At 40.6% G+C, this 115,343-nt stretch carries 106 protein-coding genes, 2 tRNA genes, 2 pseudogenes and 3 riboswitches (2 of these 113 running past the window's edge); of the genes and pseudogenes, 84 read left to right on the plus strand and 26 right to left on the minus strand.

Going from position 1 to position 115,343, the window contains the following annotated elements; all coding sequences use genetic code 11:
• The 12 genes from C509_RS0106210 to solA all read left to right on the plus strand — a co-directional run.
• Positions 1-178 carry the 3' end of a GNAT family protein gene (locus C509_RS0106210; protein ID WP_018706056.1) on the plus strand. The gene continues 686 nt to the left of window position 1, outside the view, so the window shows 178 of its 864 coding nt (coding positions 687-864); its start codon lies beyond the left edge, outside the window; its stop codon occupies positions 176-178.
• A 59-nt stretch (positions 179-237) separates the two neighbouring features.
• Entirely contained in the window at positions 238-1,542 is a 1,305-nt protein-coding gene (locus C509_RS0106215) for a type III PLP-dependent enzyme domain-containing protein (protein WP_018706057.1), read from the plus strand.
• Positions 1,543-1,563: 21 nt separating this feature from the next.
• Entirely contained in the window at positions 1,564-2,520 is a 957-nt protein-coding gene (locus C509_RS0106220; protein WP_018706058.1) for an ATP-grasp domain-containing protein, read from the plus strand.
• Positions 2,521-2,626: 106 nt separating this feature from the next.
• Positions 2,627-2,959, plus strand: a complete 333-nt coding sequence (locus tag C509_RS0106225) for a helix-turn-helix domain-containing protein (protein WP_018706059.1) — start codon at positions 2,627-2,629, stop codon at positions 2,957-2,959.
• 882 nt (positions 2,960-3,841) lie between these two features.
• Complete coding sequence (locus C509_RS0106230) at positions 3,842-4,564, plus strand: GntR family transcriptional regulator (RefSeq protein WP_018706060.1); 723 nt, start codon at positions 3,842-3,844, stop codon at positions 4,562-4,564.
• A 50-nt stretch (positions 4,565-4,614) separates the two neighbouring features.
• The gene (locus C509_RS0106235; RefSeq protein ID WP_018706061.1) at positions 4,615-5,724 is read left to right on the plus strand and encodes an NAD(P)/FAD-dependent oxidoreductase; all 1,110 of its coding nucleotides are present in this window, start codon (positions 4,615-4,617) and stop codon (positions 5,722-5,724) included.
• A gap of 104 nt (positions 5,725-5,828) precedes the next feature.
• Entirely contained in the window at positions 5,829-6,134 is a 306-nt protein-coding gene (locus tag C509_RS0106240) for a (2Fe-2S)-binding protein (RefSeq protein ID WP_018706062.1), read from the plus strand.
• Positions 6,124-7,197, plus strand: a complete 1,074-nt coding sequence (locus C509_RS0106245) for an NAD(P)/FAD-dependent oxidoreductase (RefSeq protein ID WP_018706063.1) — start codon at positions 6,124-6,126, stop codon at positions 7,195-7,197. The genes C509_RS0106240 and C509_RS0106245 overlap by 11 nt, the downstream gene beginning before the upstream one ends.
• A gap of 15 nt (positions 7,198-7,212) precedes the next feature.
• Positions 7,213-7,551, plus strand: coding sequence for a (2Fe-2S)-binding protein (locus C509_RS23485; RefSeq protein WP_018706064.1), 339 nt, complete (start codon positions 7,213-7,215; stop codon positions 7,549-7,551).
• Positions 7,535-8,626, plus strand: a complete 1,092-nt coding sequence (locus C509_RS0106255) for an NAD(P)/FAD-dependent oxidoreductase (protein ID WP_018706065.1) — start codon at positions 7,535-7,537, stop codon at positions 8,624-8,626. The genes C509_RS23485 and C509_RS0106255 overlap by 17 nt, the downstream gene beginning before the upstream one ends.
• A 61-nt stretch (positions 8,627-8,687) precedes the next feature.
• Entirely contained in the window at positions 8,688-10,118 is a 1,431-nt protein-coding gene (locus C509_RS23490; RefSeq protein ID WP_018706066.1) for a sodium:solute symporter family protein, read from the plus strand.
• Between the two features lie 32 nt (positions 10,119-10,150).
• A complete protein-coding gene (gene solA, locus C509_RS0106265; protein ID WP_018706067.1) occupies positions 10,151-11,281 on the plus strand; it encodes an N-methyl-L-tryptophan oxidase in 1,131 nt (376 codons plus the stop codon).
• A gap of 536 nt (positions 11,282-11,817) precedes the next feature.
• On the opposite strand, the pseudogene C509_RS0106270 reads toward solA, so the two are convergent.
• A pseudogene (locus C509_RS0106270) lies at positions 11,818-12,279 on the minus strand (MBL fold metallo-hydrolase); the annotation flags it as partial.
• 232 nt (positions 12,280-12,511) lie between these two features.
• Here C509_RS0106270 and C509_RS0106275 point away from each other — a divergent pair.
• A complete protein-coding gene (locus C509_RS0106275; RefSeq protein ID WP_018706068.1) occupies positions 12,512-14,395 on the plus strand; it encodes a glycosyltransferase in 1,884 nt (627 codons plus the stop codon).
• Positions 14,396-14,939: 544 nt separating this feature from the next.
• Here the strand turns inward: C509_RS0106275 and C509_RS0106285 are convergent.
• Complete coding sequence (locus C509_RS0106285) at positions 14,940-15,644, minus strand: YjjG family noncanonical pyrimidine nucleotidase (RefSeq protein WP_018706070.1); 705 nt, start codon at positions 15,642-15,644, stop codon at positions 14,940-14,942.
• A 221-nt stretch (positions 15,645-15,865) separates the two neighbouring features.
• On the opposite strand from C509_RS0106285, the gene C509_RS0106290 reads away from it, so the two are divergent.
• The 4 genes from C509_RS0106290 to C509_RS0106305 all read left to right on the plus strand — a co-directional run bounded on the left by C509_RS0106290 (position 15,866) and on the right by C509_RS0106305 (position 20,285).
• A complete protein-coding gene (locus C509_RS0106290) occupies positions 15,866-16,933 on the plus strand; it encodes a YeeE/YedE family protein (RefSeq protein ID WP_018706071.1) in 1,068 nt (355 codons plus the stop codon).
• 12 nt (positions 16,934-16,945) lie between these two features.
• Positions 16,946-17,170: a sulfurtransferase TusA family protein gene (locus C509_RS0106295; RefSeq protein ID WP_018706072.1), complete on the plus strand. Its 225-nt coding sequence runs from the start codon at positions 16,946-16,948 to the stop codon at positions 17,168-17,170.
• A 669-nt stretch (positions 17,171-17,839) separates the two neighbouring features.
• Positions 17,840-19,774 carry a lipoteichoic acid synthase gene (gene ltaS, locus C509_RS0106300; protein ID WP_018706073.1) on the plus strand — a complete coding sequence of 645 codons (1,935 nt, stop codon included), beginning with the start codon at positions 17,840-17,842 and terminating at the stop codon, positions 19,772-19,774.
• A gap of 97 nt (positions 19,775-19,871) precedes the next feature.
• Positions 19,872-20,285, plus strand: a complete 414-nt coding sequence (locus C509_RS0106305; RefSeq protein WP_018706074.1) for a VOC family protein — start codon at positions 19,872-19,874, stop codon at positions 20,283-20,285.
• Between the two features lie 173 nt (positions 20,286-20,458).
• On the opposite strand, the gene C509_RS0106310 is transcribed toward C509_RS0106305, so the two are convergent.
• Positions 20,459-22,540 carry a molybdopterin oxidoreductase family protein gene (locus C509_RS0106310; RefSeq protein ID WP_018706075.1) on the minus strand — a complete coding sequence of 694 codons (2,082 nt, stop codon included), beginning with the start codon at positions 22,538-22,540 and terminating at the stop codon, positions 20,459-20,461.
• Positions 22,541-23,148: 608 nt separating this feature from the next.
• A riboswitch (SAM riboswitch) is annotated at positions 23,149-23,266 on the plus strand.
• 101 nt (positions 23,267-23,367) lie between these two features.
• Between C509_RS0106310 and C509_RS25450 the strand changes: the two genes are divergently transcribed.
• The 12 genes from C509_RS25450 (at position 23,368) to C509_RS0106375 (ending at position 31,286) form a co-directional block, all read left to right on the plus strand.
• Complete coding sequence (locus C509_RS25450; RefSeq protein WP_018706077.1) at positions 23,368-23,517, plus strand: YezD family protein; 150 nt, start codon at positions 23,368-23,370, stop codon at positions 23,515-23,517.
• 179 nt (positions 23,518-23,696) lie between these two features.
• Positions 23,697-24,236: a peptide-methionine (S)-S-oxide reductase MsrA gene (gene msrA / locus C509_RS0106325; protein WP_026319716.1), complete on the plus strand. Its 540-nt coding sequence runs from the start codon at positions 23,697-23,699 to the stop codon at positions 24,234-24,236.
• Positions 24,237-24,253: 17 nt separating this feature from the next.
• Positions 24,254-25,087: a MetQ/NlpA family ABC transporter substrate-binding protein gene (locus tag C509_RS0106330; RefSeq protein ID WP_018706079.1), complete on the plus strand. Its 834-nt coding sequence runs from the start codon at positions 24,254-24,256 to the stop codon at positions 25,085-25,087.
• Positions 25,084-26,085, plus strand: a complete 1,002-nt coding sequence (locus C509_RS0106335; RefSeq protein ID WP_018706080.1) for a methionine ABC transporter ATP-binding protein — start codon at positions 25,084-25,086, stop codon at positions 26,083-26,085. Before C509_RS0106330 ends, C509_RS0106335 begins: the two co-directional genes overlap by 4 nt.
• The gene (locus C509_RS0106340; protein WP_026319717.1) at positions 26,072-26,728 is read left to right on the plus strand and encodes a methionine ABC transporter permease; all 657 of its coding nucleotides are present in this window, start codon (positions 26,072-26,074) and stop codon (positions 26,726-26,728) included. The genes C509_RS0106335 and C509_RS0106340 overlap by 14 nt, the downstream gene beginning before the upstream one ends.
• Positions 26,729-26,755: 27 nt before the next feature.
• Positions 26,756-27,781, plus strand: coding sequence for a CoA transferase subunit A (locus C509_RS0106345; protein WP_018706082.1), 1,026 nt, complete (start codon positions 26,756-26,758; stop codon positions 27,779-27,781).
• A gap of 3 nt (positions 27,782-27,784) precedes the next feature.
• A complete protein-coding gene (locus C509_RS0106350) occupies positions 27,785-28,543 on the plus strand; it encodes a CoA-transferase subunit beta (protein WP_018706083.1) in 759 nt (252 codons plus the stop codon).
• Between the two features lie 17 nt (positions 28,544-28,560).
• Complete coding sequence (locus C509_RS0106355; protein ID WP_018706084.1) at positions 28,561-29,346, plus strand: CoA transferase subunit A; 786 nt, start codon at positions 28,561-28,563, stop codon at positions 29,344-29,346.
• Positions 29,339-30,070, plus strand: a complete 732-nt coding sequence (locus C509_RS0106360) for a CoA-transferase subunit beta (RefSeq protein WP_018706085.1) — start codon at positions 29,339-29,341, stop codon at positions 30,068-30,070. Before C509_RS0106355 ends, C509_RS0106360 begins: the two co-directional genes overlap by 8 nt.
• 21 nt (positions 30,071-30,091) lie before the next feature.
• Positions 30,092-30,547 carry an OsmC family protein gene (locus C509_RS0106365; RefSeq protein WP_018706086.1) on the plus strand — a complete coding sequence of 152 codons (456 nt, stop codon included), beginning with the start codon at positions 30,092-30,094 and terminating at the stop codon, positions 30,545-30,547.
• 175 nt (positions 30,548-30,722) lie between these two features.
• Complete coding sequence (locus tag C509_RS0106370) at positions 30,723-30,983, plus strand: hypothetical protein (RefSeq protein WP_018706087.1); 261 nt, start codon at positions 30,723-30,725, stop codon at positions 30,981-30,983.
• Between the two features lie 90 nt (positions 30,984-31,073).
• Positions 31,074-31,286 (plus strand): YjzC family protein, encoded by a 213-nt coding sequence (locus C509_RS0106375; RefSeq protein WP_018706088.1) that lies wholly within the window; start codon positions 31,074-31,076, stop codon positions 31,284-31,286.
• A 980-nt stretch (positions 31,287-32,266) separates the two neighbouring features.
• Here the strand turns inward: C509_RS0106375 and C509_RS0106380 are convergent.
• On the minus strand, positions 32,267-33,658 hold the full coding sequence (locus tag C509_RS0106380) for an NAD-dependent succinate-semialdehyde dehydrogenase (RefSeq protein WP_018706089.1): 1,392 nt from the start codon (positions 33,656-33,658) through the stop codon (positions 32,267-32,269).
• 289 nt (positions 33,659-33,947) lie between these two features.
• Here C509_RS0106380 and C509_RS25065 point away from each other — a divergent pair, with 289 nt between their 5' ends.
• On the plus strand, positions 33,948-34,859 hold the full coding sequence (locus tag C509_RS25065; RefSeq protein ID WP_018706090.1) for a M23 family metallopeptidase: 912 nt from the start codon (positions 33,948-33,950) through the stop codon (positions 34,857-34,859).
• A 181-nt stretch (positions 34,860-35,040) separates the two neighbouring features.
• On the opposite strand, the gene C509_RS23505 is transcribed toward C509_RS25065, so the two are convergent.
• Entirely contained in the window at positions 35,041-35,988 is a 948-nt protein-coding gene (locus tag C509_RS23505) for a LysR family transcriptional regulator (RefSeq protein ID WP_018706091.1), read from the minus strand.
• 174 nt (positions 35,989-36,162) lie between these two features.
• Here C509_RS23505 and C509_RS0106395 point away from each other — a divergent pair, with 174 nt between their 5' ends.
• The 8 genes from C509_RS0106395 to C509_RS0106445 all read left to right on the plus strand — a co-directional run bounded on the left by C509_RS0106395 (position 36,163) and on the right by C509_RS0106445 (position 44,691).
• Complete coding sequence (locus C509_RS0106395; protein WP_018706092.1) at positions 36,163-37,479, plus strand: flavin monoamine oxidase family protein; 1,317 nt, start codon at positions 36,163-36,165, stop codon at positions 37,477-37,479.
• Between the two features lie 67 nt (positions 37,480-37,546).
• Entirely contained in the window at positions 37,547-38,188 is a 642-nt protein-coding gene (locus tag C509_RS23510) for a GNAT family N-acetyltransferase (protein WP_018706093.1), read from the plus strand.
• A gap of 75 nt (positions 38,189-38,263) precedes the next feature.
• Complete coding sequence (locus C509_RS0106405; protein ID WP_026319719.1) at positions 38,264-38,464, plus strand: hypothetical protein; 201 nt, start codon at positions 38,264-38,266, stop codon at positions 38,462-38,464.
• A 337-nt stretch (positions 38,465-38,801) separates the two neighbouring features.
• Positions 38,802-39,260, plus strand: a complete 459-nt coding sequence (locus tag C509_RS0106410) for a DUF2935 domain-containing protein (protein WP_018706094.1) — start codon at positions 38,802-38,804, stop codon at positions 39,258-39,260.
• A gap of 185 nt (positions 39,261-39,445) precedes the next feature.
• Positions 39,446-40,363 carry a DMT family transporter gene (locus tag C509_RS0106415; RefSeq protein ID WP_018706095.1) on the plus strand — a complete coding sequence of 306 codons (918 nt, stop codon included), beginning with the start codon at positions 39,446-39,448 and terminating at the stop codon, positions 40,361-40,363.
• 428 nt (positions 40,364-40,791) lie between these two features.
• Positions 40,792-42,318, plus strand: coding sequence for a solute carrier family 23 protein (locus C509_RS0106420; protein ID WP_211214257.1), 1,527 nt, complete (start codon positions 40,792-40,794; stop codon positions 42,316-42,318).
• A 344-nt stretch (positions 42,319-42,662) separates the two neighbouring features.
• Complete coding sequence (locus C509_RS0106430) at positions 42,663-43,202, plus strand: 2,4'-dihydroxyacetophenone dioxygenase family protein (protein ID WP_018706098.1); 540 nt, start codon at positions 42,663-42,665, stop codon at positions 43,200-43,202.
• Between the two features lie 526 nt (positions 43,203-43,728).
• Positions 43,729-44,691: a 2-hydroxyacid dehydrogenase gene (locus tag C509_RS0106445; RefSeq protein WP_018706101.1), complete on the plus strand. Its 963-nt coding sequence runs from the start codon at positions 43,729-43,731 to the stop codon at positions 44,689-44,691.
• Positions 44,692-44,750: 59 nt separating this feature from the next.
• Here the strand turns inward: C509_RS0106445 and C509_RS27455 are convergent, their stop codons facing one another.
• Positions 44,751-45,260 carry a TM2 domain-containing protein gene (locus C509_RS27455; RefSeq protein ID WP_018706102.1) on the minus strand — a complete coding sequence of 170 codons (510 nt, stop codon included), beginning with the start codon at positions 45,258-45,260 and terminating at the stop codon, positions 44,751-44,753.
• 346 nt (positions 45,261-45,606) lie between these two features.
• Between C509_RS27455 and C509_RS0106455 the strand changes: the two genes are divergently transcribed.
• The gene (locus tag C509_RS0106455; protein ID WP_018706103.1) at positions 45,607-46,434 is read left to right on the plus strand and encodes an STAS domain-containing protein; all 828 of its coding nucleotides are present in this window, start codon (positions 45,607-45,609) and stop codon (positions 46,432-46,434) included.
• Positions 46,435-46,466: 32 nt separating this feature from the next.
• Here C509_RS0106455 and C509_RS0106460 read toward each other — a convergent pair whose 3' ends face one another.
• Entirely contained in the window at positions 46,467-46,955 is a 489-nt protein-coding gene (locus C509_RS0106460; protein WP_018706104.1) for a QueT transporter family protein, read from the minus strand.
• Between the two features lie 7 nt (positions 46,956-46,962).
• A riboswitch (PreQ1 riboswitch) is annotated at positions 46,963-47,007 on the minus strand.
• Between the two features lie 456 nt (positions 47,008-47,463).
• Between C509_RS0106460 and C509_RS0106465 the strand changes: the two genes are divergently transcribed.
• Positions 47,464-47,970 (plus strand): hypothetical protein, encoded by a 507-nt coding sequence (locus tag C509_RS0106465; protein ID WP_018706105.1) that lies wholly within the window; start codon positions 47,464-47,466, stop codon positions 47,968-47,970.
• Positions 47,971-47,992: 22 nt separating this feature from the next.
• Positions 47,993-48,499 carry a hypothetical protein gene (locus C509_RS0106470; protein ID WP_018706106.1) on the plus strand — a complete coding sequence of 169 codons (507 nt, stop codon included), beginning with the start codon at positions 47,993-47,995 and terminating at the stop codon, positions 48,497-48,499.
• A 271-nt stretch (positions 48,500-48,770) separates the two neighbouring features.
• Here C509_RS0106470 and C509_RS0106475 read toward each other — a convergent pair whose 3' ends face one another.
• Positions 48,771-50,171 (minus strand): S9 family peptidase, encoded by a 1,401-nt coding sequence (locus C509_RS0106475; RefSeq protein WP_220095966.1) that lies wholly within the window; start codon positions 50,169-50,171, stop codon positions 48,771-48,773.
• A gap of 382 nt (positions 50,172-50,553) precedes the next feature.
• Between C509_RS0106475 and C509_RS26810 the strand changes: the two genes are divergently transcribed.
• The 3 genes from C509_RS26810 (at position 50,554) to C509_RS26945 (ending at position 52,580) form a co-directional block, all read left to right on the plus strand.
• Positions 50,554-50,718 carry a hypothetical protein gene (locus C509_RS26810; RefSeq protein ID WP_220095967.1) on the plus strand — a complete coding sequence of 55 codons (165 nt, stop codon included), beginning with the start codon at positions 50,554-50,556 and terminating at the stop codon, positions 50,716-50,718.
• Between the two features lie 213 nt (positions 50,719-50,931).
• Complete coding sequence (locus tag C509_RS27195; protein ID WP_018706108.1) at positions 50,932-51,063, plus strand: hypothetical protein; 132 nt, start codon at positions 50,932-50,934, stop codon at positions 51,061-51,063.
• A gap of 425 nt (positions 51,064-51,488) precedes the next feature.
• Positions 51,489-52,580, plus strand: coding sequence for a DUF1259 domain-containing protein (locus C509_RS26945; protein WP_018706109.1), 1,092 nt, complete (start codon positions 51,489-51,491; stop codon positions 52,578-52,580).
• A gap of 426 nt (positions 52,581-53,006) precedes the next feature.
• Here C509_RS26945 and C509_RS26040 read toward each other — a convergent pair whose 3' ends face one another.
• Positions 53,007-53,168 carry a hypothetical protein gene (locus C509_RS26040; RefSeq protein ID WP_018706110.1) on the minus strand — a complete coding sequence of 54 codons (162 nt, stop codon included), beginning with the start codon at positions 53,166-53,168 and terminating at the stop codon, positions 53,007-53,009.
• A gap of 704 nt (positions 53,169-53,872) precedes the next feature.
• Entirely contained in the window at positions 53,873-54,154 is a 282-nt protein-coding gene (locus C509_RS0106495) for a hypothetical protein (RefSeq protein ID WP_018706111.1), read from the minus strand.
• Between the two features lie 288 nt (positions 54,155-54,442).
• Here C509_RS0106495 and C509_RS0106500 point away from each other — a divergent pair, with 288 nt between their 5' ends.
• The 8 genes from C509_RS0106500 to C509_RS0106540 all read left to right on the plus strand — a co-directional run bounded on the left by C509_RS0106500 (position 54,443) and on the right by C509_RS0106540 (position 58,479).
• On the plus strand, positions 54,443-54,685 hold the full coding sequence (locus C509_RS0106500; protein ID WP_018706112.1) for a spore germination protein: 243 nt from the start codon (positions 54,443-54,445) through the stop codon (positions 54,683-54,685).
• A 36-nt stretch (positions 54,686-54,721) separates the two neighbouring features.
• Entirely contained in the window at positions 54,722-54,964 is a 243-nt protein-coding gene (locus C509_RS0106505; RefSeq protein ID WP_018706113.1) for a spore germination protein, read from the plus strand.
• A gap of 22 nt (positions 54,965-54,986) precedes the next feature.
• Positions 54,987-55,493, plus strand: coding sequence for a hypothetical protein (locus C509_RS25080; protein ID WP_018706114.1), 507 nt, complete (start codon positions 54,987-54,989; stop codon positions 55,491-55,493).
• A gap of 30 nt (positions 55,494-55,523) precedes the next feature.
• Positions 55,524-55,982 carry an Hsp20/alpha crystallin family protein gene (locus tag C509_RS0106515; protein WP_018706115.1) on the plus strand — a complete coding sequence of 153 codons (459 nt, stop codon included), beginning with the start codon at positions 55,524-55,526 and terminating at the stop codon, positions 55,980-55,982.
• A gap of 33 nt (positions 55,983-56,015) precedes the next feature.
• A complete protein-coding gene (locus C509_RS0106520; protein ID WP_018706116.1) occupies positions 56,016-56,675 on the plus strand; it encodes a hypothetical protein in 660 nt (219 codons plus the stop codon).
• A gap of 432 nt (positions 56,676-57,107) precedes the next feature.
• A complete protein-coding gene (locus C509_RS25085) occupies positions 57,108-57,341 on the plus strand; it encodes a helix-turn-helix domain-containing protein (protein ID WP_018706117.1) in 234 nt (77 codons plus the stop codon).
• Between the two features lie 112 nt (positions 57,342-57,453).
• Positions 57,454-57,669: a hypothetical protein gene (locus C509_RS0106535; RefSeq protein ID WP_018706119.1), complete on the plus strand. Its 216-nt coding sequence runs from the start codon at positions 57,454-57,456 to the stop codon at positions 57,667-57,669.
• A 435-nt stretch (positions 57,670-58,104) separates the two neighbouring features.
• Complete coding sequence (locus C509_RS0106540; protein WP_018706120.1) at positions 58,105-58,479, plus strand: nuclear transport factor 2 family protein; 375 nt, start codon at positions 58,105-58,107, stop codon at positions 58,477-58,479.
• 528 nt (positions 58,480-59,007) lie between these two features.
• Here C509_RS0106540 and C509_RS0106545 read toward each other — a convergent pair.
• A complete protein-coding gene (locus C509_RS0106545; RefSeq protein ID WP_018706121.1) occupies positions 59,008-59,322 on the minus strand; it encodes a DMT family transporter in 315 nt (104 codons plus the stop codon).
• Positions 59,322-59,663: a DMT family transporter gene (locus C509_RS0106550; RefSeq protein WP_018706122.1), complete on the minus strand. Its 342-nt coding sequence runs from the start codon at positions 59,661-59,663 to the stop codon at positions 59,322-59,324. The genes C509_RS0106545 and C509_RS0106550 overlap by 1 nt, the downstream gene beginning before the upstream one ends.
• A 60-nt stretch (positions 59,664-59,723) precedes the next feature.
• Positions 59,724-59,821: riboswitch (guanidine-I (ykkC/yxkD leader) on the minus strand.
• Between the two features lie 150 nt (positions 59,822-59,971).
• On the opposite strand from C509_RS0106550, the gene C509_RS0106555 reads away from it, so the two are divergent.
• Positions 59,972-60,181 carry a Fur-regulated basic protein FbpA gene (locus C509_RS0106555; protein WP_018706123.1) on the plus strand — a complete coding sequence of 70 codons (210 nt, stop codon included), beginning with the start codon at positions 59,972-59,974 and terminating at the stop codon, positions 60,179-60,181.
• Between the two features lie 50 nt (positions 60,182-60,231).
• On the opposite strand, the gene C509_RS0106560 is transcribed toward C509_RS0106555, so the two are convergent.
• The gene (locus tag C509_RS0106560; protein ID WP_018706124.1) at positions 60,232-60,456 is read right to left on the minus strand and encodes a hypothetical protein; all 225 of its coding nucleotides are present in this window, start codon (positions 60,454-60,456) and stop codon (positions 60,232-60,234) included.
• A gap of 368 nt (positions 60,457-60,824) precedes the next feature.
• Here C509_RS0106560 and C509_RS0106565 point away from each other — a divergent pair, with 368 nt between their 5' ends.
• From C509_RS0106565 to C509_RS0106605, 8 genes are all read left to right on the plus strand, one after another.
• The gene (locus C509_RS0106565) at positions 60,825-62,483 is read left to right on the plus strand and encodes an AMP-binding protein (protein ID WP_018706125.1); all 1,659 of its coding nucleotides are present in this window, start codon (positions 60,825-60,827) and stop codon (positions 62,481-62,483) included.
• An 801-nt stretch (positions 62,484-63,284) separates the two neighbouring features.
• Positions 63,285-64,658 carry an NAD(P)-dependent oxidoreductase gene (locus tag C509_RS0106570; RefSeq protein WP_018706126.1) on the plus strand — a complete coding sequence of 458 codons (1,374 nt, stop codon included), beginning with the start codon at positions 63,285-63,287 and terminating at the stop codon, positions 64,656-64,658.
• A gap of 29 nt (positions 64,659-64,687) precedes the next feature.
• Positions 64,688-65,968 carry an NAD-dependent dihydropyrimidine dehydrogenase subunit PreA gene (preA, locus tag C509_RS0106575; protein ID WP_018706127.1) on the plus strand — a complete coding sequence of 427 codons (1,281 nt, stop codon included), beginning with the start codon at positions 64,688-64,690 and terminating at the stop codon, positions 65,966-65,968.
• 115 nt (positions 65,969-66,083) lie between these two features.
• Positions 66,084-67,511 (plus strand): dihydropyrimidinase, encoded by a 1,428-nt coding sequence (gene hydA / locus C509_RS23540; protein ID WP_018706128.1) that lies wholly within the window; start codon positions 66,084-66,086, stop codon positions 67,509-67,511.
• A 71-nt stretch (positions 67,512-67,582) separates the two neighbouring features.
• The gene (locus C509_RS0106585; RefSeq protein ID WP_018706129.1) at positions 67,583-69,064 is read left to right on the plus strand and encodes an NCS1 family transporter; all 1,482 of its coding nucleotides are present in this window, start codon (positions 67,583-67,585) and stop codon (positions 69,062-69,064) included.
• Between the two features lie 75 nt (positions 69,065-69,139).
• Entirely contained in the window at positions 69,140-69,358 is a 219-nt protein-coding gene (locus tag C509_RS0106590; protein WP_018706130.1) for a hypothetical protein, read from the plus strand.
• Positions 69,359-69,643: 285 nt separating this feature from the next.
• Positions 69,644-70,885, plus strand: coding sequence for a M20 family metallo-hydrolase (locus C509_RS0106595; protein WP_018706131.1), 1,242 nt, complete (start codon positions 69,644-69,646; stop codon positions 70,883-70,885).
• Positions 70,886-71,256: 371 nt separating this feature from the next.
• The gene (locus C509_RS0106605; RefSeq protein WP_018706132.1) at positions 71,257-72,399 is read left to right on the plus strand and encodes an HAD family hydrolase; all 1,143 of its coding nucleotides are present in this window, start codon (positions 71,257-71,259) and stop codon (positions 72,397-72,399) included.
• Positions 72,400-72,539: 140 nt separating this feature from the next.
• On the opposite strand, the gene serA is transcribed toward C509_RS0106605, so the two are convergent.
• Complete coding sequence (serA, locus tag C509_RS0106610; RefSeq protein WP_018706133.1) at positions 72,540-74,153, minus strand: phosphoglycerate dehydrogenase; 1,614 nt, start codon at positions 74,151-74,153, stop codon at positions 72,540-72,542.
• Complete coding sequence (locus tag C509_RS0106615; protein ID WP_018706134.1) at positions 74,146-75,303, minus strand: pyridoxal-phosphate-dependent aminotransferase family protein; 1,158 nt, start codon at positions 75,301-75,303, stop codon at positions 74,146-74,148. The genes serA and C509_RS0106615 overlap by 8 nt, the downstream gene beginning before the upstream one ends.
• A gap of 572 nt (positions 75,304-75,875) precedes the next feature.
• Between C509_RS0106615 and C509_RS0106620 the strand changes: the two genes are divergently transcribed.
• The 6 genes from C509_RS0106620 (at position 75,876) to C509_RS0106645 (ending at position 83,310) form a co-directional block, all read left to right on the plus strand.
• Positions 75,876-78,605, plus strand: coding sequence for a hypothetical protein (locus tag C509_RS0106620; protein ID WP_018706135.1), 2,730 nt, complete (start codon positions 75,876-75,878; stop codon positions 78,603-78,605).
• Between the two features lie 42 nt (positions 78,606-78,647).
• Entirely contained in the window at positions 78,648-79,055 is a 408-nt protein-coding gene (gene mgsA / locus C509_RS0106625) for a methylglyoxal synthase (protein ID WP_018706136.1), read from the plus strand.
• A 159-nt stretch (positions 79,056-79,214) separates the two neighbouring features.
• Complete coding sequence (locus C509_RS0106630) at positions 79,215-79,793, plus strand: TetR/AcrR family transcriptional regulator (protein WP_026319724.1); 579 nt, start codon at positions 79,215-79,217, stop codon at positions 79,791-79,793.
• Positions 79,794-79,820: 27 nt separating this feature from the next.
• On the plus strand, positions 79,821-80,207 hold the full coding sequence (locus C509_RS0106635; protein WP_051088667.1) for a DMT family transporter: 387 nt from the start codon (positions 79,821-79,823) through the stop codon (positions 80,205-80,207).
• The gene (locus tag C509_RS0106640) at positions 80,207-80,521 is read left to right on the plus strand and encodes a DMT family transporter (protein WP_026319725.1); all 315 of its coding nucleotides are present in this window, start codon (positions 80,207-80,209) and stop codon (positions 80,519-80,521) included. The genes C509_RS0106635 and C509_RS0106640 overlap by 1 nt, the downstream gene beginning before the upstream one ends.
• A gap of 1,049 nt (positions 80,522-81,570) precedes the next feature.
• A complete protein-coding gene (locus tag C509_RS0106645; RefSeq protein WP_018706140.1) occupies positions 81,571-83,310 on the plus strand; it encodes an AAA family ATPase in 1,740 nt (579 codons plus the stop codon).
• A 178-nt stretch (positions 83,311-83,488) separates the two neighbouring features.
• Here C509_RS0106645 and C509_RS0106650 read toward each other — a convergent pair whose 3' ends face one another.
• Entirely contained in the window at positions 83,489-86,605 is a 3,117-nt protein-coding gene (locus C509_RS0106650) for a hybrid sensor histidine kinase/response regulator (protein ID WP_018706141.1), read from the minus strand.
• Positions 86,606-86,818: 213 nt separating this feature from the next.
• Entirely contained in the window at positions 86,819-87,007 is a 189-nt protein-coding gene (locus tag C509_RS0106655; RefSeq protein ID WP_018706142.1) for a hypothetical protein, read from the minus strand.
• Between the two features lie 667 nt (positions 87,008-87,674).
• Between C509_RS0106655 and C509_RS26425 the strand changes: the two genes are divergently transcribed.
• The gene (locus C509_RS26425) at positions 87,675-87,857 is read left to right on the plus strand and encodes a hypothetical protein (RefSeq protein WP_018706143.1); all 183 of its coding nucleotides are present in this window, start codon (positions 87,675-87,677) and stop codon (positions 87,855-87,857) included.
• Between the two features lie 118 nt (positions 87,858-87,975).
• Here the strand turns inward: C509_RS26425 and C509_RS24690 are convergent.
• Positions 87,976-90,733, minus strand: a pseudogene (locus tag C509_RS24690) (ATP-binding response regulator); the annotation flags it as partial.
• Between the two features lie 545 nt (positions 90,734-91,278).
• Here C509_RS24690 and C509_RS25095 point away from each other — a divergent pair.
• The 3 genes from C509_RS25095 (at position 91,279) to C509_RS23555 (ending at position 99,318) form a co-directional block, all read left to right on the plus strand.
• On the plus strand, positions 91,279-97,392 hold the full coding sequence (locus C509_RS25095; RefSeq protein ID WP_169509186.1) for a Cna B-type domain-containing protein: 6,114 nt from the start codon (positions 91,279-91,281) through the stop codon (positions 97,390-97,392).
• A 168-nt stretch (positions 97,393-97,560) separates the two neighbouring features.
• Entirely contained in the window at positions 97,561-98,118 is a 558-nt protein-coding gene (locus tag C509_RS0106675; protein WP_018706145.1) for a class D sortase, read from the plus strand.
• 45 nt (positions 98,119-98,163) lie between these two features.
• Positions 98,164-99,318 carry a response regulator gene (locus tag C509_RS23555; protein WP_018706146.1) on the plus strand — a complete coding sequence of 385 codons (1,155 nt, stop codon included), beginning with the start codon at positions 98,164-98,166 and terminating at the stop codon, positions 99,316-99,318.
• Positions 99,319-99,350: 32 nt separating this feature from the next.
• Here the strand turns inward: C509_RS23555 and C509_RS26950 are convergent, their stop codons facing one another.
• From C509_RS26950 to C509_RS26960, 3 genes are all read right to left on the minus strand, one after another.
• Positions 99,351-99,641 carry a sensor histidine kinase gene (locus tag C509_RS26950; RefSeq protein WP_245542441.1) on the minus strand — a complete coding sequence of 97 codons (291 nt, stop codon included), beginning with the start codon at positions 99,639-99,641 and terminating at the stop codon, positions 99,351-99,353.
• Positions 99,642-99,833: 192 nt separating this feature from the next.
• Positions 99,834-100,181, minus strand: coding sequence for a response regulator (locus C509_RS26955; RefSeq protein WP_245542442.1), 348 nt, complete (start codon positions 100,179-100,181; stop codon positions 99,834-99,836).
• Positions 100,182-100,195: 14 nt separating this feature from the next.
• Complete coding sequence (locus tag C509_RS26960; protein WP_026319730.1) at positions 100,196-100,453, minus strand: hypothetical protein; 258 nt, start codon at positions 100,451-100,453, stop codon at positions 100,196-100,198.
• A 190-nt stretch (positions 100,454-100,643) separates the two neighbouring features.
• On the opposite strand from C509_RS26960, the gene C509_RS0106700 reads away from it, so the two are divergent.
• The 5 genes from C509_RS0106700 to C509_RS0106720 all read left to right on the plus strand — a co-directional run bounded on the left by C509_RS0106700 (position 100,644) and on the right by C509_RS0106720 (position 105,562).
• Entirely contained in the window at positions 100,644-101,615 is a 972-nt protein-coding gene (locus C509_RS0106700; protein ID WP_018706147.1) for a hypothetical protein, read from the plus strand.
• Positions 101,615-102,298 (plus strand): response regulator transcription factor, encoded by a 684-nt coding sequence (locus tag C509_RS0106705; protein WP_018706148.1) that lies wholly within the window; start codon positions 101,615-101,617, stop codon positions 102,296-102,298. The genes C509_RS0106700 and C509_RS0106705 overlap by 1 nt, the downstream gene beginning before the upstream one ends.
• Positions 102,295-103,698 carry a sensor histidine kinase gene (locus C509_RS0106710; RefSeq protein ID WP_018706149.1) on the plus strand — a complete coding sequence of 468 codons (1,404 nt, stop codon included), beginning with the start codon at positions 102,295-102,297 and terminating at the stop codon, positions 103,696-103,698. The genes C509_RS0106705 and C509_RS0106710 overlap by 4 nt, the downstream gene beginning before the upstream one ends.
• Before the next feature lie 84 nt (positions 103,699-103,782).
• Positions 103,783-104,541 carry a FixH family protein gene (locus C509_RS0106715; RefSeq protein ID WP_018706150.1) on the plus strand — a complete coding sequence of 253 codons (759 nt, stop codon included), beginning with the start codon at positions 103,783-103,785 and terminating at the stop codon, positions 104,539-104,541.
• A gap of 460 nt (positions 104,542-105,001) precedes the next feature.
• Complete coding sequence (locus C509_RS0106720; protein WP_018706151.1) at positions 105,002-105,562, plus strand: cupin domain-containing protein; 561 nt, start codon at positions 105,002-105,004, stop codon at positions 105,560-105,562.
• A 328-nt stretch (positions 105,563-105,890) separates the two neighbouring features.
• On the opposite strand, the gene C509_RS0106725 is transcribed toward C509_RS0106720, so the two are convergent.
• From C509_RS0106725 to C509_RS0106745, 5 genes are all read right to left on the minus strand, one after another.
• Positions 105,891-105,980 (minus strand) — tRNA-Ser (locus C509_RS0106725).
• 43 nt (positions 105,981-106,023) lie between these two features.
• Positions 106,024-106,096: transfer RNA gene (locus C509_RS0106730), tRNA-Thr, on the minus strand.
• A gap of 134 nt (positions 106,097-106,230) precedes the next feature.
• Positions 106,231-107,142 (minus strand): homoserine kinase, encoded by a 912-nt coding sequence (thrB, locus tag C509_RS0106735; protein ID WP_018706152.1) that lies wholly within the window; start codon positions 107,140-107,142, stop codon positions 106,231-106,233.
• Positions 107,139-108,200 carry a threonine synthase gene (thrC, locus tag C509_RS0106740; RefSeq protein WP_018706153.1) on the minus strand — a complete coding sequence of 354 codons (1,062 nt, stop codon included), beginning with the start codon at positions 108,198-108,200 and terminating at the stop codon, positions 107,139-107,141. The genes thrB and thrC overlap by 4 nt, the downstream gene beginning before the upstream one ends.
• Positions 108,197-109,501 carry a homoserine dehydrogenase gene (locus C509_RS0106745; protein ID WP_018706154.1) on the minus strand — a complete coding sequence of 435 codons (1,305 nt, stop codon included), beginning with the start codon at positions 109,499-109,501 and terminating at the stop codon, positions 108,197-108,199. Before C509_RS0106745 ends, thrC begins: the two co-directional genes overlap by 4 nt.
• Before the next feature lie 195 nt (positions 109,502-109,696).
• Between C509_RS0106745 and C509_RS0106750 the strand changes: the two genes are divergently transcribed.
• The 8 genes from C509_RS0106750 to C509_RS0106785 form a co-directional block, all read left to right on the plus strand.
• Complete coding sequence (locus C509_RS0106750) at positions 109,697-110,662, plus strand: alpha/beta hydrolase (protein ID WP_245542443.1); 966 nt, start codon at positions 109,697-109,699, stop codon at positions 110,660-110,662.
• Between the two features lie 60 nt (positions 110,663-110,722).
• On the plus strand, positions 110,723-110,950 hold the full coding sequence (locus C509_RS23565) for a hypothetical protein (RefSeq protein WP_154654362.1): 228 nt from the start codon (positions 110,723-110,725) through the stop codon (positions 110,948-110,950).
• Between the two features lie 21 nt (positions 110,951-110,971).
• On the plus strand, positions 110,972-111,568 hold the full coding sequence (locus C509_RS0106760; RefSeq protein ID WP_018706157.1) for a DNA-3-methyladenine glycosylase: 597 nt from the start codon (positions 110,972-110,974) through the stop codon (positions 111,566-111,568).
• 904 nt (positions 111,569-112,472) lie between these two features.
• The gene (locus C509_RS0106765; protein WP_018706158.1) at positions 112,473-113,258 is read left to right on the plus strand and encodes a hypothetical protein; all 786 of its coding nucleotides are present in this window, start codon (positions 112,473-112,475) and stop codon (positions 113,256-113,258) included.
• A gap of 2 nt (positions 113,259-113,260) precedes the next feature.
• Positions 113,261-113,635, plus strand: a complete 375-nt coding sequence (locus tag C509_RS0106770) for a GntR family transcriptional regulator (protein ID WP_018706159.1) — start codon at positions 113,261-113,263, stop codon at positions 113,633-113,635.
• Positions 113,632-114,342 (plus strand): ABC transporter ATP-binding protein, encoded by a 711-nt coding sequence (locus C509_RS0106775; RefSeq protein ID WP_018706160.1) that lies wholly within the window; start codon positions 113,632-113,634, stop codon positions 114,340-114,342. The genes C509_RS0106770 and C509_RS0106775 overlap by 4 nt, the downstream gene beginning before the upstream one ends.
• 4 nt (positions 114,343-114,346) lie before the next feature.
• Positions 114,347-115,270, plus strand: a complete 924-nt coding sequence (locus C509_RS0106780; protein ID WP_018706161.1) for an ABC transporter ATP-binding protein — start codon at positions 114,347-114,349, stop codon at positions 115,268-115,270.
• Positions 115,263-115,343, plus strand: the 5' portion of a protein-coding gene (locus C509_RS0106785; protein ID WP_018706162.1) for an ABC transporter permease. 876 nt of this gene lie beyond the right edge of the window; the window shows 81 of its 957 coding nt (coding positions 1-81); it begins with the start codon at positions 115,263-115,265; the stop codon falls past the right edge of the window. The genes C509_RS0106780 and C509_RS0106785 overlap by 8 nt, the downstream gene beginning before the upstream one ends.

The following is a 115,343-nucleotide window of genomic DNA, read 5'->3' on the forward strand; positions in this document are numbered from 1 at the left end:
TAAAAAATCATTCGGATCCATTAACGGCTACGATGTAAGAATATACAAAGCGAATGGAATTCGCGGAAAGATTTTTCTACTCATGTTACATTTCTACTATAAATGGAGACGAAGACATGAATACGCCTTTACTTTTGAAACTGTGTCCAATTCCCAAAGAAAGAGGAGGACTTCCTGAAATGAAACTGGCCTGGCTACTATGATCTGGTTACGGCAAAAATATATGGAGGGAAATCAGTGGAACGTTCAATTGCAGGTACAGTGACAAACAGCCCGGAATTCGAACATGAACTATTGGACCATGATAGTATTCAACAACTGGAGGATGAGCACGGTTCTTCTTTTTACGTATTAAATGTGAAAAAGTTAAGAGAAAATTACCAAAAAATAGATAAAGCTTTCAGAAGCAGATATGCGAATTTTATCATTGGTTATTCCTACAAGACGAATTATTTACCGTATCTGTGCAAGGAATTATCAAAATTAGGAGCATATGCTGAGGTCGTTTCCCGCCTGGAGTATGATTTAGCGTTGAAAATAGGAGAAGATCCGAAAAGAATTATCTTCAATGGACCTTTAAAAACTATCGATGATATCAATTATGCCTTGACCAATAAGAGCATCCTCAATATTGACTCTTTGTATGAAATCGATTTTGTGAAGAGGTTTGCAGCAAGGAATCCTGAAGTCGAAGTGCCAATAGGATTAAGGGTGAACTTTGATATTTCACAAAATGGGTTCAGTGCTCTTCAGGAAGGCTATAAATACAGCAGGTTTGGAATATGCGTCAACAATGGGAATCTGGAATATGCTTTAACAGAATTAAATAAAATGGAAAATATTCGGATTGTAGGATTGCATGGACACTTTTCAACAAAAGACAGAAGTTTGGAGTCTTTTAAAATCATCACCCAAAATCTTTGTACGTTGGCCAAAGAAAACATAATGAATAGTCTGGAGTACATTGACGTCGGTGGTGGTATTTACGGGGAATTGCCGAAACCTTACGATATGTTTGTTCCTACATTTGACGATTATGCGGAAACGATTTGCGGAATTATGAATAAAGAATTCAGTGATTATCACAAAAAGCCGCTTTTGATATTGGAACCTGGAGTAGCGATGGTTGCCAATGTTTTTTTATTTATTGCAAAAGTAATTGAAAGTAAGAAAATCAGGGATGACTATTTTGTATTGGTTGATGGAAGTGTCCATAACGTAAAACCGACCATGCATAAAAATAATCTCCCGATGAAGATTGTGAGAAGAAATCATGATGGCAGCAAGGGAAAGAAGGTTTTTAATATAGTGGGATACACATGTATGGAGAAGGATTACCTGGCTTCTGAAATAAAAGACAGGCTGCCCATGAAAGACGATTATATTATTTTTGAAAATGTCGGAGCCTATACAATTGTTTTTAATCCTCCTTTTATCAAAGAACGCCCTGGCATAGTAGCCATGGATAATATGGAATTTACTGCTGCACGGAAAAAAGAGACGTTAAGGCAATTCTTTAATGATGAGATATATGTTTTTTAAGAAAAAATTGAGGAGATGTCTATGAATATACTAATTTGCAGCGTTGGACGCAGGGTTAAGCTGATCCAATATTTTAAAGAGGAACTTCATAAAGTCGGAGGAAAGGTAGTCGCGGTGGACTGTGACCAGACTGCAGCAGCATTGCATCACGCCGATATGTTTGAGATCGTACCTCGTATAGACCATCCCGATTACATTCCATATTTAAAAAAGCTGTGTGAAAAATATAATATCAAAGGCGTTCTGTCTTTGATAGATCCTGAATTATCTTTATTGGCTCACGTTAAAGAAGAGTTTGAAAATGATGGCATAAAAATTGTAGTACCTGATAAAAGAGTGGTGGATATTTGCTATGACAAGTATCGGACATATGAATTTTTACTGGCAAATGATATCCCTCCGGTTCCAACCTATATTGATATAAACGATCTCAAGAACGATCTGAACCATAAGAAGATCCAATTTCCTCTTATCATCAAGCCTAGAAATGGCAGTGCCAGTATCGGAATATATAAAGTGAATTGTATAGAAGAGCTGGAGCCTTTCAAGGCAGAGCATCAGGATTATATTTTTCAGCCTTATATGGGCAGAGAGGAATTTGGTGCAGATTGTTATATAGATTTACTTTCAAAGGAGGCCACTAATGTTTTTCTAAAAAGAAAACTCAACATGAGAGCCGGTGAAACGGATAAATCCATTGCTATCAAAGATCCCATGCTTAAGCAAGTTGTTGAAAGGCTTATAGTTGCTCTAAGGCCTGTGGGACCAATAGATATCGACTTCTTTAGAACGGAAAATGGTTATTCGGTATCAGAAATTAATCCAAGGTTTGGCGGAGGGTACCTACATGCCCATGAAATGGGGCAGAATTTCGTTGAAAATATCATCAATAATATTCGAGGTGAAACGAATAGTATCGCAGGCGAATATGAAGAAGGAAGCACCATGGTGAAGTATGACCATGTTATGGTCATTTAAGTCATTCTACAAATACTTTGTCGGAAAAGGCCGTCGATAAGTAAAGTTTTATTTTTCGGCTTGATTAACTTCCGAAAAAATTTATAGAACATTGAGGTATGAATCTATGATAGGAAAAAAAATTGTAGAATTGCGGAAAAAAAGAGGAATGACATTATCTGAATTGGCGGAGAAGGCGAACATTTCGAAATCCTATATAAGCGGGCTTGAGAGAAATATAAATGACAATCCTTCTATTCAAGTAATCAATAAAATAGCATCTATATTGGAGGTCGATGTAACAACGCTTATCGGTGCTGAAGTGAAACACCAGGAATGTCTGGAAACAGAGTGGCAGGAATTTGTAAGAGAGCTGAAAGCAACAGGGATTGATAAAGATAAGATTGTAGAATATAAAACATTAATAGAGTTTATTAAGTGGCAGAAAGAAAGGGACTGACAGACTCATACTACGATAAAGAAATGATGGCCTGCGTGTGTGTAAACGGGTTTGTAAAGTAATAAAAAACTTTAACCTATCATGAAGGGGAACTGGTTTCATATTAACCCAGGTTTTGTATATGTACGCCACCCCATTTTGCTTTCAGCCTTTTACAAGTAAGTTCCATACTTTGAATAGGGCATTCTCATTAGGGGGTGCTCCTTTTTGGTCACTTTTTCAGAAGCTTCAATGGATGTTTTCAAAGCGTTAATGGTTACATCATTCTATGAATGGAACAGCCATAGTAAAAACAATAGGTAAACTTTATTAACGTTCATTGTTGTTTGATCCACTTGTCCATTTTTCTTCATCATTATTGCTTGGGACGAAGTAAATCGGTTCGGGTTACACGGACGGGGCAACCAGTGCGCAACGAGAACTGGAAAAATTGTATGCTTCCTCCCATCATGTAGAGAAGACATTCCTCCGCCTTTATCTTTATTTCACCGTAGTTGTCCACTTCATCTAATATCCTCAAGCATGTTCCAAAAGCATTAACTTCGACAGTTTTTTTCTAGGAGGTTATTACTATTTGATTCGTTTAACTTTGGCGGGAAGCTCTCTCTATTTAGTGCTTATGATTAACCGATTAAACCATCCAATCCATGGCGACTGAACAAAGGGCGAAGGAAAGGGCTTTTGTTGTTACAGTTGTGATGTATATGGAGTTAATCATTATTTGTCAAATAAAACGAATTACCAACGGAATCCCGAATATATAGAATATTCTGTTGACATATACCTCAATCAATTATATACTACCAAGAAACTAACATATATAAAGTTATAATATTATAAGTTTAAGTATGATTATTAGTATATGAAAGATAGGAGAGCAACATGAAGATCAATAAAGAACTAGCAATACCTTTATATCAACAAGTAAAAGATTATTTACACAAAAAAATCATTTCGGGAGAATGGGCTGCAGGGTACCAATTACCTGCAGAGAAGGATTTGGCTACACAGTTTGGAGTTAGCACTATCACTATAAAAAGAGCAGTCCTTGAATTGGTGGATGAAGGTCTTTTGTACCGCCAAAGTGGAAAAGGAACATTTGTTATGCATATAGAAGAAAAAGATATTTCAAAATTTGTAACCCTTAAAAATGAAGAATGGGAAGCCCAGCATCACCCCCATAAAACTTTGTACTTTAACATAGTTCAAGCTGATGATGAGCTGGCTGCACTTCTTCGTATTGAAGAAGGTGACTTAATGTATCAAATCCAACGCTTGAAAATACAACAAGATCAACCAGTTGCACTTGAATATTCTTATATCCCACAAGAATTATTTCCTGATTTACATCAAGAGGATATAGATGATAATTTGCTCTATAACATTTTTCAAAGGGGCTATGGGGTTCAGCTTGATAAAGCTAAAATATATTTTTCTACGGTTTTAGCAGATGAGTATCAAGCAGAATCCCTTAATGTTGAAAGAGGGGTGCAGTTGTTTGTATTTGAGCGATTCACCTTTAATAATGACAATCACATCATTGAATACTCCAAATTTATTATTAAACAAGATCAATCAAAGTACTTTCTTGAAATTAAGCTGTAGACCTAATCGAACTTTGTCTTACAACATGAAAAAATGGAGGGCCTGATTATATGAGAGTAATAGTTATAGGCAGTGGAATTGTAGGAGCAAGCGCTGCATATCAATTGGTTAAAAGGAACCACGATGTTGTATTGATTGATAATGCAAGGAAGGGCGCAGCCACTGATGCCGGGGCAGGAATTGTATCTCCCTGGGTAACCCAGAGAGGAGAGGACTGGTATCACATTGCTCGAAGGGGAGCATTGTTTTATCCTGATCTACTAGCAAACTTAGAGGAAGATGGAGAGAATTCAGAGGGATATAAAAAGGTAGGGGCACTTTGTGTGAGTTCCAATCCGGAAGAATTGGACGAGCTTGAGAGATTAGTTAGAGCAAAATCAGAGAAGGCATCAGAAATAGGTAATATCCAACGACTGAGCTCTAAGGATGCTCGCAAACTTTTTCCCCCGCTGCATGAGGATCTGCAGGCTGTTTTTCTTTCGGGCGCGGCAAGGGTAGATGGAAGGATGCTTAGAGATGCCATGATACGAGCAGCCAAAAGGCATAAACTACGATTGGTGGGCGGAGAAGCTTCCTTAATTAAGGAAGCAAATTCGATAGTTGGTGTAAAGGTTAAAGAGAAAGTTATTTATGCGGACAGGGTCATTATTGCCGCAGGCGCATGGGTGCCAAACTTGCTGAAGCCAATTGGCGTGGATATCAAAGTAGAACCACAGCGCGGACAAATTGTACACATCACATTGCCTAATACTGATACATCGAATTGGCCGATTATTTTGCCACAGAGCAATCACTATATGCTGGCGTTTGATGATTCACGTATCGTTGCCGGTGCTACAAGAGAAACAGGTTCAGGATTCAGTTATCAAATAACAGCAGGTGGAGTTCATGAGGTATTGTCTGAAGCATTAAGAGTTGCTCCCGGACTGGCCGACGGACAATTAAAAGAAGTAAGAATAGGTTTTCGGCCAATGGGACCAGACATATTGCCTTTGCTTGGTACACTGGATAATTTTAGTGAAGTTATTGTTGCTACAGGTTTAGGGGCGTCGGGATTAACCATGGGACCTTTTATTGGAAGTCTAGCAGCTGACCTTGCTCAAGGATTAGATTTAGACATTGACCAAAGTATATTTAAACCAGAAAGAAACATAATTTAATCGGACTAAGTCTTATAGTAGCGCGGGTTAGATTATTGTTACTTACCTGTATCTAACTAAAGGAAATAATATTATAACATTATAACTTTAAGGGAGGTTCTCGTATGGAAACTTCAAAAAATTGCGAAAGTAGAGTAACTTTTTATTTTGATGGCAATCTGATGAAGGCGAGAAGGGGGCAAACTATTGCAGGTGCATTGATGGCAAACGGAATACGGAAATTAGGATTAAGCCGTAAGCTTCAGCAAGCAAGAGGAGTATTTTGTGCCAGTGGCAGATGTTACAGCTGTTTCGTTTCAGTAAATGGGTTAGATCATGTACTTAGCTGTATGACCCTTGTAGAGGAAGGAGCAAATGTTTATTCCAACAATGGAGATCCGGATCTAAGGAGGCTAGTAAATGGAAACTGATGTTTTGGTCATTGGAGGTGGACCAGCTGGATTGCATGCTGCAGGAGTATCTGCTTCCTACGGATTAGATGTTACTTTAGTGGAGCAATCATTTTCCTTAGGTGGACAATTACGCCAGCAAACTCAGCAGCTTAGAAATCCTCATCAGAAACTTTCCTCCCAAACAGGTACCGGTCTTGCTGATCAATTAATTGAAAAGCTTCATAGGCATGATGTTATCACTCTCCTCAACCATACCGTGATTGGAACCTATAATGATGGAAGAATAGGGGTAGCAAACGAGCAAACAACTATACCGATTACAAGCAAGAAAATCATCGTTACAACAGGTGCTGCAGAAGAAGCATTTGCCTTTCCAGGCTGGACATTACCGGGCGTGATGACCATTGGAGCCGCACAAATTCTATTGAACCGGGAACGAGTCCTTCCTGGGAAAAATGCGCTTGTAGTGGGAATCAATAACTTCACGTTAGAAGTTGTAAAACAACTTCAGGAAAGTGGAGTACACATTAAAGGGATTATTGAAGAGGAATCTTTATTACTAGCAAATGATCCGGCAACACTTAACCTTCTGAAAGACATTAATACTCCTATTTTTGTAAACGGATTTATTGAACGGGCTTTTGGGTCTGGAGAAGTGGAAAAGGTGATGGTTCGGCACGAAAATCAGATGAAAGAACTGAGTGTCGATTTAGTATGTATTGGAAAAGGTTTATCACCGATTATAGAACCATTTGAAATTTTGGATTGTGATTTTACCTATGAATCACGTTTAGGAGGATGGTTGCCTAAGTATACACTTTCCATGGAAACGAGCTGTCCTTCTATTTATGTTGCTGGGAATGCTGCAGGAACAACCGATATAGGATCGATTCTGCTAACAGCAGAAATTGCCGGGCTCAGTGTGGCAGCCTCATTAAATAAATTAGATGAAAAAGAAGTAGAACAGCAAAGAAGAACGCTATGGAAGGCCATTCGATCAATAGAAAAACCTGAAGTATTTCAAGCAAGGGCGCAAATGATAAAAATGTTTCAAGGAGATACCTTAACACAGTTGCTTTAAGATGGAGGGATTTACATGGATGAATTTACAATCATTTGTTCTTGCGAGGAAATCACTCTTGGTGAAATTGAAACTGCAATTCAATCTGGTGCACACACATTTGATGATATCAAGCGATTAACTCGTTGTGGCATGGGACCATGTCAAGCAAAGATCTGTTCAAGTATGGTAAGGCAAGTGATTAGTCAATCACTAGACAAACCTTTGGGTAAGGTTAAGCTCCCCCGAATGCGTATGCCACTAAAATTAACAAGAATTGGAGTTTTAGCTGGCAAAGAAACCTCCTCAAGTGTCATTTCCGTTTTCGGTGAATCGGCTTCGAAAGAGGGTGTGAATCATGAAAAATCAATATGATGTCGTCATTATTGGAAGCGGTGTCATAGGGAGTAGCATCGCTTTCCATCTCTCTGAAAGTAAACAAAAAGAAATTCTGGTTATTGACCAAAGTTATCCTCTATCAGGAACTTCTGGATCAACACAGGCTTGGGTGTGGGTGCATAGTAAGACCCCCTCTTGGTATGGAGAGCTAAGTATGCTTAGTGCTGAATTATATCCTTTTTTGGAAAGGAAAATTGGGGATGTAGAATACAAACGGACAGGAGGTATAGCACCTTTTTTTGATGAGTCAGATCGAGAGAGAGCCCTGTTGCTAGCTGAACAACAGGCAGAAGTTGGTATAGAAATCGAGGTATTAAACCGTGAACAAGTACTGGAGAAGGAACCGGCATTGTCTCCCAAAATTGCTGGTGCTACTTTCAGCAAACTAGATGGAAATGTAAATCCATTTCGGATGGTTGATCTTTATCTAAAGGCTGCTAAGAAAAATCATGTCCAATTTTCTTTTTACAATCCCGTTATAGAAATAAATAGGAATAAAGGTATGTATGAGATAGTTACCGCAAAAGAAAGCTTTGTTGGAAAACAAATAATATTGGCGGCTGGACCTTGGACAAAAGAAGTTGGAAAGCTACTGGGGGTCTATATTCCTGTTAAACAAGTCCGCGGCCAAATTCTCATCACAGAACCATTGGCACCACTTATTAAACATACAATTGGGGGGATGCGACAAGCCGATAATGGAGAAATTTTGATTGGGTATTCCAAGGAGGAGGTTGGTTATGATCGAAGAACGACCCTGGATATCATTCAGGATACAGCAAAAATGGCTGTCGATTTTTTGCCCGACTTAGCAAGAGCAAATATTGTCCGATGTTTTTCCGGCATTAGAGTGATGACATATGATGGATTTCCGATTGTAGGGAAAATCCCATCCATGGAAAACGCATATATTACAGTTATGCACAGTGGGATTACATTGTCACCACTAATTGGAACGCTTATGACAGAACTTCTTGAGTATGGAGAGACATCCATTAGTTTAAAAAACTTAAGACTAGATCGATTCCAGGAGTTCAGGCAATTAGCATAAATTAAATAACAATACGCCATCTTTATACACCAAGACAAAATAAATATAAAGGAGAAAAAACATGAATGCTACTCTTGTTATATTGTTAAGTGCAATTGTCGTTTTGTCTGGTGGAGCAATGATTTCGATTTGGATTGGCCGAAAAAACAAAAACAGTGAAGGCTGGTCTGTTGGTGGAAGGTCTTTGCCAACATATGTTGTGGCAGGAACACAATTTGCCACTGGCGTGGGAGGGGGAGTGCTGGTTGCCCATATCGGTATAGGTTATAGTGCTGGCTGGTCAGCTGTCACTTACAATCTACTGTATTCAATCGGCATTGTGATATTAGTGTTATTGGCAAGCTGGTTAAAGGAACATAAATTTACAACAATGCCTGATATTTTCAAAGAATTATATGGCGATCATAAAATAATGATTAGCGTTGTAACGTTCTTGGCAATTGTAGTTCCATTCGGCTGGCTATGTACACAATTGGTTGCCTTTGGAAACTTATTTTCGAATATAACAGGGATTAGTTTTACTGTATTAATAGTCTTTTTTGCTGCCGTAAGCTTATTGTTTGTACTACCTGGAGGCATGGCATCAGTTGCTTGGACAGACTTTATCTTTGGCTGTATCATGGTTGTAATGACAGTGGTTAGTGGGTTTTATATTCTTAATCTCGCTGGCGGATGGTCTGAAATCATTTCAAACGTACCTGAAAATATTGTCAGTTTCCCTGAAGGTTTAGGGGCGGTGGGGACAACAACAATTATTCTTTGGATATTGGCAATCTTCCCGGGGGCGTTGACAAACCAAATGTCATATCAGAGAATTTATGCGGCTAGCAGCCCTAAAGTGGCCAAGAAGGGCTTTATCATTGCTGCAATTGTCGGAATGCTGAGTGGTGTTTGGGCGTCATTTATGGGAATTGCGATTCGTTCAATGAACCCGGGTTTAGCAAATCCAGAATTAGCCTCGGGTTGGTTTTTAACGCAAATCCCGCTTTGGTTTATGGCACTGTATGGCGCGTTCATCATTGCTACCATTATGTCAACCGTCAGCAGCGCGGTTCAATCTGTCGTAGTCAATATAACGACCGATGTTTACCGCTCTTATATTAATCCTGAAGCCAATGACCGAAAAATCTTAAAGCTGTCTCGATATATGTCCGTATTGGTTATTACCCTGGCAGTTCTCTTGGCATTGTACTATCCAAAGGCTTTAGGATGGCTTGTTGCAACCTATGCCTACTCGGCATCCGGTTTATTGGTTCCGATATTCGGTGGCTTTCTCTTGAGAAAATCAAAACGATTAAATGCCAAAGGTGCAATTGCCAGCATGTCTTTTGGCGTTATCGGCGCAGCAATTGCACAAATCATAGGAACACAAATCCCGTACGCCGCATTTGGCATTTTAGGTTCATTAGTAGGATTTATTATTTTTAATTACATGTTTACGGATAAAAACCAAATGGATAAAAATCTTGATCAAAAAGAAATACAAGCGTAATAGTCTGAATTTACAAAAAAGGAGTGGATATAATGGATGCTGATGTAGCGGTAATTGGTGTAGGAACAATGGGGAGTATGGCTCTTTGGCAGTTGGCAAAGAGAGGGGTATCTGTATTAGGATTTGAACAATTTGGTATTGGAAACGACCGTTCAGCAGTTGGGGGAGAGTCAAGGCTATTTCGAACAGCTTACATGGAAGGAAAACAGTATGTACCTTTATTGAAGGAAGCCCGCAAACTTTGGGTGCAATTGGAGAATGAAACTGGAAATACATTGTTGACACTACATGGTGGACTTATGATTGGCGACCCTCAAACAGAAGTTATGCAAAACGTGATGGAGTCTATTGAAGAATTTCAATTAGAACATGAGATAATTCAAGGAGAAACAGCGTTTAAAAAATATCCGCAATTTAAATTATTTCCTGAAGAGGTTATGATTCTTGATAAAAATGCTGGCTTTCTCCGGCCTGAACTAGCTGTAATTTCAGCAGCATACCGTGCTGAAGAACTAGGTGCTGAAATTCACCGGTTTACTAAAGTAGAAAAAATCCTTCCCGATCCAACAGGCGTGACAATTGTGGCAAACGGAAAATCGTATCGGGTTGGCAAATTGTTAGTGACAACGGGAGCATGGACAAAAAAATTACTGCCCAAATTAGTAACTAATATAGATGCTAGACGCTTAGTTTTAACATGGTTTTCTGCAAAAAAACTTGTAGAATTCAAACCGGAGGTTTTTCCGATATTTGCTAGAATGAGAAGGGGTTTTAGGTTAACTGGAGCACCTACTTTGGACGGTACGATGGTTAAGGCTTCTAATACCAAAAATCCAGATAGGGTATCAGATCCAAGCTTTTTAAATCGCGATGTCTCTCTGGAGGAACTGATGGAAGTTAGCGATGCAGTAAGAGAATTGATACCCGGGCTGATTCCGGATCCTGTACGAGCCAGCGTTTATATGGATGGCTATACGGAAGATGATCATTCCGTTATAGGGGAAATCCCCGGCATGGATCATACAATTTTGATAAGTGGGTTTTCTGGACATGGATTTAAAATGGCTCCAGTTATTGGAACTATTGCAGCTGAACTTATTTTGGATGGAAAAACGAATCGTGATATTTCACATTTAGATATTAAACGAAACTTGGTTTATTAAGAAGAGTTTAATTGAAGAAAGTTTCTAGACCTGTTTAATAATTAATAAGTGAACACAAGGGCTAAACAATTTAGTGACGCCTTATCAATTAGCTTCTAAAGGCGATGGAAAACTCCTTAAAGACGCATTTACAAAAATATCCCTGGCTTAAGTGCATTGAGCAGGGGTATTTTTACATTTTAAACCCAATATTTAAACAAACTCTTGTATAAAATAATTTTAATGAAGAAAATATACCTTTTATAACTCCTCTTCTTGTAAATCTGCTACAGCTTCAATAATTCTATCTTCGTTATGGAAATCCTCGGGTTGCTACAAGAGTTCTACCGGTATGTGTTAATTCTTTTTTGTTCCCGCAAGTCTGCTTTCTATCAGTTTACGTGGTTTTCATACCACTCCCTGGAAAAACGGTGTGCAAGGGAAGAACCAAGCATTTTTCCATTGAATTCAAATAGATAGAAAGAACAAATTCTTTTTCCGTTTTTGTCCGGTTCAACTAGAGCATTGCTTGAAATATAGGTTGATCAACAAATCTCCTAAAAAAAGCTGTTATTTGTCCCGATCATACAGTGCAATTTGGTCCGGAGCGTGCCCAGGAATTTCACGATCTCCAAATCCTCGAAAGTGCCGCCTGTTATCTTAATTAGTTCGCCTTCAATTTTTCGGGACTGGTTCGCTTTTGCCGTCCTATTTAAGTACTCCACCTGCTTCACGCCGGCTTCCCCGCAGCCCATTTCCCTATACAGCTTTTCAAAAAAATTAATTCTCATCTGTATAAATTCCGGGTCTCTCTTCAAGCGTGGAAAAGAAGGGGTATGGGTGAATACTGGAACGGGATTCACTGAAGCAATTCTGTTTATAAGTCCGACATGGTCGATATGATGATGAGTCAGGAAAATATGAGTAATATTGTGTATTTTAAACCCATCTTTACTTAATGTATTGTCCAAAGCATTCCAGCACTCGGTGTTATCCAATCCTGCATCAAACAATGCGAGTGGCTGATCCGTTTGAGTAAATAGAAATTGATGCTTTTCAAGGAATTTTTGACTGGAACAATGATTGAAATATTTCTGACAAACTGGTTACTCCTATATATCAGAAAGCTTAATGATAGCATAGGTCCAAAATACATGGCTCGTTCTACCACGGTTATTTTTACCTCAAAACAGTTTAATTCGATATTTATTTGTCCATCCCTATAAAAAGAAAATAAAAGGGTGAACTGCTTTGAATGAATACGCCGTGTACTTCATGCTGCATTCCATTGAGGCCGTCAGGGGAGGGATGACCCGTGCAGCCATTCAACGTGCAAATATATTGACTCAACTTTATTCAGAAATTGGTTTGATCACCTTCGATTTTAATCCCGATTATGATCAGGTCATAAAGCAATACCGAGAGAATGGACTTTGGAATGACAAGATCAAACATTATAATGTGTATGAATTTTTTATGAATCAGCCGGAACTCAAAAACCCGGATGAAATGGCAAAGACTCTTTTTCATAATCCATCTTTAAAAAACGATGAAGAATCCATCGATCAGTATATGCTCTTTGACAAACAAGGACGTCCAAGAAAAATAACGCTTCATGATAAAAAGAGTGGGAAAGAAATGAAGGAATTGTTACTGACAAAAGAAGGCTGGTGTTTTTTGGAAAGAAATTTTCTTAACGGCAACTATATCCTGTTCGGGCGTGATGGCAATACAATTAATTCATTTAAAAAAGTAAAAGAATATCGCCATCATTTTATTCAATCGCTCTTAGAAAGAAAGGAAGCGGTTTTGTTGTCGGATAGTCGCTTCACGGACAAAATACTCATGGGAGTCAATGGTGAAAAGGCAGCTAAAGTGGCTGTTTTACACAGCAATCATCTTCAGTCTCCGTATCAATACGGGAGTACACTGGTAAAAAGGAACGGCTTATTATTTAATCAAATGAATCATCTTGACGCGATCATTACATTAACAGAAAGCCAAGCGGAAGATATCAGCAACAGGTTTGGACGCAGGTCCACCATTCATACGGTTGGCCATCCAGCTTTTACACCGGCAGAAATTTCGAAAGAACATGACCCTTTCACTGCTGTCATGCTTGTGCGGTATGAAGGAGTCAAGCAAATTCCTCACGCAATCAAAGCATTTAAAAGGGTGGTCAAAAAGGTGCCGGAATCCAAGCTGGAGATTTGGGGATTTGGAAGAGAAGAAGCCCGGTACCGAAGTCTTATTAAAAGGTTAAGGATGGAAAATCACGTTTTTATCAGAGGGTTTACCTACGACGTAGAAAAAACATTTCGGAGAGCTGCCTTTTCATTGATTACGTCCAAGTCCGAAGCGTTCGGCATGTCCATCATCGAAAGTATGAGTGTAGGAACACCTGTGATTTGCTATGCCTGCAAATATGGCCCAACGGATATTATCAGGCATGAAAAAAATGGTCTCCTTGTTGCGCCAGGTGATATAAAAGGCTTGGCTGATGCAATGATCTCCCTTTTTTTAGATAAAAAGAAGCGGTCTGATTTAAGCAAGGAAGCAATCAAGGTTGCACAAATGTTTGGAGAGGAAAAGCTGGCCCAAAAATGGAAGGATATATTTAATGAGGCAAAAAAACAAAAGGAGCAAAGGGTTCATATCAAAGAAATCGGAGCGGAATGGATGAATGTAACTGTTAATGAAGAAATTGGTATAAAAGTGGAAGGGAAGGTATATTTTAAGGGACTTCTGCCGAAATTCCGCCATAAGGTCATTCTTTTTCTCCAAATGCGTAAACGAAAAGACATGGAAGATTTATATATCCCATTGTCAGTGAGATGGGATAAATCTGGCATTTTAACATTTAATGGAGAGTTTACAGATCTCTCTAAGTTGCACAAAGGCTGCTGGGATGTGAATTTGAGCGTCACCTGTTTGAATTTTCATCAATTTGTACGGCCGACGTTCATAACACCATGGTTTGGAAGTCGTAATGCTAACCTGAAATTATGCAAGAAAGGCCAGCATTTTTTCGTAAAGGTGTATCGACCAAAGAAAAAGCAGCGCATTAATACTTATTTATTTAAAGAAACTTATAAAGCTAAAATCAGGGACATGATCCGAAGAAGCGGATCTTAGTCTTTAGCCTAATTCATAACATGATATTCCCTCTTAACATTTTTTAAGGTTTTGAGGAGGGACTGATTAAATTATCTGACGTTATTTCTGAGTGGCATTTCCTTTGGCTGTATATACCCTTCACGATATTATCTACTGTTCATGTCCATGTAAAAATGTTTAGCTGAATGTCGCTTGATTTTATATTGGCACTGATATTCACTGCATGCCCTTCAGGACTGTTACTCGATTGGTGTACGCTGCAACCTCGCCGGAGTGTCTTTGCAGCTTTTTTCTTTATTAAGGGTTGGTATTTGGTCAGTTTTTTAGAGATAGGAAACGAGTGCAGGACGATTGCTGCACTCGTTTTGTGAAATCATGTCTTTTTTTTGTTTTTAGGAACAGTTGGAGGCTTTTGTGTCTTCTTGCGTTCTGCGTCCCGCTCAAATGCTTCTCGTGCTTTAACGAAAATGATGCTCATTTTGCTGCCTCCTTCAATCTTATTAGTATTCCTTTTTCCGTATTCAGTTCAATAAAACCTAAAATTCGTGAGTGTTTCGTTTTATTAAAACTTTAAGCTAAATTCCTTGGATATTATTTTTAACAGGTCTGTCAATTCCGTTATTTCATAGGTCGGTAAAATGTCTGTATGATTTTTTCGTTGTTTCGGATTGAACCAGCATGCGTCAATCCCATAATTTATTCCTCCCTGAATATCAGAGGTCAGAGAGTCGCCCACGATCAATACCTGGGCTTTGTCCTTAATTTGGAGTTTGGAAAATGTATAATCAAAAATCCTTGTGTCAGGTTTCTGATAGCCGGCTTTTTCAGAGGTAATCACTTCCACAAAAGTACTGCAAAGGGGTGATTTTTGAATCCGGGAATCTTGAACATCCTGAAATCCATTTGATACTACAGCGAGTCGATAATCATTGAGACTGCTGCATAATTTGACTGCCCCCTGAATAAGATGGGGTTCCTTGCCTAAATATTCAAGGTATTTGCTTCCGAATTCCTCGGGATTGATCTCAAGATTATGCTTTAAAAAAAGCCTTCTAAATCTCTCTACCCCCAACTTAGATAACATTAATTCTCCCTTTTCCAACTCCGACCATAAAACAGCGCTAATCTCCTTATAGCTTGTCTGATAATCCGAAAAACCCTTCGACAAACCAAATTCGAAAAAAACATTCTTCAGTGCCATTTTTTCAGAAAGTCTGAAGTCAAAAAGTGTATCGTCCATATCGAACAGGATTGTTTCGTATTTCATATGTACTTCCACCCTTTCCGAATTTGTAAAGGCTGATAGAATTCCCCTAGTTAACAGGGGAGATTGCAGTTAGCCCGATATTGAAAAACATCCAGATACCATTTCCATTTTACCATTTACTTTTACTCAAATATTCTCTCTTGACGATATCAATTGAAACACTTAAAATAATATATAAATCCTATGTGTTTACTTATATTTAAAAAGGAGTGGATAAAGGGATGATTCAAATGGTTGTCACGGGTCTTATATGCGGGGCTCTGCTCGGTTTTGTAATGCAGAGAGGACGCTTTTGTTTAACCGGCGGATTCCGTGATATGTATATTGCAAAAGATTACCGCATGTTTTATGCGTTGCTGATAGCCATTGCTGTTCAGAGCATCGGGGTTTATACACTAATCCAATTCGGAGCGATAGAATTTTCCGCCGGAGGTTTTTCCTGGATGGCCACCATAATCGGTTCTTTTATTTTTGGAATCGGAATTGTTCTTGCTGGCGGTTGTGCGACAGGAACGTGGTACCGCGCGGGGGAAGGTCTGCTCGGCAGTTGGATTGCCTTGTTCGGATATATGTTCATGAGTGCTGTGATGAAATCGGGTGTATTAGTTCCGGTCGATCAAACGATGAAATCTGTTCAAACAGCAAATAACTCAATTGCAGATTCAACTGGAATTTCCGTCTGGGTTTATATTGCTGTATTTACTGCAATCGTCCTTTTTCTCACCATAAAAGAATATAGGAAACCTAAAATAGCCATTCCAACGATGAAACCTAAGCGGACAGGATTAAGCCATCTGCTCTTTGAAAAACGTTGGCATCCATTTTTTACAGCGGTACTCGTCGGAGTGATTGCCATCATGGCATGGCCGCTCAGTGAAGCAACAGGCAGAATGTCCGGCTTGGGAATAACAACGCCATCTGCGAATATTCTTCAATTTCTTGTAAGTGGTGAAAGGCAATATATAAACTGGGGTGTGTTTCTTGTTCTAGGGATCTTTTTGGGCTCTTTTATTGCAGCTAAAGGAAGCAGAGAATTCCGTTTTAGAATGCCTGATGTGAAAACGGGGATCTCCAGCTTCATCGGAGGTAATTTAATGGGCTTCGGTGCAAGCCTTGCAGGCGGATGCTCCATCGGAAACGGCTTGGTTATGACTGCCATGATGACATGGCAGGGCTGGGTTTCTTTATTATTTATCATCTTGGGAACATGGACTGCATCATATTTTGTCTTTGTCCGTCCAAAAACCAAAAAGAACACGGTTGTATCTGATACAACTGTAACAGCTTAGGAGGTATTTTAAATGACAACAACATTGGATGTAATGGGGCAGGTTTGTCCTTTTCCATTAGTGGAAGCAAAAGAGGCAATCGAGAAAATTTCTGCTGGTGATGAATTGGTGATCAACTTTGATTGTACGCAAGCGACAGAAAGTATTCCCCGCTGGGCGGCGGAATCAGGGTATGAAGTCACCAATTTCGAACAGCTGGGGGAAGCTGCATGGACAATTTCTATTAAAAAAAATTAGATACTGCTTGAACATAAGGCATGGTCAACTAGCTTTGATCATGTCTTTTTTTATTAAATGCAAAGTTAAGTTGGATATCTATGAACCAAAATGGGGATCTTTCTGGACAGCTAAGGCATAAAATAAGATGATGGCAAGTCTGCCGTTGGGGTGCCATAGTTGCCGATTTATGTTATATAATGAAGAGCAGGTCAAGTATCAAACTGTTGGGTTTGTTCAGTGTTATCATGGAGCTGAGTAAAAATTCGAGCTGCCAAGATCAGCAAAACCCTGTTATGGAGCCCGCCATAATGATATTACCTTTTCCAACGGCACTATGAAGCTTTACTCAATTAACATCGAAAAAAAGTTCGACATCTTTTTATACGACTCAAGGAATGACAATTGTTCGTTTGATTGATTTTCTTTCCCTGGTTTTCGCTTTTTTTCTTCAAATTTCCACCATTTTATTTCGTATGATAACGATTCCATCATATCTTTTGGGTTTACTGATTGCCAAACTTATGGTTTAATTATGAAGTATCATTTTTATTCAGCTTATTTTTCAATTACGAGTTTCATATTTAAGTGGGATGAACTAGTAAAGAACTCCAAGGCAGGATGCTTGATTTCTCTGTTTTGGGTTATTTTTTGTAAATTGACAGCCCTAGAATATTTGAGGTGAGAACGATGAAGAAATTCTTGAGCACTAAAACGGGCTTTTTTACAGTAATGGTGTTTTTCTTCTGGATAAAAACGTATATTATCTATCAAACTGAATTCAATCTTGGAATCAAAAATGGAATGCAACAGTTCTTGCTATTCTTTAATCCGTTGAACTCTGCGCTGATTTTTCTTGGATTGGCTTTGTTTGCAAAGGGTAAAAGGATGGGCGTATGGTTGATTTCCATATATACTGCGCTAAGCTTCCTATTATATGCCAATGTTGTGTTCTATCGCTTTAACAGTGATTTTATTACAATTCCGACTTTGACCCAGACAAGCAATTTTGGGAGTCTTGGAGGTAGCATTGCCAACCTGGTGGCATGGCACGATCTTTTTTATGCGCTGGATATCATCATCATGATTGTTTTCTTTATAAAAGCAAAGGGAAATTGGTCACAAGATCGCATCAAGCTTCGCAAGCCGATGATGGTTTTGACATCAGGGGTTATTTTGTTTGTTGTAAACCTTGGACTAGCTGAAATTGACCGTCCGCAATTATTGCAGAGGACTTTTGACCGAAATTATATTGTCAAATATCTTGGAGCCTACAACTTTACCATTTATGATGCTGTTCAGAGTATTAAGTCTTCCAAACAGCGGGTAATGGCATCAAGTGATGATATGACAGAAGTTGAAAATTACACGAAGAGCAAGTATGCCCAGCCAAATCCTGAATACTTCGGTAAAGCCAAAGGGAAAAATATAATAAAAATACATTTGGAATCTTTCCAAACCTTCTTGATAGATTACAAGCTGCATGGGGAAGAGGTCACTCCTTTTCTGAATTCATTGGTGCGGGACTCTGACTTTACGTATTTTGATAACTTTTTCCATCAAACTGAGCAGGGGAAAACAGCCGATGCAGAGTTGATTATGGACAATTCATTATATGGACTGCCGCAAGGATCAGCGTTTGTCATGAAAGGTAATAATACGTATCAGGCATTGCCTGCGATTTTGCATCAGCAGGGATATACAAGTGCGGTGCTGCATGGCGATTATAAATCATTCTGGAATCGTGATGAGATTTATAAAGAGTTTGGTGTAGACCAATTCTTTGACGCCAGCTACTATAATATGGCTGAGGAAAATGTGATTGGTTATGGTTTGAAAGATAAGCCATTCTTTGAAGAGTCCATTCCAATGCTAAAATCCTTGAAACAACCGTTTTATGCCCATCTCATTTCGGTGACCCATCACCATCCATATTTGATTGATGATGAGGATGCAACCATTGAACCGGCTGAAACGGGTGATGCATCAGTGGACAGATATTTCCAAACGGCCCGTTACTTGGACGAAGCTTTGGAACAGTTCGTTAACGATTTGAAGGCAGAAGGCTTATACGATGATTCCGTCATCCTGCTTTATGGAGACCATTACGGTATTTCCGATAACCATAACCGGGCAATGGAGGAACTGATCGGAGAGGAAATCACTCCGCTGAAACATGCTGAATTGCAACGTGTGCCGCTGATGATCAAAGTGCCTGGTGTAAAAGGCCAAGGAGTGAACCATGAGTACGCAGGACAAGTCGATGTCATGCCAACATTGCTGCACTTGCAAGGCATCAAAGCCCAAGATTATATCCAGATGGGAACAGACCTCTTTTCAAAAGATCATAAAGCATATGTGCCATTCAGAAACGGCGACTTTATGACTGAAAAGTTCAGCAAAGTCGATGGTGTATATTACGATACCAAGACGAAAGAAAAAATCGAAGAACCAACAAAAGAAATGCTGGAAATCAATGAATCTGTCATTCGTGACCTTCAGTTGTCCGATAAGGTGATGTACGGAGATTTATTGAGATTCTATACTCCTAATAAGGAATGGACTCCTGTAGACCCGAAACAGTATACTTACGGAAAACAGGAAAGTGACTCAGAAAGTAAATAAGCGGATATAAAAACACAGGCAGATTTGTCTGTGTTTTTTTTGTATGACGGAAGTTAAGTGGTATAATCTTTTTATTATAATAAAAGGAGTGGTTCACATGGCTGTTGATGTTTATCTTATGTTTAATGGAAATTGCAGGGAAGCGGTTGAATTTTATGCAGAAGCATTTAAAACGGAAAAACCCCATATCATGACTTTTGGGGAGGCTCCTCGCAACTCTGAGTACCCCGTCCCTGAAGAAGCCAAAGACAGAGTCATTCATGCCAAGCTAAACATTGAAGGCAGCGATGTGATGTTCTCCGACACTTTTCCGGGGAATGAAGTGGTAAATGGCAACAGCATCACGCTTGCGGTTGTTAGTAAAAATTTAGATGGGTTAAAGTCCGCTTTCTACAAATTAAGTGAAGGCGGAAAAGTCGAGATGGAGCTTCAGGAAACATTCTTTAGTAAATGTTACGGTAAAGTGACTGACAAGTTTGGCATTGGCTGGCAGTTAAGCTATGAAGAATGATGCAAAGAAAAGCACAGATGAATTTTGATCGCAGTAAATTGACTTGATCCTTACGTTGAATTTCCTGTACATAAGTATCGGATATAGCATATTAAGTCTCATTTTTTTGCTTTTCTTACTTTGGACGAAAAAAAGCGGAGATTCATGGTTTCCCAAAATCTCCGCTTTTTTATTTATTTCATTTCAACCGTTTCTTCATTTTTTGCCCCTACTGTTTTCTCCGCTAGTTGAACATTTACCTTTCCGGAGAAAAATACGGCTCCTCCCCCCATATCGGCTACCCTGTCGGGTGTCAGGGAGTTAACAAGATGTTTATCCCCAAATTGATCGGACCAGAGTCCCTGACTGACTACGACACCGGGTAAGACCTGCTCACCGACAGAGGCGGCAATTTCACATACGCCGCGTTCGTTCCATATCCGTACGAGCGAGCCGTCTTCAATGCCGAGCTTTTCGGCATCCAACCGATTCATGAACAATTGCGGGGACTTCTCAAGCTTTGCATGCTTTTCGTTATTGGAAAATGTCGAGTTTAAGAAGTTATGGTTCGGCCCTGGGACAAACAGGAAAGGACAATCGTTATCTTCCACAAGTGGTATATGGGTAGGGAGCGCTGGGTATCCGTCCAATTCCATTTGTTTTGAATATAATTCGATTTTTCCGCTTGGTGTGCTCAAATTTTTCCAGTATTCATCTGTGTTTTTTGCCTTTACATATCGCTCTTTCTTCAGTCGTTCAAGGTCTATATCAGGAAAGTGAGGGTTGGCTACATCTGTTATGGCCTGCTCGATCAGTTCTTCATCGCTATCTTTTAATTCCTGTTCATCGAAACCCATCGCTTCTGCAAGCAATCTGAAAACATCAGAGTTTGATCTGCTCTCTCCGTATGGGGCGATGACCGGCTCCTGCATGTGAATATATTGATGCCAGTAGGAAGTATAAAAGTCCATATTTTCATACGATGATGTTGCTGGTAAAACAATATCCGCATATTTTGCGGTTTCCGTCAGGAACAGGTCATGGACAACTGTGAAGAGATCTTCCCGCTCCAAGCCCTCACGGACTTTTCCGGCATTTGGTGCCACGACAGCCGGATTGCTGCAATACACGAAAAGTGAGCGAATAGGCTGCTCAGCTTCAAGTAAAGCTTCACCCAATTGAATCATATTGATCGTCCGAGTCTTTTTTTTGCGAAGCTCCGGTCGCTGTAATGCCTTGGTGTTATAAGCCAAGTACCCACTGTTTGATTTAACGGCCCCGCCTCCTTTTAATGGCCATTGGCCCGTTAATGCAGGAAGACATGAGATAGTCCGAACGATCATTCCACCGTTATCATGATGCTGCAGACCATTTCCAATACGGATCATGGAAGGGGAAATTTCGCCATACATGCGTGCGAGTTTATAAATATCTTCTACAGGAACTCCTGTAATCTCTGATACCGTTTTTGGATCATAATATTTTACATGCTGTTCAAGTTCTTCATAACCGACCGTATAGTCTTTTAGAAATTCATAATCCACCATTTTTTCATCAAATAAAATATGCATGATTCCCAAGGCAAGAGCGCTGTCCGTTCCTGGTAAAATCGGAATGAACCAATCCGCCATCCGGCCAGTCTGATTTTTATGGACATCGATGACAATGAGTTTGGCACCGTTTTTCCGTGCTTTTTGGGCAATCATCACTTGATGCATATTTGTGCTTGCAGCATTGATGCCCCAAAAAATAAAGAGTTTGGTCTCTGCCATTTCCTCAGGGTCCGTTCCAAAGCTGCCGCCCATCGTATAAGCGTATCCAACGGCCCCGGCAGAGGAGCAAATGGACTGTTCCAATTGGCTCGCGCCGAGGCGGTTAAAGAAGCGCCGATCCATCCCTTCTGAATGGATTTTTCCCATGTTTCCATAAAAGCTGTATGGAAGAATGGATTCAGCCCCTTCCTCGGAAATCAATCGCTTCCACCTACCTGCAATCGTTTTTATTGCTTCATTCCAACTGATGGGCTCAAACTTACCTTCCCCTTTGGGGCCAACCCGCTTCAAAGGGGTTTTTAGCCTCTTTGGATCATACAGGCGTTCACCCATGTTTCTGACTTTATTGCATATACTTCCTTTTGTTACAGGATGATTTGGATCTCCATCGATTTTTACAATTTTTCCGTCTTTTTTATGAACAAGCAGTCCACACTGATCGGGACAGTCCAAAGAACATACGGAAGGGACCACACCGTTTTTAATATTGATCAATGACTCCATTTCCAGCATCCCCTTGCGAAAAAAATAATTTCATAGATTATAACATAACATGGGGCGATTTTTTTATATTGTAAGAAATAAATCTTTTATAACAGATATTTTATACTAGGATGAATGTTAAATTTTTTCCTTGAAAAGGAAAAAACACAGAGAATAAGTTTGTTTTTCTATTAGTAATCAAACGATGGATTTGTTACACTCAATGCTATGAAAACGCACCGAAGAATCACTTTCTTTTATTAAAAAAGAAGAGCTCTTTTGTAAAATTCCATCCCATGTATTCAATTGTACTTTACATATAGCTTTGGATTCTTAGTTTGGGAGTTGTCTACGTTCTATTTGTCGGTCGTCTCCTTAAGGGGAATTATGTCATTGATCAGTTTCATCTTGTGGATTGTCCTTATGGTCAAGGCTTATCAACTTGAACGGATTAAATTGCCAATAGTGGGTGACATCGCAAAAAATCTAATGGAAAAATTTGATGGCAATCCATGTCCTTAATAAGGGCATGACATATGTCCTGATTTAGGGAAAATTAAAAACATGGTTGACAATGAATTCCATTCCGAATAGAATAGGTTTTACATTCACAAATTCATATTTTTAAACTCTTATGCAGAGAGGTGGAGGGACTGGCCCTGTGAAGCCTCGGCAACCATTGAATATTTTTCCGTATTCAAACGGTGCCAATTCCAGCAGATTTTTTACAAATCTGATATATAAGAGGCAAAGCTTGATTTATATTTACAAAAAGCCGAGACCTCTTATTCTTAAGGGGTCTTTTTCTTGTATATCGGAGGAATTACAATCATAAGGAGATGAGGGGAATGGTGGACAAAACAAAGGTTGATAATGAGAAACTGAGATTGATTGTAGAAGCGCTCAGCAAATTGCGCTTTGGTGAGTTGCAGATTACTGTACATGAAGGGAAAATCGTCCAAATCAATCGGATTGAAAAGCAGCGGTTTCCTGTATGAGATGTAATGGACACAAAATCGCTGGAATAGACAGTTATCCAGCCTCAAAAAACGATATTCTAAAGCTGACCGGACAACCGGAGGCCTCTTGAATTTCAACAAAATTTTGCTTGTTTATGCAGGCTAATTTTGTTGAACAAGAGGTCTTTTTTTATCCGAAAAATGAAAGGAGACCAAAGATGGCAAAAATTGAACTTGCCACGTTTGCTGGTGGCTGCTTTTGGTGCATGGTCCAGCCATTCGATTTGCAGCCTGGAATTGAAAAAGTCATATCAGGCTATACCGGCGGGAAGGTTGAGAACCCAACTTATGAGCAGGTTTGCACCGGAACAACTGGGCACGTGGAAGCAGTACAAATTTCGTTTGATTCCCAAGTATTTTCATATGAAAAGTTAGTAAGCCTGTTTTGGCAGCAAATTGATCCGACGGATGCCGGCGGACAATTCAGGAGCAGGGGCAAATCCTATCAAACTGCTATTTTTTATCATACGGAGGAGCAAAGGATCATTGCTGAAGAATCAAAAAAGAGGTTGGAAGCAAGCGGGAAATTTAAAGATCCAATCGTAACCAAAATCTTGTCAGCTGTCCCGTTTTACCCGGCAGAAGATTACCACCAGGATTATTACAGGAAAAACCCGGATCATTATGCCGCATTTAAGGAAGAATCAGGCAGGGCACCTTTCATCCGAAAGTATTGGGAAGAAAAAATTCAGCGTTAATAAGAGGAGAATAGATTATGAAAAAAATATTGCTTTATGTTGGATTAATTTTAAGCTTATTCAGTTTAGGGGCATGTGGCAACAACTCGTCGGCAAGTGGAGATAAGAAAGAAATCACAATCGGAGCCACTGCAGGACCATACAGTGATCAATTAAAAGAGGGAATCATTCCGATTCTTGAAAAAGAAGGCTATAAAGTTAAGGTTGTAGAGTTCAATGATTATATCCAGCCAAACATCGCTTTGAATGAAGGGGAAATTGATGCCAATCTGTACCAGAACCGGATCTATCTTAAGCAATTTAATAAGGACCATAATATGGATTTAGTAGCGCCGTACGCTGTGCCAACCGCTCCAATCGCTCTTTACTCCGAAAAACATAAGTCCTTAGATGATATAAAAGAAGGTACGACAATCGCCACTCCCAATGATCCGACTAATCTGGCCAGATCTCTGAACATGCTTGTGGAATTCGGTTTGATCAAAGTGGATGAAGAAGCGGACCCTACTATTGTTTCTGAGAAGGACATTGTGGAAAATAATCTCAACTTAAAAATCAAACCAATCGACCCGGCACAAACACCGCGTTCTCTAGGAGATACCGACTTTGCCTTCATTAACGGCAATTATGCACTGGCTTCGGGATTGAAATTGGACGAAGCTGTTGAGGTTGAGAAAACACCTGAAGGTTACTTGATTTATGTAACTTTACGAAAAGAAGATGTGGATAAACCTTTCGCAAAAGCTTTGGAGAAAGCTTATAAATCCGATGAATTTTTAGAGTACACAAACAAAAATGCCAAAGGATATGTGAAGCCGTCGTATCAAGTGGAAAAGGAGGCCAATAAATGATCGACATTCGGCAGGTCACAAAGTGCTATAACCATGTGACGGCAGTAGATGCTGTCACATTGACCATCCGGCAGGGAGAGATTTTTGGCATCATTGGTTACAGTGGTGCCGGTAAGAGTACATTGTTAAGGTGCTTAAATTTGTTAGAGAGACCGACGGAAGGAAATATCCTGATGGATGGAAAGGATCTTACGGCTCTTTCAGATAAGGAAGTCAGGAAAGAAAGACAAAAAGTCGGAATGATTTTTCAACATTTCCACTTAATCAGTTCTAAAACGGTTTTCGAGAATGTAGCCTTCTCGATGAAAGCAGCGGGTAAAACCAAAGAAGAGATCAAAATACGTGTTCAGGAACTGTTGAAAATGGTCGGACTGTCGGACCGGAGCGGACATTACCCAGCTCAGCTGTCCGGCGGACAGAAACAGCGGGTTGGCATAGCCAGGGCTCTGGCCAACGATCCGAAAGTCCTTCTTTGTGATGAAGCAACATCAGCTTTGGATCCGACGACCACGAAGTCAATTTTAAATCTGTTGAAAGAAATCAATAGAAAACTTGGAATCACCATTGTGTTGATTACGCATGAAATGGAAGTTGTCCAAAATATTTGCCACCGGGTGGCGGTGATGGAAAAGGGCAAGGTTGTAGAGTTGGCTGATGTTTATGATATATTTGCCAACCCGAAGACTGCTTTATCTAAACAATTTGTTCAAACTGTCCACTCTTTGGAGCTTCCTGAGAGACTCTTGACGGGTAGAAAAGGGCCGATAGTTCAAATCACTTTCCAGGGAGGTTCCGCTGAAGAGGCAGTGATATCCGAGACATTGAGACAATTCAATGTAAATGCCAATATCCTTCATGGTCAAATCTCCTATATACAGGACCAGCCGCTTGGAACACTCATTATAGAATTGATCGGTTCCCATACCGAAGTCCAGCAGGCCATGGACTATATTACAGAACGTACGAACCGATTGGAGGTGCTTGCTGGTGTTGCCTGAGATGATCAATGAGTTTGGAAAGGCATTTGTGGAAACATCATGGATGATGGGAATTGCTGTGGCTTTTGCTGTCATTATCGGCGTCCCTTTGGGAATTGCCCTCTTTGTCACAAGCGAGGGAATGTTCTGGCATAACCGCTTTATGCAAAATGTGGCGGGAACGATCATTAATATTATACGTTCAATTCCATTTATCATATTGCTTGTTGTACTCATCCCGTTCACCAAATTGCTTCTTGGAACAACGATGGGGCCAGCCGCAGCCAGTGTTTCGCTGACTGTGGCTGCTATACCATTTTACGCAAGGCTTGTTGAAACATCTTTAAGAGAAATCGATAAAGGCGTGGTTGAAGCGGCTGAATCATGCGGCGCTTCTCCGTGGTTAATTATTAAAGATGTTCTATTGCCGGAAGCCAGGCCGGGAATGATAGCAGGTCTTACTGTTACGGTGATCAGCTTATTGAGCTACTCTGCGATGGCCGGAATTGTCGGCGGCGGAGGAATTGGAGACTTGGCGATCCGCTTCGGATACTACCGTTTTCAGAATGATGTCATGATCGCTACGGTCATTATTTTGGTTGTACTTGTCCAGTTGATCCAATTGGTCGGTGACCGTGCGGCAAGAGCAGTCGATAAAAGATAGACCGAACTTATTTGAGGAGGAAATGAAATGACCCAAACTATAACGAAAGAAGAGGTATCTTCTAAGCTTTACGGATGGGAGCATCCCGATAAAATCAGAGAATATCGAAAAAACAACAAATCTTTTGCGAAAAAGGATAAAAGGACGACGTTGGAAGAAGCCGTTTCCCGTGGAGTAAAAGAAGATGATTATATCGTTTTCGGCGGAATGGGGTCTGTTCGGAATCCCATTGCAGCGGTCCATGAAATCATTAGGCAAAAAACTGGGAATCTCACAATTGGAACAAAAGGTTCACAGCATGATTGGCAGTTGCTTGCAGCAGCCGGAAACATTACAAAAGCGGAAGTGTCCTATGGATTTGCTGACGAAGTCAGGGGATTGTCGATACCCACAAGAAAGGCTGTGGAATCCGGACGTCTGAAAGTGTTATCGGAAACAACCAATGCAGGGTTCCAATGGCGTTTTACTGCAGCGATGAAGGGTCTTTCTTTTTACCCGACAAGATCTTCCCTTGGAACAGATACGCTTCATTATAGTGGATCCAAGACGATCATCGACCCATTTACAAATGAACCAGTTGAATTGCTACCCGCCTGCTACCCGGATGTTGCCATTATTCATGTTCATCGTGCTGATAAATATGGAAACTGCCAAATTGACGGGAATATCGCGGAAGATATAGAACTGGCGCATGCAGCCAAGTTTGTATTGATCACTGCAGAAGAAATTGTGCACGACGATGTGTTTTCCAGCCGTCCGGACCTTACAAAAATTCCTTATTTTGTTGTCGATGCGGTTGTGGAAGTACCGTATGGTTCCCATCCAAACCAAGTGCCGAGCCTGTATTCCTTTGATGAGGAACATTGGCAAATCTGGCTCGATGCATCTATCTGTGAGGAAGGCGTAGAGGAGTACCTGAAGGAATACGTGTATGGAAGCGAGGATCATTACGAATACTTGGAAAAAATTGGCGGTGTCCGTGTACTGAAACAACTGGAAAAAATTGAAAATAAATTGGCGCCATATCCAAAAGTGGCCAGAAGGAGAGGGTAAAACATGGGAAATGATACAGAAAAAATGATTATTGCAGCATCGCGTCTGCTTCCAAAAGATACAGCAGTTTATGTAGGAACTGGAATGCCGTTGCTTGCCTCCGTCCTGGCGTTAAATACACATGCTCCCGATCTGCTGCTCGTCTATGAGGGCGGTGGTGTTGGAGGCAAGCCGACAGGGCGGCTTCCCATTCAGGTAAGTGAATCTTTGACTTATGAAAACGGAGTAACGGTCGGCTCTATGGATTATGTCATGAGCCTGGCACAAGCGGGGTGGATTCAATATGGTTTCCTGGGTGGAGCGCAAATTGATCAATACGGCAATTTGAACACAACTGTCATTGGAGATTGGGATAAACCTAAGGTCAGACTCCCTGGTTCAGGCGGAGGAGCGGATATCGCTTCTTTATGTGAACGGACTATTATCATTATGGGTCAGGACAAGAGAAAATTCGTTGAAAAGCTCGACTTTTTAACAAGCCCCGGCTATCTAGATGGCCCTGACGGAAGGGCGGAAGCTGGGCTTCCTGCTAATACAGGGCCCTACCGTGTCATTACTCAAATCGGGGTGTACGGTTTTGATGCAGAAACACGGAAAATGACATTGCTGCATCTGTTTAAAGGACACACATTAGAAGATGTCCAGGCGAATAGCAGTTTCCCGATTGCCATTTCCGACGATTGGTCCTACATTGAAGAGCCGACAAAAGATGAGCTTGAGACTTTACGTTTGCTTGATCCGGATGGCGTAGTAATAGCATAAAAGAGGAGGAATCGGAGATGTCAAAGCAAGTCACCTTACAAGAAGCAGTGTCTGTCATCTCAGACGGAGCATTGCTTGCATTTGGCGGAAATGCGCTGCACCGCTCGCCTATCGCCTTTGTTAAAGAGCTGATCCGCCAAGGAAGGAAAAATTTATCTGTCATTAAAACAGCTGGTGCGTTGGACGTCGATCTATTGGCGGCAGCCAAATCCCTTGAATCTGTATACGGCGGCTATATCGGCTTTGAAATGCTCGGATTGGCCCAAAATTACCGGAAAGGTGTACAAAACCAGGAGATTATTGCTCATGAACATGCATGTGCCAGTGTCATTGCTGGCTTACGGGCAAGCATTTATGGGGTTTCGTTCCAGCCTATCAACGGATTTCAGGGCAGTGAGCTGCCCGAACTGACTGGACAGGTTAAATACGTGGACTGTCCTTTTACTGGGAAAAAGACAGCGGTGATCCCTGCCATTCGTCCGGATTATACAGTCATTCATGTTCATATCGCAGACGAACAAGGAAATGCCTACATTGATGGGGCGGTATTTGAGGATTTGATCATGGTTAGGGCAGCGGAAAAAGTGATTGTAACGGCCGAGAAGATAATTTCTTCAGATAGCTGGGCGGTCAGGCCGCAAGTGCCAGGATTTCTCGTGGAAAGTGTTGTTTTAGCTGAACATGGGGCTGCGCCAGGAAGCTGTGAGCCGTTCTATTCTGTAGACAAGGAAGCGGTGGTCAACTACTTGAAAGATCCTGAAAGTTATGTAGCTGAAGTAAAGGAGGATGAGGCCTATGTCTAATATACAAGCGGCTGATTATATTACAGTAGCGATGGCCCGCCTTATTCAGGACGGCGAACTTGTTTTTCATGGTGTTGCCTCCCCGATGCCTGCTATTGCTATACAATTGGCGAAAAAGCTTCACGCAAAAAAAGCAGTCTACTTAAACATACCAGGGGGTGTGGATGCGGAACCTAGTTCTTTTTCCTTCTATTCCAGCGCTGATCCAGTATTAAGAGAAGGGGGTGTTTCCGATTTTCCTCTTTCCGACATATTCGATTTATCCGCTCGCGGAGCTCTTGATGTCGCCTTTTTAAGCGGAGCGCAAATTGACGGATACGGGCGGTTGAACTTAAGTGCAATCGGTTCTTATGATAAGCCAAAGGTTCGTTTGCCGGGTGGTGCCGGAAGTGCCGCATTACTACCTACGGTTAAAAGAGGGATTCTCTGGAAAACGAATCATGACAAGCGAAGCCTTGTAGAAAAGCTGGATATTATCACAGCTGCGGGAAATACCGAATATGTGATCACTCCACTTGGAATTTTCAAAAGGTCGGTGAAAGACGGCCGCCTGCGCCTGTTTGCCGTTTTTCCATACAGCTCTGTAGAAGAGATTGAGGAGAATACGGGATTTAAAGTAGAGAAACATGAAGAGTTTACTGAATTCCCGCCCCTTACAGAGGAGGAGTTGCAATTAATACAGTCGATTGATCAGGATGGATCCAGGTACAGTGAATTCAAATAAGAAGAATGGAGTGATGTCAAAATGGCAACAACAGCCCAATTACTAAAGGTAGCTACAGAAGGGAAATGGGAAAAGGGTTTACAGACTTCAATCAATATCAGAAATTTTGAAACGATCATCGTGGACGAACCAAAATCCCTTGGCGGAACAGACGAAGGACCCAACCCGGTTGAATTGGTATTAGCGGGTTTATCAAGTTGTGCATCTGTTATGATCGCATTGATTGCCAAAGAACAGAATTTTTCATACACCGATGTGAAGTTTAAAAATGAAGGTACGCTTGATTTACGGGGGTTGCAGGGAATCGATGGCGTGTCGCCGCACTTCCAATCAGTTACCTTCGATGTATATTTCATTACGGAAGAAAGCCAGGAAAGAATCAATGCACTCAAAGAAGAAGTGGAAAAAAGATGCCCTGTCCTTAACCTATTGGCAGATGCAGGAATAAAAGTCGAGGGGAATTGGGTAAAAGCTTAGATTTTGGAAAAACCGCTTATTGGCGGTTTTTTTCTGATCCCCGTTTTGTAAGCGCTGATGGTATGCTCGTAGAAGTGGCGAAAAGGGGAATTGGGTGATAGCTTAGATTTTGGAAAAACCGCTTATTGGGTGTTTTTTTCTGATCCCCGCTTTGTAAGCGCTGATGGTGTGCCCGTTGAAATGGCGAAAAGGGGAATTGGGTGAAAGCTTAGATTTTGGAAAAACCGCTTATTGGGTGTTTTTTTCTGATCCCCGCTTTGTAAGCGCTGATGGTGTGCCCGTAGAAATGGCTGAAAAAAGAAATGTTCTTCGAAGGCTTGTGGGGCGGGACTTTTTTTATAATGAAGGTACGATTGAAATTGGAATCGAGATGTACAGGAAGTCCATTGTTCTTACCGAAAGCCAAGTTTATCCATCACTCTGTGAAAAACATTAGTTTTTTTTGTAACAATGTCCCAAACAGTGTGTTTTTTTGTTATAATGATTTTTGATGTATTTGTAATTTACTTAAGGAGAGGTATTTCATATGAGCAATTTTGTTAAATCAGGTGAAGCAGCTCCAGTTGCAGGCACTTATGTTGAAGCAGGACACGGCGGCGGGAAAGTAAAAAACGGCCAACGAGTTCAAGTTGAACAAGGTGAAGCATTGCCAGAGCTTAAACCTTATACTGTTAAAATCACTCATAAAGGTGAAGAAAAAACAAGAGATCGCCAGCACGTATGGTTGTTGGAAAAGTGATGATGTAAAAGGCTTTTGGAATTCAAAGGATTCTAGGGGCCTTTTATTTTTGTATATAGGGGCGAAAGCTTCGGTTTTTTTCTAAGGCAAAGGGAAGACACGGCTTGGGGAATACTCATAACTTTATTTGTTTGCTCTGTAAATGTGGGAGAATACACTTGGATTTTTTGGGATACTCTTCACATTTGCGAAATACTTTTCGGATTAGGGGGGATACTCTTCACATTTGCGAAATACTTTTCGGATTAGGGGAATACTCTTCACATTTGCGAAATACTCTCCAGATTAGGGGAATACTCTTCACATTTGCGAAATACTCTTCGGATTAGGGGGATACTCTTCACATTTGCGAAATACTCTTCAGATTAGGGGAATACTCTTCACTTTTACGAGATACTCTTCGGATTAGGGGAATACTCTTCACTTTTACGAGATACTCTCCAGATTAGGGGAAAACTCTTCACTTTTACGAAATACTCTCCAGATTAGGGGAAAACTCTTCACTTTTACGAGATACTCTCCAGATGAGGGGAAAACTCTTCACATTTGCGAAATACTCTTCGGATTAGGGGAATACTCTTCACATTTGCGAAATACTCTTCGGATTAGGGGAATACTCTTCACTTTTACGAGATACTCTTCGGATTAGGGGGATACTCTTCACATTTGCGAAATACTCTTCAGATTAAGGGAAAACTCTTCACTTTTACGAGATACTCTTCGGATTAGGGGGATACTCTTCACATTTGCGAAATACTCTTCGGATTAGGGGGATACTCTTCACATTTACGAGATACTCTTCGGATTAGGGACATACTCTTCACATTTGCGAAATACTCTTCAAATCGAGAGGATACTCTTCACATTTGCTTAAATACTATTCAGATTAGGGAAAACTCTTCACTTTTCAAATTTACTCCCATTTCCAGTTTATCCAATGAAAAAAGCCCGGTGCATTTGCCCGGGCTTTTCTCTACTTCTTATAGTCCACCGATAGAGACGTATTTTGTTTCCAAATATGGCTCGATTCCTTCGATACCGCCTTCGCGTCCAAGGCCGCTCTCTTTCATGCCGCCAAATGGCACATGAGCAGCAGACGGAGCACCGTCGTTCCAGCCGATGATACCGAAGTTGAGGTTTTCATGAAGGTATGTTCCAGTTTTATAGTTGTTTGTGAAGAAGTATGCTGCAAGTCCGTAAGGAGTGTTGTTTGCAATTTCAACAGCTTCTTCCAATGTCTTGAAAGTAACGATCGGAGCTACTGGTCCGAATGTTTCTTCCTGCATGATGTCCATGTCGTGTGTCACGTTTTTAAGGACAGTTGGATAAACGAAATATGATCCTTTTTCTTCGTCCACATCAAATTGGTTTCCGGCAAGAACTTCTGCGCCTTTTTCAACAGCATCGTTAATTTGGAAGGCGATTTTTTCGTAGCCTTTTTTGTTGATGACCGGCCCTACATCAGTGTCAGCATCCAAGCCGTTTCCAACTTTCAGCTGTTTTGCACGCTCGGCAAATTTTTCAGCAAATTGGTCTGCAATGCTTTCATGAACGAGCAGACGGTTCGCGCATACGCATGTTTGGCCGGCATTTCTAAATTTGGTCAGCATTGTTTGCTCAACGGCCATATCAATGTCCGCATCTTCTGCAATGATCAATGGAGCGTGTCCGCCAAGTTCCATTGTCACATGTTGTACGTTGTTCGCAGAATCTCTGATTAAAGCTTTTCCAACTGGGGTGGAGCCTGTGAAAGTGATTTTTCTTACAAGCCTGCTGCTTGTGAAGAGTTCACCCATCATACGTCCGCTTCCGTTGACCACTTGAACTGCGTCTTCAGGAATTCCTGCTTCGTGTGCAAGTTCAATCAGGCGGATAGTTGTCAATGGTGTTTCAACTGCAGGTTTTACGATAAAAGTACAGCCGGCTGCAAGCGCAGGAGCCGCTTTTCTTGTCATCATCGCAGCAGGGAAGTTCCATGGTGTGATTGCTGCGACAAGACCAATTGGTTGTCTAGTAACCATGATTCTCTTTGATTCAGTAGCCGCAGGGACTGTGCGTCCATAGATGCGTTTCGCTTCTTCTGCATACCAAAGAACATAGCTAACTGCGTAGTCCACTTCACCCAGAGATTCATGGAGAGGTTTTCCGTTCTCTTTTGTCATGACTTCTGCAATACTTTCTTTGTTTTCCTTGATTTTATCTGCCCATTTAAAAAGCAATTCTGCTCTTTTGTGTGCATTTACTTGAGACCACTCTTTAAAAGCTTCGTGGCCTTTTTCAAGCTTTTTATTTACTTCTTCGGCTGTATCGACTTTAACTTCTTGGATGACTTCGCCTGTAGCCGGGTTTTTTACCTGAAATGTTTCTGCCATGATCAAAACTCCTTTATGTAAGATTTTGCATTATTTTAATGCTATTCTATCCCCTAAACTTAAGAGATGTCTACCCAATAGATAGATTTTGGATAAACCTTATATTATTTTAACACAAAGTCTTGAAACTACCACTTACAAAGTTTTTAATATGTACTTTTAAATATTGGTATCTAGATTTCAGATGTGAGCTATATAAAAAAGGCAGGGACCTGTTTTTTTAAAAATACTGAGATGCGCCGGGCCAAATACTGAAACGATTCATTCATTATATTAAGGAGTGATCAAAGTGAATGTATTTGATGGTTACCGAACTTCTTCCCCTTATGGCTGGAGGGTGGACCCAGTTAGAGGTGGAAAGGAGTTCCATGCGGGAGTAGATATGGTAAAAGCGGACAAGGCTCCTATTCATGCATTTACCGAAGGTACCGTCCTGTTTTCGGGAATGGGACAATCCGGAACCGGTTTGGGGGGATATGGAAATGTTGTCGTCATCAAAGATAAAAATGGCTGCGCGCAGCTTTACGCCCATCTTTCAAAGACAGCGGTCAGCAAGGGAATGTTTATAAAAAAAGATCAAATCATCGGCTACCAGGGATCAACAGGCATGGCGACCGGGTCGCATTTACATTATGAAATCAGAAAAAAGTCCTCTCCGAACTATGGCTGGACAGTAAATAAAGAAGAATCCACATTAGCCCCGACCTCTTATTTACAATCATACGATCCGGAGAAGCAAAAGCCAACTAATGGCAGTTCAACATATAGAATAAATAAAACACTGAACGGTTATATATCGGCAAATGATGCGAAACACCAAGTGAATAAAAAAACAACTGTAAAAGCAGGAACCTATTTTGTATATAAAATTTCAGATGGGATGATGAATGTCACTTCGAAAAAAGGGGTTCCCGGCAGTTGGATCAATCCAGTGGAAAATATCGTGAATAATGTAGTACCAAAAACTCAGCAACATAAAAAATTAACCTTGCCCAAATCAGCATCCTCCTGGCGTGTATATCCCTTGAATAAAAAGACTGTAAAAGGAAATGAGATTGGATTTTTGAATCCCAAAAAATTTGGCGGTTTGGAATATGAAATTCTAGGAAATCCGCAAAAATATGTGTACACTATTCAAACAGCCAACTTTGGTAAGGTAAATATATACGCAGCGCCGGATACCGGAGCGAAAATTAAATAAGAAACTTTGAAGCTTTTTTAAGCCCCGACCATTAATTATTTACAATGGCAGGGGCTTTGGGCATCGAACGATAGATGTTCATCTATCGTTACCATTAAAAACATATATTTAACAATAATCAAAGATTATAATAAAATACATATACAGTTTTGATCAATACCTTAAGTTGTAAGGGTTTACTTTACGAGTGAATTTGAGGAATATCTACATTGTAATTTGGATTAATGCTACCATTATATTGCTTGGAAATCTCGACAACTTGCTGTAAAAACATTTCTGTCGCTATACTTTTGAATCTGCCCTTTAATGTAATAAGTTCTAGGCTCGTTGTGAGCTCAGGTGATTCAATTTCTTTAAAGACCGGCAGCCCGCCGCAAAAGGGCAAATACTTGTAGGATTCAGGCAGAAATGTTACGCCGACACCTTTACTGGCCAATATGGCCATCGGGAGCCCCTGGCTGCCCCAATATTTGACCTTTGGAGTAAAGCCCACTTCCTTACATTTTTTTATTATGTAGTCAGACAATCCGGAACCGGTTGTTGTTGTATTGAGCAAGAAACTTTCATCAGCAAAATCCTTCAAGGATAAATTCACTTTTTGGGCAAGTGGGTGGTCTTTGTGCATGCAAGCTACAATGGGCTCTGTAATGATAGAGTATGTTTCAAAAATATCTTGCGTAAAGGTGGTTCTGACAATAGCAGCATCGAGTTGATTGGACAGCAACAGTTCAGATATATATTTTGTATTTCCTTCAATTACCCGTATTGACATGTTTGGAGAGGTTTTTTGAAGGTTCTCTACAATTTGGGGAATGATGATCAAATTGGCTGCTGTAGAACATCCTATTTTGATTTCACCCCGGAGTCCCTTTTTGGCTTCTGACAACTCCGTAAGCATTTCATCTACTGAAACTAGTATATTTTTTGCCCTTTTGTACAAAAGATCTCCAAAATCGGTCAGGACTAGAGATTTATTTTCTCTTTTGAACAGTAGAACATCCAGTTCCTGTTCAAGTTTTTTTATCATAATGCTTAAAGAAGGCTGGGAAATATTTAATTTTTTCGCCGCAGCGGTTACGCTATTTTCCTCTACGACTGTCACGAAATATCTAAGGCGGATGGTATCCATACATACTGTCTCCCTTCGATGTAGAGTGGATAATGATTTTTAGCTTATTAAATATTCAGAAAAATAATATAAAATGATAGTTCTTTTAATTAAATAAACATTATTGTATCACACTCAGCAGTGGAGGTCCCTTTAAAGAGATTGTGAGCAAGTTAATTCATGGAGGTTTTAATGATGAAGAATCAAAATCAAACAAATGGCTATGATGTTGTTATTGTTGGCGGAGGCTTTGCGGGGGTGACTGCAGCCCGGGAATTGGACATGCTTGGCCATAATGTTCTGCTTCTGGAAGGAAGGGACAGATTAGGCGGTCGAACATGGACCGATCATCGGTTAGGGCTCGATCTGGAAATGGGCGGAACTTATGTTCATTGGTATCACCCACACACATGGACGGAAATTACTCGTTACGGATTGGAAATATGTGAGGCTCCAGGGGCTAAAGAAGCCTATTGGATTGCTGACGGACAATTACAGTCGGGAACTCCCGCCCAATTAAACTCAATCGTTAAAGAGAGTTTTGAATATTTATTGGGGAAGGCTTATGAACACCTTCCGAAGCCTTTTGATCCATTGAATTCTTCCTCGTTTACAGAATTGGACTCAACATCAGCAGACGATTTTTTGAATGGAATGTCATATACAAAGGAGCAGAAAGACTTTTTAGACAGCTTGTTGGCCATTGACTTCAATGGGGATCCGAAGGATGGGGCTATTACACAAATGATTCGCTGGTGGGCTTTTTCCAGCGGTAATCGTTATGTTTTTGCGGATACTGTTGCAAGGTACAAAATTAAAACGGGCACAAGGTCATTAATAGAGTCTATTGCGTCAGATGTAAAGTCCGAAATAAAACTCTCTGCAATTGTGAAATCTATTAAAAGCGACCATGAGAACATTGAGGTGACAACCCGTGAAGGGGAATCCTATCAAGGTAAGGCAGTAATGGTTACTGCCCCATTGTCGACCTTGGACAATATTGATTTTCAGCCCGCATTGTCAAATACGAAACAAGCATTCATTAAAGAAAAGCAAGTAGCCAAAGGAATTAAAGTATGGGCGCGGATCAAGGGAAAAGTAGAGCCTTTCGTTACATACGCCCCCGAAGGTTACCCGCTGAACTCCGTCCATTTGGACAACTATATTGAAGGAGACAGTATTGTGGTAGGATTTGGTTCTGATGCAAGCAAACTGGATCCTAACGACCCAAAGGAAGTGGAAGCGGCCCTTCGCAATTGGCGATCCGACCTTGAGGTGATCGAAAGTACAGGACATAATTGGACTGCGGATGAATTGTCACAGGAAACATGGCCGATGTTGAAACCAAATCAATTGACAAAATATATCAAGGAAATGAGGCGTCCCGAAAATGGGGTGTTTTTAGCGGGAACAACTTATGCTGACGGATGGGGAGGCTTCATTGATGGAGCAATCGAAAATGCTATAACAACGAGCAGAAAAGTGCATCAATATTTAAATGCATCCAAATAATTCATCAAGCTATTCCTTCTTAGAATGTAATCTAAGAAGGAATAGAATATTGGGGAGGGCAAAGTATATGCAGGTCATTGATAATCAAGATATTTCCATTCAAATGGTTGGACATGAGGATATAGATGAAGTCGTCGAGCTATCAAGAATGGTGTATGAACCGTCGATTGCCTATGACAGGGAACACTTGGAGAGCCAGTTGGAAGTGTTTCAGGAAGGGCAAATTTGCATTAAGTATAAGGGGAAGGTCGTTGCCGGTTGTTCAAGTTTGATAGTAAACTTTGAAGATTATGGAGTGAACCATTCATTTGATGACATTACTGATAGAGAGTATATCCGTAATCATAATCCAAATGGGACAACACTATATGGGTTTGATGTAACTGTCCATCCTGAGTATCGTAAAATGAAACTCGGCCGAAGACTATATGAAGCACGTAGGGAGCTTTGTCGGAAATTGAATTTGAAAAACATCATGTTCGGCGGAAGAATCCCGTATTTTCATAAATACGCTGATAAACTAACAGTCAATGAATATATCAATCAAGTGACACAATGGGAAATTTACGACCCGGTGCTTACATTTCAATTGAAAAATGGGTTTTCGGTAAGAGCGATCATGGAAAATTATTTACCCCAGGATCATGAATCCTTAAAATATGCCACATTAATGGAGTGGAGAAATGATCAATATGTTCCCAGAGATTAAGATTAATAAGTTTTAGCAGCCAAAATGGGAACCAGTTTCGATTAGTCTTCTCAGCCGAATGAAGGAGGAAGCAGCTTGCCGATAGCGCTGGGGAGGGATGGCGTCCTGTTTAAGAAGGTCTTCGGGTTTGTCCATCCTCGGCTTGCAACGCCGGTCTATAATGTCATCTTAACTGGATTGTTGGCATGTTCAGCTTTGTTTCTAAGCCTGCATGCAGCCACTTCTTTGATTAATTTCGGAGCTTTTACGCTTTCGCTTTTGTTAATCTTTCAGTAATTTTTTACTTTATAAAAATCAAGCCTGTCAAAAAATATACAATAGGTTCCATCCTCGTTCCATTTATAGGTTTTCTGTTCAATGCCTTTTTGTGGTTCAAGCTTGATTCGTCTGCCATGATCCTCGGTCTTGGCTGGTCTGCAGCCGGGTTTATTTACTTAAATCATCTTACGAAAGGGTTTACAAAAGTTCCGCCGGAAATTGATTTTAGAGAAACAGAGGCAAGCTGAATCCTTCGCTACAATAAAAGGTTTACATGTTACTCTCCTGGTTTTTCAAGCATATACTTGTCCTTCTGCCCATATATTGGAATAGATTGAATATGAGGAGGCTGGACATGCAGTTTTATTATGGACACCAGATGCCGCTGCGGATTTTGGACGAGGCCGAGTTCTGGAAACACCAGGAAGAGGAACATACAGTAGTTATTCGGGAATTGGTCACTGGGTTGGAAAAGGAATATGTTGACGCCTTGCACGAGTGGGAAAAAGCATTGGCAAAAACTCATCAGCAGGTGGTCAGTTTTATTGAATCGGTCATTCGAAGCAACTTATTACTTACCACGCAGCTATATCAGCAGGTTCTGCAACTTATTTCCTTCTGCCTAGAGGAAAGTGAACGCTTTATTGAACTTTGCAGACAAATTAAACATGAAAGCAAAGTTGTCAGCAGCAATCAAACAGCAAAAGTGGTCATTGATCATATCATCCGTGAATCTGAATATTTCATTGGGATCGCCAGAGCTCTTCTATCTCAAAGTTACGGGAACATGGCGGTTCCACCGCAGCAAAGCTAAGGGCTCCTTGATGAGGAGGCTCTTTTTTTTATACTTAGTCGAACACCTGAAACTCAGTATTGTGTATTTGAGAAGTCGCTGCTCGCTCTGCTCCCAAGATTCCTATAAGTTAGTCATGGGAGGTTCAAACCATGATATGATAAAGTAAAGGAAGGGAGATTGTCATTTAAAAAGGAGACCCTCATATGTACGCATACATAATCATGATTTTTGTAGTGATCTTTTATGCCGGAAATATCCTAGTAGGTAAAGCCATCAATGAGCTTCCGCCTTTGACAATGTCGTTCTTCAGGCTGCTAATAGCATTTGTACTCTTGCTTCCCGTCGGCTTTCAAAGTGCTTGGACACAGAGGTCAACCTTTTGGGAATATAAAAAGCCATTGTTGGTCATGACTTTTACGGGTATTTGCTTTTTTAATGTCTTTTTGTACGGTGCCTTGCAATTTACGAGCACTACCAAAGTATCTGTGCTTGAAGCCGTAATTCCTGTTGTGACGGTTTTATTAAGCTCTTTTTTGTTAAAAGAAAAATTGGGAAGCACACAATGGGCAGGTATTCTTTTATCTTTGACCGGCGCAGTTTGGGTAATCATGGACGGCAAGATCTTGCAGCTTGCAGGCAGTGGCTGGAATATGGGAGATGCCATCATGATCGGTGCCATTATAACGTGGTCTGTTTACTCTATTGCTGTTAAACAATACATGCATCTATTTCCAGAGTATGGAGCAGTGTTGGTAATGTCGGGCATCTCGGTTATCGCTTTGTTTCCTGCCGTATTATTTGAATGGTATTTTATAGGAATACCATCATTAAACGGGCTTAATGTGGTGGGGCTTTTGTACCTGGGGGCATTCCCGTCGGTAGTTGCATTGGTCCTATATAATCGGGGAGTTGAGCTTCTTGGACCGTCAAGAGCATCCGTATTTTTGAATTTTCTTCCTGTTGCCACGATGGGAGGCGCCTATTTGTTACTTGGGGAATCCATTTCGATCAAGCAGATGTTTGGGGCTTTGGGTGTTATATGTGGTGTCATTTTGACAACCCGAACTGCCCAAAAATCATTGGCTAAAAAAGTCGACCTGAATGAAGAAAAGTGTTCTTAGTTAGATTAAAGCCGGTTACCGGCTTTTTTATTTTTATAAAAATGCAAAATTCAAATAATTAATTGACTAATATTAGCAAAGCGTTTAAGATATAGGGAGATGCGGCAAAGTTCCGCTCAAATATATATTGGTAGCGTTTACAATATGATTATCTTGGGAATATGCCCGAAAGTTCGGGGATGTTTTCCAACTGGTGATTTCAGAAACGGTCGCTTAAACTCCATTGATGGAATTTGAGAAACCGCAGATTTAAAGGCGTGTTTTGGCATGTCTTTAATCTGCGGTTTTTTGGATATCCTTTGTAAGGTATAAAATCTCTGGAATCAAACCGCGTACAATGTCCCAGGAGGTGTATGTCTAAAGAAATAATTAAAAGTCTCTGGGTTTTAGCTGGAAAATATAAGATAAGAAGCAGGAGGTGCAAGTTGTTGAACAAGTCAGCTGTACATTATCCCTGGTTCAAAAGAGAGGATATGGACGGATTCTTCGCCTTGTTTCAAAACAACCTCGCGGATTTTGTCATCATAGCAGTCAGTATGCTGGGGATGGGGTATCCAAAGGAAATTGTATTCGGAAAGGTGATACCTGGAGCGGCCATAGCGGTCCTGGTCGGAAATCTTTACTATGCTTATACTGCCAACCGGCTGGCAAAAAAAGAAGGACGAACAGATGTTACGGCTTTGGCTTATGGTATAAGTACACCCGTTATGTTTGTATTCCTATTCGGTGTTCTTTTACCGGCGAAAACTATCGTGGGGGATCCGGAGTTGGCGTGGAAAATAGCGGTAGGAGCCTGTTTGGTCAGTGGTGTGATAGAAATTATGGTCAGTTTCATTGGGAGATGGGTTCATAAGCATATTCCAAGAGCGGCCATGCTGGGAGCTTTGGCAGGAATTGCTTTGGCTTTTATAGCAGGTGAAATGTTGTTTAAAACGTTGGAAGTTCCAGTAGTAGGACTGGTTGTTTTAGCGATTGTAATTGTCGGAATTATCGGTAAAATACGCATGCCGTTCAATATCCCAGCATCCTTGTTTGCCATCATTATGGGGACAATCATCGCTTATTCGATGGGGGAGTCAAGCTTTTCACAGATTGCAGATGGGCTTGGTGATTTGGGTTTTTACCCGTTCATCCCGACAGCTGCTGCTTTTGAAGGAAGCATACAGTTATTTACTACACTGACCGCGGTTTTAGCAGTAGTCATTCCTATTACGATTTATAACGCCGTGGAAACTATGAATAACGTAGAGGCCGTTGCTACCTTGGGGGATAAATACGATGTAAAAGAGTGTATGGCAGTCGATGGAGTCGGAACTGTGTTGGGAACCTTTTTTGGCGGAGCATTTCCGACTACCGTCTATATGGCTTCGGTAGGTTCCAAATGGATGGGAGCTGGCCGCGGCTACAGTATATTAAATGGAATTGTCTATGTCGTTGCAGCACTTTTCGGATTAATAGCTGCGATATCCAGTATCATACCGGTATCTGCGATAGCACCTATTATGGTATTCGTCGGAATTTCCATGGTTGCAACAGCATTTCAATCAAACAAGTCAAAGTATTTCATGGCTGTTTCCATTGCCATGCTTCCGTATTTCGCAAATTACATTATGACCCGTTTTAACAACAATGCGGAGGAGGTCGTAAGCGGAATATCTTCTGCCATTGTGCCACTGGGACAGGGAGCTATGTTTTCTGGGATCATATTGGGTGCAATCACCGTTTATGTAATCGACAAGAATTTCAAACGGGCTGCTATGTTTTCAATCGTCGGATTCCTGTTCTCGTTCTTTGGAATCATGCACGCTCCAAAGCTGGCATTTAATGCAGCTCCATCCTATGAAATCGGATATCTGCTCATGGCGGTTTATTTCATTTACTACGCTTATAAGGGAGTCAGAGTCCTTTCGGAGCCGGATATGGATGAACCGATCATTAAGGAGAAGAGTGGGTGAAAGATAGATTGGTGACAATGAAGGGAAAACACTTAATTTACAACAGTCTCCTAATTGGAGATTATATTCTATTACTGTTCCTTAACGCTGGAATTCACCTTATTGATTTTTTAGAAATAAGCAGGAAACCACTCAATAGGTGGTATCTCCTTAGATTTGCTTTCTTTGAATAAAATGTTCATCAAGGTAAAGCTTCGCGGGAAGTTGGTCCAATATCTCCTCACATGTTGACTTTGGAACTTTCAAATATAGTATCATATTAATTCTTTTACTCAATTCCGTAAGGTGAGAGTAGAGTTGATATTTTATGAGAAATATGGAATTCGAAAAAAGGAGGAAAAGATATGACAAACCAAATTAAAAGATTCACTCCCGACTTTTGGATGAAAAGCCCTGGGAACAGCCCTAAAGGAGAGCGCAGGGATTTTATCAATCCCGATTGGATACCTTGGACGGATTGGCTCATGCCAGGTACTTATTTTAAGCTTTTCATGTGCGATCTAGTGTCGGGTAACTTTACAATGCTTTTAAAAGTTGATCCAGGAGTCAAAGCTGCTGTTCACTGGCATCTTCATAACACAGAAGCGTTTATTCTTGAAGGCGGTTTTTATTATGAGGAAGAAAGGGACGATAAGGGATATAAAAACTATTATACATGTGAAGCGGCCGGGAATGTCCATGAACCATTTACTACACCAGAAGGATGCACAATGTTTGCTGTATCCCACGGGCCAATCGGGGGCTATGATGACGACGGAAATCTTGTTGTGATGGCTGATGCACGCTTGCATTATTATATGGCAAAGGAAAACAACGCCATTGACTATACAACAGTGGTTGATTATACATTTGGTACTACGGACTTGCAAGAACAAAAAAACTAGTTATGGTTTTGGACAGAGCATGCTGTGAAGGATAATATAATATTTCTACGCACCATGCTCTGTCAGTTCCTATCTCCCACTTATTAGAAAAGCAATGTCATAAAAAATCCGCACGCAGTAATGAAGCCGACAAGCGGTCTTCTTTTTTCATATGCCTCCGGCATCATGGTGGAAGCAATCATAGATACAATTCCTCAGCGGCAAACGCACTCATGAAGGCTTTTACAGCGGTAGATGCATGGTCGAGAAACAAATATCCCGCCAATGGCTTAAGGAAGAGGATATTAGGGTACAATGATGGTTCCCAGCATATTTGCTGCCCCAGACATTGCGCCCCATAGCAATGCTGCTCCCACAAACACACTCCTATTAAACGTGTTTTTCACGATATTGCTACCTTTCTTTTAGATAAGTTAATCTGATGCTACGCAACGATCTCCAACTATTGTCATTTACCCTTTGAAAGCGGTACAATGAGAGACGTATAAAAGATTCAGAAAAAGTAAGCAGCAGAGGAGGAGCAGTCATGAAACCGAAAGTGTATGTTTCCCAGCCGATTGCACAAGAGGTAAAAGATTATTTGGCACAGTATTGTGATGTTAAAGTCTGGGATCAGAAGGAACTGATCAAAAGGGAGGACCTATTAAAGGAAATTGCCGATGTCGATGGGTTGATCACGTCTGGAAGGAAAATTACGGAGAACCTGCTGAACCATGCTCCCAACCTGAAGGTGGTCAGCAATATATCTGTCGGATATAATAACTTTGATATTGAAGTGATGAAGAAGCGGAATATCATTGGGACCAATACGCCGGGGGTATTGGATGAGACGGTGGCAGACCTAGCTTTTGGGCTTATATTGGCTTCAGCGAGACGGATAGTGGAGCTGGACCAATTTGTTAAAGCAGGTAAATGGGAGCCGACCTCGGGAGATGATCCTTTTATTGGAACGGATGTACATAGTGCGACGCTGGGTATTATAGGAATGGGCAGAATCGGTGAGGCGATTGCAAGAAGAGGGAAGCTAGGCTTTAATATGGATGTTCTTTACTATAACCGGAATCGCAAGCCTGAAGCAGAGGAAGAGCTTGGAGTTAAGTACAGCGATCTTGAACCACTATTAAAACAATCAGATTTTGTTTTATTGATGACGCCGCTCACTCCGGAAACACAGGGGATGATCGGTGAAAAAGAATTCAAGCTCATGAAAAAATCAGCCATTTTCATTAATGTGTCACGCGGTCAGACGATTGATGAACAAGCTCTTATTCAAGCGCTTGAAAATAAGGAAATTCATGCCGCTGCTTTGGATGTATTCGCTCAAGAGCCTGTAAACAAGGATAACCCACTTCTAAAAATGCCTAATGTGGTGACGACTCCTCACATTGGTTCGGCAAGCAGAAAAACAACAGATGCCATGGCAATGAAGGCGGCTAAAAACATGGTGGCCGCATTAACAGGGGAGGAGCCTGAAAATCGGGTAGTGTAACCAGAAAAAGAGCAGGGGTAGGATCAAAGGACCTCCCTGCTCCTTACTTTTTGGATATTTCAACCCGCTCGCATGTATCCTTTGTCATGCTTTCTGGCAAAATCCTCATCATTCGAGATCAAATAAATGATCCCTTCAATGAACCCAATAATGGAAGGAATATATGTCCAGCAAAAAATTAAATAGATGAGTCCCTGAAACCATTTTCCTAAATAGAATTTATGTATGCCGAAACCTCCAAGGAGAATGCCGAGAATTCCGGCCGCAACCTTGCTTTTAGTATAACGGGGAGCATAACTCTGGCCGCCTCCCGAACTGGATGAACTGCTTGAGGAACTGGAAGCCCCTCCGCCACCGCCCGCATTCATGAATACCATTGGTTGCTGGTTGCGGTTGTTATCTTCAAGCTTTTCTATTTTTTTATTATTCTCATTAAAAATCTCTTCGATGCAATTTTTACAATAATTCTTATTTTTGATTTCTGTGTTACAATTTTCGCAAATGAATTTGCCGCAACCTACACAAACCCCTACGGAGCTTGCATCAGTATGTACATAGCAATTTGCCATTTTTCTACCCCTTTTCCTATTTTTCTATCTTTTTTAACAGCTATTGATTGTATTCATAATCTTACTATTTATAGAAATAGTTGTAAACATGATAAGGAAAAAGTAATGTTTGATAGTGGTAAAAAAGATGCATTCCAGATGGGCCACTATGTTAAGATAAGAACACTTTTTAATCAAGTATGATCTCCAGAGAATTAGTTGAAGAATCCGTTCTCCTCTATTAGCCCTCAAGCTGAACGAGTTTACCGCAAGGAAGGATTTTGATACGATAGAGGCGGCAAAATTCATTTTAAGTTTCCATGGATCAATTGTAAATTACCATTCTATTATAAGTGGGGGATGCTTTTTGGATATAGTCTACAAACCAAATATGAATTTGAGGGACTTTTTTAAACAGAATAAAGACTCATTTGAAGAAAGACTGTTACAAGAAGCGGTAAATGTACGTAATAAAATAGAGGAAATCCGGGTAATTGGTAATATTAATCTATTGGATAATGCACACAAACTCGTCATGCATGTGATAGAGGAACGTGATCAGGAGCTTGTGGACTTTGCGGTTCAAGAGGGGATGGCTTGGGCAAAGCATTCTCTGACACTGGCTTTTAAATTGGAGTGGGTGCATGCAATCCGCCGGACACTATGGACATTTCTCCACTTTTACGACAGCAAGAATGGAGAGGTCGATCAAATGGACAGATTTTACTCCATGGAAAAATCAATTAACCAGGGAGTGGATCAATTTCTGAACACCTTTTTCCTAAGTTACTCCAAGTATAAAGACGAATTGATTGAAGCTCAGAGAGAGATTGTTGAAAATCTATCTGTACCTATTATACCGATTAATTCAACGATCTGTGTTCTTCCGTTAATTGGAGAAATTGACGAGTCAAGGGCCATTAGAATAGAAGAGAAAGCGTTGATGGAAATTTCTAAACTGCGAATTCGGACATTGATGATAGATTTGTCCGGGGTTGCCAATATGGAGCCGGAAGTCATTGACCGATTCCTTAAAATTATCAACGGCATCGAATTGATGGGCTGTGAAGCAGTTTTAACCGGTCTTCATCCTATTATTGTAAGAAAAATGATCAATCTTGGGGTTTCTTTTGGTGATAAAGCTACCATGAAAGGGACATTACAACAGGCTTTAAAAGATTATTTGACCGACTAAAAGCTGCCGTTCATTGCAACGGCAGCTTTTCTTTATGACATAAGCCGGTCAAACCGGATACGTTCGTTCAAGTAATAGACAATGGGAATACCGGCAGCCATGACTACAAATTCTCCGGCCGCTACAGTGTACCAAGTAAAGAGAAACGGCAGACCCAGGACCAGTTTTAGTTCATAGGCAATGATAAACATGGTGAAAGTGAAAACAACTGTATTCACGAACATCCTCAGCAAAATGTTTCGGATAAATTTAGCTGAGGTGATTGTTATCAACAGTGCAATTACTGATTGCGCTACACCGAAAACAAGGTCATATACGCCAAGAGGAGAAAAAAATAAATTCGTTAAAAATACTCCGATGACAATTCCGAAAATGTACTTTTTATTAAAGACAACCAAATGATTGAACATTTCCGAAATCCGGAACTGGATATTTGTAAAGCCGAATGGCTGCACAAAAAAAGAAACGGCAATATACAATGCTGCTAAAATGCCGTTTACAGCAAGTATTCTGATCTTCATAATGAATCTCTCCCTAGTTTTTTTTCGTGGGATGGTCTCGAACCACGTAATGCCTAGCTTATAATACCAGTGTTCATATATGTTTGTAAATCTTAATGTGTAAAACTGTTCACATTGCCTCAAAGACATTGATTGCTTTGCTTCATCTTGTTTTCGCAACTCTTTTATCATATAAGCGTTTCTTCGGATCGTTGTATTGATATCAGTATGACCCAAGCGTTCTGATATATTATATTGATTACTTTTATACTAGCATGGGTATGCCTAAATCCATGTAGAGCAAATTTCGGTAGGAATATCTGGCCAATGATTTTAATAACAGCCAGTCCATTCGAGATATACAAGCTTATACAACCCTACCTTCCTAATCATTATTTAGTTTGGTGAGAGTTATACTTGACATATAGGCTCTAATGACAATTATAAATTTTCATTATCTTGGTACATAATATAAATTTTCAGGAATCTCAGTACATAGTTATAGAATACAGAGAGGAGGAACAAATCAATGACAATTAACTTCAAGGGTATGGATTCCGGCCAAAGAGATTCATATCTTGAAGCCATTTATACAGCCTTGGAAAAAGGGATGGCTGCCAAAGAAGTTGTGTGTTCCATTACTACGGGATTTCGAGTTATTCCATCCATCAGGGCTGCACCAGGATTGAATCCATACCATGCTTCTGTTGCAGATATCGGGTACGGATTTGATGCGGTACAAGGGACGATTCATCGGCTTCGTCAAGGTGAATCCATTTCTTTAGTAAAAGAAATGCTTGTGTTCGACCTTGATACACTGGGCATCAGTGTAAAACAATTAAGCCCTAATTTTGAACTGGCTGTAAAAAGAGCAAGCCCTGATCTTTTATTTCTTATTGAGCAGAGTCGCCATTTAAATTATCAGATTTCTGAAAAAATTAAAGAAGCAATAAATCTTGGCCAGGCTCTACTTGGATCTGAATGGGATATCATTCGTAAACGAATCGAAAATATTCAAGCAATCCCACGTCTATAGTAAAGATTAAAGGAGGAGAAAAATGCTAAATACACAACCTTTGACATTAAGTGCGGAAGAGCAATACCGTTTGTTGGATTGGTGGCAAACAATGGACTCGGCTAAGACAGTAGTACAGCGGTTAGTATCTTTAGTGAGTGAACTTCGGTTGAATCCAGAATCCAGTCATGCAGATGGAATGATACTTTTTTATCGGGCTATTTCCGAGATTTCATATGGTTATGCAGGTGTACGAGGTGGCGTTCGCCGTGCATTTACAAAGGAATATAGCAAGGCACTTCAGATCAATATGGTCATGTGCCTCAGCTTCGCGCCTAAATTTTCTGTTGATGCGAAAGTACTTCTCGAAAGAGTAGCCAAGCAAGTCAAAGGATCAAGCGCTCTCCAACTGATACAACGGATTAGGGAGACTTTATTGGAAAATGATATCATTATAAAAAAATTAGAGAAAAAAGCTCATGCATTCTTAGGAAAAGATACCTTTCAGGACATGCAAGTAAAAATCATGCAGGATATGACTATGAAATAGAAGAAACCAACAAAACGTAATGGCCTATGTTCCAGATTGTTACATTTAAGTACATGAATAAATATTCGGTATGAGGACTACTTCTCTTTGAAAATTTAGTTGTTAGAAATGACCTAAAACCTTATTCAATATTCACATGAATGAAAGTTTCGTCTTTCATTTTCCTGCAATGTTGCTCCCTTCAATACATTCTAGGTTCAAAACCAGAGCAATAAAAAGAAAGACGTCCGGCGCGGATCCGAACGTCTTCTATGTTTTATTCCCTTAATTATTATTTGTACCGATAGTCAACCTTAAGGTGTTTCTGAAACCAGCTTAGAATATGTTCCAACCGAATCACCCGATGCCAGGGGTTGCCAGAACGTGAGAGCTCATGAGTATCATTGAGAAAGCGGACCATACGCACGTTACGCCCCTGAAACTTCAGGGCAGTATAAAATTGTTCACCTTGTTCAATAGGAACTCGAAAATCGTGGGTGCTTCCAATGATTAAGAGCGGCGTTCGAACGTTAGCCACATACTTGATGGGCGAGCGCTTCATGTACTTTTCCGGAAACACCCAAGGTGGACCGCTATACTCATCGGCTTTTAAAAATCCACTGTCTGAAGTACCAAATAAACTATATAGATTGCTGATGCCTCTCATGGAAACGGCAGCTTTGAAACGGTGGGTTTGGGTGACGATCCAGTTAGTCATATACCCACCGTAGCTTCCGCCCGCAACACCAAGACGGTTTGGATCGATCAATCCTTGCGATAGAACGTAGTCCATTACGGCCATCAAGTCCATATAATCATGGTTTCCCCAATCGCCTCGGATGGCTGTGACAAATTCTTGTCCATAGCCCATGCTCCCGCGAGGGTTGGTATAAATCACGGCAAAACCTTGTGAAGCTAGCAGTTGGAATTCTAGGAAAAAGACATAGCCATACATAACCATCGGTCCACCGTGGATTTCCAGGATCGCGGGAATTAGACCTCGTGCAGGAGTCCTCCCATGCGGATAAAGAATCCAACCTTCGACCTCCGGGCCGTTCGCCGAACGTGAGGAAAAACGGATCGGCTCGGAAATGGCAAGCCGACTGAGCCACTCTCGGTTCACTCTTGTGAGACGACGTTTGTTGGTAATCTTTTCATTGGAGATGTCAGCAACCCAGACGTCATTTGGCAGCGTAGCTGTAGTAATGGCCATCGCTACCTGACGAGTGTCCGGAGTAAAGCTTATATTGTAGATGACTGAATTCCCAGTGGTCATTTGAATTGCTTGATTATCTGGAATGGAAAAGCGCCAAAGATGAACGGCTCCGGCTTTACTTACACATGTATATATGTTGTGACCATCAGAAGCCCAAGTTAAGCTAATCGAAGGTTCTTTATGACCGCGGATGTCCCCAATGGATTTATCACCTACGGGATAGGGGAATCCGTTAGTCAATTCCCATGGCTCTCCCCCGGATGCAGCAACCATCCAAATGCCTGGGTTCGTATAACTGCCGTAACTCCGATCGTGTCCAACATAAGCAATCACTTGTCCATCAGGAGACCACGCCGGATGGTTGGCAGGCCCTTGACTTCGAGTTAACCGGCGAGGTTCTCCCCCTGTAGCAGGAATCACCCAAATATCATTGACCAAAGCGAGGTCTAAACGTTCTGGTGTCCTGTTTCCGGCCAAGGCGATGTATTGTCCATCGGGTGACCATGCCGGGGAAGAGTAGTTGTAGTCACCAAACGTGAGCTGCTGGTATTTACCGCGATCAGGACCTACGGCAGGGATAGTGAAAAGGTGCCAATGTTTCCCGACTAAATAACCAGTGGTGTCCAACTTATACTCAAGACGATCAATGACAAGCACATCTTCTGAGAAACGTTGTCTTGGCGTTTTTTTTCGACCATGCTCCTCTTCTGGTCCTTTTGGACCGACGTTAACAACACAAGCAATGGTACGGCTGTCCGGCGACCATACAGGAATGCCGCCGACATACCGAATATTAGTAAGCGGTTCGGCTTCGCCCCCTGTACTGGGCATGATCCAAAGTTGAGAGTGTCCCCGCCTTGTGGATACAAAAGCTAGCCATTTGCCGTCCGGCGACCAACGGGGAGCAAAATCTAGCCCAGGACCGGATGTAAATTGTTGTGGTTCGGTTTCTCCGAAAGTGGAAACGATCCAGATGCGGCTGCAATATTTATTAGTAAGTCGATCGATCCTTGTTTCGACGTAGACAATACTCTTTCCATTAGGGGATATTTGCGGATCACTAACGATTTTTAATTCAAAAAGATCCTCAGGATTTAATGGTCTCCTCATTTCCACTCATTCCTTTATTTGTTTTGCTATATAGTCTATTTAACTTTGTATTCGGCTAGAAGTTTTATCTGGGATCCTACTCGGGAAATATTGCCTAAAAATTTAGATGTTTAGAAAGAGGAAGAATTTGGAGTTTCGCATATACCGAAAGGGCACGATCAAAAATGTGGGTTGTTCTTCAGCTGCTTTTTCGCAGGCTGATATTCCTGGCATTTCTATGACAGTGAAGCTCCAGCTTTCAACGGATGAGCAATACTAAATTGGAAAGTCTTATTCAGAATTAAGGGCAAACGATATGTAATTATTGGGGGCGGGGAATTGAGGCATAACCTCGGATCTTTAAAGATGGTTACCGGTTGTCATTTTTTCTATTCAAGCAAAAGCTTGGACTAAAAATAGTGCTATGTTAATTCGGATCTTAATACGAGAGAGTTCTTTTTCCCGGTCAAGCCTTTTATCGGACTGCTGGAACTTTTGCCTGGAGAAGGCTCCGGCTTTATGCCGAAATAGTATAAACGGGCTGTTTTGTTAGTCTCTAATCGACTTTAATTAAGTATGCTCCTGCTTTTTAATTGTTCTCCCAAACCTATTTTACAAGGGATGGGTATTTTACACTTACGGAATTTCTTGTAGGGCATACCCTACCAGAGGTTATTTATATCAATCATTTGGAGGGATTTATTAGTGAGAAATATGGATATGACTCCTTCAAGGCTTTGCCGAGAGTTTGCAAGAATACTTGGGTCCACCCCCGGTGTGATTAATGGTGTATGTATCGCAACCAGGTCCAGAACAAATCTTCATCCTGTTGTATTGGGGAGACCTGCAGAATCTTTTATGTTTGTTCCCCAGGCTTTTTCATTTGAACATTTGAATAAAAATGGGAAAGCCTTGTGCCTTGGAGAGACGGTTCTTCTCCAAAAGGAAGTTAACCCGTTTATGAGTAAGCTTCGTCAACACGGCATTATTGTAACAGCTACACACAATCACTGGCTTTTCGATAAGCCTCGACTCATGTATATGCACTTTGAGTCCATCGACGAGCCGCTTACTTTTGCCCGAAAAGTCAGAGATGCAATGCGGGTGTTAACTACTAAACAAATCCAGGTTGTATCAAGTTCACACAAAGTTGAATCTCTGCACAAAGCTAAATCCAGTTCACAAGAAGTAGAATCTAGTTTTGATTTCAATTTACAAGAAGTAGAATCTAGTTCACTTAAATTTGATTTTAGTTCACATGAAGCAGAATCCAGCTCGCATGAATTTGATTCATTCCTTTCCCCTGAAACGGAAAGCCAAGATGCTCGAAGTGTTGAGTTTCAGGCGGTAAGACAGGTGGATGGCAGCCTTTGTAATCAGTTCAGTCGAATTCTTGGTGGAGAAATGCATACGTTTGAAGATGACGTATGCATCGTGATGAGATCAAGGCATAACATCCGACCGGTTGTTCTAGGCAGACAAGGCCGCTCCTTCCTACTGATTCCGCAGATGTTTACCTTTGAGTCCATGTCCCAGGACGGACGTGCACTTTGCGCCGGTGAAACTGTTATTCTACAGGAGGAGCTCAATCCTTTTATCAGCAGACTCCGGGAACAAGGAATATTAGTAACGGCGTTTCATAATCACTGGTTATTTGAACATCCGAGGCTCATGTATATACACTGGTTATCGATCGACCAGCCGCTGGACTTTGCAAGAAAAACTCGTAATGCATTAAGTGTACTAACTAATCGGAAGGTAAGGTTCAGGAGTAGAACATCTATTAGGAGAAAATAAAATGCCCAAAAGAAAAGCTGAAGGAAATTCATTTTGGGTCGTTTTTTTAAGAGAACCGTAGTGTCTAAGAATATAGCCAGCGAAGATATTTCTGAGCGCATTTCAGAGCTGGCCTTTATAAAATTTTCATTTCCCCTTATCATACTTCATGCCCGAAGTTTAATAAGGGGATAATACTTATTGAACCCTGTAATTTACGAAGTTTTTCATAGCACGTAGCTGTTAAGAAAGATGCTGAACCACGCGGTGAAAGAGCCTATCGAGTACGCCTTTTACACAAGATTATTGAACTCAAGATCATGAAATCATTGTCTGCCCTTGGAAACAATTTGATGAATTGGCTAGCTGACATGAATAAGCTCATTTTCCGGAGCAGTTTTATAAAAAAATCCCCCACCTCAAGAGATTTCTCCTTTTTCCTATCAGTTACCTGCCAATCGCAATCTTCATGTCTATGTCTGCGTTCTCTACACTTACACTCGGACTCATGTCTGAGCTCTCTTTCGCGTTCTTCACGACAATTATAAATGAATCGCCTTCCCCGTCTTTCTCTTTCTTCATCAACAAAGTATCTTCAAAAATGAACATACTCCTGGCACTCCTATGCATGAATTAAAGGCGGCTTCGTTAATAATATACTGAACAATGTCGAAAAATGATTGGACAGAGAGTCTGATAAAAAAGAGGATTTTTAATAAAATAAAAAATCCCTCTCAAATGAGAGGAAGCAAATGTGGAAGTGATAATATGATTGACTGTTTGCTTTTATTTAGTCACTGCGCTGGTTTACGGTTTTTGAGCAGGGATCTGGGTTAAAGAGGCCAAGATTGTGGGGCATTAATAAAGCAACTAGTAGAAGCGATTAGGGAGAAGATCAGAAGAAAGAAGCTTCATCGATAAAATAAAAAAAGTGTCCAGTACTTTTGAGCAAAAAGCTCCTAAGTGAAATTGACTGTTTCACTGATTTAGTAACGAGGCATAGTATACCCGTTTCGAATATTTTATAGACAGTATAACAGGTATGCATATTAAAATATACGATCCAGGTAAAGTAATAGAGGCCCAAATTATAATTCTATTTTGTGTCGGTCAGGGGCTGTGATAAGTTACGCACTTTAATCCGTTAGTTCAGAGGGAAATAGGAACACGAAAGACTACCTCTTGAAGGTAGCCTTAAACAGATAGACGTTTTTGATATTGCTTCCATCGTATACTATGCAATATTTATGTGGAAGTTCCAAATCAGTACAAAAAATAATAAATGTTTGTGACATGATTTGTCTTCTTGCAAATCAATTATCTTTTTCATTCCTAAATGCCTTAATGCTTGTTTTTAACGAGGAATAGGAACCTATAGCAGCAGATCCATAAAACCATCCCATAAAAACACCGGCTATAAGGTTGTGACGGTGGCTTATAAACACTGAAATACCCAAACCTAAAGCAACGGCAATCGTAGGTACATATTTCTTTGGTACTTTTAGTAAAAGCTTTATAAGTTGAGTTATCAACATCACCAATGGAACAGCAACAACAGCATCCCAAAAATTTGTATGTATTGTAGGGAAATCCAAAAAAAATACTCCCTTCAAAAATTAATCTTTTTTCATCCCTATGTTTAGAATGCTGAATTATATAGATTATATGCAAGTATAAAAAAGTATAAGCGTCGTGCGCCAGCTTATACAAATTGATGAGGTTGTAAGGTCAGTTTTTGGAAATATCTTAAGTAACTTATAATGAAGGCAACAGCAGTAATTAAAGAAGAAATAGCATGAAAACATTTAGAAATAGACCTTTACTTTAACAAATATAAAACATGGGCATATATATAACCAAAGATGTGTCGGGAGGATGAGAACATGGCCACAAGTATAAATATATACAATCTCAAAATCAACAACATATCGAACAATGGCTCTTTGAACATCGGCGACACTCTACACAATTCACATTCGGCAAATTCGAAGTCAACAGGGGGGAACTCCTCTTACGGAGATACTTCTCCAACCACTGCAGGGATGGAAAACGTGTATATTGATCCAGATCTAAATGATCAGGGAGATATCGGAAACCCGGCAAACGTAAACGCCAAACAAGTGTAGGTGATGTGGCAAAACCAAAAATGGAAGGAGTTTACCATGCCTTTTATTATAAATATCCTCAATATGAAGACGAATGGGATCAACCAAAACGGAAACATAGATATTGGTGGAAACATTCAAAACAGCCATACAGCAAACTCAAAATTTATCGGCGCCAATCTGTCATTGGGAGACCTGTCCCCTTCCACATCGCTTATGGGCACCAGCAGTTTTGATACTGATGTAAGCGACCAAGATCAAATCGCCAACCCATCCCTTCCCATCGCCAACCAATTTTAACAGACATTAGGGGAGACCAAATATGCTGCCATTCCCATTTTCTAAAGGCGGGCTGCCAAAATGGCTAAGTCAAAATTATTTTAATAATGACATACAGAAATTTGTTCATGAAGTGATGGAGCAGTCCATTTCCACATCTCTCAAAAATGCGAAAATGATGGGTTCTATGTATATGGACAGCCAAGAAGAACGAAAGCCGCTGGAGGAAGAAAAAGAATCCGAGTCGAAGAAAGAAGAGTCAATTAAGGAATCCTTACAGGCCATGACTTTTGATAGCCTTGACCACGTCTATGTAAAAGTGCTCCTGACAGATAGCAGCCTGTTATCCCATATAAAGATCTACCATAATTCTAATCAACTAATTCTTGAAGGGATTCCTGCACGGGAGGATCGGCATGTTATCACCCTTCCCTCAACAGTAACCATGAAGGACACCGTTTCGGAATACCGCGATCCTTTTTTGCAAATAAAAATGAAAAAGAGAAATGATCCGCAATTCGCAGAAATAGCTGTCCCACCCTTGGAATAAGAGTATTAATCAAGCGAGGGGAACAAGCATATGGATATTGATAAATTAAAAAAGTGGATGGAAATAACACAACAATACCAAAACGGAAAGTTTTGGGAAATGGTTTTTGATGAGCATCCTCCGGAAGGAATGGACCTGGACGAAAAAGATGATTCAACAAGAGAAAGTCCTTATTTAAAATATCCTCAAACTGACATTTATTTGACAGATCAGGAAGTGATTCTTTTAATGGAAATTCCAGGTGCCAAAAGAGAGGATATCTATTTATCCGTTTCAGGAAATAAACTTACAGTCAGAGGAGTCATGCACTCCCCTATTGTAAATGGAGTGACTGTTCAGAATGAACGGTTATATGGTGAGTTCAAAAGGGATATTGACCTTCCGGAACCTGCTAAAAGTAAACATGTAATGGCTCGTTTTCAAAATGGGCTGTTAATCGTTTCCTATCCAAGAACTTTTGTAAGAGAAGAAAATATCATCATTCGATGATCACCTATTCTGACCATAAGGTGTGATAAACGGGTGTCTATCAAAAATAAGGAGCAAGTTAATGTTTACCAAAGGCTTGACATGATGGAAAAACAACTGAAAAAACTGAGTATGTTGGATGAGTATGTAAAACAAATCTTGGAAATGGAAAAGCGGCTTAGCCAGTTAAATAAATTGGATAAAACAAAAGGCTTGGAAAAAAGGCTAGTGCCCCTTCTTGAAGAAACCGTAAAATCGGAATTTGCACCTGTTCAGTATGCTTATCAGGAATTATATAAGCGAATAATATCCCTTGAAAAAAAGATGTCAGCTTTAGAAACATGGGCAGATGAAACAACGGCCGAAATGGATAGCAGAAATGAAGAAGCCAGGGTACATGACCCTGATCATTCGGTTCTCTTTCAGGAGATTACGGTTGAAAAATTGTTTGTCGATAAATATGAACAGGTTAACAATGTCGGGAGTCTGGGAGTCAAGGAACTGAGTGGTCAAATGAACATCGGTGCTACTTTTGAAAATAGCTCGAATCCCAGCGAAGGGATACCAGAGGAACCGATGGAAAAGTGGCAAGAAAAAAAGAAGAAGTTTAAAGCAATGAAAGAAAAGTATGGAATCGACAAGAGTAATGAAAACAACAGGGGAGCCGACAAAGAGGACCAAAGGAATGAGGTTCCTGAAGAGAACGACAACTAGAAAAACTAATGACGGGCTCCCGGTTGATATGCTCCCATTTAAGTAGACAGGTAAAAAAATAAAACCTGGATGCTAAAAGGGGGGGCATTTTTATGTTTAAACTAAACTTTACCATTGAATATAACAGCTTATCAACGCCAGGAATATTTCTTTACCCAATTATGTTCCACCTTTAAAGTCGGGAGGACTAAAGTTAGGGATTGAATCTATAAGTATGAAAAATATGGGATAGATGGCCTCAAGGAATCAAAGACATGGAAAAAATCCAAGGAACTGAAACTGCTGCTATACACGATTATGAATCAGACACTCTTCTCTCGAAGAGGTTGTGAAAAAGTATGAGTTAACAGATGACTCCATTTTAAGAAAATAGATTAAGAAGTAGATTAGCATAGAGAAATCAAAGCTACGGGGAAAGAGCTGAATCGCTTTATGGCAAAAGGGATATCCACTACTTGGAAAGAACGTATTGATATTGTCCACTATTGTATATCCAAAGATAAAGATTACCATGAAACAGCTGAGCACTACGGGGTATCTTATCAACAGGTTTATCAATGGGTAAGAAAGCATGAAGCCGGCGGAATTGAAGCACTCCAGGACAGACGCGGGAGAAATAAGACCGAAGAGGAATTAACGGCAGAAGAAAAAGTAGAGGGTAGATGAAGAGGCTTGAAAAAGAGAATGAACGGTTAAAAGCAGAAATTGTGTTTTTAAAAAAGTTGAAGGAGAACGAAAGGAGGCGGTCTTAAGCAGGGGCCGCCTTGAACATATATATTTGGCGATCAAGGAACTGAACAAAGAGGATAAATTCTCTATTTTCATGCTGAATAAAATCGCCGGCATCGCTCTCTCATCATACTATAAATGGCTGAATCGCCGACCTGCTGAACAAGAGAAACTGAACGAAGATATTATTGAGGAGATCATCCACCTTCATGAAAAATATGATGGTATCTATAGCTATCAGCTGATGACTATGAATGTAAATTGAACATTTAAATAGGATTTTAATCCTAAAAGAATTTACCGAATTATGAAAGTCTCTGGATTCAAATCTTCATCCGAAGAAAGAGGAAGAGCTATTAGAGATCTTCTTCACTATAATCGAACTTTGGACAACTTTGTTTATACATGTAGGGGACGATCAGTTTTGCTGACAGAATCTAGTCCCACGGGCGCTAAGTTCTACTTCGGCTACCGTTATCATAAGACCCAATGAAAAAAGGTCAACCAGTATAAGCTGGCTAACATTATATTACGAACGGGCGTATAGCAAGAATTGAGTTTTTTAAGTTAAAAATATCAACATATGGGATAATAATGTTACTAACAATTAGTTTTGCACAAAATAGAAGCTTGGGGCTTAACAGGCTAGTTAGATTAATTACATAACAAGGGTAACCCTTTAAAGAAAGGATGATTTGCAATGAAAAACTCTTTAAAAGAGAAGGCGGTATCATTTCTGCAAATGGTTGCGTCGGGGGAAGTACGCGAAGCATACCGTAGATACATTGGTCCTGATTTTCGCCATCATAATCCTTTTTTCCGAGGAGATGCTGACTCTCTAATGCTCGCAATGGAAGATAACGCCGCTAATAATCCTCACAAAACCCTTGAAGTCAAACGTGTTATCGAAGAGGGAGATATCGTTGCGGTACACTCACATGTAAAGCAAAAGCAAGATGATCTTGGAGGAGCTGTAGTCCATATCTTCCGCTTTCATAACGACCTCATCGTCGAACTCTGGGATGTGGGCCAGCCCATACCGGAGAGCTCTCCCAATGAGAATGGTGTGTTCTGATGTAGGATATAGTTGTTATGTTAACGGAAGCATTTCTTTAGCGATGTTTTCATTTATAGAAATATTAAGAGAAGTCAAATAAGTCTGGTTGAATTTCATTATAAAGCAGGGTGATTTTAACTTTGTGTTGAAATCACCCTGCTTTTTTAGTGTTAATTTGCTACTGGAACTTAAAATTTTGCAATATCTTAGCTTTATTTGCAATTCGGGTGAACTAAGCTTTTTTCTTATATCTCATTCCTTTTGTAATTCGTACTCTTCTTCATTAGTGGTAGTGTTTTATAAGCTAAGGGAGCTTCATAATAATTATCTTGATCTTCAGCAATTGGGCGCGGATTCTTAAACAAGAATAATCCAATTTTTCATTTTGGGTTCATAAAATGGAGGAATAGAATGAGCTCAATTTCTCAATTAATATACTAAGAAATCTGATTTTTATCCTTGTAGTAAATTGCTTTTTCCTAATGCATAGGACGTGCACTTGTATAAGAAATCAAAAAATTGATTTACTGTTATGGACATTCCACTTCATGAAACTAGTTTTAATCCAATAGTTGCCCCCAGTACCATTGCAATGAAAGCAATTCTTTTAAAATCCTTTGGCTCACTATACAATACGATTCCCAATATGGCCCCGCCAGACGCGCCGATTCCTGTCCAGATCGCATAGGCGGTGCCCATTGGCAAAGTCTTCATTGCTTGTGCAAGAAACAGGAAACTTGCCCCGAATCCGATACACAGCAATACAGCGGATTGCCAACTGCGATCGCGATGCAATTTATTGATCATTAAGACCCCAAACATTTCAAATAATCCTGCAATAACTAAAGAAACCCATGCCACTAGGATTCAACCCTTTCTTTAATTCCTTCTTTTGTAACTAATTTCAAGCCGATCACCCCTGTCAGCAACATTAAAATCAGCAGGATTTGAGCAGCTTTAAATGGTTGACCAAAAAATACAATGTCGGAAAAAACTGTTCCCGTAGTTCCGAGTCCTACGAATACAGCATAGACAGTACCTACCGGCAGTTTTCTGCCAGCCATGATCATCAAATAAAAACTGATCATAATAGAAATGATTGTTCCAGTCCAACTCCAGAAACCATCTGCATGCTTCAGTCCAATCACCCAAAAAATTTCAAAAAAAGCAGCGATAAACACTTTGCCCCAATGTCTGTTCATTTTTTTTACCTCCAATTTTTTACAAAAAAATAAAAGCCTGAGAGATACTGTTAAACAGTCATCTCCCAGGCTTTTATCCTTCCGTGGCACAGCGGAGCTGTGAGTTTTCTCTCGGACCAGGCCGACATGGATGCCGCGGAACCCTAGAAAACATTTATATGCTATTAATTATATTATACACGCCGACGATTCACATTCAAGCTTTGCGGCAATCATAAATAAATCATAGTTGACTTATAAGAATTATATGATTTAATATAAGTATAAGATATTGACCGGACATGTTTATCTGGAAAGGAGAGAAACGAATGGGCCAATTAACACAGCCTGTTGAAAATAGACGGAAAGAACTGATAGACAGACTGGTGATGATGGGTGTATTCAAACACGGGGGAAAACACCTCTTTGAATTGTCACTGAAGGAATTGGAATACAAATACAGGAGAGTCAAATCAACCAGCCATCCTCACAATCAAATGGGTTCCATTCGTTGGGTGGGGAAAAAAGCGGACGTATAGTAAGTGTTATTACAACAGCCCTCCCCAAATCGGGAAGGGCTGTTCGTTTATCAAAGTTTATCCAATGCATCCCCACGCATTAGTTGTTCAAAATCTTCCATGTCTTTTTTTGGAGGATTGGATAGTTGAAAAGGATTTTGCTTCCTTTTCTCATTATTGGTAAAAACTCCCATTTGCGGACTTTGTATACCCGTAGAATCGTTAATCACACTTTCATATTTTCCATCTCGATGGGGAGTGGCGTTTGAATGGACATCTTCGGTTTTTCTTGGCACATTATCAACTCCTTTCTCTTATCTTCTGGAAAAAAGAAGGATTTTATGTGTTAAATAATCCACAGGCTTTGATATCCTCAGTCTTTATAACCATTCATTTGAAAATAGAACGTTTATAATATTAGGAATAGATTGATTTCAATGATCTATCCTATATAATTAAACGTAAAATAATCTGATGACCTGTTGATCTTTAAATGGCCCTTTAGCTTTAAATTAAGAATTTATGATATGGCGGTTATATGGAGTGTTATGCGTATTATATGAGTGGATAATGAAGATTCAGTTGCTCGTTACCCAAAAGCAAAAGGATGTTGAGAACAAACACTTCAACCGCTAATTAAAGATCACATATTAAGGAGGAAAGCATGCCTGATTTAATGAACAAAACCATCGGTCAGTTGTTGGAGGAGGTTGCCGAAAAATTTCCAAATAACGATGCGGTTGTATTTCCTAACCGGGAACTTCGTTATTCCTATGAAGCATTTAATCGTCATTGTCGGCAAGTGGCGAAAGGATTGATGAAGCTCGGTGTAGAAAAAGGAGACCATCTTGCTGTCTGGACATCCAATCAACCTGAATGGCTGGCAGCTCAGTTCGCTACTGGTAAAATGGGGGCAGTACTTGTTACAGTGAACACTAATTTTCAAACAACTGAACTGGAATATCTACTGTCCCATTCAGACGCTACAACACTTATTTTAATGGAGTCTTATAAAGGAACATCTTATGTAGATATGCTATATACGATTGTTCCGGAACTCAAAACTTCCGTGCCAGGGAAACTTCAGTCTGAATCACTGCCATATTTGAAAAATGTCATCATTTTGGGGGAGAAACGTTTTCCAGGAATGTTCCTGTGGTCTGACATAATAAAACTTGGGCTTGAGGTGGAAGATGAAACACTTGAAAAAAGGCAGGCGGAACTCCATCCGGATGATGTGATCAATATGCAGTACACTTCAGGAACCACAGGTTATCCCAAAGGAGTAATGCTCAGCCATTATAACTTAATTAATAATGCAAATAGCATTGCAACCTGCATGAACTTAACTAATAAAGACCGTTTATGCATCCCGGTACCCTTTTTCCATACATTCGGCTGTGTCCTGGGGACACTTACAAGTGTGACAGCCGGCACTTCGATGGTGGTCATAGAAGAATTTCATGCGGAACAGGTACTTAAAGCGGTTGAAGCGGAAAAATGCACTGCCCTTCATGGCGTACCAACCATGTTTATTGCGGAATTGAACCATCCGAACTTTGAAAAATATGATTTGAGTTCTTTGCGTACCGGAATAATGGCTGGCTCAACGTGTCCGATTGAAGTGATGCGGGCAGTGACAGAGAAAATGGGGGTAAAAGAAATTACAATTGCCTATGGACAAACAGAGTCATCTCCCGTTATCACACAGACAAGAACAAATGATCCGCTTGAAATTCGAGTTACCACTGTAGGTCGGCCTCTGCCGAATGTCGAAGTGAAAATTGTTGAACCGGGAACCGACCGTGAAGTTCCCAGAAATGTGGAAGGTGAACTGTGTACAAGAGGGTATCATGTGATGAAAGGGTATTACAAAAATGAAAAAGTGACGAGGGAAACAATTGATGCCGATGGCTGGCTTCATACAGGAGATTTGGCAGTGATGGATGATAATGGTTACTGCCGTATTGTCGGACGACTCAAAGATATGATTATTAGAGGAGGAGAAAATATATATCCTCGTGAAATAGAGGAATATTTTTACTTGCATCCGAAAGTTCTGGATGTTCAAGTAGTTGGTGTACCGGATGAATTTTACGGTGAAGAGGTTATGGCCTGGGTAAAATTAAAAGAAAAACAAACTGCTTCCGCAGAGGAGATAAGGGAGTTTTTCAAGAGCAGGATCTCCCATCATAAAATCCCTCGCTTTATTCAATTTTGTGAGGAGTTTCCGCTGACTGCATCCGGAAAAATACAAAAATTTAAGCTGCGACAAAAGGGTATTGAATTAATCAAAGACCGCATTCTAAAAGGTGGATCATAATACATTTAGTTAACTGATGGGCTAAGGCAATAATTCAAAAATTGATTTAGAAAAGGGTATTGGGCTCAAAAAAAGAAATATAGCGAACGACGCTCTAAAACAAGATAAATGGGAAATGAAATCAAAAGAGAGGCTATATACTAAACATAAAAAGTTGTAAGGATATTTTCATATTAAAGTTACATTAGTTTACATCTGAGGCATCCTAGAATTTCAATGAATATACTAAGTCTGTAAGGCTTTTTTTTTGAATTAAAATGCTGGATTTCCCCATTTAAACATATTGTTTTTAATGAGGAACCTAAAAGGTTTGGAAATTGGATAGTTAAACCGGGGAATCGACAAATTTTTTCGGGCTAGAAGTTGTACAAGATGCATAATATTGAATAGTGATTGAATAGTACTAAACACTCTGAAGACCACTTAAGAAAAGTTGGAGGATATATGAAGATGTACTCATGATTTAATGAAAGGAGGTGTAAAGATACCCGTAGTAAATTCAAAGCCCAATGGCTGTAACTCCAGAAACAGTCCTGTAAAATCACTCACAGTTTTTCTTATATGTTTCATGACAAAATCACTAATCATAATGATATATTCGTTACATAATATCTATTGAATAAATAATTTAGAATATTTATAATAATATAACAAAAGATTTGTTAGCTATGCCCGATTAAATAAATTTCAGGGGGTGATTTTCCGGGCTCAGGTGGCGTAGATTAGGGCAGGGGAAATAGACTTTTTTTAAAAAACAGTTTTCATTTTCTAATACAGTAATCCTGAAAAGGAGGCTTATCATTGGGAAATTCAGTACAAAAATTGTTGTCGGCAGAGGAACTGGCAAAAAACTTTGAGGAGTCCAAGCCCAGTTTTAATGCACAGGAAGCGTTAGATGAAGCGAATCGCTGTCTCTATTGTTATGATGCACCCTGTATAAAAGCCTGCCCTACTGGGATCAATATTCCGGGTTTTATTAAGAAAATCGCCTCGGGGAACTTAAAAGGATCTGCCAAAATGATAATGGAAGAAAACCCTATAGGAGCAAGTTGTAGCCGTGTTTGTCCGACTGAGGAATTGTGTGAAGGGGCATGTGTACTGAATCATTCCACAAACCCTATTTTGATCGGTGATTTGCAGCGTTATGCCACTGATTGGGCTATCAAAAATGAACAGGCACTATTCGAAGCAGGGGAAAGAAATGAAAAAAAGGTTGCCATAGTAGGAAGTGGTCCTGCTGGTCTGTCAGCGGCCCGGGAACTTGGACGATTAGGATATGAGGTAACGATATTTGAGCGTAAGCAAGAAGCAGGTGGTTTGGACACGCATGGAATTGTCCCATTTCGTCTCCCGAAAAATATATCCTTATGGGAAGTGGAGCAAGTAGAAAGTCTTGGTGTTCAGATTCGTACAAATACAGAAATCGGTAAAGATATGTCGGCTGACGATCTTATAAGGGATTTTGATGCCGTCATACTTGCTGTGGGAATGTGGAAAGTTCCGATGCTTCAAATAGAAGGTGAAGATTTAGCAGGTGTTTATGATGCAATCGATCTGATTGAGGAGACAAAGAATAAAAATTATCCAACAAACTTTTCCGGGAAACGTGTAGCTGTCATCGGAGCAGGAAATACGGCAATTGATGGCGCTACTACATCCATAAGACTTGGAGCTGACAATGTCAAGATTCTTTATCGCAGAACACAAGCAGAAATGACAGCTTATGACTTTGAGTATGAATTTGCCAAACAAGATAGGGTGGAATTCAGATGGCTCACCGCCCCTAAACGCCTTATCGGTGACGACAGAGGACAGTTAAAACAGATGGAGTGTGTCCGGATGGAATTGAAAGAAACGGGAAACGATGGACGTCCGCAACCAGTTGAAATAAAAGGTTCTGAATTTTTAATTGATGTTGATATAGTGGTGAAGGCAATTGGCCAGACACGCCACCGTCACCTGATTGATGAATTCGGTTTGGAACACAATGGTGGTGTTGTAAAGGTAGACAAAGAAACATTCCTTACCTCCAATCCAAAAGTCTATGCGGCAGGTGACGTGATTTTTGGAAAAGGGCTGGGAGAAGCGATGGTCGTGACTGCTGCTCAGCAGGGAAAAGAGGCAGCATACGCCATACATCAGCAATTAAAAAAGCCTATGATAGAGAAGGTGTAAGTTTTAATAGATAAGGAGGGAGGATGAACATGGCTGATATTAGTATTCAATTTGCTGGGATTAAGTCTCCTAATCCATACTGGCTGGCATCCGCACCACCGACAAATACGGGATACCAAGTACAACGGGCTTTTGAGGCCGGGTGGGGTGGAGCAGTTTGGAAGACACTTGGTGAGCCGATATTGAACGTGACTTCCCGTTTTGCTGCACATCACTTCAATGGTCGGCGAGTAGCTGGATTTAACAATATTGAATTAATCTCTGATCGTCCGATTGAGGATAATCTAAAAGAAATCTATGAAACAAAAAAGCGTTTTCCAGATCATCCCATTATAGCTTCCTTAATGGTTGAACCTAAGCGTGAAAAATGGCACGAAATCGTTAAACGAGTTCAGGATGTAGGGGTCGATGGTTTTGAATTGAATCTTGGATGTCCACATGGAATGTCTGAAAGAGGAATGGGTTCTGCGGTTGGTCAGCATCCGGATTTGGTGGAAAAGACAACCCTTTATGCAAAGGAAGCCTCGGAAGTCCCGGTGATAACCAAATTAACACCGAATATAACAGATATCACTGCGACCGCAAGAGCAGCACAGCGCGGTGGAGCTGATGCAATCAGCATGATCAATACGATTAACAGTTTAATGGGAGTCGATTTGGATACATGGAATACGATCCCGAATGTAAATGGGTTGGGAGCGCACGGTGGCTATAGCGGGCCAGCGGTAAAACCTATTGCCCTGAATATGATCGGAGAATGCGCCAGGCAAAAGGATATAACTATTCCAATATCAGGGATAGGAGGCGTTTCAACCTGGCAAGACACCGTAGAGTTTATGCTCATGGGAGCGGGTGGTGTACAAATCTGTACAGCTGCCATGCACCATGGTTTCAGTATTATTGATGATTTGACGGAAGGGCTGAGTAATTATTTGGATGAGAAAGGGATTGCCTCTGTAAGTGAGATTATCGGTGCCTCCGTAGAAAAATATACGGATTGGAGTAACTTAGATTTAAATCATAAGATCGTTGCACGTATTAATAATGATATCTGCATTAATTGCAATAAGTGTCACATTGCCTGTGAAGATACCTCTCACCAATGTATTGATATGCTGACAGATGAAAACGGTCATGGTTACTTGAAGGTCAGGGAAGAAGAGTGTGTCGGATGTAACCTTTGCTCTATCGTTTGTCCGGTTGAAGGAGCAATCGACATGGTTGAACTTGTACCAACCGAACCACCGATGTCATGGAATGTTCGCCAAGCGGCTTTGAAAATGTTAAATGCTCATCAGCTATCCAAATAACAGGCATGGCTGAAGCCTTTTTCGTAACCTGAAAATAAAACATGGTGGGTTAAGTGAAGAATTATATGGCACCATTCGCTAATATTCCTAATTTCCGGGAGGGTTTAATGTAATAATGAAAAAAATCATTAAAAATGGAACAGTTGTAACCTCCACAGATGTCTATACCGCAGATGTATTAATTGAAGATGAAAAAATTCAGGCAATCGGTCAAAACATAAGCGATATATATGCTGAAGTGATCGATGCCTCCGGTTATTATGTGATGCCAGGAGGTATTGATCCGCATACACATATGGATATGCCGTTCGGTGGAACTGTTACAGCAGATGATTTTGAAACCGGTTCCATAGCAGCGGCATGCGGAGGAACAACGACAATCATTGATTTTTGCTTGACGGAAAAAGGAAAATCATTAAAAAGCGCTTTGGAAAAATGGCATGCCAAATCATCGGGTAAAGCTGTGATTGACTATGGATTTCACTTGCAGATCGCGGAAGCAAATGAAGAAGTATTTATGGAAATGCCTCAGATAATTGAAGAAGAAGGAGTTACTTCTTTTAAAATATTCATGGCTTATAAGGATGTATTACAAGCGGATGATGAAACCCTTTTCCAGACATTGGTCACGGCCAGGGAACACGGTGGTCTAGTGATGGTGCATGCGGAAAATGGGGATGTCATTAACTATTTGACAGAAAAAGCCTTAAAGGAAGGAAATACGGAACCTATCTATCATGCCTTGACCCGTCCGCCAGAGCTTGAGGGAGAAGCGACTGGACGTGCCGCAAGGCTCACTGCGCTGGCGGATTCTCAATTGTATGTGGTTCATGTGACGTGCAAGGAAGCAGTTGAACAAATTGCTGAAGCACGCAGAAGGGGATATCGTGTTTTTGGAGAGACGTGCCCACAGTATCTTGTTCTTGATCAAACTTACTTAGAAAGGCCGGATTTTGAGGGGGCAAAATATGTCTGGTCGCCTCCATTACGAGAGCGTTCAAATCAGGAAGTTTTATGGAATGCATTGAAAAGCGGAGATCTGCAGGCGATAGGCTCTGACCATTGTTCTTTCAATTTTAGAGGTCAAAAAGAATTGGGGAAAAATGATTTTTCTAAAATACCGAATGGAGGCCCCTTTGTCGAAGACCGATTTAGCGTCTTATTTTCAGAAGGTGTGAAAAAAGGCCGGATTTCAATCCATGATTTTGTCAATATTATATCGACACAGGCAGCCAAATTGTTTGGATTGTTTCCAAGAAAGGGGACGATAGCCCCGGGCAGTGACGCTGATATTGTTATATTTGATCCAAATGTTGAACGGATCATTTCTGTTGAGACTCATCATATGAATGTGGATTATAGCGCACTTGAAGGGTTGAAGATTATCGGAGAACCGATTACAGTGCTCTCACGTGGAAATTATGTGGTGAAAGATAAAGAATTCGTCGGAAAGCCTGGGAAAGGGAAATTTTTAAAATGCAACAAATTCAATCACGATTTGTATAAGGAAACTGGTCAATTGGAGGGTTTGTTAAAAGGGTGAAAATTTAAGGTGCGGGGCTGCTTCAACTTGAAATGAAGCAGCTTTCTCATATCAAAAAGAGGGGATGGACAATGGGAAAGACGAATAAAAACACCTCGTATCTAAAGTCGCCGGATTTACTTCCAATAAGTTATGATGAGCGGAAGATAGGGATCAGGGGCTTTTTTGCCATGTGGGTTGGGATGGCTATACTTTTGGCAACATTTGATATTGGAGCTTCAGGAGTACGGAGTATTTCCTTGCCGTGGGTAGTACTGGCTACTTTAATAGGCTGTATTGCGATTGGTATTTTCATTTCCGTCGTCGGTGATATCGGGGTTGAACATGGCTTGTCTTTTCCAGTCTACATGAGGGCGCCGTTTGGTACAATTGGTACCCATATCCCCTCAATTACCAGAGCAGTTACAGCATCATTTTGGTTTGGTTTAAATACGTATTTCGGTTCAACCGCTATCAACTCTATCATCCATACAATTAATCCCGGATTCGATAACTGGCTGCTGTGTTATTTTATCTTTGCGCTTGTGCAGTTGATTAATACTGCTTCAGGAATTAAATGGGTAGAGCGATTTGCAGACCTGGCTGCCCCCATTATCATTATCTTATCTTTAATCATTTATAACACCTTGACAGCAGATATCACTGAAAAAGGGAAAAGTGTATGGGCTTGGGCCGAGAGTCCGGTTACAGGAGGAGCTGCATTTACAGCCTTCATTATCGTCATTTTTGCAAATATGGGATTTTGGGCAACACTCGGTTGCGATATCCCGACAATATCACGTTTCTTTAAAGCACCGAGGAATGAAAGGAATTGGTTTAAGCGAAATAGAACAAATTTGATTGGGAGTTTAATTGCCCTTCCTTTGACCCAAACATTTATGATCATGATTGGTGCTGCAGCCCTAATGGTAGCTGGTACTTCCAATCCGGTTACTGCTCTGCAGGAGACGGCTTCAGGCTGGATGTTGTCCATGCTTCTCTTAATGATTGTATTGACACAATGGTCAACCAATACTGCTGCTAATATTGTCCCCGCTGCTGCAGTTTTTTCGAACGTGCTGGGCCCCAAAGTGTCGAACGTGATTGCGGTGTTTATTGTCGGTATTGTTGGTACAGTTATTCAGCCATGGAGTGTGTATGAAATATTGACACAAGCCCTATTATTCATAGGTGCCATTCTATCGGCAATAAGCGGGATACTTATCGTAGATTACTATCTTTTGAGAAAAAGAAGGGTTAATGTGAAAGATCTCTACCGAAATAATGGGCAATATAAGTTTCATGGCGGGGTAAACGTTGCAGGTTTCATTGCTTGGGGAATAGGCGGCATCATAGCTATACGCTTTATGGATTTTTCTTTTGTCGTAGGCTTGGTTGTGGCTGGAGTTGTGTATTATATACTAACCAAATATTGGTATTTTAAAAAGTTTCCGCAAGCAGAAATAGAAGACCCTAGTGACGAAAAATATCTTGGAATTACAGTTGGTCGCGATTGGAATATTGATGAAGATGATGAAGATGATGAAGATAGTCAGAAAGAAGTGGTGGGGTAGCCCTTTTTCAAAATCATGGTTGAGAGGCCCGGTATAATCTGATATAGAAAACTTTCTTAAATGGGGGGAGTAATATTGTCAAACTATGATGCTTTTCTGGAGGAAAAATTGAAAATAGATGATTTATTGAGCAGAGGCTATACAATTACCGGTACACGGGGCACGTTAGATGGGGATATTCTAGAGTTTGAAAAAATAGAGATGCCCTCAGATAGGGTAACTATATTGTTAAAAAATCCGGACAGCCGGAAGTATTTCACAACACTATATCTTAAACAGCGAGAAAAGGTTTGAGAGGATAAAAGATCGCCGGCATGGGGACTGCCCATAAGGCTTAACCATGCTAAACAGTGGACGTCAGAGTAGCTTAAGGGAGCAACCACGCAAAAACTAGGAAGCCTAAACATAACGATGGAAGAAGTGGTACAAAACCGACTGAATCAATCGGTTATTTATAAAAGTTGGCCTCTACGGTAAAACTCGGGAACATGGAAGAGGCCTTTCGGATTTTCTTGATGGTGATAAAAAATAGTATTATACATGCCTTAATTGGGAGAATCTTTTGGAGGTGGCTTAATAATGGAAAAACAAAAAGTGCTTATCAATGGGGAAAGACTAAAGGATACAATAGAAGAATTCGCTGATTTCGGCAGGACTGAAAAAAATGGGGTTACCCGTTTGGCATTATCCGATGTTGATGTTAAAGCAAGAAGACATTTTCAAAGCTTATGTGAACAGCTAGGCATGTCGGTTGTGTGGGACGATATGGGAAATATGTATGCAAAATTGCCAGGAATTGATAATGATCAGCCTCCGGTGGTTATCGGATCCCATTTGGATTCGGTGAAAAAAGGCGGACGGTTTGATGGTACGCTTGGTGTGTTGACTGGACTTGAAGTTGTCAGGACGATGGTTGAAAACGGCATCAAGCCTGAGATACCTATCATTGTTGCTAATATTACGAATGAAGAAGGTGCGCGGTTTGAACCTTCGTTGATGGCTTCAGGTGTTCTTTCCGGACGTTTTGATAAAGCAGCCATGCTGAAATCAACAGATGTGGATGGAATCACATTTGCAGAAGCACTCAAAAAAAGCGGCTATGAAGGAAAAAAAGAGAATCGTTTAAAAGAAGCAGCTGCTTTTTTGGAATTACATATTGAACAGGGACCTGTTTTGGAAAGTGAGGACATTCAGATTGGTATAGTTGAGTGTGTTGTCGGCATGGTGTGTTTTGAAATAGAAGTCACTGGAGAATCTGACCATGCAGGTACTACACCAATGTCAATGAGAAAAGATGCTTTGTTTGCTGCTAATCAATTGATTTCGGAAATACGCCAGAAAATGAATAGGTTAGATGATCAACTCGTATACACGGTTGGAAGGATGACGGTCAGTCCAAATATCCATACTGTAATACCAAATAAGGTTGTGTTCACAATAGAGGCCAGGCATCAAGATGGAAAAATAATACGGCAGGTGGAAGAAATCATTCAAGGACTGCCGAATTCATCCGGAAAAGAAAAATGTAATGTAACAACCACCAAATTATGGGATCGTCATACGGTATGGTTTAATGAAGAAATCGTGAATACACTGGAAAAATCGGCAAGAAGTCTTGGATATTCCTTTAAGCGTATGGTTAGTGGAGCGGGGCATGATGCACAGTTTATTGCAACGTATATCCCGACGGCAATGGTCTTTGTCCCCAGTATCAACGGGAAAAGTCATGACGAAGATGAGTTGACAACGTGGGAAGATTGTGAAAATGGAGTGAATGTTATTTTACAGACAGTTTTAGATTTAACAACGGATAAGTTGTGATAAAGGAAGCAGATGTAAATCCAAACGGATGCCTCAATCATTCATTTTCATTAATGGAATTGATGAACCTAGTTTTATGGTTTCGATTGAAACATTTAACTGATAGATATGTATGTTGCGTTGATCAGACTTTAGAGATAAAGGAAATTATTTTTTATGGACCCCGAGACATGCAAACAGAAAGCTTCAGAGTTCGGATGTCGAAAAATACTACACCTATCCCCTTTGAATGTGTTTTTCAAGAGGGCGGTTGTGCTATTCAGCAAGCCGATTTAAATTGTAAACAATATGAAAATTCTTGGTACAAGAAGAAATAACCCGTTTCCTGTGTTACACTAATGTAAAAAAGCAGCCAGGAAAAGGAGATATTCATGTTAAAGACGGTTTTATTTGATGTGGATGGTGTTTTATTAAGCGAGGAGCGCTATTTTGATATGTCGTCACTTGCTGTCTGGGAAGTTTTGGTCAGTCCAAATTATTTGGGGCTTGATTCTGAAAAATTTAAAACAAAACTGACTGATGCTGAAATTGAACAAATACGGAGAGAAATCTTTGTAGATGATCGGGTATTGAAGTTTTTAAAAGCAGGCGGGCTGAATGCCAACTGGGATATGATCTATTTAACAACCGCTTATCAGCTCCTTCATCTCTTGGAACAAGTGGGGGATGAGTTAAAGGAAAGGATCGCAAAGTGGTTAACGAATGAAATCGACCGCGAGGTTTTATTGGAAATAGGTGAAGCGTTGGCGGGAAGGGAATTGGTATTTGATTTTCCGAAATTCCTTGATGACTTTCAAAACGCTAAGCCGACAAAGCAAGGGTTGATGGATCATCTCGACCACCTTTCAAAAGAGAAGTTCGGTGTCGAGACAAAGATGTTTGGGAAGATGGATCAGCTTTGGTCAACGTGTGAGCACGTTTCCCAGGAATGGTATGTAGGGGATGAACATGTACTTAAGTCCACTGGGAGGCCGTCGGTCCAAACTGGAAAATCCGGGTTCATGTCCGATGAAAAAGTGCTGGCGGATAAAGAAAAGATTGCCCGGCTTTTTGATACGCTGACAAACAATGGTGTCAGAGTTGGAATTGGAACGGGACGTCCTGAACTTGAAACGATTGAACCTTTCAAAGCACTGGATTGGATTAAACTTTTTGATGAAAATTATATCGTTACAGCTGATGACGTATTAAGGGCGGAGCGTGCACATCCTGAAGGACCTCCCCTTTCAAAGCCACACCCGTTTACCTATATCAAGGCTCTATCCGGCAAGACAAAGACAGACGAGGAGTGCTTGGCAGAAAAATTACCACTTGAAAATGGAAAAGAGACGCTTATAGTCGGAGACTCCCTGGCAGATTTGTTAGCCGCAAGGGAAATGGGCTGCCTGTTTGCAGCAGTACTTACAGGGCTATCAGGCCAGGGTGCCCGTACTCAGTTTGAAGAGCATAATGCAGACTACATTTTAGACGGAGTCCTGGATGTAAAGGATGTCGTCCTTTCCTTAATAAAGTAGCATCCATAAATAAAAGAGATCCTGTTCATTTACTTGAACAGGATCTCTTTGTACATTTGTACGGAATGCTGTCTCATAGTAGTGCTCATTGCATGAAATCAATCGGTGATTGTACGAGTATAAATGGTGTAATTCAGAGACTATGAATTATATACAGGTACATTTCCGTTTGGAAGTTCCAAGAACTGAACAGCCTTTAAACCATCCATTTCCACCAATTCTTTGGCTACTTCCTCGTCGACTTTTTTATCAAGTGTAAGGACCATGATGGCATCTCCGCCTGCTTCGGCTCTTCCTACCTGCATCGTTCCGATGTTAATATGGTGATTGCCAAGAATGGATCCGACACTTCCGATCATTCCCGGTACATCATGGTGTTCGATATACAACATATAGCGCTCAGGGCGGACGTCTACTCTATACTCATTCATTTTAACGATTCGCGCACCGTAACCGTTGAGGATGGTCCCCCCGACGATGGCTTTGTCGTTTCCGTTATATAGAGTAAGTTCCATATAGCTAGCGAACCCTTTGCTTGCCGGGCTTTTAATGACGTTGAAGGAAACGCCTTGGTCATTCAGCAAATGAAGGGCATTGACCATATTGACAGAGTCGCTCAGATGGTGTGACAAAATACCCTTGATGATTGTTCTAGTCAGCAGGTCATTATCTTCTTTTGCAAGATCGCCGTAATAGTTGATCTCAATTTTATCAGGTGCATACTTCAATAATTGAATGGAAAGGATTCCGATTTGCTCACTCAGATCGATAAAAGGTTGAAGTTTCTTCTGGGTTTCGCCAGATACCTGCGGCATATTGATTGCATGGCGAATGGACTCAGTTTCGAAAATATCGATGATTTCTTCACTGACTTCCTGAGCAACTTTTTCCTGGGCTTCTACTGTTGATGCTCCCAAGTGCGGTGTGACGATGGCATTTGGATGGCTGAGAAGCTCTTGGTTTGAAGCTGGTTCCGTTTCGAAAACATCGATGGCAGCACCAGCTACTTGTCCGGAGTTCAAGCCGCGCACCAAAGCGGCCTCGTCGATAATGCCTCCGCGTGCACAGTTGATGAGCCGTACGCCTTTTTTCGTTTTGGCCAAATAATCGTCATTGATCAGGCCTTTTGTATCCTTTGTAAGCGGCGTGTGGACGGTAATGAAGTCAGCAGACTCCGCGATTTCATCCAGAGTTGCTTTCGTAATCCCCATTTGATTTGCACGTTCTTCCGTCAAATAAGGGTCAAAGCCTAAAATCTTCATACCGAATTTTTTCGCTCTTTTTGAAACTTCCGCACCAATTTTACCCATTCCCACAATGCCGAGGGTTTTTTCATATAATTCAACGCCTTTGAACGCATTGCGGTCCCAGTTTCCGGCTGAGGTGGACATGTGTGCATGTGGAATTCTCCTAGCCAAAGAAAGCATCATGGCCATTGTATGTTCAGCAGCGGCAATTGTATTGGCTCCAGGTGCGTTGATGACAAGGATCCCTTTTTTAGTTGCAGCAGCTACATCGATATTGTCCACGCCGACGCCGGCACGGGCGACTACTCGAAGCTTTTCTGCCGAAACAAGAAGGTCTTCTGTGACTTGAGTCTGGCTTCTTACAATCAACGCATCGTAATCTTTGATGATTACTTTCAACTCTTCAGGTGATAATCCTGATTTTTTTTCCACGTTAAAATTCGGATGATCATATAGTGCCTTTAATCCGGTATCACTGATTGAATCTGTTACTAATACATTATACATGTTCAGCCCAAACCTCCTGTGCTCTCTTAGTAGCAAGGCCGAGTACGTCTCTGCCTTCGATTGTCTTCACGGTCATTTCAAGTGCACTTAATACAGTTAACACATCAAATGGTGTGCAGTATCCCATGTGCCCAATCCGGAAAATTTCACCGGATAATTTTTGCTGGCCGCCGGCAAGTGAAATTCTATATTGATTAAGCATCATTTTCTTCATCTCATTCGCTTTTCCATTTTCCGGTTTTACAGCTGTGACAGTTGGAGAAGCGACTTCATCCGATGTCAAAAGCGGGATGTCCAATGCTTTGACCCCTTCGCGCGTCATCGTTTTTAGTAGCTCATGACGTTTGATAACATTGTCCATTCCTTCTTCTTCGATCATCTGGCAAACTTCCTGGGCTCCATAAATAAGAGAGACCGCTGGAGTGAACGGAGTGGATCTCTTTTGGTCATATGCATCAAAATAACGGTTCAAGTCAAAGAAAAAGCGGTTGGATTTGTTGCTTTTGATTACATCTTTTGCATGATTATTGACAGCAACGAAAGCGAGCCCTGGCGGAAGCATCAATGCTTTTTGTGAACCTGAAACCAAAATATCGATATTCCAAGCTGCCATATCAGCAGGAACTCCTCCGATACAGCTAACACCATCGACGATGAAAAGTGCATCAGATACACGCTTCGTCACTTCGCCGAGTTCTTTAATCGGATGAATTACAGCTGTAGAAGTTTCGCAGTATGTAGCAAAAACTGCTTTGAAATTTTTATCGGAAGACTTGATAAAATTCTCGAGTTGTTCTGGCTGGCATGCTTTGCCCCATTCCACTTCGAGTCTGTGAACATTGGCTCCATGAGCTTCGCATATTTTTGCAAAGCGGTCACCAAAAGCACCTCCGACGATGACGACAACATTATCGCCTGGCTCGATTGTATTCACTGCGGCAGCTTCCAAAGCTCCTGTTCCACTTCCTGAGATGATGCAAACTGGATTGTCCGATCCGAAAACCGGTTGTAGTCTTGTGGATACATCTTCCAGAAGGACTGGGAATGCTGCGCTTCGGTGGCCGATCATCGGCTTGCTCATCGCAACATTCACCCGATCGGGAATTGGAGTCGGTCCTGGTGTAAACAGATACTCTTTGTCTAAAAACACTGATAGTTCATCCTTTCAAAATGAATTAAATGAAAAACCCCTCATAACAGACATAGATGCCTTGTTATGAGGGACGTATTATCCGTGGTGCCACCCTCGTTCACTGCCATAAGAAAACGAAAGCGTCTTGCTTAACGCAGCAAACAAGACGATTCCCGAGGTGTCGGTTCATCAACCACAAAGGAATTGGCTTGTGGCCTTGCAGTTGATCATTTCTTAAAAGCAGTCTCGAGAAGATAACGGCAAAGTGCCGGGCGCAGACGCCAGTTCCGGAGTGCTGGGCTGTTTGAGGTAAAAACATCGGTTTCCACCAACCACCGACTCTCTCAAGATTTCACTTCAAGCCTTCTCCGTCATTACATATGAGTGATTCAATTATAGGAAACATTTTAGCACAACAGAGTGTCAATAAAAAGGGGGAAAGTTAAGAAAGTAAGTTAAAAATGTTAAAAATATCTGTATCCGTTTACAAAAAGTGTTGACAACAAAAAGTGATTCATACGGGAATCTCTCATAAAAATATAGTAATATGGTTAAAAGCGATAATCTAAACAGACGGGCGGGTGAAGGCAATGAAATTGGAAGAATGCTTGGTAAAGAAAATGTATCACGAGGAAAAGTTCTTGCAAGGGGACTTGGACGATCATCCCATTCGCCAGTTGGGAGGGCTGTATTTAGCAGAGCAAAAAAAGGATATGGCCGACCTTTCCTATATCCGATTTGCCCAAGGTGAAGTGTATTTTCATAACTGCGATTATGAGGCTGCCATTTTTAAATGGGAAAACATACATAATGAGCTAGAACCATGGGCAAAAAAGAATATCGCTGATGCGTACTTTGAGCTTGGGTTTTTAAGTACAGCTGAGGATATTTACAAGTCGATTACAACAGAATCTCTCATTCTCAATACGGAAGTGGCTTTACAGTTGTTTACACTATATTTGGAGCAGCGTAAATATGAAGAAGCTGACCAAATGATTAAAAACGCTGTAGCGATTCATCCCGATTACCAGAATGTGACGGAGCTGGCGTGTGCCTTTTTTGTAGATCGTGAGGATTGGAATAGTGCAGTGGACCTTGCTGTTAACGAAGCGGCACGAACAAAATCTCCTGAATGGTTTCAAAAGCTTCATTCTTTTATAGAAAATGGACATACACAATCCCATGGGGCATCCCACTTTGTACCAATTTTATATTTAGCTCAAAAAGTGGATCTTGCCATATTTGAGGATTTGATGGCTGCCCTTTGGAAAAACCATGAACAACGAGAAGATTATTTATCATGGATTACGGAAGCAACCATTATTTTACAGGATTCTGATTTGCCGCATACGTACAGATGGCAGTCATTGCCTGGACTTATGAATAATACATTTATGCAAATGCTTGCGGGCAAATATTATTTGGCAGACTTAGCGGAAATCATGCCGAACCTCTTGGCCGCATGGTTGAAAATCGCGGATAACAAAACAGCTCCATTGGCATCAGCCGGTGTTTTGGCATGGAACGATACTTTTTATTCACAAATAAACGAGGATGTTGTCCGATCAGCGGAAGAAAGCCTTACCGAATCAGTTAACCAAGGCATGCTTATGGAAAAAATAATGGAGCTGGCCCACGCCATTCAAAATTGGGCGGATGAACGGGGCTTGAATCTTCACAAAAGGTTTGAATGGATCTTGGAACAGCTTGAGGACTTAAATTCACACCGGGTTATGGTTGCCAGCATGTCCACAAGTGAAAAATCTTCTTTTATCCATGAAATGCTGAAGCATTCGGACAGCAGCTGCATTGATGTCTCCCTCCCTGTTTTATTCAAGGATGGCCAAGAGACTGAATTTCAGCTCGTAAGTGATGAAGGAGTGTCTGTTGTTACAACAAGCAAGGATATCATTGAGGCGGAGAACCGGCCAGATACACTGCTTGTCTATTCAGAACCCAATACTTTATTACATGCTCATAATATGACAATGATTGATTATCCGGAAATGGATGGAGTAAACAAAAGTAACAGCCATTTTCTGGAATATTTACGGATGAGTGATAGACTATTGTTTGTCCTAAATAATAAAGAACCATTCTCTACGGAGGAATGTGAATTTTTATTGGATATAACGGAGAAGGTTCCTCTTTGCCCCATTCATTTCGTTTTGAAGAAAAGTGAGCTGCTGAGCGCAGATGGGGTATATGAAATCGAAAAAAGGATTAAGAATTATTTTCCAAATGCTGAATTATTCACCTACTCTACGGATGGGGAAGGTGACCATCAAGAGGCATTTTCCCGATTTATACCTCAGTATCAAGATGGTGAAAGCAATGAACGCCTTCGAACTGGAAACATGTTGTTTTTCATCCGGGAAACAATCAAGCATTTATTGCAGCAGCAAGTGAAAGTGGAGGAAGATTTAAATCGATCTATCCAGTTTGATGAAAATCTGCTTGCAAGACTCCAGGGAGCCGTCCACCAGTTATACGATTTGGAAGAGGAAAAGATAAAAGCAATCCAGAATGCTTACCGGTCACTAAGAGACGAGATCAGATCGGATCTGATAAAAACGATTCCGAAGTTGATTAAGGAGTCCGCAGATATTCTTCGTGAGGATAGTGATTTTGGCAATATCCACCATGAACTGAATGATGAGATGAATAAGAGGATTGACGAGTATTTGCAATATACCGTCCATCCCAGATATATTAATTCCTTGCAGGATTGGATCAGCTTTTCAGAAGGTGAGCTGAATGAGGTACAGAAATTGTTAGTTGAATGGAATGAAAGCTTCAATGAACTGATGGGAGAAGAGCGTATCCGCCTGGAATGCGATTTTCAAATTTTGGCAGATTGGCAGAGGGATGCTGACAGGATGACGGGAGCTATCCAAATTGACAAGGAAAATATTTTGCTGAAGAGGACCCCTGCACAGATGCTGTTGAAAAGTGCAGGAAAGATATTCGGTGTCATTCCTGCCAATAATTCAATGATGTATAATAGATATAAGAACTTTATTGAAAATGAAAATTATAGTGAAACGGCAGAATCAATCGCAAATAAGTTTTTTCGGCAATTTGAACTTCTTGAAAAAGCCATCCCGCGAGATATTTCCCTGTTTTTCAGAGAGCCATTCACAGCTTTGAAAAAATCCGCTGCCTCTTATCAGGAACAAGTTGATAAAAATAAAGCGGCGCTCACTGAAATGAAATCACATCCGGAAACTTTCCGTGATCCGATCAAACTGTTCGATGTACGCCTGCGCCAATTGGAATGGCTTGAATTCCAGGAAAAAAGCAGGAAACACGTATACTAGTGGCAGGCGGTCTTCAAATTAAACGAAGAAAGAGGGAAATCTGTGAATGTTGCCTTGATTGCTCATGATAAGAAAAAAGATAGCATGGTCCAATTCGCTATGGCCTATCGCCATATTTTGAAGGATCACAGGTTGTATGCAACCGGAACGACTGGAGCAAGGATCCAGGAAGCGACAGGCTTGGAAATACAGCGGTTTGAATCCGGGCCACTTGGGGGCGACCAACAGATAGGTGCACTTGTCGCCCAAAATCAAGTAGACATGATCATTTTTCTCCGGGATCCTCTGACTGCTCAGCCGCATGAGCCGGATGTATCAGCGCTGATGAGGCTGAGCGATGTGTACGGTGTCCCGCTTGCAACGAACATGGGTACGGCCGAATTGTTAATTCGGGGATTGGAACGAGGGGATTTGGAATGGAGATCGATCATTCACAGTGAATTGCATTAAGTGTCAAAAAACGGCAGGCTTGAGTGGGCTTGCCGTTTTTTGGTATATATAATGATTTTAGGAAGACATCAGTTGTTAAGCTTAAGAAAGTTAGCTGGACAAATAATATAGCTTTTGATAAAATGACTGATAGTCAGTCATAGCAGGAGGATGGTCGATATTAATAATAAGGAAGAAAAAATAATTGAAGCTGCGATTCAGGTTTTTAAAGAAAAGGGCATAGAAAAAACAAAGGTTTCTGATATCGTTAAGTTGGCTGGAATCGCGCAGGGAACTTTTTATTTATACTTCCCTTCAAAACTTTCAGTAATGCCGGCGATTGCTGAAGTGATGGTAAAAAAGATAATGATTGAAGTTAATAATGAGGTCGATGAAAATGCTTCGATCTCAGTTCAGCTAACCCAGATTGTGAATGCCATATTTAGATTTACGAAAGAATATCGGGAAGTTTTGGCATTGATCTATGCGGGTCTGTCGACAGATGATAATTTAAAAAAATGGGAAACGATTTATGATGCTTTCTATTCTTGGATGAGCGGATTTTTATCTAATGCCAAATTAAAAGGGGAAATAAGGAATTCTGTGCAGCCGGAGCGGGCCTCCAAATTAATGATTGCATTCATAGAGGCTGTGGCAGAGCAGATATATCTGTATGATGCAGTGAGTAATGAAGAAGAGAAAATGCAGAAATTGGAACTGATCATGTTTTTGGAGCATGCACTGGGCATTCAAAAATAGTTTGCCAGCGCATTTCTTTTTGGAAAAATGACTGATATTCAGTCAGAAATTATATGGAGAGTGTTATTTGTGAATAAGTCATGGTTGTATGTTGGATTAACAAGTTTGTTTGAGCTGTTTTGGATTTACGGTTTCAATCATGCGTCAAGTTGGTGGCATTGGCTGATTGTTGTAGGATTGATCATCGTGGACTTCCAATTTTTATACAAAGCCTGCGAAGGACTTCCGACCGGGACAGTGTATGCTGTTTTTGCAGGAATAGGGACGGTTGGCACAGCATTAATGGATGTATTCCTACTTGGAGGAAGCCTGAACGCGGGAAAAATTTTATTTATTTTTATTGTAGTTGTCGGAGTCATCAGTTTAAACATTGCGGATCTTAGAGATGAACAAAAAAGAAAGGCTGTAGAATGATGGGATGGATATTCGTATTTTTGGCATCGGTCAGTGAAATAACTGGAGTAGTCGGATTGAAAATGTTCAGTGAAAAGAAAACAATCAAAAATGGAGCGATTTATCTCGGCGGATTTGCTGCCTCCTTTGTTTTTCTATATGAATCACTCAATTATTTGCAATTGACCATTGCGTACTCCGTATGGATCGGGGTGGGAACGGCTGGTGCCGTATTAGTTAATATGTTGCTTTTTGGAGAATCAAAAAGCCTAGCTCGGATTGTAAGTGTGTTTTTGATCGTTTTAGGAGTTACGGGACTTAAAGCAGTTTCATAAACAAAGCTCTGAAGGAGACTTCAGGGCTTTGTTTTATTTTAATTGCCGAGCCTTTTTCTTCCTAAACGACCGCTTCAGGATTTCTTATTGTCCAGCTCCAGCGCCTATCGACTAGTGTGCTTCCTTCAACTCGTTTACGATAAGTCGAGAACGAAAGACTAACATCTTCGGCTCTCCTTTATCTCACTCGTTTCAGTCCAGCACATACGTCGATGGACAGGCGCTTTCGCATTTCTTATTGTCCAGCTCCGGGCTCCAGCGACTAGCAGACTTCGCTGACTTCTCCTACGATAAGTCAACATCGCTCCACTGCGTTCCGCGTGTTTCCTTTATCTCGTCGAAGCCGCTCTGTCTGGCTACAACGCCTAGCCCCTCGAGGTCATAAGCCAATCGCTGCTGAAGGCAAAGGACTCCTTCTTCAGCGCTCGTCTTATGCTTGTCGGGGCTGAGCAAGGCGTTTTCGCATTTCGACTCAGTTTGTACGTCGCCCTCCGCATTTCTTATTGTCCAGCTCCAGCGCCTATCGACTAGTGTGCTTCCTTCAACTCGTTTACGATAAGTCGAGAACGAAAGACTAACATCTTTCGGCTCTCCTTTATCTCACTCGTTTCAGTCCAGCACATACGTCGATGTACAGGCGCTTTCGCATTTCTTGTTGTCCAGCTCCAGCGCCTATCGACTAGTGTGCTTCCTTCAACTCGTTTACGATAAGTCGAGAACGAAAGACTAACATCTTTCGGCTCTCCTTTATCTCACTCGTTTCAGTCCAGCACATACGTCGATGTACAGGCGCTTTCGCATTTCTTGCTGTCCAGCTCCAGCGCTCAGCGACTATCAGACTTCCTCCTCCTTCCTACGATAAGTCAACATCACTCCGCTTCGCTTCGTGTGTTTCCTTTATCTCGTCAGGAGTCGTCCAGTCTGTACGTCGCTATACGAGCGCTTTCGCATTTCTTATTGTCACATTTCTGGCATAATGTGACTTATAGCCTATTTAACTGTCAGGTGATATACTATGTAATAGATTTATATAAATTAAGGGAGCTGGAATGGTGAAATCAAATTCCAAATTCACAACGAAGATTGTTCCTCTAGCCATCGGTCTCATTGTCATCGTAGCATGCATCGTGTGGGTGGTTCAAACAATGGATAAAGGAACCGTCATTCCATTCTCTCAGATGGAAGCCACGATCAAGGCTCAAAATGGCGAATTGGTTTCACTGAAGGAAACGTCCGACGGGACGTTGTATCTCAAGACTCAGGATGGTAAGTTCATTTCCCATGTAAGACCAAACAGCCAAATGGTCGATAAATTGATAGAAACTTACCATATCAGCTATAAATATTCGAATGGCAGCCAAGCAGGAAATTGGGTCGTCGGGGGCCTGATTCTTCTCATGGCAGGAGCAGCGTTCGTTTTGCATAAAAAAGGAAAAATTGGCGTGACAGCAATGAAGAACAGCACTTCAAAAGAAACGCCGCTTCCTTCCATCACCCTTGATGATGTAGGAGGATTGCCTGAAGAAATGAAAGAGGAAATCCTTCAGACATTGGAAATAATAAAAGACCCCGACAGATCTGCGAAAGTAGGTATTGAGGCTCCGAAAGGAATTTTATTATACGGGCCTCCTGGAACAGGTAAAACATTGTTGGCGCAGGCGATTGCCCGTGAAATTGGAGCTTCTTTCTTTTCTTCTTCAGGTTCTGCTTTTACTGAGCTTTTTGTTGGGGTTGGAGCTTCACGTGTCCGTTCCTTATTCGATAACGCCCGGAAGCAAAAGCCGTCTGTCATTTTTATAGATGAGGTTGACGCACTTGCCGGCAAGCGTAAAACCCACGGCGGAGAAGAAACAGAAAAAACACTGACGGAATTGCTAGTACAGCTAGACGGTGGACATGATAATGAAGGTATTCTGTTTATTGCAGCCACCAACCGGAAAGATATGCTGGATGATGCGTTCCTGCGTCCAGGGAGAATCGACTTTACTTTTAATGTTCCGTTGCCTGATACAAAAGGCAGAAAGGAAATTATTGATATTCACACAAGAGGCAAGAATCTGGCACAGGATGTCGCTGCTTCCTTGGGCATACTCGCTGAAAGCACATCCGGTTTTTCTGGAGCGGAAATCAGCTCGTTATTTGAATCAGCAAGCAGAAGGGCTATCCGTGAAGGAAGGGAACAGATCAGTAAAAAAGATCTTGATTATGCGATTGACCGGACGATTCTAGGCAGCACCTCTCGGTCTCTGAACGATGCAGAGACAAAAAGGCGTGTAGCGATTCACGAAGCTGGACATGCTCTCGTTCAGGCGGTCACAAAACCAGGCACTGTAAGGAAAGCGACAATCATCCCGCGTGGTCAGGCACTTGGCTATGTGGCTCCTATTCAAAAGGAACTACATCTTTCCACAACAAGCGAATTGCTTGACCAAGTAAGTATGATTCTCGCCGGAGGCGTCGCTGAACGCCTTTACCTTGGAGAACATAGCATCGGCGTCAGCGGTGATGTCCAACAGGCCAAAAACCTATTGGAACAAATGGTCGATACAGGCATGCTCCAAGATGGTTTTACTCTGACGTTCCAAAAACAGGAGAAAGAAGCGAAAATGCAGGAACTCTTCAATGAGGCTTTGGAAAAAACTGAGCTCATTATCAAATCGCATCAAACAGAGTATGACAACCTTGTCGAAGCGTTGATGCATAAGGAAACACTGGACGGCTCTGAAGTTCAGGAGATTGTGACCGGAACAGATCTCAAAAAAACGAGGGAGTCCGTTTATAGCTTATAAATGATAAAAGCGGCTTTATCCGTTTAGGAGGAAGCCGCTTCTTTATGTTATTTTGTAAAATGTTGAGATACTATAAATTGATTCAGATTGAAAAACAGTGTTCCCGAAACGAGGCAATCTTTCCTCCTACATGAATCTGTTGGAAGCTTAAGTATTCTTGGTTGATGATTTTATTGCTCTATTGAACTTTAGAAATATTGGGGACCTTGCTTTTCGCAATAAAAGAGACCTTTGTTCCATGTCCAGGTGTACTTTCGATGTTGAGTCCTGTTCCAAAATGTCGCTTTAATCGCAAGTGGGTATTAATCAGACCGACCCCGGACTCACTGCCTGCCTTTCTTTCCCTGATCCGTTGTAATGTGTCTTCATCCATTCCATCCCCATCATCTTCTACAGATATCTCTGCACATAATTCGTGGACAGTGACCCGAATGAAAATCTTCCCTCCGCGGATACGTTTCATAATGCCATGCCTGATAGCATTTTCAACTAAGGGCTGGATTGTAAGAAATGGGATTTTGAGTTCTTTGCATTCATCAATTTCCCAAACGACTTGCAGTCTGTTTTCATACCGTACTTGTTCAATATATAGATAAGAGCGTACTATATTTAGTTCTTCATCAATAGGAATCAATTCATCCATATTTTGGAATGTGAATTTATACCTTAACAAGTGACTAAGTTCCTCAAGCAAATCACGCATTTTATCCAAGTCAATTTCACTCAAAGCAATCACGGCATTTAATGTATTGAAAAGAAAATGGGGCTGGATTTGTGCTTGCAGCCAGGCCGCTTCTAACTGCAACTGTTCCTGAACACCTTTTTTGATTGTTGTCAACCCCTCAATCCGCGATCTTAATTCTAATACTTCAACCGGTTTTGTCACGTAGTCGTTCGCTCCGGCTAAAAATCCGGCTTGGATATCCTTTGGCTGACTTCTTGCTGTAAGCAATAAAATAGGCAGCTCTGTGAGTGTAAAGCGTTCTCGAATAATTCGAGTCAACTCATATCCGGACATCTGGGGCATCATTATGTCTGATATGACCAAATCCCATTCTTGAGTATCCAATAGAGTCAGAGCTTCCATTCCGCTTATTGCTGTAGTGACATCATAAAGTTCAGAAGGCAATATTGTCTCCAGTACTTGAAGATTGACCGGATCATCATCAACAATCAATATGGCTGGGCGGTCAAAAGTCCTTTCGTTAAAAAGCCTTTGTTCGACGACCGTTGGCATTTCGTCTTCTTCAATATCAAATAAATTTTTTTCACAAAGCGCTTCAGTTTCAGGTAATAACTCCGAGACTAAGTCCATTTTCAAAGTCTTCGAATCTGCAAGACTTAGGGAGAATGTAAATTCGGAACCTTCCCCTCTAACAGAAGACACCTTTAATGTCCCACCATGGAGTTCGACTAATTGCTTAGTTATACTTAATCCTAATCCAAATCCACCCTCGATCATCGTATCTCTGGGATTTGCCTGCTCATAAGGATGGAAGATGTGTTTAAGCATGTTGCTATCCATTCCGATCCCGGTGTCTGTAATGACGAAGAAGGCCCTACCCTTCTTTACAAAGGCATCTATGGTAATTTGGCCTTCATTTGTGTATTTGACTGCATTATGAAGCAGATTGAAAAAAATCTGGACCACCCTATTTTCATCAGCAAATATCGGAGGGAAATCATCAGGGATTTGATTTACTATTTTCAAAGGTTTGACATCCGCTGTAAGTCGCAGTATATCCAATACTCCCGAAACAATGGGCTGAACCTTAATTACATTTTTCTTCAGGTTTGGATTGCCTTCCTGAAGTCCTCTTACTTCAAGTAAATCATTCAACAACAGTGTCATCCTGCGACCAACGGATAAAATCGTTTCAAGTTCTTTCACACTTCGTTCTTGCAACGAATGCCGTTCTCTATGCAAAATAGATTGTGACATATTCAACATTCCATGGAGCGGATTTTTAAATTCGTGGGAAGTGTTAGCTAAAAATTGATCCTTATGATCATTCATCCTTTGTAACGTTGCTGCAAGCTCTTTTGTTTCAGCATGTATTTTAAAGTAATCCTTGAACCAAATGGATACAAAGCATCCAATGGAAATCAATAGATCGAACGGATAATGGACAACGCTGATCCCGCTTTCTCGCCATATAATCATCCAAGTAAAATGATGACTGAGTGCGGCTAGAGAAAAGAGGAGCAAAAGATTGTCTTTTATATCCGTAATGAGTTTTTTCAATATCGCAATCAACACGATCACAATTGTAATGCCACCCAACAGATAATAAACAGGAAATATCGAAATAATTAGTCGTGGGGTTAACATCATTGTAATTCCAGCAGTGCAAAAGATCAAAACAGAGTAAATTGGAAAGATTCTACACCAATACGGTAGCTGGCGGTGATCTGTGCACTGCAGCAATGCGTAACACCCGATTGGAATTACCACATTTGCCAGTCGAAAATCCCACTCATAACCTATGTAAAATAATTGATGGAATAACTTCTCATCATGACTTAATAAACTTCCCAATGCTACACAAAGAGAAAGTAAAGAGAAATAGAGCAACTTTTTGTCCTTGCTTCCCAGAAAAAATAAAATGAGTGCGTAAACAGAATGCATAAGAAAAATAATGATGGCCAAAAGCTGGATAGAGGAAGAAAATCTTATTTCCTTGGCAATAGCTTCTTCTGAGCCGAATTTAATTGAGCGGATGATGCCGCTGCCCCGCGTATCCTCATAATTCGCAACTTGAACCACTATTTCAATTAGTCCGCTTTCATCCGCCGTAAACGTGGTGGAATAGGGTAAATTTTTTGCGGTGTATCCTATTTCACTTTTTGCTACTTGTCCTGAATTGGCCAAAAGGCGCCCATTGACATAGACTTCAGAAGAACTTCTTACACTCGGCAAACGAATACTGTAATTAAGATCCTTTTCTGGATTGACATGTAGTAACAGGCGATAAGAACCATATCCAAATGGTGTTGGCTTTTTGGCATTTAATGCTTCGTTCCATTTCTCAGGGACCTGGATGAGCCCTGGTGCGTCTAAATCAATATTCGACTTCAGTCCGTCTTCCATCAACAGATGTGAGGGGTAAAACTCCCATTCACCATCTAGTAAGAGGACTTCACCTTTTTCTGCATTCCAATCGCGCAAGTCTAATTGCCCATTTTTTATTGACAGTTGTTTTTGATCGCTGAAGGCTTCCGCCCAAAGAATCCGAGAGCTTGATAGAAAAACTAAAAATATACCTAAAATAAAAAATATATATTGTTTTTTCATTAGAGTTATTGGCGGGCTTTGCCAACCCCCACTTTCATGATGGTATTTGTTTTGAGCTTTAATAAGATTTGGCTAAGTTTTATTCTTAAACTAATGCAGCAATTGTTTTTTCAATTGAAGAGATTGGTCCGAATAATAATAGTTCACAAAAAGTGATGATGGTACATTGGACAAAAAAATCCCCGCAAAGGGATTTTTACTAAAAGTCACGGGTTAAATTATATTTCTTGGCAAAAAATATTTGGAATTAAGTCCTTTACTCTTAGCCTTATCGACCTCCACAAACTCCTCAATCCAACTTCTTATTAAAACGGACGGTTGGAGATTTTCCTTTTCGCAGGAGGCATAAAACTCTTCTTTTAAATCTTTTGAGATCCGAATGTTTATTTGAGGTCTTTCCATTTTAGATTCCCCTCCATTTACTTATTTTACATATGTGCAAATCGTAACAGGAACGTCTATACAAAATCTGAATAAAAAGTCTGGATTTTTAACCTTATAGTAAAAGAGTAGCCCTTTTGTAGTATATGTGTATGTGCAAAGTGAAAATTTCTAAGATTTTTGAAGGTTTATAAATAAGTTTGTCGAATAGTTAAACTTTTTGCTTTTTTATATACAGAACATTGTACAGTTTTTGTACAGTTTGTCGAAATATAATATAAAAAATTGTATACAATCATTTTTTTGTTCATTTTAAAGGGATTATCAACGATTAATTTAGTTATTTAGAACTGATGTTTATTTCGAAAACTAGTATTTTATTACTGTTTTTTGAATTATTATGAAAAAAATGTATGAATTTGTTGTATAGATTGTATAATTAGTTCGATATTTAAAATGGATTCCTTATAATTTGCAAAATTATGAATATTAAATAAGGGGGGTGATAAATAAATTGGCTCAATGCAATATTTAAACAAATATTAATAATATGGAGGTGGAAAAGTGAATCTTACTGGTTTGGTTACCAAAAAGTCGAATATGATATTTAAAAAATACATAATTTTCTTCCATGTGTTTTGGTAACTTTTAACGGAATGCTTCCTTCGTTTTCCTTGCCAGTCCAAGTGTGGAAACAGGGGGAACAGAGGATTTCGAACAACCCATCATCTCTAAAGATGTTGATGGGGAAGAGACGAAAGACATTCAAAAGGGAGAAAGTCATAGCTATCATATTAATATCAAGCTACCTCAAAATATTTCAGGATATGAATCTATTAAGCAAATTGATCGGATTGGATTGTTGCTCTAGATGTAACTGTACGCTATTCCGTATCCTTTACGTCTCCGAAGGTCGCGGTGACGGTGCCATCTTTAAACTCGCCCGAAAGAGAAAGTGACCGTCGATCCGAAGGATCCGAAGCTCGAAATTCACTTTTCACGATAAAGGACACCTTTGTTCCATGTCCAGGTGAACTTTCGATTTTAAGTCCTGTTCCGAAGTGCCGTTTTAACCGTAAGTCGGTATTAATCAGGCCGACTCCAGACTCGCTTCCTCTCTTTGTTTCTTTGATCCGCCGTAATTTGCTTTCATCCATTCCATCTCCGTCATCATCCACGCATATCTCTGCATATGATTCGTGGACAGAAATCCGAATGAAAATCTTGCCTCCAAGAATGCGTTTCATAATGCCATGTCGGATTGCATTATCAACTAAAGACTGGATTGTAAGGAACGGGATTTTCAGTTCCCTGCATTCATCGATTTCCCAGATGACTTGGAGTCTGTTTTCATACCGTACTTGTTCAATATATAGATAGGAGCGTACAATGCTTAGTTCTTCTTCGATAGGAATCAGTTCGTCCATATGTTGAAATTTGAATTTATGCCTTAACAAGTGACTGAATTCCTCAAGCAAATTACGCATTTTATCCAAATCAATTTCACTTAGAGCTATCACCGCATTTAAAGTGTTGAAAAGAAAGTGGGGCTGGATCTGTGCTTGCAGCCAGGCTGCTTCTAATTGCAACTGTTCCTGAACAACGTTTTTGACTGTCGTCAATCCCTCTATCCGTGATCTTAACTCTAATACTTCAACCGGTTTTGTCACGTAGTCGTTCGCTCCGGCTAAAAATCCGGCTTGGATATCCTTTGGCTGGCTTCTTGCTGTAAGCAGTAAAATTGGCAGCTCTGTGAGTGTATAGCGTTCTCGAATAATTCGGGTCAACTCATATCCGGACATCTGGGGCATCATGATGTCTGAGATGATCAAATCCCATTCCTGCGTATCCAACAAAGCCAGAGCTTCTTTTCCGCTTGTTGCCGTAGTGACATCATAATGTTCAGAAGGCAATATTGTCTCAAGCACTTGAAGATTAACGGGATCATCATCAACAATCAATATGGCTGGGCGTTCAAAAGTACTTTCTTTTGCATACAACGACGGAGTTCCAGCTTCTTCAATACCAAATGTGCTTTTTGTCTGGACTTGTGTAATCTCTGGCGACATTTGTGACGACGATATGGCGACTGAATTCTCTTCCATTTCATTTGAATTCCCGAGACTTAGGGAGAATGTAAATTCAGAGCCTTTTCCTAGAACGGAGGACACTTCTAATGTCCCGCCATGAAATTCGACCAATTGCTTGCTTATACTTAACCCTAATCCAAATCCACCTTCGATCATGGTCTCTTTGGAGTTCGCCTGCTCATAAGAGTTAAACAGGCGCTTAAGCATGTCGTTATCCATTCCGACACCGGTATCCACGATGACGATGAAGGCTCTTCTTTTCTTTACAAAAGCCCGTATTGTAATCTGACCTTCATTTGTATATTTGACCGCATTATGAAGCAAATTGAAGAAGATTTGGATCAACCGGTTCTCATCAGCAAATACCGGAGGGAAATCATCTGAAATTTGATTTACAATCTTCAATGACTTGGCATCCCCGATAAATCGAAGCATGTCCAATACTCCAGCAATAATGGGCTGAATAGTAATCACTTTTTTCTGCAGCCGGGGCGTGCCTTCCTGAAGACTTCTCACTTCGAGCAAGTCATTCAATAACATCGTCATCCTACGCCCAACAGATAGAATTGTTTCGAGTTCTTTCACACTTCGTTCTTGCAACGTATGCCGGTCCCTTTCCAAAATAGACTGTGACATGTTCAGCATGCCGTGGAGCAGATTTTTAAATTCGTGCGAAGTGTTAGCCAAAAATTGATCCTTATGATCATTCATCCTTTGTAACGTTGATGCAAGCTCTTTTGTTTCAGTTTAAAGTAACCTTTGAACCAAATGGATGTAAAGCATCCAATCGAAATCAAGAGATCAAACGGATAATGGACAACGCTGATTCCGCCTTCCCTCCATGAAATTAACCAGACAAAATGGTGAATGAGTGCGGCTAGAGAAAAGAGCAGCAAAAGATTCCCTTTAACATCCCGAATAACTTTTCATCATGGCTTAATAGACTCCCCAATGTTACACAAAGCGTAAGTAAAGAGAAATAGAGCAGCTTTTTGTCCTTGTTTCCCAGAAAAAATAAAATGAGTGCGTAAACAGAATGCATAAGAAATATAATGATGGGCAGAAGCTGGATGGAGGAAGAAAATCTTATTTCCTCGGTAATAGCTTCTTCTGAGCCGAATTTAACTGAGCGGATGATGCCGCTGCCCCGTGTATCCTCATAATTCACAGCTTGAACTACTATTTCAATTACTCCGTCTTCATCTGCCGTAAACGTCGTCGAATAAGGCAAGTTTTTTGCGGTATATCCATTATTATTTACTGCCACCTGTCCTGATTTGGCCAGAAGGCGTTCATTGACATAGATTTCTGAAGAACTTCGCACGCTCGACAAACGAATACTATAGTTAATATCTTTATCCGGATTTACATAAAGAAGCAAGCGATAAGAAGCAAACCCAAATGGTGTTGGGACTTCAGCATTTAATGCTTCATTCCATTTTCATGGTACCTGGATGAGCTTTGGTACGTTTGTAATCTCTTTCGACTGCTGTCCCTTTTCCATCAATAGACGTGATGGGTAAAACTCCTATTCTCCATCCAGTAAGAGGACTTCACCTTTCTCTGCGTCCCAGTCGCGCAAGTCTAATTACCCGCTCTTAATGAGTGGTTGTTGTTGATTGCTAAAGGCTTCTGCCCAGAAAATGCTAAAAGTCATGGGATTAAATTATATTCCTTGGCAATAGATGGTTTGAATTGAGTCTTGTTTTTAGCCTTATCACCCCCTACCACCTCCGTAATCCAATTCTTATTAAAAGGGAGGTTAGAAATTCTTCCTTTCGCCGGAGGTGTGGAATTCTTCTTTTTTTAAGGGTTTAAAGATCCGTATTTTCTATTTTAGCCCTGTACATAAAGATCCCCTTTTAGAAATTTGAATTCATTTATTTAGAAATTCAGCTAAGTTATTCACATAACTTTCCATTAAAAATAAGATTTTTAAATAGAATAAAAATTCACTTTTTAGACACAAAAAATGACTTTTATCTATTAATGAAAGCGTCCTCTTCAATAAAAAGAACTATTTTCCCATAATCATGTACAGATTTTGTGCAGTGTTCCAATTCATAATAGCTAGTTGTTGAGAAAATGATTTATCTGATGATCGGATTTTAAATAATTGATATATAAGGAGGAGCTCGCTTTTGGGGATTTAGTCAAAATTAAATCAATCTAATCAAATCAAAAAGGAGGAGAATGTTGATTATGAGAAAAAAAGTAGTCCTTATGGCTTATATACTTGTACTAGTTTCACACACAGTCTTAAGCAGTTCAGTGCCACTAACGGCTGTTGCAAAAGAACTGGGAAAAAGTATCTTTACAAATGTAATATTAACGGACAAACAGGGAACAGTCATAGACAGAAACGAAAATCCAGGTTATCAGTCTGGCAGAGATGCAGAGGTGAATTTATCCTTCGACTGGTCCTTGGCGGATATGGGAGTGAATGAAGGTGACACATATTCGTATAAACTGCCTTCGCAGTTGATTCCAAAAGCAGAAAATGGAAAGTTACTAACATCCGGGAATTCTGACATTGGTACTTACAATGTAGCGGATGACGGACTTGTGACAGTTGCTTTTAACGGGGAAGCCGGAGCCAATGCTGAAGGGAAGCTGAAAATTAAAGCCAGTTTTAATAAGGAATTTATTACTGATAAAGAAGTAATATCGATCCCTTTTACTTTGAATAATCAAGAAAAGATGATTCATGTTTCTTTCCAGGCAGATGCTGTACCTGAAGCCGAAGAAGCTCAACGGCAAGATGAAGCGAACAAGAGTGCAGAAGCCGATGTGGAAGACAATGCCAAAAATGAGACAAGAGATACACCTGTAGAAGATACGCAGGATAAAATAAAGGTTAAATTAGACTCTGATATTCAAGCGTTGAATGGTGAGGAAAAGCGTGATCCAAAACCAATCGAAGAAAATATCATTAAAGATGGAACGCTGGTTTTAAAAAAGGCAGATGGATCACCGATTCAAGAGGGGGAATTGCTCTCTCCCAAAGAAGGATTAAGAGTTGAATTTGATTGGGCATTGCCAAACGATCACGAGTATATTGCAGGTGATACATTCGAATTGCAATTACCGGAAAAGCTGGCAATCTATAATGAAATTAATGATGTATTATCTGATGGAGCAACTGTTTTTGGAACTTATAAAGTAACAATGGATGGCAAGGTATTGTTTACTTTCAATGAATATATCGAAAAGGCCCCGAATGTTAAAGGCCATTTCTATGTTCAATCGGAATTGAGCGAGCAGAAGATAACAAAGGTAGAAAACATTCTAGAATTTAAAGTAATGGATGAAGTGATTAAAGAAATCCCTATAAATGTCAAACCAAAAAGCGGGCAAGCGATTGCCAAAACAGGGAAGCCAGTTGGCGGATCATTTAATGCAGAGGAAATTGAATGGACGGTTATTGTCAATACATCAAGGGAATCGTTGAAAAATGCAATGATTCAAGATCCGATATCAGCAGGTCAAGAATTAATTATTGACTCCATTATTTTAAAGGAAGTAGAAGTAGATATAAAAGGAAATGTAATAAAAGAAAAAGACAATACAGTTGAACTAAATAACAATTCTACTAAAGAAAACCTCGCGTTGGAATTAGGTGATACAAACAAAGCATATAAGCTGATATTCAGAACGAAAATCAAAGAAGAAGAAAAAGATAAAGAAGGCACCACTTCATACGCCAATACAGCAAAGTTAGTTTCGGATGGTAAAAAAGACGCAGAATCCGGCACGACCGTTTCTGTTTCACGTCCGAAATCAATTGAAAAAACATCCAGTCCATTTAATAAAGGTGACCGTACAGTTACATGGACAGTAAATGCGAACTTTAATGAAAAGTTACTAAAAGCAGGAGAAACAATTACAGATGAGTTTACATTCACGGTTGGTAACGAAACCTTAAATAATGTATTTGAAGTTGAAAATATCGAGATTAAGCAAGTGGATTCGTTCAAAAGTGATGGTACGGTTGGAGAAACCTCAATTGCTCCAGAAGACTTATTTGAAATAAATCCTGTTGGAAACAAAATAACATACACACTGAAGAAAGATACCAACAAGGCTTTTATCATCAAGTACAATACTAAAGTCAAAGATGGCGCGTATATTACTCATGATGGGAAGATCACGAATAAGGTTTCGTTAAACGGGAAAACCTCAGAAAGTAGTCAAGGTGTTTACCAGCAAGTAGGTAAAAAAGGCCATGGAGAAATCAACTATAAAGATAAAACAATCGACTGGAGCATTACGATAAATGCTGATAAACAGAAATTGAGCAATTTCGTCTTAACGGATAACTTCTCGGGGTCCGGTCAAAAACTAGTAAAAGACTCCATTAAAATTGAACCGGCAGATGAGGATGCAACGATTACTGTTAATGATAGTGACGAAGGATTTATCATTGACTTTGGTAATATTACCGAAGCTTACATCATTAAATATCAGACTAAGTTTACGTATGATTTTGGCAGCAAGAAAGAAAAACCAAACTTTACTAACGGTTTACACTTATCCTATAAAACTAGTGATGGGAAAGACTATAACCTTGATATTACGGATCAGGTAAACCCGAACAATGAAACGAAAAATAATGGTGTTAAAAGCGGTGAAGTAGATAATGAAACAAAAGAAATTACATGGACCGTTGATGTTAACTACAACCAGCTAAGCCTGGATAATGCAGAGTTTATTGATAAAATTGCTGAAAACCAATCTTTAGTGGATGGTTCGGTTAAAGTTTATGAGACAGCCATAGAGAAAGTAGGCGGCGTAACAGTGGGAGAGGAAGTGAAAGACCTTCCAATAACCAATGTTAACAACGAAGTTAAGATTGATTTAGGTAACATTAATCAAAGTTATCGCGTTGTATTTAAAACAATCGATAAAGATGGTATTTATAACAGTAATGAAAAATATGAAAACACAGCGAAGTTTATTCCGCGTGAAGGGGAAGAACATAACTTAAAAGCACATGTTACATTGCCTCACCAAGGAGAGTTTTTAGATAAAAAAGGTGTGCACAATAAAGATGATTGGACAATTGATTGGACAATCGAAGTAAATAAATCAAAATCTAAATTAACAGACATAACCATAACAGATAGTTTAGGTGATGAGAGTTTACAGGTTTTACTGGAGGATACAATCAAAGTTACAAAAGCAGGGTCCGATGAGCCTTTAGTTGCAGTTAAAGATTATGAATTAAAAATTGATGACAATGCATTTGAATTGAAAATTCTCGGAGAAACGTCGGACACTTACAACGTTAAGTATTCTTCTTATATTCTGGCCCAAGCAACCACTGACATAACAAATGATGCTGAAGTAAAGCCAAATTCCGAAGTAGTTGGGACGACGGTGAAAGAAGAAGTGGTCCAAGTAAGAATCAGCTCAGGAGGCGCCCCTACTCAAGGCGGCACGGGAGAGCTTATTCTTGAAAAAGTTGAAGCCGGCTCGAACATACCGTTAAAAGGCGTTGCTTTCGTATTAAAAACAATTGTTGGCAATAAGAAAATTGTCGTTCGTGAAGGAACTACAAATGCTGAAGGAAAACTTCACTGGACTGGTCTAAAATATGGAAAGTATTTTTTAGAAGAGACAGTGCCTGAAGGATATTTAGTAGAAACTCCAACATTAGAAATTGAGCTTATATATGACAAGATGCCTGAGGGAGTCATAACGAAAAAGATTGAAAACAAGCGTCAAACAGGTACAGCAAAGATTATAAAGACAGATGCGGTAACAAATGAGAAATTAGCAAATGCAACTTTCAAAATAACTAATGTTGAAACAAATCAAATATTCGAATTAAAAACGAATGAAGAAGGTGTTGCAGAAGCGGAAGTACCATTTGGAGAGTATAAGGTAGAAGAGATTCAAGCCCCGAAAGGATATAAGATTGCAAAAAGATTGGACAATATAAATATTGAAATAGGAAATACAACGGAAATCACTATTGATAACGATGCGCTAATCGATATTTCCGGTGAAAAAACTTGGATAGATGGTGATTCGAAAGACCGCCCCGCCTCCATCACGGTTCAACTCTTTGATGGTGGTGACCAACCTAAAGAAGAGAAGAAAGTGTCAGTTAATGAGGGTTGGAAGTATACATTCAAAAATTTACCTAAATATGATAAACAAGGCAAAGAAATTAAGTATACAATCAAAGAAGTCCCAGTAGATGGATACATTTCAGAAGTTAAGGGGAGCAATATCACTAATATTGAATTGATGGATATTTCTGGTAAAAAGACATGGAAAGATGGAGATTCAGAAGATCGTCCAGATGCTATCAAAGTGAACTTGCTTCGAAATGGAGAGATGCAAGACTCCAAAGAAGTGACAGCAGATGACGGCTGGAAATACAGTTTTACGGATTTAAAGAAATATGACGAAGATGGTAAGGAATACAAGTACACTGTGGAGGAACAAGTAGTTCCAGGGTATAAATCAGAAACCGACGGATTTGATATCACAAATACTCGTTCTGAAAAGACATCTGTTGAAGTAACGAAACGTTGGCTGGATGATGAGTCAAAAGACCGTCCAGATTCTGTTACAGTTATTCTTTTACAAAATGAAAAAGAATTTGATCGTGCAGAAATAAAAGGTACTGAAGCCTGGAAGTATGTATTTACAGCCCTTGAAGCCTACGATGAAAACGGTGTGGCATATGAATACACTATTAAAGAAAAGCAGGTACAAGGTTATGAGTCAACAATCGAAGGCTACGATATTACTAATCTGCGTGTAGGCAAAACATCCGTAGAAGGTATGAAGACCTGGAAAGACGATAATTCCAAGGATCGTCCAGAAAGGATCAAAGTAGACCTTCTGCAAAATGGTGAAGTCATCGACACAAAAGAAGTGACAGATGGCACTTACTGGAAGTACAGTTTTACCAACTTGGATGAATTTGACGAAAATGGTGCGGCTTATGAATACACTGTGAAAGAGCACCCTGTAGAAGGCTATCAATCGACGGTGGATGGCTACGACATCACGAACGTCCGTGTAGGCAAAACATCAGTGGAAGGAACGAAGACATGGAAAGACGATAACTCCAAAGATCGTCCGGAAATGATCAAAGTCAATCTCCTTCAAAATGGTGTTGTGGTCGATACACAAGAAGTGACAGCAAAATCTGACTGGAAATATAGCTTTACCGACTTAGACAAGTACGATGAAGAAGGCAAGGCTTACAAATACTCCGTAAAAGAGCAAGGAGTACCCGGGTATAAATCCGAAGTGGATGGCTATGACATCACCAACACCAGATCTGACAAAACATCCGTTACCGTAACAAAAGGCTGGAAAGATGATAACTCCAAAGATCGTCCAGAGTCGATTATAGTGAACCTTCTACAAAATGGTGATGTAATTGATACAGCTAAAGTTACAGCAGCTGATGATTGGACTTATGAGTTCAAAGATCTAGAGGCATATGATGAAAACGGAGCCGCATACGAGTACACTGTAAAAGAAGAAGCAATTGAGGGCTATGAAACAACAGTGGATGGTTATGATATCACAAACTTACGTGTAGGCAAAACATCCGTCGGAGGCAAAAAGACTTGGGATGATGATAACTTCAAAGACCGTCCGGAAGTGATCAAAGTGGACCTCCTTCAAAATGGTGAAGTGGTCGACACAGTAGAAATCACAGCCGACACAAACTGGAAGTATAGCTTTACTGACTTAGATAAGTATGATGCAGAAGGAAAAGCATATACTTATACAGTGCAGGAGCATGCTGTGGAAGGATATGAGTCAATTGTTTCAGGCTATGACATTACGAACAAATTGATTCTTGGTGGGGTTAAACTGATCAAAGTCGATAAAGACAATCACAAGGTCACTTTGGCCAAGGCGGAATTCGAACTTCAGGATGCAGATGGTAAAAAGCTTCAGGGAGGCTTGACAACCGATCAATACGGAAAACTGTCAGTGTCAGGATTGATACCGGGAGACTATCAATTTATTGAAACAAAAGCTCCCGAAGGGTATGAGAAGCTTAAGAAGCCAATTACCTTCACAATCGAAAAAGGCCAAGAGGAGTCATTAACTTTGATTGTCGAGAATACTGCTATTCCAACGGAAACGCCGGTTGATCCAGGAAAACCTTTTGATCCGAGCAAGCCGAGTGAGCCAGTAAAGCCAGGTCAGGAGGAACAAACTGGCTTTAAACTGCCAAACACGGCAACATCTTTATTCAACTACGCATTAGCAGGTATTATATTGCTCATTTCGGGTTTGTTGTTAATGAAAAGGAGCAGAAAGAAACAGCAATAAATCATAAACTTCCACATACCAAAGGTGTATGTGGAAGTTTTTTTTCAAATCCTGTATTGGAATATTCTATAGGAATATTTAAAGTAATTATACAATTTATGGTATAATATAATACAATTACTCTTTTATTTTTACATATTCCGATAGAAAAATCAGGGGAGATTCATTATGAGATATATCTCTATAATAATTATTATTATTGGATTGGGCTTTATCGGATATAGTGGATTTCATCTTTGGAATTCAAAACAAATGGAGAAAGAAGCTTTAGAACGAGCGGAAAGCATCATTTCAAATGATAATTCGGATGCAGCCTCCTTTACACCGCAATTTGGCGAAGAAATAGGAATATTGGAGCTTCCCAAGTTGAAAAAATCTCTCCCAATAGTAGAAGGGGTAGATGAAGACGACTTGGCCAAAGGCGTTGGTCACTACAGCGGAACAGCACTACCCACTGAGAAAGGGCAAATCGTATTGTCCGGACATAGGGATACTGTTTTTCGCCGGCTGGGAGAATTGGAAATCGGTGATGAGCTTCATGTACAAATGCCTTATGGAAAGTTCAAATATTCCATTGAAGAAACTGAAATTGTCAGTGCAGATGATTTGACTGTAATCCGCCCGGATCTCGAGGAGGAAATGCTGACAGTAACTACATGTTATCCATTCAGATATGTGGGAGATGCTCCTGACCGTTATATTATTTATGCCAAACCAATGAACTGATCCAGAGAGGACATGTTATACACTTTAAAAAAGGTGGTAGCAATGATGAGAGTTATTTTAGTTGACGATGAACCATTGGCTCTTAAACACTTGGAAAGATTGGTAGGGGAAATTCAGGGCCTTGACATCATTGGCAAATTTGATAATCCAGAAAAAGCTTTGGAAGCAATACTAAGGGACCGGCCTCAAATTGTCTTTCTTGATATTGAAATGCCAGAAATCAATGGGATTCAGATTGCTGAACGTATTCACAATACATTCCCTGAAATGAATATCGTGTTTGTTACAGCGTATAATGAATATGCTGTAAAAGCTTTTGAACTTAATGCTATTGATTATGTCATAAAACCGATTCAAAGGAAAAGGCTGGAGGAAACAGTTCGACGGATTATCATCAAAGCTCCTACACCTATTGATACGCCCGATGATGCCGGCGTTATTTGCTGTTTCAAAACTTTACGATTTAAAAGTTCAATGGATGATCCAGATATCATTGAAGTCCATTGGCGGACATCCAAGGCGAGGGAACTGTTCTCATTTCTATTACAACATCGTCAGAATCCCGTTCGGAAAGATGTGTTGCTCGATCTTCTGTGGCCTGAATTTGATGAGAGCAAAGGATTGGCACAGTTGTATGCAGCTATTTACCAAATACGAAAAACTCTAAAAAAAATAAATATTAATATCACTATATCCAGTTTTGAAAACAACTATATGTTGGAGTTGAATGATACTAAGATTGATGTGGATGAGTGGGAAAGGGGAATGAATAAGTTATCGGTTGTGAAAGGAGATAACCTTCCCCAATTTCGAAGTCTATTAAGTTTATATATAGGGGACTATCTATCGGAAGAAGGTTATTTGTGGGCAGAAAGCGAACGTGAGAGATTAAGAATCCTTTGGCTTCATTACATAAAGGACTTGGCAGACTTTTTTATCTCTAAAGAGAAGTATACAGACGCGATTTTATTATATCAGCGGGTCCAGATACTCCATCCATATGTAGACAGCAGCTACTTTATCCTAATGAAGTTATATGATCTTATAGGGGATCGGCATTCGGTTACACAGCAATATAATAACCTAAAGAATATGTTGAAGGACGAGTATGGTATAAAGCCCAATGATGTAATCGAAAATTGGTATGAAGACTGGAAAAAGAAACAGAAAAGAGCAGAAATTTTTCTTGAAAAAAAATGAATGCCTACCCATAACGGCATTCATTTTTTATATCACTTTTTATGTGGAACATTAAATGTGACCGTTGTCCCTTGGCCCGGTACCCTGTATATTTTTAATTCCGTTCCAAACATTTGTTTTAACCGCGTATTGGTATTGACAATACCAATACCTCTTGATTGTTCAGGTTTGCTTGACAGGACCTCGTTGATTTTTTCTTCGTCCATGCCAACTCCATCGTCTTGAACGATTACCTCTGAATGTTCTTCAAATCTAACCACTTTAATAAGGATTGTACCTCCATCAATTTTTTTGAGTACCCCGTGTCTTATGGCGTTTTCCACGAGTGTTTGGATGGATAAAGGGGGAATAAGCAAATCGGTTGATGTATTGACTTCCCACTCAATATGCAGTCTGTCTCCAAACCGCTCCTTCTCAATATATAAATAAGAATTCAGCAGTTCAAGCTCATGTTCAAATGAAACGGCACGCTCCAGATTTACCGGATCAAAGCTTTTCTGTAAATACTGGCCAAACTAATTAAGAAGAACCGTCATTCTATCGGTATCGACTTCACTCAGCGAGACAATCGTGTTGAGTGTGTTAAATAAGAAGTGAGGCTGTATTTGGGCTTGAAGCCATGCTGCTTCCATTTGCAGCCTCTCGTTGATTGACTGTTTTAGATTAGTCAGGGCATTGACTCTGGCTTTTAATTCCAAACTATTGACAGGCTTTGATATATAAACATTTGCTCCCGATAGGAAGCCTGTCACGATATCCTGTATTTGGCTTCTTGCTGTTATAAGAAGGATCGGTAGCTCGGAAATAGAAAATTGTTCACGAATCATCCTGGATAATTCGTAACCTGACATGGTTTGCATCATGACATCTGCGATAATTAAATCCCATTTCTTCTATTCAAATGTATCAATGCTTCTTGTCCGCTTGTTACTGTAACAAGATCCTTCCATTCGCCATCCAGGCTAATTGTTTCTCTTTCAAGGCCATCCCAATTTCTAAGGTCTAAAATACCTTGCTCTGCCTCAGGGTGATCAGAGCTATTGTAGTGATAAAACCATATAAACCTGCAGCCTGTTAAAACGAGTATAAATAAACAAGCAGCAAGAATTGTTTTTGTTTTTACTTTTTTAGTCAAAACAGAGATTTCACACCTTTAATATTTTTATGTTGTCTATCAGTCTATATTGCGTACATTCCAATTATATATCTTTTTTAGGATAATAGTGGACAAAGCTCTTAGAAAATACATACTCACTTCATCAAAATAACACAATTTTAGGTTATGCTTATGGTAAGTTTATCATGTTTAAAATGAAGGTGAGATGATGAGAAAACTCCATTTGCTTTTTATCAGTCTGACATGTTTTTTCATTCTGTCTGGCTGCCAGGGAAAAAAGCAGCAGCCAATTGATGAAGGGCAATCATTTGCAGCAACTTTAAATGTGGGAGATTTCAGTATAGATTTTTTAAATGAAGACGGGAAGGTGTTTGCCCGCTGGGAATTAAGTAAGGCATATACCGGAGCAGCCCTCCTTCCTGATGGTGATACACTGGTCCTGTATGGACCTGAAGTCGAGGAAGTGGATTTTTATTCCCTGAAAAAGGGGTCTGTAATAAAACACTTTAAGACCGGAAAAGGTATTTCAAATGTTATTTACCTTGAAGCAAGTGCTGAATTCGCTGTTGCTGACAAGGCCCAAAACAAGGTCCGCTTTTTTAATGAAATTGGAAAAGAAACAGAAAGCGTAAAAACACCTGATTATCCGATGGCAATGGAGACAGATGGAGAGCGTCTGTATGTGGCAACATTCAAAGGTGCCAAGCTTTCAGTCATCAATCTAAAGAAACATGAAACAGAGAAAGAGTTCGATATTAATGCATCCACGGCAGGTATGCTGTTGCGGGAAAAAGAAAAAGAGATATGGATTGGCGGCCATGGAAAAGGGGATAAGCCCCAATCAGCCATTTCGGTATATGAACTTGACTCCGGCACTTTGAAAGATCAGTTGTCAGCTCCCCTGATGCCTGTGGACTTTTTTGAAAATGCCAATGGGATATATGCGTTAAGCCATGGTACAAATATGCTGTATCAATATAATTCCAGTAAAAAGCTGTTAAAGAAAATCGAGGTTGGGGCCAATCCGTTTGTGATTGATTCATTTGATGGAAAGCTTATTGTAGCAGGTTTTGACAGTGAAAAGCTGTATTGGATCAACCCGGAAACACTTGACATTGAGCGAACTGCTGATGTCGGCAAAGGGCCATTTGTAATTTTTACGCGTGAGAAGGTGACATGATGGTACACGTGTTGATCGTGGATGATGAAGAAGAGATGAGAGACCTGATCTCCATGTACTTACAAAATTCCGGATATCGGACTTCTGAGGCTGAAGGGTATAAACAACTCCAGGATGAATTTTTGAAAGATGAAAAAGATGAACCGGATCTTATACTGCTTGATATCATGCTTAGCGGTATGGACGGATTTGAAATATGTGGAAAAATCCGTGAGAAAAGCAATGTCCCCATCATATTTTTATCCGCAAAGGGTGAGGAATGGGATAAGGTGAAGGGGCTAAGGCTGGGAGCAGACGATTATATAGTCAAGCCGTTTTCACCAGGTGAACTTGTGGCAAGGATTGATGCAGTATTAAGAAGGTCCGTATCCAATAAAAATGAGGCTGTCATGGAGCATGGGGATTTTTTGATGGATGAAGAACAGAGGAAGCTCACCGTTGGCGGCGATGAGGTTCTATTGACTTACAAGGAATTTGAACTTCTCAAAGTGATGATGAAACATCCGGGTAAGGTTTTTTCACGGGAATCGTTGCTTGAAAAAGTATGGGATATGGCGTACCAAGGAGGATTGCGTACAGTAGATACACATATAAAAACCCTTCGGATGAAGATAGGAGAGGAAGCAGGGCGTTATATACAAACCGTTTGGGGCTGCGGCTATAAATTCGAGGTTCCGAAATGAAAATCGGTCTGTCCCGGAAAATGTCCATCGCCCTACTGCTTGCTTTTACCGTAACAACGTTATATGCTTCATTATTTTCATATTTTTTATATGAAAGGCTATATGTAGATAGCCTTAAGACAGAAATGCTTGAAACTGGTATCAGACTTGCCCGCTCTTATGATGGGGGAGTTGTAACAGAATCTTTCATTGATGAAGTGAACTGGTTTGGGGAGAAATCCCAATTTGAAGTATTTGCTGTAAAAAATCCGCGGGAACTAAGCATGTGCCTTCCATTTGAAATGGATTACCAAAGCTTGATCAGTGGCGAGGATCGAGAAACTCTTTTAAAAGGTGACCCGGTTTATAAGAAAGGGCACGTAGAGCGTTTGGATCGAGATGTCATTTCGGTTGTCATCCCCCTTTTGGAAGGCAAAAGGCTGGAAGGTGTCATTTATTTATATTATCCATTAGCCAATTTGAGTGATATGATACTCCATTATTCCGTCTATTGGCTAGGCGGTGCGATTTTGTTTCTTCTTATTGCCTTGACCTTGGGGAATAAGTGGTTGAAAAGAGCAATTCGGCCTTTGAAAAAAATGCAGACTGCGGCGAAGGAGTTGTCGGATGGCAACTTATCCGTTAGGGTAGGGGACTATTCTGATGATGAAATTGGCCAACTTGCCCATACTTTCAATGAAATGGCCGAATCTATCCAAAAGGAAGATGAGAAGAAAAAAGAGTTTCTTGCGAATGTTTCCCATGAGCTCAGAACACCCTTAAGTTACATTAAAGGATATACAGAAGCCATCCAAACGGGAGTGGCTGCTCCAGAAGACACAGAAAAGTACAACCAGATCATTTTACGTGAGACCGAAAGAATGGAGCGGCTCGTTGATGACCTGTTGGATTTAGTGAAGTTCGAGTCCAATGAGTTCACTCTGAACAAGATGCCAATTCCGCTTGCGCAAACGATTGAAGAATCGATGGAAAAGGTAAAACAGCGGGTTCTCAAAAACGGGATAAAACTTGAAAGAAAATTGAATTATGAATTGATCGCCGAAGTGGATGAAGAACGCCTGGAGCAAATGCTTTTGAACTTGCTTGATAATGCCATCAGGCATACCAAAAAGGATGGGACCATTACAGTGTCATTAACGGTAAAGGATGCAAGGTTTGCTTTGATCACAATAGCGGATACGGGCCAAGGTATACCTGCTGAAGATTTGAAGAAAATAACGGAACGGTTCTACCGGGTTCATAAGGCAAGAACAAGAAAAGAAGGCGGTACGGGGCTTGGGCTCCCTATCGTGGAAAGCTTGACAAAGTTGCACGGCGGCTCGTTTCAAATAGAAAGTGAAGTGGGGAGAGGTACAACTGTTTCAATCAGCCTGCCAATTATTTCAGCCTCATTTCAATAATTGGATACGCTGATTTCACAAGATCCACACAATCTTGATATACAGTTGAAATTAGGATGATTTCTGTTTTTGGAGGGGAAATATATGAAAAAGAGACTATGGCCGGTTGTGATTGGGATATTCGTTCTTGGATTGGCTGCCTGCGGGAAGGGCGGAAGTGAAGATTCGGATAATGATATTCCAGAACCGATTGATGTCGTACTAGAGGTGCAAGAGACCGCAGAAATTGGGGAAACTGTCCCTTTTAAAGCAACAGTAACACAAGGTGATGAAAAAGTAGCCGATGCCGACGAAGTAGAGTTTGAAATATGGGAAGAAGGAAAAAAAGAAGATAGTGAAATGATTGAGTCGAAAAACAATAAAGACGGTACTTATGAAGCTGAGAAATCTTTTGACGCTGATGGCGTGTACACTGTGCAGGTACATGTGACAGCAAGAGGTTTGCACACAATGCCTAAAAAATCAATCACTGTCGGGGAAGGGGCCTCCGCTGAAGGAGAGGATGGCCATCATCATGGAGAAGATGGAGAAGAAGGCCACCAACATAGCGAAGGTTTCAGTATGCACTTCATGAAGCCTGAGAATCCAGCAGCAGGTAAACAAACGGAATTGATAGTTCATCTTCAAAACGAAGATCATCCGATGGAGAATGCTCGTGTCCGGTTTGAAATTTGGAATGAAGGTTCCGATAAACATGAATTTGTCGATGCAAAGGAATCCGAACAAGGCGAATATGCCGCTCATTACAATTTTAAGAAGGCAGGGGCATACAAAATTCAAATCCATGTAGAAGATGATCAAGGATTACATGAGCATGAAGAACATGAAATAGAGGTAAAATAATCGAAAAAGGAACGTCCACACGAATGAAGTGGACGTTCCTTTTTGTGATGCATAGTAAACGCACTTTACTAACAAATTATTTATACTTGCATACACAAACAAACGTTCAGTGGTAGTGATATTAAAAGCTTGTTAAAACGTACAAAAAAGTCTAGACAGAGACCGAATTAATCTACATAAACAAAAACATCAGTTTCACAGCGGGATTCGGCTGTCAAAGCCTACTGCTATCACAAAAGACCATTCCGTAAATTTAACCTAGCCATCATATTTATCAATCGGACCAATAAGACGAAGGAGAGGGCTTGATTTGAAAATAAATAAGTTAACGTCGGACCATTTAATTGAGTCAAGTTTTGGTCTACCAACGATTTCTATAAATTAGCCACCCTGATCTAAGTACAATTCCTAAACAAAGTACATAGGATAATTTTATAAATCTGTGAAGGGAGCGAGAAAAATGTACTATGGTTCTTATATGTATCCATATCATTATTATATTAATGTACCAAATTATGATTATGTGAGGCAGTCTATTTACTGGACTACTCCTAATGAGATAGGACATGCTAAACGGTCGGGTAATTTACAATCATCAACGGGAAGAGATAAAATTGAGTTACAAGATTATGGACCCGAACCGTTTGCAGTTAATATCACTGAAGCTTCTAAGCAAAACAATACGTACCGTACCGCTCTATGGACGGGAAATCATTTGCAAGTTACATTGATGAGTCTCAATGTTGGTGAAGATATCGGTTTGGAAATTCACCCTAACGTTGATCAATTCTTACGAATTGAACAAGGACAAGGAATTGTAAAAATGGGCAAGAGTAAAGATAATTTAAACTATGAAAGAAAAGTCTATGAGGACTATGCTATTATGATACCTGCCGGAACATATCACAATGTAACCAATACAGGTAATATCCCGCTAAAACTTTACTCGATATATGCACCTCCACAACATCTACATGGAACTGTACATGTAACAAAAGCCGATGCCATGGCTGTTGAATAAAGCTACTGTGAATATAAAAACGTGCAATCAGAATAAGTTAGACTATTTATCGGATACTAGTCTCAAATCACTCATTCCCCAGTTGAGATTGCACAAAAGCCAGCCTCTTTTGAGAGGAGTTTTTAGAAAAAAAGCCCCTAGAGGTGCTGCACCCTAAAAGTTTAAAGTAAAAAATCTAACATTTGGGGTTCAGCACCAGAAGGGGATTTAATTCAAATTCAATGCCATTTTCATAATAACAAAAGATTAAAATTTTACTCTTGTTGAATTTTTACTTAACACTTTTAACCCCTTAATAATAAAGGGTTCGTTAATAAAAATATTAAAGCGGAGAAGGTGGGATTCGAACCCACGCGGCGGTTGCCCGCCCTAATGCATTTCGAGTGCATCCCCTTCAGCCGGACTTGGGTACTTCTCCAAATGTAGGAAACGATTCTTGTAACATAGATCGTCTGTTTAAATGCTGGTGACAGGACTTGAACCTGCGACCCCGTCATTACGAGTGACGTGCACTACCAACTGTGCTACACCAGCATGTAAAAAAGTATAGAAAAATACTAATATATATGGATTGTTTTTTCAAGAATTTTTTCTTGGATAGTGCTCCATTCTTTACTAAAAAATAAACGACCCAAGTGATCATAACTTGAGTCGCACACGATTGTTTATTATTTACAAACTTGGAGTTTCTCCACACGTAGCCCATTTCGATCGGCTTCCATCAATTCAACGGAATAATCGGGCAGTACTGCTTGCATCCCCTTTACCATAGATTCTCCGGTTCCTTTTGGAACAAAAGAAATCATTGTCGGTCCTGCACCGCTTATTACTGTACCGTATGCTCCCATTTCCTTGGCAGCCTGACGAATTTCATCGTAGTTTGGAATCAATGATGCACGATAAGGTTCATGGAAAAGATCGGCTTCCATCATTCTGCCGGCTAGCTCATAATTGCCGGAAAGAATTCCTGCAATCATGACATTCCCAATTCCGCTTGCGGTTGTTGCATCCGTACGGCTAAATGTTTCAGGAAGAACTTTCCTGGCAGTTTCTGTCTTCAATTCGAAATGAGGAATATACAGTACAAGATCCATGTTCAGTTTGTCTATTTGAAAATACTCGACTTTGTCGGTTTGCTTTGTTTCGGCAGTCACAATCAATCCGCCAAGAAGCGCCGGAGCAACATTATCGGGATGGCCTTCAAATTTAGTGGCCCATTCCAATTTTTCCTCCGGAGTTAATTCCAGCTGGCAAAGCTGGTTGGCGAGTTCAATCCCGGCCACGACTGCAGAGGCGCTGCTGCCCATGCCTCGGGCTAAAGGGATTTCACTCTCAACGACCACTTTACAAGGAGGAAGGATGGCTTCAAATTCCGAAGCCATCCTTTCCGCCATTTGGTAAATAAAATGATCTTGGGCTGCTTCTGCAGTAGGTAGATGCTTTGAGCAATGCTCAAATACCCATTTGTCACTGTTTTGAACGTGCAATGTCAAATAACGGTTCAGTGCCATTCCAACAGAGTCGAATCCCGGGCCAATATTTGCGGTGCTTGCCGGAACAGAAATAGTGAAGCCGTTCATTCATTAACCACGCCTTTAATATAATCTATGATGACATTTTCATCATTTGGAAGTACGACCGGGTTGTACTCGATTTGGGAAATGGCAGTTTGCGGGTCTTTCAGTCCGTTTCCTGTCAATACTGCAACCACCTTGCTTCCTTTTTTGATGCTGCCGTTTTTCACCTGCTGCAAAACTCCGGCGATAGAAGCACATGATCCTGGTTCGGCAAACACGCCTTCTTTACGGGCAATCAGTTGAAATGCTTCCAAGATTTCCTCATCAGTCACAGCTTCGATTTTCCCTTCGGATTCATCCCTTGCCGCAACTGCGAGGTTCCAGCTTGCAGGATTTCCGATCCGGATGGCAGTTGCCACTGTTTCAGGCTGGGCGATTGGTTCACCTTTTACAATCGCGGCTGCACCTTCTGCTTCAAAACCGTACATTTTAGGAAGTCCTGTCTGTTTCTCTTCGTTATATTCCTTGAACCCTTTCCAGTAGGCGCTGATGTTCCCGGCATTTCCAACAGGGATTGCCAAAACGTCCGGAGCAGCGCCAAGTTGGTCGCAAATTTCGAACGCAGCTGTTTTCTGTCCTTCAATCCGGTAAGGATTAACAGAGTTTACGAGTGTGACAGGTGCTGTTTCACTAATTTTACGGACCATTGACAAAGCTTCATCAAAATTGCCTTCTATTTCAACGATTTCCGCTCCATACATGATTGCCTGTGCCAATTTTCCAAGTGCGACTTTTCCGTTCGGAATAACGATGATCGCCCTGATTCCGGCTTTGGCAGCATAGGCTGCTGCAGCAGCAGAAGTATTTCCGGTTGAAGCGCAAATGATTGATTTGCTTCCATCCTCAACAGCTTTTGCCACTGCCATGACCATTCCACGGTCTTTAAATGACCCCGTAGGATTGGCACCTTCCACTTTTGCGTACAATTCAATTCCCAATTCTTCTGATAAATGGGCCAGATGTACTAAAGGTGTGTTACCTTCCTGAAGTGTTAATCTTGGTGTTTTTTCTGTCACAGGCAAATAAGATTGATAATGCGAGATCAGGCCCGGCCAATTCATTTTTCTCCATTCCCCTCTACACGATAGTAACTGATTACGTCTTTTACAACAGACAAATCCCTAAGCTTCATTAAGGCCTCTTGGAAATTTTCCAGAGAAACTGTATGAGTAACAATGATGATTTCCGCCAATTCCCCTTTATTTAACGGTGTTTGTAAGATTTTCTCAAAGCTGATACCCAACTCGTTGAATAAAGTTGTGATTTGTGAAAATGCTCCAACTTCGTCTGCCAAATGAAGCCTGAAATAGAATTGTCCATAACGCTCCTTAGGTGATTTTAACACACTTTCATACCTTGGGGCTACAGCGCTTTTTCCATTCACGCCTAGCAGCAAGTTTTTAATGACTGCAACCACGTCGGCCATAACTGCAGTAGCTGTGGGTAGACTTCCTGCTCCTGGTCCGTAGAACATTGTTTCACCGACGGCTTCTCCCTGTACATAAATAGCATTATATTCGTTTTTAACAGAGGATAGCGGGTGGCTTTTGGATAAAAATGTCGGCTGGACACTCACTTCAACTTTATGGTCATCCACTTGGGCGAACCCGATCAGTTTCATGGAATAACCAAGTTTTTGCCCATAATGCAGGTCCTCAAGGGAGAGCTTGCTGATACCTTCCACTTCGACATCGTCGAGCTCTACGCTTGTGGAGAAAGCGAGCCTTGCAAGGATGGCCATTTTTCTGGCAGCATCCAGCCCTTCGACATCCGCTGTCGGATCCGCTTCGGCAAACCCGAGTTCTTGCGCTTTTTTTAAGGCAGTTTCATAGGACTGACCTTCTTCCTCCATTTTTGTTAAAATATAATTTGTAGTACCATTGACGATACCCATCACTTTTTTCAAACGATCGGAAACCAAACCTTCTGTCAATCCGCGTAAAATAGGGATACCGCCGCCGACACTTGCTTCGTAAAACAGGTCAACGCCGTTTTCCACTGCCGCTTTTTGCAATTCAGGTCCATAAAGTGCGATCAGATCCTTATTAGCCGTAACGACATTTTTTTTAGCTTGTATTGCTTTTGTGATATGTTCTCTAGCTTCTTCAATTCCGCCCATAACTTCAACGACAAGATCGATTTCAGGGTCTTGCAGCACATCATCCGGGTTGGAGGTGAGGAATGTCTGGCCAATTTGGATGTCTCTTTCTTTTTCTGTGTTCCGTACAAGAATGCTTTTTACTTTGACACCGCAGCCGAGTTGATGAACCAACTCATCCTGATGATTTTTAACTAACTGAACGACTCCGGAGCCAACAGTTCCCAAACCTAATAATCCAATAGATACATAGTCTTTCTTCATTAAAAATTCCTCACCTTTCTGTCTGTCTATAAAGTACATTTGTTTTTATATAGTAGACATTTCAGCTTTAAAAGTCAAGGTGTTTTTCAAAGGCTTTTTGCTTCTTTGAGCAGAATGTGACTTGCTGAAAAGAGGGATTCAAATCTTTTTCTCGAAATAATGATGTAGATGGTAAACATAGGGAGGAATCCGATGATGCTGGAACCAATGAACAGCTCACCTGTCATTAAGAAAAGACCGGGTACATGGAATAAAAAGAAAATCGTATGGATGACCGGTATCATAATTATTTTACTGGCCGTTTCCGTCTGTATCGGAATTTCCGTATATGTCGGGACAAATTTGACAAAGCCTGCAAAAAAAGCAATTGAGGTACTTCCAAGCGATTACGAAATGAAATATAAGGATATTGAATTTATGAGTAAGGATGAACAGACAAAACTTTCCGGCTGGGTTTTGGAGCCGGAGGTTCCTGTAAAAATGAATCTGGTATTCGCCCATGGCTACAAAGGGAACCGATATGAAGAGAATATCCCGTTTTTACCGCTTGCCAGCAACCTGCTTGCTGACGGCTATCGTGTCATCATGTTCGATTTCCGTTATGCTGGGGAATCGGAAGGTGAAATGACAACGGTCGGGGTAAAAGAAAAGCTTGATTTGCTTGGTGCCATTGACTGGACAACGGCACATTATCAAGAGCCCGTCGGATTATTGGGTATTTCCATGGGGGCTTCAACCTCGATTTTGGCCGCTGCCGAATCGGAAGATGTTGTCGCTGTAGTTGCCGACAGTCCTTTCAGTGATTTGCACGACTATTTGAAGGTGAACATGCCGGTGTGGACAGATTTGCCGAATTTTCCGTTCACTCCTCTTATATTATCGATCATACCAATGATGGCTGACATTGACCTCGAAGAAGCAAGTCCTATCAGCGTGGTTGATAAGGTTTCACCTAGGCCTGTTCTATTTATCCATAATAAAGGAGACGGATCTATTCCTTATACTGAAAGTGAAATGATGGCGAAAAAGGATCCGGAGAATTTTGCTTTATGGCTGACTGAAGGGGAGGGCCATGTCAAATCCTTTGAACAAAATTCCGAGGAATATGTTGAAAAGGTCAAAGGGTTCTTTGACGGGGCATTGGCAGAAATGAAAAAATAAAGAAATGAGTGAAATTTATTGGAAGGACAGGCGAGGGAGTTAAGGAGAATCCGGATTACATTGATTTTTTTGGTGATTGTGACTCTTATTAAAGGGGGGAACTCGGATGTCAGTACGGATTACCCCGAATTCGATTTTGAAGGTGAACCCCAACCAAACATTATCCAATTAGGTGATGGGCGTTTCGGAGTCTTAAACTTTGATTATCTGGAAATATATGAATATGATTCTGATCATAATAAAGTAAAAAAAGTAAAAGAAATTTCACTTGATGAACTAAATGAATGATTGTAGAACGGGTGTTGTACAATGAATGAAAACATAACGATGGAACCTTTAAACAATGATTTTTTCCAACAATCGACGCTTGATTTGTCCCGGTCGCTCTTAGGATGTCTTCTTGTCAAAGAGACGGAGGAGGGGCTCACCGCAGGCTATATAGTGGAAACGGAAGCATACATAGGGCCAAATGACCGTGCTGCACACAGCTTCGGAAACAGGAGAACCAAGCGGACGGAAATCATGTTTGGGGAAGCAGGTCTCGTATACACATACACGATGCATACTCATTGCCTGATCAATGTAGTCAGCGCAGGGGTTGATGAACCTGAAGCTGTATTGATTCGGGCTTTGGAACCCGTTAAAGGGATCGACTTGATGAAGCGGAGGCGCCCCGTCGATCAAATAAAGAATCTAACGAATGGTCCGGGAAAACTGACAAAGGCCATGGGGATTACAATGGAGGATTATGGTCGAAAATTTTTTGAGCGACCGCTGTTCATAAGCAAAGGGTATTCTCCGGATGAGATTGAACAGGGTACAAGAATCGGGATTCAGAATACAGGTGAAGCGCGTTTTTATCCGTGGCGTTTCTGGGTTAAGGGAAATCAATATGTATCAAAGTAAAAGAACCTTCAATTCTGGAGGTTCTTTTTCTATGAAAAAAAAACGCTTGAATTAGAAGTGACAGCTTATCTATAGGAGGCCTAAAACGCGGCTATCCGAAATCGATATCAGGTTTAGAAACCCGAATCTGTGGTGTGGTCCCAAAATCGGTAACTAATGCGCTGGAAAGGTGCCCGAATTCGGTGTGTAGTCCTGCAATCGGTAACTAATAGGCAGGAAAGATGCCCGAATCCGTTGTTTCGCCCCGGAATCGGTAACAAATAGGCTAGAAAGGTGCCCGAATTCGGTGTGTAGTCCTGCAATCGGTAACAAATGAGTTGGAAAGATGCCCAAATCCGTGGTGTCGTCCCGAAATCGGTAATTAATGGGCAGGAAAGGAGCCCGAATCCGCGTTGATGTCTCGCAATCGGTAACTAATGCGCTGGAAAGGAGCCCGAATCCACGGTGTCGTCCCGAAATCGGTAACTAATAGGCAGGAAAGATGCCCGAATTCGGTGTGTAGTCCTGCAATCGGTAACTAATAGGCAAGAAAGATGCCCGAATCCGTTGTTTCGTCCCGGAATCGGTAATTAATAGGCAGGAAAGGTGCCCGACCCCGCGTTGATGTCCGAAATCGGTAATTAATAGGCAGGAAAGGTGCCCGACCCCGCGTTGATGTCCGAAATCGGTAACTAATATGCTAGTTAGAACCCGACCTCCGACCCCCGAACCCAGTATCTAATCCCCTGACAGATGCCCGAAAGCCGTTGCACCACCACTGAGAACGCCCACGTTTGATGACACAGCTGGTTACAAAAGTAATCCTTCCACACAGATTATTTTTCCAAAGTAAGTTTGACATGTATGTTTGTATTAGTGTACTATCTAATTAATACACTAATACATGTTAACGGAGGTCTGAGTTATGAGTGCGTTTATAGGATTATTGAAAAAGGATTTAAGCTTGATGAAGTTTTGGTACGTGGTTTGGCTTACTTTTCTTTTTCTTGGAATGATTGGAGTTTATGCGCTCTCTGTGTATACATCCGAACCGAGCATTACAGTTCCTTTTCTTGTGACGATGGCCGGCTTCCATGTGTTTTTGGCGCCGCTATCGGTTCTTACTGTTTTGAATATTGAAGGCAAGACACAGTTATGGCTTTATAACCCACAAGGGAGCATAAAGTTATTGCTATCGAAAATCAGTGCAGCAGCGCTTGTTCAGTTGCTAGCGCAATTCTTCATCTCTTTGTACGCCTTATTTGTAATGAAAGTGTTAATGAATGAAGGGGTGATAGATAGTTTTAACAATTTCCTTCCATGGAAACAAGGATTTTTAATGCAATTGGGTATTTTTGGAGTATCCATGTATATCTCCATTTGGGTCATTTTTCTTTGGGCAGTTTACCATTCACTAGGAAAATATCCGGCCATAAAAAATTTCCGTTGGCTTGTGGTCATACTTGTCTGGGTTTCGTATAATCTGCTGGAAGTTCTTCTTGCTAAAACAAAGCTTATTCAAAATATGGTCTTCTCATTTGGTGTAAACATTAATATCGCGCCAAAAATGGATTATGGAACAAACAATAGCTGGAACATTATTTATACCGACGCAAACATTCCTATTATGACAATCCTTCTGTACATCCTTTTATCTGTCATATTTTTCTTTCTCTCCAGCTGGCTTCTTGACAGGAAAGTCGAGGTGTAATCATGGCAAAAGATTTTGAAGCATCCAAACCAATTTATATACAAATCACTGAAAAGATTTTTCAAAGGATCATTCGCGGTGAAATAAAGCCTGGGGAAAAATTGCCTTCCGTAAGGGAAATGGCTGTGCAGTCGGGCGTCAACCCAAATACAATTCAAAGGTCATATGCCGAAATGGAAAGGATGGGAATTGTGGAGACAAAGCGTGGGCAGGGAACATTTGTAATAGAAAGAGGGACTGTTGTGGATGAATTAAAGGAATCCATGCAGACGGAAGTGATCAGTCAGTTTGTAAGAAATATGGAAGAGTTGGGATTTTCTAAGCAGCAAATGTTGAACGGATTAAAAAGTTACTTGGAAGAGGGTGGACAGAAGTGACAATTGAACTGAACAGCGTAACGAAAAAATACGGTGCAGAAAAAGCATTGAATAACGTTACGTTGAAATTTGAACCCGGTAAAATATACGGCTTGCTCGGTCCGAACGGAAGCGGAAAGTCCACCACTTTGAAATTAATAACAGGTCTGGTCTATCCGAATAGCGGGACTGTTTTAGTTTTACAGGAAAGAGCGACAAGAAGGATCAGTAAAAAAGTCGCTTATTTAACAGAACTGGATATGTTCTATGATTCTTTTACCACAGGAAAAATGATTGATTTCTATGACTCTCAGTTTCCAGACTTTGACAAGAATAAGGCCTTTCGGCTTCTCCAGGAAATGGAACTATCAGCGGACAAAAAAATCAAACAGCTTTCCAAAGGGAACAGGGGAAGATTGAAGCTAGTTCTTACTTTGGCAAGAGATGTCCCGGTAGTCCTGCTTGACGAACCTTTTTCCGGGTTGGATCCGATGGTAAGAGATTCGATTGTAAAAAGTCTGCTTACTTATATAAATTTTGAAAAACAGACTGTCATTATTGCCACTCACGAAATTGACGAGATAGAGCCGATCATGGATGAAGTCGTTGCCATTTACAACGGAGATATAGTTGGCAAAGAAAATGTGGAAAATCTACGGGAAGAACAGGGCTTATCTGTTTTAGAGTGGTTTAAATCCACAATGGAAAATAAAAGAGAGGAAGTGTAATGGGATGGCAGGAGTCGTTGAACTGGAAAATGTGACGAAAATGATTAAGGGAAGAAAGATTATCGATGACTTGACTTTCAATGTGAACGCCGGTGAGGTGTTTGGTTTTTTAGGGCCGAATGGTGCTGGCAAAACGACAACAATCAGAATGATTGTCGGTCTGATTGGAATCACATCGGGAGAAATTAAAATTTGCGGCAAAAGCGTCAGAAAAGATTACGAGGACGCTATCAGCCATGTAGGTGCAATCGTAGAAAATCCTGAGCTGTATAAATTTTTGACCGGATACCAAAATCTTCAGCAGGCTGCACGTGCTAACAAAGGCATCAACAAGGAAAAAATTGATGAGGTTATCAGGCTTGTCGGCTTGACTGAGAGAATCCACGATAAGGTCAGAACCTATTCTTTGGGGATGAGGCAAAGATTAGGTATTGCTCAAAGTCTTCTCCATGACCCGAAAATCCTCATTTTGGATGAACCAACCAATGGTCTTGATCCTGCTGGAATAAGGGAGATCAGGGACTATTTAAGAAAGTTGGCTGAAAGGAAGAATCTTGCAATTATCGTATCCAGTCATTTGCTTTCCGAAATGGAAATGATGTGTGACCGGATTGCCATCATTCAAAAGGGAAAGCTGATTAATGTCCAAAATGTTCAAAGCGATGAGACAGAATCGGATAAAAAAACGTATTTCTGTGATGTGGATAATCGGAATAAGGCAATAAAAGTATTGTCCAGAAACGGCATCCAGGCGGTAAAGCATGAGAATGGCATTCAAATCTTTCTGGAAACGAGTGAGGTTCCGGATGTATTGCGTCTGCTATTGAAGCATGATCTGCTTGTTTTTGAAATTCGCCCACTCAAGAAATCTCTTGAGGAGAAGTTTTTGGAAATAACCAATACTTCGGAGGTGGCAGCACATGTTTAATTTGGTAAGAAATGAATGGGAGAAGATTTTTAGACAAAGAGGTACATTTATCATGATTGGTCTCCTCATTTTG

It is taken from the genome of Siminovitchia fordii DSM 16014 = CIP 108821 (genome assembly GCF_000374565.1).
Taxonomy (GTDB): Bacteria; Bacillota; Bacilli; order Bacillales; family Bacillaceae_C; genus Siminovitchia; species Siminovitchia fordii.

Bases quoted from the DNA above. Each gene is read 5' to 3' on its own strand.
- C509_RS0106360 (WP_018706085.1), top strand. From the start codon at position 29,339: ATGTCTAATATACAAGCGGCTGATTATATTACAGTAGCGATGGCCCGC.
- C509_RS0106240 (WP_018706062.1), top strand. From the start codon at position 5,829: ATGGAAACTTCAAAAAATTGCGAAAGTAGAGTAACTTTTTATTTTGAT.
- C509_RS0106645 (WP_018706140.1), top strand. From the start codon at position 81,571: ATGGTGAAATCAAATTCCAAATTCACAACGAAGATTGTTCCTCTAGCC.
- C509_RS0106445 (WP_018706101.1), top strand. From the start codon at position 43,729: ATGAAACCGAAAGTGTATGTTTCCCAGCCGATTGCACAAGAGGTAAAA.
- preA (WP_018706127.1), top strand. From the start codon at position 64,688: ATGGCTGATATTAGTATTCAATTTGCTGGGATTAAGTCTCCTAATCCA.
- C509_RS0106770 (WP_018706159.1), top strand. From the start codon at position 113,261: ATGGCAAAAGATTTTGAAGCATCCAAACCAATTTATATACAAATCACT.
- C509_RS0106410 (WP_018706094.1), top strand. From the start codon at position 38,802: ATGCAGTTTTATTATGGACACCAGATGCCGCTGCGGATTTTGGACGAG.
- C509_RS0106465 (WP_018706105.1), top strand. From the start codon at position 47,464: ATGACAATTAACTTCAAGGGTATGGATTCCGGCCAAAGAGATTCATAT.
- C509_RS0106290 (WP_018706071.1), top strand. From the start codon at position 15,866: ATGATTCAAATGGTTGTCACGGGTCTTATATGCGGGGCTCTGCTCGGT.
- C509_RS0106380 (WP_018706089.1), bottom strand. From the start codon at position 33,658: ATGGCAGAAACATTTCAGGTAAAAAACCCGGCTACAGGCGAAGTCATC.
- C509_RS0106700 (WP_018706147.1), top strand. From the start codon at position 100,644: ATGAGAAAACTCCATTTGCTTTTTATCAGTCTGACATGTTTTTTCATT.
- C509_RS0106635 (WP_051088667.1), top strand. From the start codon at position 79,821: ATGACTGATATTCAGTCAGAAATTATATGGAGAGTGTTATTTGTGAAT.
- C509_RS0106285 (WP_018706070.1), bottom strand. From the start codon at position 15,644: ATGAAATACGAAACAATCCTGTTCGATATGGACGATACACTTTTTGAC.
- C509_RS0106230 (WP_018706060.1), top strand. From the start codon at position 3,842: ATGAAGATCAATAAAGAACTAGCAATACCTTTATATCAACAAGTAAAA.
- solA (WP_018706067.1), top strand. From the start codon at position 10,151: ATGGATGCTGATGTAGCGGTAATTGGTGTAGGAACAATGGGGAGTATG.
- C509_RS0106765 (WP_018706158.1), top strand. From the start codon at position 112,473: ATGAGTGCGTTTATAGGATTATTGAAAAAGGATTTAAGCTTGATGAAG.
- C509_RS23555 (WP_018706146.1), top strand. From the start codon at position 98,164: ATGAGAGTTATTTTAGTTGACGATGAACCATTGGCTCTTAAACACTTG.
- C509_RS25080 (WP_018706114.1), top strand. From the start codon at position 54,987: ATGCTGCCATTCCCATTTTCTAAAGGCGGGCTGCCAAAATGGCTAAGT.
- C509_RS0106235 (WP_018706061.1), top strand. From the start codon at position 4,615: ATGAGAGTAATAGTTATAGGCAGTGGAATTGTAGGAGCAAGCGCTGCA.
- C509_RS27455 (WP_018706102.1), bottom strand. From the start codon at position 45,260: ATGGCAAATTGCTATGTACATACTGATGCAAGCTCCGTAGGGGTTTGT.
- C509_RS23485 (WP_018706064.1), top strand. From the start codon at position 7,213: ATGGATGAATTTACAATCATTTGTTCTTGCGAGGAAATCACTCTTGGT.
- C509_RS0106220 (WP_018706058.1), top strand. From the start codon at position 1,564: ATGAATATACTAATTTGCAGCGTTGGACGCAGGGTTAAGCTGATCCAA.
- C509_RS0106225 (WP_018706059.1), top strand. From the start codon at position 2,627: ATGATAGGAAAAAAAATTGTAGAATTGCGGAAAAAAAGAGGAATGACA.
- C509_RS25450 (WP_018706077.1), top strand. From the start codon at position 23,368: ATGGTGGACAAAACAAAGGTTGATAATGAGAAACTGAGATTGATTGTA.
- C509_RS0106605 (WP_018706132.1), top strand. From the start codon at position 71,257: ATGTTAAAGACGGTTTTATTTGATGTGGATGGTGTTTTATTAAGCGAG.
- C509_RS0106430 (WP_018706098.1), top strand. From the start codon at position 42,663: ATGACAAACCAAATTAAAAGATTCACTCCCGACTTTTGGATGAAAAGC.
- C509_RS23510 (WP_018706093.1), top strand. From the start codon at position 37,547: ATGCAGGTCATTGATAATCAAGATATTTCCATTCAAATGGTTGGACAT.
- C509_RS23490 (WP_018706066.1), top strand. From the start codon at position 8,688: ATGAATGCTACTCTTGTTATATTGTTAAGTGCAATTGTCGTTTTGTCT.
- C509_RS0106330 (WP_018706079.1), top strand. From the start codon at position 24,254: ATGAAAAAAATATTGCTTTATGTTGGATTAATTTTAAGCTTATTCAGT.
- C509_RS25085 (WP_018706117.1), top strand. From the start codon at position 57,108: ATGGCAAAAGGGATATCCACTACTTGGAAAGAACGTATTGATATTGTC.
- C509_RS0106365 (WP_018706086.1), top strand. From the start codon at position 30,092: ATGGCAACAACAGCCCAATTACTAAAGGTAGCTACAGAAGGGAAATGG.
- C509_RS0106585 (WP_018706129.1), top strand. From the start codon at position 67,583: ATGGGAAAGACGAATAAAAACACCTCGTATCTAAAGTCGCCGGATTTA.
- C509_RS0106305 (WP_018706074.1), top strand. From the start codon at position 19,872: ATGGCTGTTGATGTTTATCTTATGTTTAATGGAAATTGCAGGGAAGCG.
- C509_RS0106460 (WP_018706104.1), bottom strand. From the start codon at position 46,955: ATGAAGATCAGAATACTTGCTGTAAACGGCATTTTAGCAGCATTGTAT.
- C509_RS0106540 (WP_018706120.1), top strand. From the start codon at position 58,105: ATGAAAAACTCTTTAAAAGAGAAGGCGGTATCATTTCTGCAAATGGTT.
- C509_RS26955 (WP_245542442.1), bottom strand. From the start codon at position 100,181: ATGATGCAAACCATGTCAGGTTACGAATTATCCAGGATGATTCGTGAA.
- C509_RS0106780 (WP_018706161.1), top strand. From the start codon at position 114,347: ATGGCAGGAGTCGTTGAACTGGAAAATGTGACGAAAATGATTAAGGGA.
- C509_RS0106745 (WP_018706154.1), bottom strand. From the start codon at position 109,501: ATGAAGAAAGACTATGTATCTATTGGATTATTAGGTTTGGGAACTGTT.
- C509_RS0106515 (WP_018706115.1), top strand. From the start codon at position 55,524: ATGGATATTGATAAATTAAAAAAGTGGATGGAAATAACACAACAATAC.
- C509_RS0106640 (WP_026319725.1), top strand. From the start codon at position 80,207: ATGGGATGGATATTCGTATTTTTGGCATCGGTCAGTGAAATAACTGGA.
- C509_RS0106415 (WP_018706095.1), top strand. From the start codon at position 39,446: ATGTACGCATACATAATCATGATTTTTGTAGTGATCTTTTATGCCGGA.
- C509_RS0106720 (WP_018706151.1), top strand. From the start codon at position 105,002: ATGTACTATGGTTCTTATATGTATCCATATCATTATTATATTAATGTA.
- C509_RS25095 (WP_169509186.1), top strand. From the start codon at position 91,279: ATGAGAAAAAAAGTAGTCCTTATGGCTTATATACTTGTACTAGTTTCA.
- C509_RS0106245 (WP_018706063.1), top strand. From the start codon at position 6,124: ATGGAAACTGATGTTTTGGTCATTGGAGGTGGACCAGCTGGATTGCAT.
- C509_RS0106760 (WP_018706157.1), top strand. From the start codon at position 110,972: ATGAATGAAAACATAACGATGGAACCTTTAAACAATGATTTTTTCCAA.
- C509_RS0106505 (WP_018706113.1), top strand. From the start codon at position 54,722: ATGCCTTTTATTATAAATATCCTCAATATGAAGACGAATGGGATCAAC.
- C509_RS0106620 (WP_018706135.1), top strand. From the start codon at position 75,876: ATGAAATTGGAAGAATGCTTGGTAAAGAAAATGTATCACGAGGAAAAG.
- C509_RS0106350 (WP_018706083.1), top strand. From the start codon at position 27,785: ATGGGAAATGATACAGAAAAAATGATTATTGCAGCATCGCGTCTGCTT.
- C509_RS0106500 (WP_018706112.1), top strand. From the start codon at position 54,443: ATGGCCACAAGTATAAATATATACAATCTCAAAATCAACAACATATCG.
- C509_RS26040 (WP_018706110.1), bottom strand. From the start codon at position 53,168: ATGTTCATTTTTGAAGATACTTTGTTGATGAAGAAAGAGAAAGACGGG.
- thrB (WP_018706152.1), bottom strand. From the start codon at position 107,142: ATGAACGGCTTCACTATTTCTGTTCCGGCAAGCACCGCAAATATTGGC.
- C509_RS0106345 (WP_018706082.1), top strand. From the start codon at position 26,756: ATGACCCAAACTATAACGAAAGAAGAGGTATCTTCTAAGCTTTACGGA.
- C509_RS0106375 (WP_018706088.1), top strand. From the start codon at position 31,074: ATGAGCAATTTTGTTAAATCAGGTGAAGCAGCTCCAGTTGCAGGCACT.
- C509_RS0106650 (WP_018706141.1), bottom strand. From the start codon at position 86,605: ATGAAAAAACAATATATATTTTTTATTTTAGGTATATTTTTAGTTTTT.
- hydA (WP_018706128.1), top strand. From the start codon at position 66,084: ATGAAAAAAATCATTAAAAATGGAACAGTTGTAACCTCCACAGATGTC.
- C509_RS0106705 (WP_018706148.1), top strand. From the start codon at position 101,615: ATGGTACACGTGTTGATCGTGGATGATGAAGAAGAGATGAGAGACCTG.
- C509_RS23505 (WP_018706091.1), bottom strand. From the start codon at position 35,988: ATGGATACCATCCGCCTTAGATATTTCGTGACAGTCGTAGAGGAAAAT.
- C509_RS0106565 (WP_018706125.1), top strand. From the start codon at position 60,825: ATGCCTGATTTAATGAACAAAACCATCGGTCAGTTGTTGGAGGAGGTT.
- C509_RS0106595 (WP_018706131.1), top strand. From the start codon at position 69,644: ATGGAAAAACAAAAAGTGCTTATCAATGGGGAAAGACTAAAGGATACA.
- C509_RS0106555 (WP_018706123.1), top strand. From the start codon at position 59,972: ATGGGCCAATTAACACAGCCTGTTGAAAATAGACGGAAAGAACTGATA.
- C509_RS0106710 (WP_018706149.1), top strand. From the start codon at position 102,295: ATGAAAATCGGTCTGTCCCGGAAAATGTCCATCGCCCTACTGCTTGCT.
- thrC (WP_018706153.1), bottom strand. From the start codon at position 108,200: ATGAATTGGCCGGGCCTGATCTCGCATTATCAATCTTATTTGCCTGTG.
- C509_RS0106395 (WP_018706092.1), top strand. From the start codon at position 36,163: ATGAAGAATCAAAATCAAACAAATGGCTATGATGTTGTTATTGTTGGC.
- C509_RS0106355 (WP_018706084.1), top strand. From the start codon at position 28,561: ATGTCAAAGCAAGTCACCTTACAAGAAGCAGTGTCTGTCATCTCAGAC.
- C509_RS0106310 (WP_018706075.1), bottom strand. From the start codon at position 22,540: ATGGAGTCATTGATCAATATTAAAAACGGTGTGGTCCCTTCCGTATGT.
- C509_RS0106335 (WP_018706080.1), top strand. From the start codon at position 25,084: ATGATCGACATTCGGCAGGTCACAAAGTGCTATAACCATGTGACGGCA.
- C509_RS0106470 (WP_018706106.1), top strand. From the start codon at position 47,993: ATGCTAAATACACAACCTTTGACATTAAGTGCGGAAGAGCAATACCGT.
- C509_RS0106550 (WP_018706122.1), bottom strand. From the start codon at position 59,663: ATGAACAGACATTGGGGCAAAGTGTTTATCGCTGCTTTTTTTGAAATT.
- C509_RS0106295 (WP_018706072.1), top strand. From the start codon at position 16,946: ATGACAACAACATTGGATGTAATGGGGCAGGTTTGTCCTTTTCCATTA.
- C509_RS0106675 (WP_018706145.1), top strand. From the start codon at position 97,561: ATGAGATATATCTCTATAATAATTATTATTATTGGATTGGGCTTTATC.
- C509_RS0106750 (WP_245542443.1), top strand. From the start codon at position 109,697: ATGCTGGAACCAATGAACAGCTCACCTGTCATTAAGAAAAGACCGGGT.
- msrA (WP_026319716.1), top strand. From the start codon at position 23,697: ATGGCAAAAATTGAACTTGCCACGTTTGCTGGTGGCTGCTTTTGGTGC.
- C509_RS0106715 (WP_018706150.1), top strand. From the start codon at position 103,783: ATGAAAAAGAGACTATGGCCGGTTGTGATTGGGATATTCGTTCTTGGA.
- C509_RS0106655 (WP_018706142.1), bottom strand. From the start codon at position 87,007: ATGGAAAGACCTCAAATAAACATTCGGATCTCAAAAGATTTAAAAGAA.
- serA (WP_018706133.1), bottom strand. From the start codon at position 74,153: ATGTATAATGTATTAGTAACAGATTCAATCAGTGATACCGGATTAAAG.
- ltaS (WP_018706073.1), top strand. From the start codon at position 17,840: ATGAAGAAATTCTTGAGCACTAAAACGGGCTTTTTTACAGTAATGGTG.
- C509_RS0106255 (WP_018706065.1), top strand. From the start codon at position 7,535: ATGAAAAATCAATATGATGTCGTCATTATTGGAAGCGGTGTCATAGGG.